The sequence below is a fragment of the Stenotrophomonas sp. P5_A9 genome (genome assembly GCF_056400525.1).
In genome coordinates this window covers 1-113,238 of record NZ_JBFULC010000026.1, presented here as the reverse complement: position 1 = coordinate 113,238, position 113,238 = coordinate 1, and the positions used below count along the sequence as shown (strand labels likewise).

General features: G+C 67.2%; 83 protein-coding genes, 2 tRNA genes and 3 pseudogenes. 37 read left to right on the top strand and 51 right to left on the bottom strand.

Annotated features, from left to right (window positions below; all coding sequences use genetic code 11):
- Positions 1-206 (top strand): transposase (locus AC1DR7_RS10415; protein WP_478076474.1); only part of this gene is annotated, 206 nt, incomplete at its 5' end.
- A gap of 371 nt (positions 207-577) precedes the next feature.
- On the opposite strand, the gene rpoH is transcribed toward AC1DR7_RS10415, so the two are convergent.
- From rpoH to AC1DR7_RS10395, 4 genes are all read right to left on the bottom strand, one after another.
- A complete protein-coding gene (gene rpoH, locus AC1DR7_RS10410) occupies positions 578-1,453 on the bottom strand; it encodes an RNA polymerase sigma factor RpoH (protein ID WP_038685839.1) in 876 nt (291 codons plus the stop codon).
- A gap of 962 nt (positions 1,454-2,415) precedes the next feature.
- Positions 2,416-6,102, bottom strand: coding sequence for a TonB-dependent receptor (locus AC1DR7_RS10405; RefSeq protein ID WP_478050928.1), 3,687 nt, complete (start codon positions 6,100-6,102; stop codon positions 2,416-2,418).
- Between the two features lie 3 nt (positions 6,103-6,105).
- Positions 6,106-18,423, bottom strand: a complete 12,318-nt coding sequence (locus AC1DR7_RS10400; protein ID WP_478076473.1) for a beta strand repeat-containing protein — start codon at positions 18,421-18,423, stop codon at positions 6,106-6,108.
- A 113-nt stretch (positions 18,424-18,536) separates the two neighbouring features.
- On the bottom strand, positions 18,537-20,642 hold the full coding sequence (locus AC1DR7_RS10395) for a hypothetical protein (RefSeq protein ID WP_457317936.1): 2,106 nt from the start codon (positions 20,640-20,642) through the stop codon (positions 18,537-18,539).
- A gap of 367 nt (positions 20,643-21,009) precedes the next feature.
- Here AC1DR7_RS10395 and AC1DR7_RS10390 point away from each other — a divergent pair, with 367 nt between their 5' ends.
- Positions 21,010-21,375: a helix-turn-helix domain-containing protein gene (locus tag AC1DR7_RS10390; RefSeq protein ID WP_457317935.1), complete on the top strand. Its 366-nt coding sequence runs from the start codon at positions 21,010-21,012 to the stop codon at positions 21,373-21,375.
- 62 nt (positions 21,376-21,437) lie between these two features.
- Here the strand turns inward: AC1DR7_RS10390 and ung are convergent, their stop codons facing one another.
- The 5 genes from ung to rhlB form a co-directional block, all read right to left on the bottom strand.
- Entirely contained in the window at positions 21,438-22,145 is a 708-nt protein-coding gene (ung, locus tag AC1DR7_RS10385) for a uracil-DNA glycosylase (protein WP_457317934.1), read from the bottom strand.
- Positions 22,142-22,984, bottom strand: coding sequence for a response regulator (locus AC1DR7_RS10380; protein ID WP_256776679.1), 843 nt, complete (start codon positions 22,982-22,984; stop codon positions 22,142-22,144). Before AC1DR7_RS10380 ends, ung begins: the two co-directional genes overlap by 4 nt.
- A 7-nt stretch (positions 22,985-22,991) precedes the next feature.
- A complete protein-coding gene (gene ftsX / locus AC1DR7_RS10375; RefSeq protein WP_457317933.1) occupies positions 22,992-23,942 on the bottom strand; it encodes a permease-like cell division protein FtsX in 951 nt (316 codons plus the stop codon).
- Entirely contained in the window at positions 23,939-24,625 is a 687-nt protein-coding gene (gene ftsE / locus AC1DR7_RS10370) for a cell division ATP-binding protein FtsE (protein WP_256776681.1), read from the bottom strand. The genes ftsX and ftsE overlap by 4 nt, the downstream gene beginning before the upstream one ends.
- A 220-nt stretch (positions 24,626-24,845) precedes the next feature.
- Positions 24,846-26,567 carry an ATP-dependent RNA helicase RhlB gene (gene rhlB / locus AC1DR7_RS10365; RefSeq protein WP_478052790.1) on the bottom strand — a complete coding sequence of 574 codons (1,722 nt, stop codon included), beginning with the start codon at positions 26,565-26,567 and terminating at the stop codon, positions 24,846-24,848.
- A gap of 567 nt (positions 26,568-27,134) precedes the next feature.
- On the opposite strand from rhlB, the gene trxA reads away from it, so the two are divergent.
- Together trxA and rho are read left to right on the top strand one after the other, a co-directional pair.
- A complete protein-coding gene (gene trxA / locus AC1DR7_RS10360) occupies positions 27,135-27,464 on the top strand; it encodes a thioredoxin (RefSeq protein ID WP_256776683.1) in 330 nt (109 codons plus the stop codon).
- 221 nt (positions 27,465-27,685) lie between these two features.
- Complete coding sequence (gene rho, locus AC1DR7_RS10355; RefSeq protein WP_256776684.1) at positions 27,686-29,479, top strand: transcription termination factor Rho; 1,794 nt, start codon at positions 27,686-27,688, stop codon at positions 29,477-29,479.
- 272 nt (positions 29,480-29,751) lie between these two features.
- Here the strand turns inward: rho and AC1DR7_RS10350 are convergent, their stop codons facing one another.
- On the bottom strand, positions 29,752-32,289 hold the full coding sequence (locus AC1DR7_RS10350) for a glycoside hydrolase family 3 protein (protein ID WP_457320179.1): 2,538 nt from the start codon (positions 32,287-32,289) through the stop codon (positions 29,752-29,754).
- Positions 32,290-32,667: 378 nt separating this feature from the next.
- Between AC1DR7_RS10350 and AC1DR7_RS10345 the strand changes: the two genes are divergently transcribed.
- Positions 32,668-33,675, top strand: a complete 1,008-nt coding sequence (locus AC1DR7_RS10345; protein ID WP_256776686.1) for a LacI family DNA-binding transcriptional regulator — start codon at positions 32,668-32,670, stop codon at positions 33,673-33,675.
- Positions 33,676-33,689: 14 nt separating this feature from the next.
- Here AC1DR7_RS10345 and AC1DR7_RS10340 read toward each other — a convergent pair whose 3' ends face one another.
- Positions 33,690-34,961: a sugar MFS transporter gene (locus AC1DR7_RS10340; protein ID WP_256776687.1), complete on the bottom strand. Its 1,272-nt coding sequence runs from the start codon at positions 34,959-34,961 to the stop codon at positions 33,690-33,692.
- 412 nt (positions 34,962-35,373) lie between these two features.
- Between AC1DR7_RS10340 and AC1DR7_RS10335 the strand changes: the two genes are divergently transcribed.
- From AC1DR7_RS10335 to AC1DR7_RS10325, 3 genes are all read left to right on the top strand, one after another.
- Positions 35,374-38,373, top strand: a complete 3,000-nt coding sequence (locus AC1DR7_RS10335) for a TonB-dependent receptor (protein WP_478050924.1) — start codon at positions 35,374-35,376, stop codon at positions 38,371-38,373.
- A gap of 126 nt (positions 38,374-38,499) precedes the next feature.
- Entirely contained in the window at positions 38,500-39,516 is a 1,017-nt protein-coding gene (locus AC1DR7_RS10330; protein WP_478050923.1) for a cupin-like domain-containing protein, read from the top strand.
- Positions 39,517-39,686: 170 nt separating this feature from the next.
- A complete protein-coding gene (locus AC1DR7_RS10325) occupies positions 39,687-41,255 on the top strand; it encodes a sensor domain-containing diguanylate cyclase (RefSeq protein ID WP_457320797.1) in 1,569 nt (522 codons plus the stop codon).
- A gap of 64 nt (positions 41,256-41,319) precedes the next feature.
- Here AC1DR7_RS10325 and AC1DR7_RS10320 read toward each other — a convergent pair whose 3' ends face one another.
- The 12 genes and pseudogenes from AC1DR7_RS10320 to AC1DR7_RS10265 form a co-directional block, all read right to left on the bottom strand.
- The gene (locus AC1DR7_RS10320; protein ID WP_478076472.1) at positions 41,320-42,198 is read right to left on the bottom strand and encodes an energy transducer TonB; all 879 of its coding nucleotides are present in this window, start codon (positions 42,196-42,198) and stop codon (positions 41,320-41,322) included.
- Between the two features lie 105 nt (positions 42,199-42,303).
- Complete coding sequence (locus tag AC1DR7_RS10315) at positions 42,304-43,179, bottom strand: energy transducer TonB (RefSeq protein WP_457320793.1); 876 nt, start codon at positions 43,177-43,179, stop codon at positions 42,304-42,306.
- Positions 43,180-43,236: 57 nt separating this feature from the next.
- On the bottom strand, positions 43,237-44,958 hold the full coding sequence (gene aceK, locus AC1DR7_RS10310) for a bifunctional isocitrate dehydrogenase kinase/phosphatase (protein ID WP_478050922.1): 1,722 nt from the start codon (positions 44,956-44,958) through the stop codon (positions 43,237-43,239).
- 606 nt (positions 44,959-45,564) lie between these two features.
- Positions 45,565-45,924 (bottom strand): hypothetical protein, encoded by a 360-nt coding sequence (locus AC1DR7_RS10305; protein WP_256776593.1) that lies wholly within the window; start codon positions 45,922-45,924, stop codon positions 45,565-45,567.
- 50 nt (positions 45,925-45,974) lie between these two features.
- A pseudogene (locus tag AC1DR7_RS10300) lies at positions 45,975-46,388 on the bottom strand (roadblock/LC7 domain-containing protein); the annotation flags it as partial.
- Positions 46,381-46,929 carry a GTP-binding protein gene (locus AC1DR7_RS10295; RefSeq protein ID WP_256776591.1) on the bottom strand — a complete coding sequence of 183 codons (549 nt, stop codon included), beginning with the start codon at positions 46,927-46,929 and terminating at the stop codon, positions 46,381-46,383. The pseudogene AC1DR7_RS10300 and the gene AC1DR7_RS10295, both read right to left, overlap by 8 nt.
- Before the next feature lie 2 nt (positions 46,930-46,931).
- Positions 46,932-47,885, bottom strand: coding sequence for a hypothetical protein (locus tag AC1DR7_RS10290; RefSeq protein WP_457319439.1), 954 nt, complete (start codon positions 47,883-47,885; stop codon positions 46,932-46,934).
- Positions 47,886-48,314: 429 nt separating this feature from the next.
- On the bottom strand, positions 48,315-50,540 hold the full coding sequence (locus AC1DR7_RS10285; RefSeq protein ID WP_457319440.1) for an NADP-dependent isocitrate dehydrogenase: 2,226 nt from the start codon (positions 50,538-50,540) through the stop codon (positions 48,315-48,317).
- 304 nt (positions 50,541-50,844) lie between these two features.
- The gene (locus AC1DR7_RS10280; RefSeq protein WP_256776587.1) at positions 50,845-51,348 is read right to left on the bottom strand and encodes a hypothetical protein; all 504 of its coding nucleotides are present in this window, start codon (positions 51,346-51,348) and stop codon (positions 50,845-50,847) included.
- A gap of 42 nt (positions 51,349-51,390) precedes the next feature.
- Positions 51,391-51,684, bottom strand: coding sequence for a LysM peptidoglycan-binding domain-containing protein (locus AC1DR7_RS10275; RefSeq protein WP_457319442.1), 294 nt, complete (start codon positions 51,682-51,684; stop codon positions 51,391-51,393).
- Positions 51,685-51,868: 184 nt separating this feature from the next.
- The gene (gene queF / locus AC1DR7_RS10270; RefSeq protein WP_457319443.1) at positions 51,869-52,687 is read right to left on the bottom strand and encodes an NADPH-dependent 7-cyano-7-deazaguanine reductase QueF; all 819 of its coding nucleotides are present in this window, start codon (positions 52,685-52,687) and stop codon (positions 51,869-51,871) included.
- 446 nt (positions 52,688-53,133) lie between these two features.
- Positions 53,134-54,465 carry a M20 family metallopeptidase gene (locus tag AC1DR7_RS10265; RefSeq protein ID WP_457319252.1) on the bottom strand — a complete coding sequence of 444 codons (1,332 nt, stop codon included), beginning with the start codon at positions 54,463-54,465 and terminating at the stop codon, positions 53,134-53,136.
- Positions 54,466-54,691: 226 nt separating this feature from the next.
- Here AC1DR7_RS10265 and AC1DR7_RS10260 point away from each other — a divergent pair, with 226 nt between their 5' ends.
- From AC1DR7_RS10260 to AC1DR7_RS10215, 10 genes and pseudogenes are all read left to right on the top strand, one after another.
- Entirely contained in the window at positions 54,692-55,942 is a 1,251-nt protein-coding gene (locus AC1DR7_RS10260) for an efflux RND transporter periplasmic adaptor subunit (protein WP_457319253.1), read from the top strand.
- 88 nt (positions 55,943-56,030) lie between these two features.
- Positions 56,031-59,261, top strand: a complete 3,231-nt coding sequence (locus AC1DR7_RS10255; protein ID WP_478052787.1) for an efflux RND transporter permease subunit — start codon at positions 56,031-56,033, stop codon at positions 59,259-59,261.
- A gap of 34 nt (positions 59,262-59,295) precedes the next feature.
- Positions 59,296-62,346: pseudogene (locus AC1DR7_RS10250) on the top strand (efflux RND transporter permease subunit); the annotation flags it as partial.
- 261 nt (positions 62,347-62,607) lie between these two features.
- Positions 62,608-64,785, top strand: a complete 2,178-nt coding sequence (yccS, locus tag AC1DR7_RS10245; protein ID WP_478051201.1) for a YccS family putative transporter — start codon at positions 62,608-62,610, stop codon at positions 64,783-64,785.
- Between the two features lie 135 nt (positions 64,786-64,920).
- Positions 64,921-65,715 (top strand): SDR family NAD(P)-dependent oxidoreductase, encoded by a 795-nt coding sequence (locus tag AC1DR7_RS10240; protein WP_457318365.1) that lies wholly within the window; start codon positions 64,921-64,923, stop codon positions 65,713-65,715.
- 87 nt (positions 65,716-65,802) lie between these two features.
- The gene (locus AC1DR7_RS10235) at positions 65,803-67,692 is read left to right on the top strand and encodes an MFS transporter (protein ID WP_478051202.1); all 1,890 of its coding nucleotides are present in this window, start codon (positions 65,803-65,805) and stop codon (positions 67,690-67,692) included.
- Positions 67,693-67,902: 210 nt separating this feature from the next.
- Complete coding sequence (locus AC1DR7_RS10230; protein WP_457318367.1) at positions 67,903-68,181, top strand: CD225/dispanin family protein; 279 nt, start codon at positions 67,903-67,905, stop codon at positions 68,179-68,181.
- 64 nt (positions 68,182-68,245) lie between these two features.
- Entirely contained in the window at positions 68,246-68,668 is a 423-nt protein-coding gene (locus AC1DR7_RS10225) for a DUF2752 domain-containing protein (protein ID WP_457318368.1), read from the top strand.
- A gap of 107 nt (positions 68,669-68,775) precedes the next feature.
- Entirely contained in the window at positions 68,776-69,135 is a 360-nt protein-coding gene (locus AC1DR7_RS10220; protein ID WP_457318369.1) for a CD225/dispanin family protein, read from the top strand.
- Positions 69,135-69,554 carry a DUF2752 domain-containing protein gene (locus AC1DR7_RS10215; RefSeq protein WP_457318370.1) on the top strand — a complete coding sequence of 140 codons (420 nt, stop codon included), beginning with the start codon at positions 69,135-69,137 and terminating at the stop codon, positions 69,552-69,554. Before AC1DR7_RS10220 ends, AC1DR7_RS10215 begins: the two co-directional genes overlap by 1 nt.
- A gap of 24 nt (positions 69,555-69,578) precedes the next feature.
- On the opposite strand, the gene ampE is transcribed toward AC1DR7_RS10215, so the two are convergent.
- The 5 genes from ampE to AC1DR7_RS10190 all read right to left on the bottom strand — a co-directional run bounded on the left by ampE (position 69,579) and on the right by AC1DR7_RS10190 (position 73,218).
- A complete protein-coding gene (ampE, locus tag AC1DR7_RS10210; protein ID WP_457318371.1) occupies positions 69,579-70,472 on the bottom strand; it encodes a regulatory signaling modulator protein AmpE in 894 nt (297 codons plus the stop codon).
- Between the two features lie 115 nt (positions 70,473-70,587).
- Positions 70,588-71,499, bottom strand: a complete 912-nt coding sequence (gene nudC / locus AC1DR7_RS10205) for an NAD(+) diphosphatase (RefSeq protein WP_457318372.1) — start codon at positions 71,497-71,499, stop codon at positions 70,588-70,590.
- 66 nt (positions 71,500-71,565) lie between these two features.
- Positions 71,566-71,955, bottom strand: a complete 390-nt coding sequence (gene erpA / locus AC1DR7_RS10200; protein ID WP_256776573.1) for an iron-sulfur cluster insertion protein ErpA — start codon at positions 71,953-71,955, stop codon at positions 71,566-71,568.
- Between the two features lie 47 nt (positions 71,956-72,002).
- The gene (locus tag AC1DR7_RS10195; RefSeq protein ID WP_256776572.1) at positions 72,003-72,461 is read right to left on the bottom strand and encodes a bactofilin family protein; all 459 of its coding nucleotides are present in this window, start codon (positions 72,459-72,461) and stop codon (positions 72,003-72,005) included.
- 4 nt (positions 72,462-72,465) lie between these two features.
- Positions 72,466-73,218: a DUF6776 family protein gene (locus AC1DR7_RS10190; protein ID WP_256776571.1), complete on the bottom strand. Its 753-nt coding sequence runs from the start codon at positions 73,216-73,218 to the stop codon at positions 72,466-72,468.
- A 183-nt stretch (positions 73,219-73,401) separates the two neighbouring features.
- Between AC1DR7_RS10190 and AC1DR7_RS10185 the strand changes: the two genes are divergently transcribed.
- Genes AC1DR7_RS10185 through AC1DR7_RS10175 form a run of 3 tightly spaced genes read left to right on the top strand, consistent with a single transcriptional unit; the run spans position 73,402 to position 78,290 of the window.
- A complete protein-coding gene (locus AC1DR7_RS10185; protein ID WP_457318373.1) occupies positions 73,402-74,031 on the top strand; it encodes a DUF4126 domain-containing protein in 630 nt (209 codons plus the stop codon).
- A 21-nt stretch (positions 74,032-74,052) separates the two neighbouring features.
- On the top strand, positions 74,053-75,954 hold the full coding sequence (locus tag AC1DR7_RS10180; RefSeq protein WP_457318374.1) for an EAL domain-containing protein: 1,902 nt from the start codon (positions 74,053-74,055) through the stop codon (positions 75,952-75,954).
- Positions 75,955-75,992: 38 nt separating this feature from the next.
- Positions 75,993-78,290: a hybrid sensor histidine kinase/response regulator gene (locus AC1DR7_RS10175; RefSeq protein WP_457318375.1), complete on the top strand. Its 2,298-nt coding sequence runs from the start codon at positions 75,993-75,995 to the stop codon at positions 78,288-78,290.
- 1 nt (position 78,291) lies between these two features.
- Here the strand turns inward: AC1DR7_RS10175 and bfr are convergent, their stop codons facing one another.
- The 3 genes from bfr to AC1DR7_RS10160 all read right to left on the bottom strand — a co-directional run bounded on the left by bfr (position 78,292) and on the right by AC1DR7_RS10160 (position 80,115).
- Positions 78,292-78,762 (bottom strand): bacterioferritin, encoded by a 471-nt coding sequence (gene bfr, locus AC1DR7_RS10170; protein WP_038685798.1) that lies wholly within the window; start codon positions 78,760-78,762, stop codon positions 78,292-78,294.
- Between the two features lie 327 nt (positions 78,763-79,089).
- Complete coding sequence (locus AC1DR7_RS10165) at positions 79,090-79,299, bottom strand: (2Fe-2S)-binding protein (RefSeq protein ID WP_038685797.1); 210 nt, start codon at positions 79,297-79,299, stop codon at positions 79,090-79,092.
- A gap of 186 nt (positions 79,300-79,485) precedes the next feature.
- The gene (locus tag AC1DR7_RS10160) at positions 79,486-80,115 is read right to left on the bottom strand and encodes an RNA pyrophosphohydrolase (RefSeq protein WP_256776567.1); all 630 of its coding nucleotides are present in this window, start codon (positions 80,113-80,115) and stop codon (positions 79,486-79,488) included.
- A 120-nt stretch (positions 80,116-80,235) separates the two neighbouring features.
- Between AC1DR7_RS10160 and AC1DR7_RS10155 the strand changes: the two genes are divergently transcribed.
- Together AC1DR7_RS10155 and AC1DR7_RS10150 are read left to right on the top strand one after the other, a co-directional pair.
- A tRNA-Met gene (locus AC1DR7_RS10155) sits at positions 80,236-80,312 on the top strand.
- A 50-nt stretch (positions 80,313-80,362) separates the two neighbouring features.
- Positions 80,363-80,437 (top strand) — tRNA-Gln (locus AC1DR7_RS10150).
- An 826-nt stretch (positions 80,438-81,263) separates the two neighbouring features.
- Here AC1DR7_RS10150 and rpsI read toward each other — a convergent pair.
- Positions 81,264-81,656 (bottom strand): 30S ribosomal protein S9, encoded by a 393-nt coding sequence (gene rpsI, locus AC1DR7_RS10145; RefSeq protein WP_017354549.1) that lies wholly within the window; start codon positions 81,654-81,656, stop codon positions 81,264-81,266.
- Between the two features lie 2 nt (positions 81,657-81,658).
- A complete protein-coding gene (rplM, locus tag AC1DR7_RS10140; protein ID WP_256776566.1) occupies positions 81,659-82,087 on the bottom strand; it encodes a 50S ribosomal protein L13 in 429 nt (142 codons plus the stop codon).
- 181 nt (positions 82,088-82,268) lie between these two features.
- Between rplM and AC1DR7_RS10135 the strand changes: the two are divergent.
- Positions 82,269-82,628, top strand: a pseudogene (locus AC1DR7_RS10135) (demethoxyubiquinone hydroxylase family protein); the annotation flags it as partial.
- 87 nt (positions 82,629-82,715) lie between these two features.
- Here AC1DR7_RS10135 and sugE read toward each other — a convergent pair.
- Both sugE and speD read right to left on the bottom strand, forming a co-directional pair.
- Positions 82,716-83,033, bottom strand: a complete 318-nt coding sequence (sugE, locus tag AC1DR7_RS10130; RefSeq protein ID WP_457318946.1) for a quaternary ammonium compound efflux SMR transporter SugE — start codon at positions 83,031-83,033, stop codon at positions 82,716-82,718.
- 165 nt (positions 83,034-83,198) lie between these two features.
- A complete protein-coding gene (gene speD / locus AC1DR7_RS10125; RefSeq protein WP_256776563.1) occupies positions 83,199-83,993 on the bottom strand; it encodes an adenosylmethionine decarboxylase in 795 nt (264 codons plus the stop codon).
- Between the two features lie 147 nt (positions 83,994-84,140).
- On the opposite strand from speD, the gene crp reads away from it, so the two are divergent.
- Together crp and AC1DR7_RS10115 are read left to right on the top strand one after the other, a co-directional pair.
- Complete coding sequence (gene crp, locus AC1DR7_RS10120; protein ID WP_256776562.1) at positions 84,141-84,830, top strand: cAMP-activated global transcriptional regulator CRP; 690 nt, start codon at positions 84,141-84,143, stop codon at positions 84,828-84,830.
- Positions 84,831-85,009: 179 nt separating this feature from the next.
- Positions 85,010-85,774, top strand: a complete 765-nt coding sequence (locus AC1DR7_RS10115) for a sulfite exporter TauE/SafE family protein (protein ID WP_457318947.1) — start codon at positions 85,010-85,012, stop codon at positions 85,772-85,774.
- Positions 85,775-85,795: 21 nt separating this feature from the next.
- On the opposite strand, the gene AC1DR7_RS10110 is transcribed toward AC1DR7_RS10115, so the two are convergent.
- From AC1DR7_RS10110 to AC1DR7_RS10080, 7 genes are all read right to left on the bottom strand, one after another.
- Positions 85,796-86,512: a haloacid dehalogenase-like hydrolase gene (locus tag AC1DR7_RS10110; RefSeq protein ID WP_256776560.1), complete on the bottom strand. Its 717-nt coding sequence runs from the start codon at positions 86,510-86,512 to the stop codon at positions 85,796-85,798.
- Positions 86,509-87,312, bottom strand: a complete 804-nt coding sequence (trpC, locus tag AC1DR7_RS10105) for an indole-3-glycerol phosphate synthase TrpC (RefSeq protein WP_256776559.1) — start codon at positions 87,310-87,312, stop codon at positions 86,509-86,511. The genes AC1DR7_RS10110 and trpC overlap by 4 nt, the downstream gene beginning before the upstream one ends.
- 65 nt (positions 87,313-87,377) lie before the next feature.
- Positions 87,378-88,415 (bottom strand): anthranilate phosphoribosyltransferase, encoded by a 1,038-nt coding sequence (gene trpD, locus AC1DR7_RS10100; RefSeq protein WP_478051712.1) that lies wholly within the window; start codon positions 88,413-88,415, stop codon positions 87,378-87,380.
- Between the two features lie 32 nt (positions 88,416-88,447).
- The gene (locus AC1DR7_RS10095; RefSeq protein WP_457318949.1) at positions 88,448-89,026 is read right to left on the bottom strand and encodes an anthranilate synthase component II; all 579 of its coding nucleotides are present in this window, start codon (positions 89,024-89,026) and stop codon (positions 88,448-88,450) included.
- Positions 89,027-89,028: 2 nt separating this feature from the next.
- Positions 89,029-89,802: an SIMPL domain-containing protein gene (locus tag AC1DR7_RS10090; protein WP_457318953.1), complete on the bottom strand. Its 774-nt coding sequence runs from the start codon at positions 89,800-89,802 to the stop codon at positions 89,029-89,031.
- A 61-nt stretch (positions 89,803-89,863) separates the two neighbouring features.
- Positions 89,864-91,339, bottom strand: a complete 1,476-nt coding sequence (gene trpE / locus AC1DR7_RS10085) for an anthranilate synthase component I (protein WP_478051713.1) — start codon at positions 91,337-91,339, stop codon at positions 89,864-89,866.
- Between the two features lie 218 nt (positions 91,340-91,557).
- The gene (locus AC1DR7_RS10080; protein ID WP_457318951.1) at positions 91,558-93,948 is read right to left on the bottom strand and encodes a Tle-like phospholipase domain-containing protein; all 2,391 of its coding nucleotides are present in this window, start codon (positions 93,946-93,948) and stop codon (positions 91,558-91,560) included.
- A 110-nt stretch (positions 93,949-94,058) separates the two neighbouring features.
- On the opposite strand from AC1DR7_RS10080, the gene AC1DR7_RS10075 reads away from it, so the two are divergent.
- Entirely contained in the window at positions 94,059-94,928 is an 870-nt protein-coding gene (locus AC1DR7_RS10075) for an ankyrin repeat domain-containing protein (protein WP_478052785.1), read from the top strand.
- 30 nt (positions 94,929-94,958) lie between these two features.
- On the opposite strand, the gene yegS is transcribed toward AC1DR7_RS10075, so the two are convergent.
- The 4 genes from yegS to AC1DR7_RS10055 all read right to left on the bottom strand — a co-directional run bounded on the left by yegS (position 94,959) and on the right by AC1DR7_RS10055 (position 97,657).
- Positions 94,959-95,888 carry a lipid kinase YegS gene (gene yegS, locus AC1DR7_RS10070; RefSeq protein ID WP_478051160.1) on the bottom strand — a complete coding sequence of 310 codons (930 nt, stop codon included), beginning with the start codon at positions 95,886-95,888 and terminating at the stop codon, positions 94,959-94,961.
- Between the two features lie 230 nt (positions 95,889-96,118).
- On the bottom strand, positions 96,119-96,601 hold the full coding sequence (locus AC1DR7_RS10065) for a GNAT family N-acetyltransferase (protein WP_457319233.1): 483 nt from the start codon (positions 96,599-96,601) through the stop codon (positions 96,119-96,121).
- Between the two features lie 9 nt (positions 96,602-96,610).
- Positions 96,611-97,288 carry a ribulose-phosphate 3-epimerase gene (gene rpe / locus AC1DR7_RS10060; protein ID WP_256776551.1) on the bottom strand — a complete coding sequence of 226 codons (678 nt, stop codon included), beginning with the start codon at positions 97,286-97,288 and terminating at the stop codon, positions 96,611-96,613.
- 39 nt (positions 97,289-97,327) lie between these two features.
- On the bottom strand, positions 97,328-97,657 hold the full coding sequence (locus tag AC1DR7_RS10055) for a J domain-containing protein (protein WP_256776550.1): 330 nt from the start codon (positions 97,655-97,657) through the stop codon (positions 97,328-97,330).
- Positions 97,658-97,799: 142 nt separating this feature from the next.
- Between AC1DR7_RS10055 and AC1DR7_RS10050 the strand changes: the two genes are divergently transcribed.
- From AC1DR7_RS10050 to AC1DR7_RS10015, 8 genes are all read left to right on the top strand, one after another.
- Positions 97,800-98,726, top strand: a complete 927-nt coding sequence (locus AC1DR7_RS10050; RefSeq protein WP_457319230.1) for a phosphoribosylaminoimidazolesuccinocarboxamide synthase — start codon at positions 97,800-97,802, stop codon at positions 98,724-98,726.
- A gap of 123 nt (positions 98,727-98,849) precedes the next feature.
- A complete protein-coding gene (locus tag AC1DR7_RS10045) occupies positions 98,850-99,335 on the top strand; it encodes an Mpo1 family 2-hydroxy fatty acid dioxygenase (protein ID WP_312235910.1) in 486 nt (161 codons plus the stop codon).
- 409 nt (positions 99,336-99,744) lie between these two features.
- Complete coding sequence (locus tag AC1DR7_RS10040) at positions 99,745-102,573, top strand: monovalent cation/H+ antiporter subunit A (protein ID WP_478076471.1); 2,829 nt, start codon at positions 99,745-99,747, stop codon at positions 102,571-102,573.
- Positions 102,573-102,962 carry a Na+/H+ antiporter subunit C gene (locus AC1DR7_RS10035; protein ID WP_256777751.1) on the top strand — a complete coding sequence of 130 codons (390 nt, stop codon included), beginning with the start codon at positions 102,573-102,575 and terminating at the stop codon, positions 102,960-102,962. Before AC1DR7_RS10040 ends, AC1DR7_RS10035 begins: the two co-directional genes overlap by 1 nt.
- Complete coding sequence (locus AC1DR7_RS10030; RefSeq protein WP_457319232.1) at positions 102,959-104,494, top strand: monovalent cation/H+ antiporter subunit D; 1,536 nt, start codon at positions 102,959-102,961, stop codon at positions 104,492-104,494. Before AC1DR7_RS10035 ends, AC1DR7_RS10030 begins: the two co-directional genes overlap by 4 nt.
- Positions 104,491-104,997 carry a Na+/H+ antiporter subunit E gene (locus AC1DR7_RS10025; protein WP_256776543.1) on the top strand — a complete coding sequence of 169 codons (507 nt, stop codon included), beginning with the start codon at positions 104,491-104,493 and terminating at the stop codon, positions 104,995-104,997. Before AC1DR7_RS10030 ends, AC1DR7_RS10025 begins: the two co-directional genes overlap by 4 nt.
- Positions 104,994-105,278 (top strand): K+/H+ antiporter subunit F, encoded by a 285-nt coding sequence (locus AC1DR7_RS10020; RefSeq protein ID WP_256776542.1) that lies wholly within the window; start codon positions 104,994-104,996, stop codon positions 105,276-105,278. Before AC1DR7_RS10025 ends, AC1DR7_RS10020 begins: the two co-directional genes overlap by 4 nt.
- Positions 105,275-105,652: a Na+/H+ antiporter subunit G gene (locus tag AC1DR7_RS10015; protein WP_256776541.1), complete on the top strand. Its 378-nt coding sequence runs from the start codon at positions 105,275-105,277 to the stop codon at positions 105,650-105,652. Before AC1DR7_RS10020 ends, AC1DR7_RS10015 begins: the two co-directional genes overlap by 4 nt.
- A 254-nt stretch (positions 105,653-105,906) precedes the next feature.
- Here AC1DR7_RS10015 and AC1DR7_RS10010 read toward each other — a convergent pair whose 3' ends face one another.
- On the bottom strand, positions 105,907-106,863 hold the full coding sequence (locus AC1DR7_RS10010) for a sodium:calcium antiporter (protein WP_457318137.1): 957 nt from the start codon (positions 106,861-106,863) through the stop codon (positions 105,907-105,909).
- A gap of 120 nt (positions 106,864-106,983) precedes the next feature.
- A complete protein-coding gene (locus AC1DR7_RS10005; RefSeq protein ID WP_457318136.1) occupies positions 106,984-107,604 on the bottom strand; it encodes a hypothetical protein in 621 nt (206 codons plus the stop codon).
- A gap of 132 nt (positions 107,605-107,736) precedes the next feature.
- Between AC1DR7_RS10005 and AC1DR7_RS10000 the strand changes: the two genes are divergently transcribed.
- Positions 107,737-108,282 carry a hypothetical protein gene (locus tag AC1DR7_RS10000; RefSeq protein ID WP_457318135.1) on the top strand — a complete coding sequence of 182 codons (546 nt, stop codon included), beginning with the start codon at positions 107,737-107,739 and terminating at the stop codon, positions 108,280-108,282.
- 169 nt (positions 108,283-108,451) lie between these two features.
- On the opposite strand, the gene hmgA is transcribed toward AC1DR7_RS10000, so the two are convergent.
- Positions 108,452-109,753, bottom strand: a complete 1,302-nt coding sequence (gene hmgA / locus AC1DR7_RS09995; protein WP_457318134.1) for a homogentisate 1,2-dioxygenase — start codon at positions 109,751-109,753, stop codon at positions 108,452-108,454.
- A gap of 88 nt (positions 109,754-109,841) precedes the next feature.
- Entirely contained in the window at positions 109,842-110,912 is a 1,071-nt protein-coding gene (gene hppD / locus AC1DR7_RS09990) for a 4-hydroxyphenylpyruvate dioxygenase (protein WP_457318149.1), read from the bottom strand.
- A gap of 173 nt (positions 110,913-111,085) precedes the next feature.
- Between hppD and AC1DR7_RS09985 the strand changes: the two genes are divergently transcribed.
- Complete coding sequence (locus AC1DR7_RS09985) at positions 111,086-111,577, top strand: MarR family winged helix-turn-helix transcriptional regulator (RefSeq protein ID WP_259208875.1); 492 nt, start codon at positions 111,086-111,088, stop codon at positions 111,575-111,577.
- A gap of 30 nt (positions 111,578-111,607) precedes the next feature.
- Here the strand turns inward: AC1DR7_RS09985 and AC1DR7_RS09980 are convergent, their stop codons facing one another.
- Complete coding sequence (locus AC1DR7_RS09980) at positions 111,608-112,744, bottom strand: hypothetical protein (protein ID WP_457318133.1); 1,137 nt, start codon at positions 112,742-112,744, stop codon at positions 111,608-111,610.
- Between the last annotated feature and the right edge of the window lie 494 nt (positions 112,745-113,238).

The window sequence follows — 113,238 nt, the reverse complement described above, 5'->3', positions numbered from 1 at the left end:
GCGGGCTGGAGCCGCTGCGCATCTTTGTCCGCCGTCTGCAGCCTTATCTGCCGGGCATCCTGGCCCACTGCCGGTGGCCTCTCGGGACGAACCTGGTGGAAGGCATCAATAACAAGATCAAGGTCATCAAGCGCGTCGCCTACGGATACCGAGACGACGCGTACTTCTTCCTGAAGATCCGGGCGGCCTTCCCCGGAGTTGGGTGAAGAACCTTATTTTTCCCATGGCTCGCAAAGACGAAGTCGTCGCCGCCATTGTTAAATCCTGCCATCCTTTCCATTCCCTGAAAGAGCCTCCGCCTGAGGCTCCGATTTCATATCACAAAGATGACAGGCGCGTAGCTCGCAACAAGCAGGTCTGCAAGGCATTCCCGTCACGCGGCCACGAGTACCAAGACGATTGGAATGCCGGAGCAGTCAGTCGGGTTTCTCTATCGTTAGAAGGCTGCTTCGAATTCGGCTAAGCAAAAAAAATCCGATGCCATAGAACTGGCATCGGATCGTGAATCACATCAGCGAACGTGACACGTATTATCACGTTGCTGAAATTATTTAACGTTAGTCAACGACTCACTCGCTCAAGCGGTAAACAGCGCCTTCATCTTCTTCAGCGCGTTCGCTTCAACCTGGCGGATGCGTTCGGCCGACACGCCGTACTCGTCGGCCAGCTCCTGCAGCGTCACCTTGCTGTCCGCGTCCAGCCAGCGACGGCGGATGATGTCGCGCGAGCGCGCATCCAGTTCGGCCATGCCTTCGCGCAGCAGCTGCAGCTTGTTGTCTTCGCTGTCGGCGCGCTCGTAGGCCATCGACGGGTCTTCCGCGTCGGCCACCAGGTAGGCGGCCGGCGACGGCGGCGCGTTTTCGTTGTCTTCATCGCTGGGCGCGTCGAAACCGATATCGCGACCGGACAGGCGCGATTCCATTTCCAGCACTTCGCGCTCGGAGACGTTCAGGTCCTTGGCCACCGCGCGCACTTCGGCCGCGTTCATCCAGCCCAGGCGGGTCTTGGACTTGCGCAGGTTGAAGAACAGCTTGCGCTGCGCCTTGGTGGTGGCGACCTTGACGATGCGCCAGTTCTTGAGGATGAACTCGTGCATTTCCGCACGGATCCAGTGCACCGCGAACGACACCAGGCGCACGCCCATGTCCGGGTCGAAACGCTTCACGGCCTTCATCAGGCCGATGTTGCCTTCCTGGATGAGGTCGCCCAGCGCAAGGCCGTAGCCGTTGTAGCCACGGGCCACGTGCACCACGAAGCGCAGGTGGGAATGGACCAGTTCGCGCGCGGCGTCCAGATCCAGCTCGTCGCGGAAGCGACGGGCCAGATCCTGCTCGTCATCGACCGACAGCACCGGGATCTGGTGCACGGCACCGATGTAGGCGTCCAGCGAACCGAGCGCACTGGGAATCGGGAGATTGTTTGCCACAAGGGCAGTAGAGGTGTTCTGGCTCATAGCACTCATCTTAGCAGTCCGGCATTTGGACTGCTAAAGGGGAAAGAAGTTCCAGCGTTCTGTTCATGGGACGCTGGCACTGATCACTCGTCTAACGTACCGCGAAATGATGACAGTGGCGAGAGGGGGTGGATTGGGAAAACAATCCTTTTAAATCAATAGTTTGATCTGTTTAATGAGACGATGGAGCGTGTTTTCTGGCTGAACGGGCTCGCCGCCGTCACCCATTCAGCCGGAAAAGGTTGCCCGATGTTCAGGCACGCCGCCTCCGAAGGCCCGAGGCGATGCAGTCATGGTCGGTGGCCCCAGCCGGGCATGGCCCGGCTCTACCCACGACGTGGCCGAACGGGGACGATGGGTCGGTGGCCCCAGCCGGGCATGGCCCGGCTCTACCCACGACGTGGCCGAACGGGGACGATGGGTCGGTGGCCCCAGCCGGGCATGGCCCGGCTCTACCGACAGCAAACCGAAGCCGACCGCCGAAGCCGCCATCTCCGGTAGTGCCACGCCATGCGTGGCAGGCCAGGCAATGCCGAAGATGGATACGTGGCAGGCCAGACAATGCCGAAGCCACATGCATGGCAAGCCGGCCAACGCCAGGTGGGTCAGAAGCGCGCCAGGCATGGCCCGATCCACACCCCAACGTGATTGACCGAGGCATGGTGGTTCGGTGGCCCCAGCCGGGCATGGCCCGGCTCTACCGACAGCAAACCGAAACCGACCGCCGAAGCCGCCATCTCCGGTAGTGCCACGCCATGCGTGGCAGGCCAGTCAATGCCGAAGATGGATGCGTGGCAGGCCAGACAATGCCGAAGCCACATGCATGGCAAGCCAGCCAACGCCAGGTGGGTCAGAAGCCCAGCCCGGCATGGCCGGGATCCACGCCAACGTGATTGACCGAGGCATGGTGAGTCGGCGGCCCAGCCGGGCATGGCCCGGCTCTACCGACAGCCCACCGACGCCTAGTAATACCCCGCCATATTCAAGAAGAACCCCTTCTGGTCATACCGCAGCTCGGTCATGTCATCGCTGAACTCGGTGAAGTTGTAGCCCACTCCGACCTTGAAGTTCTCCCCTACCCGTCGATCCAGCCCCACCAGCCAGCCCTTGCGCACGCCACCGTCGCGCACCTTCAACCAGCGGTGTTCGGCCAACCCTTCCCACTTCTCGAACAGGCGATAGCGCAGCTGCAGGGCGGCGAAGTCGGCGCGGCTGTCCAGCCAGGCGCCCTCGCCGCGACCGGTGCGGTAGTCGCCCCAGCGCGAGGCCAGCTTGCCGGCCAGTTCCCAGCGCGCGCCGAGCTGGCGGATGCCTTCCAGCGACAGCACCTGCGAACGCTGGTCATACAGGTTGCCGCCTTCCTGGCCCAGCGAGGCCACGTCGTAGAGATAGGTGAACTTGCCGAAGCCCGCCCAGCCGGTGCTGTCGTGCGGACGCCAGGCGAAGCCCACGTTGGTTTCCACCAGCTTGGCATCGGCCAGCGGATTGATGCGGTCGTCGGTGTCGGCATAGTTGGCCCGCAGCGCGAAACGCCAGTCTTCGTTGAGCTTGTACAGCAGGCGGTTGGTGGTCACCCACTGCTCGCGCTGCTCGGCACCGCTGTCGCGGCGGTACTCCAGCTTGCTGCTCCACTGCGCCACCGCATCGGTACGCCCGCCACTGACGCTGTAGGCGCGGCGGTCGATACGGCCGACGGTCGAATCCAGTTCGCCATCCATGACGGTGAAGCCCAGGTTCCAGCCCTGCGCGGGATAGAAGTCCATGCCGAAGGTGTGCACCAGCCCGGCGTTGTCCTGGCGGCGATCCTTGAGGTACTGGCTTTCGTTGTAGACGTTGACCTGGTTGCTCAACCGCCAGCGCTGGCCCAGCGTCCAGCCGCTCTGCAGGCCAGTATCGAACAACGGATCGGTGCCGGTGCGATCGGTGCTGTAGCTGTAGCTGCCGTACAGGCTGTGGTCCGGGGCCATGCGGTATTCGGCATCGACCTTGGCGCCATGGCCACGGCTGCCACCACTGACTTCGGCCCCCACGCTGCTGCGGTCGCCAAACAGATAACGCGCGCCGAGGGTGAGCAGGTCGTTCTTCTCGTACGCGCCGCCGTCGTCATCCAGGGTCACCTGGCCGGTGCCGTACAGCTCCCATGACGAGCCGAAGCGCTGCCGATACCCGATCGCCGCGAGCAGCGCGGACACGTCCTGCCGTTCCTGCTCTTCGCGCACGCGGCGCAGTTCGCCGGTGAGCTGGCCGTCGTTGCCCAGCCGCCACTCGGCGGTGAGCTGGCTCTGCTCCAGCGCAAGGTCACCCTGCTCGGTGCGGGTATGCCGGCCATACAGGCTGAGATCGTCGGTGAGGTAGCCCAGGAATTCCGCACCGTATTCCTGGATCGGCTGGCCGGTGTCCTGGCGGGCTACCGAGAAGCCGGCATCCACGTCGCGCCACCACGCGCCCACGCTCCAGTCGCGGGCGGTCCAGCCCAGTTCGCGCAGGTTGGCGCGCGCTTCCACCGCGCTGGCCGTGCCCGAGCGCCGACCTTCGTACGGGTTGCGGCGGATGAAGCTCAGGCCGCCGTTGTCCGAGTAGAACACCGGTGCGGCGGTGGCGTCGGTGCGGGTCTGCTCGACCTTCAGGTAGGTGCCACGCCCGGCCTGCAGGGTCAGGTCGGCGCCCTTGAGGCTGTAGTTCTCACCGCTGCGGTTCTCGTCGATCCAGGTGCCGCCGATCGCCACGTGGTCGCCGATCCACTGCCGCCCGCGCGCACCGTAGGTGACATCGTCGCTGCTGAAGCCCAGCGGCACGTATTCGTAATCCACCAGCAGCAGCTGGTCGTAGCCATCCAGCGGCATGTCGCGGGTGATGCTGCGGACATTCTCGCGGGTGAGCTGGGCCAGCGGGCGGGTCAGGATCAGGCGGCCCTGCAGGTTGTCGATTTCGTAGTCCACGCCTTCCTGCAGGCTGGCGCGGGTTTCGGTGCGGCCGGTGGTACGGTCGCGTACTTCCAGCACCACCTGCTCCGAGCCGGGCAGCACGTCGGTGTGGCGCAGGTAGTAGAGGCTGCCGCCGGTGCCGAGGAACTCGCTGTGGCCCGGCGCGGACTGCGCCTCGGAGCCGAACAGCTTCAGCTGCGAGCGCGCATCACCCAGCGGGGTGGCGGCCAGCGAGCGCCAGTTCAACGCACCGCCGTACAGCGAGCGCACGTACTGGCCATATTCGGTGCCGGTGATGCCGGTGGCGTAGTTGCCCCACAGCGCCTGGCTCTGGTCCCAGTCCACGCGCAGGTACAGGCGCCCCTGCGTGTCCACGTCGCGGTAGGTGGTGGAATCGTCGCCGTACACCGGGTAATACAGGTCCGGGTCGAGGCGGCGGAACACGTCCTGCGCGTCGGCCTGGGTGAAATCGCGGAACAGGTACTTGAGCTCGCGGTCCTGGGTATCGGCCTGTGCGGTCACCAGGTATTTGCCGCGCATCTTGCCCTTGAGGTAGAACGCCAGCCGCCCCTCGCTGAGGAAGCCGTCGTCGTCGCGATCATCGGCGGCCAGTGGCTGCAGGTTGCCGCTGGCGCTGTTTTTGGAGACGGTGACATCGGCGATGGCGACCAGGAACAGATAGCGACCGGTGACATCCACGTCCAGCTGTCGCTGGGCCGACGGCGCATCGCGCGATTCCACGCTGACGTCGTAGCGATGCTGACCGACGGGCTCAAGGAACTCGGCGGCGAACTTCTGCTCCAGGTCGACCGGGAAGTCCTGGCCGTTGATGCGCACCCGGCTGTTCGGTTCGAGGTTGCGGCCGTACAGGCGCACGCGCGAGCCGTGGATGGGAATGTTCTGCAGGCGCAGCGTGCTCTGTCCGTAGATGCTGTTGCTCAGCTGCAGGTCCTGCGCACTGTCGCCGTCCAGTGCCTGGCCCAGGGTCTTCTGCACGTTCTCGCGGGTGATCTGCAGGCCACGGTCGAAGTCGGCCGGAGTCACCAGCTGGATGCGCTGGATGCGGGTTTCATCGAAGGACCCGCCAGCGCCGTAGGCGCGCGCGACGTAGATCAGCTCATCACCGGTGCGCAGCTTGATGTTGCCCGGCATCTCGCCGTTCCATTCGGCATCGCCGACATAGTCCGACGGCAGCGTGATACGCGCCAGCGGCGTGACCAGGTCGGTATCGGTGCCGCGGTACAGGGTGACCTCCAGTTTCTGGATGAAGGAGGCGTAGTTGTTGTAGCTGTGGAAACGCAGCGGGCGGATCACCCGGCCGTTCTCGAACGGTACCGTCGCTGCCGCCTGCACGCTCAGGCTGGGCGGCACCATGGTGGGATCTTCGGTGGCCCACACCACGCCACCGTTGGGCAGCTCGGCCATGAACTGGCCGCCCGGTGCCGCCACATCGGCCGTGGTCGCTGGCGTCAGCGGCACCGGCTCGGCTGGCGCCGGAGCGAGACGACCGGGCAACGGCAGGACCGGGGCTTCGGCGTCGTCGGCGATGCGCAGCAGCAGGCCGTCGGCGTTGCGGCAGCTCTCCGCGTCGCACTGGATGCTGGCAGGCGGTGATGCCGTTTGCGCCATCGCCGGCGCAAGGGTCAGCAGCACGGCCGCCACACCGGCGCCGGCATGACGAAGCAACAGGGTGCGAAGCGGTGTCTGGCTCAGGGTCATGTCCATGGGTCAGCGGTCCTCCCTGCGGGCAGAATCGGTGTTGGCAGGGAGCTCGGGGGGATCGTCCAGCCGCAGCTGCTGCAGCACGCTGCCGTCAGCGGCCAGCACCTCGATGCGGGTTGCGTGCGCCACCGCAGCCGGCACGCGCGCGGCCAGTGCAACCTGCAGCGCATGGGCGCGTTGGCCGGCCAGTGCTTCCTCACCGCGTGCGGCGGTGAGCAGCAGCCTGCCGCCACCGCGTGCGACCAGCGCCTGAGCGGCGGTGTCCAGCACCGGGGCACGGTCGGCCGCCAGCTGCGCACTCCCCGGCGCGAACAGCGCCTGGCCCAGTTCGATCCGCGCCGGTCGGGGCGTTGCCGTCTGGGACGGTGCCGCCGTGCTCAGCACGCCGTCGGGCATGCGCACGCCGAAGTCGAAGCGCGCCGGCAGCCCGGGGGTGATACGGCGGACCAGCGGGTTGGGCGTGGTGAACATCGCCCCGGCCGGCAGCGTGGACGGATCGACCTTGAGGATGAAGTTGCGCCCACGTGCCTGGCCGCCGAGGATGCCGACCAGGTGGTAGCGACCGAACGCATCGGTTTCCATCAGCAGGCCTTCCACCGCCGCCACGCGCACGCCGGGAATGCCGCGTTCGCCTGCATCCTGGATGCCATTGCCGTTGCGGTCATCGAACACGCTGCCGACGATCAGGCTTTCATCCAGCAGCGGATCGGTGGTGACATCCACCTCGGCCGAGGCGACGTTGCCGATGCTGCGGTTTTCGCCGTCGATGGCGGTGATGCGGTTGGTATGCACGCCGGTGCCGGTGCCCGCGCCGACGCGCAGGTAGTACACCACGGTGGCACGTTCGCCCACCGGCACGTCGATGCCGTCGATGCGCAGCGGCTGCACGCCGCTGGTGCGCGCATCGTTGTCGGCATCCTGCACCGCGAAACCGCCGCTGACGAAAGCGAAGCCAGGCGGGAGCGTATCCAGCAGCGTGGCGCCGTTGGCGTCGACCTCGCCGACGTTGTCGATGGTGACGGTGTAGCGCACAAGGTCGCCGATCTGCGCGCTGCGCTTGGCCGCCACCTTGGTCAGGCGCAGCACGGCCTGCTGGCCGGCCACGGTGACCGCGACGTTGGCCTCGGCGCACAGCGCGGTGGGGATGGACATGTCGCAGACCCGATAGCGGAAGCTGTCGGTACCGGCGAAGTTGGCGGCGGGTGTGTAGATACACAGACCATTGGTGCACTGCACGCTGCCATGCGCCGGCGCGGTGATCACCTGCAGTGAGCTCCGGTCCAGCACCGCGGTGCGGGCGCTGTCGTTGGCCATTACATCGATCTTCACCGGCCCGGATGTCTGCGCGGTCACCGCATCGTCCACCAGGGTCAGCACGTTCGGATCAACGGTGACGGTCACCGTGGCCGAGGCGCACATCGCCGGATCGGCAATATCGCAGACCTGGTAGTCAAAGCCCTGCACGCCGGAGAAATTGGCCAGTGCGGCGAAGCGGATGCGCGCACGCGGCATCACCGTGGCGGTGCCGTACGGCGGCGGCGCGGTGATGGTCACGGTGACGGTATCCGGATCGATCGGGGTGCCATTGACCCGGTCATTGCCCAGCACGTCAATCTCGATCACGCCATCCTGGGGCAGCTGGACGCGGTCATCTTCGGCGTCCACGCCCGGTGCGGCGGCGATGACGGTCACGCTCACGGTCGCGGTGTCGCACACGGTGGGCTGGTTGAGCAGGCAGATCGTGTAGGAGGTGCTGTAGCTGCCAGCGGCCAGGCCGGCGGCGACGTCCACCCAGCCGTCGGCGCTGACGCTCAGCGCGTTGGTGGCCACCGGGGCGAAGCTGACCTGTGCCGGGTCCAGCGGTGCGGTGTTGAACGTATCGTTGGTGAACACGTTCAACAGGCGCGTCTGACCCGCAGGGCCGACCGGGCCGCCGCTGTCGTCCACCGCCAACAGTGCACCGACCGCGCCCTGCACGCGCACGGTCGCAATGGCAGTGGTGCAGTTGGTGGGCACGCCGTTTTCGCACAGCTGGTAGGCCAACTGCACCTGGCCCGGCTGCACGCCGGCGGCGACCATGATCTGGCCCTGGTTGTTCATGGTGTACCCCGGCGTGCTGCCGGTCAGGCTGGCGACCACGCTGCCCACCGGCGGCGGGGAAACGTTGTTGAAGCTGTCGTTGTCCAGCACCGAGCGGGCGATGGTGCCGCCCACCGCCGGGTCCACCGGTGTGCTGGTGAAGTCGTCGTTGACCGCCAGCACCACGTTGGCTGAGCCGGACAGAGTCAGGGTGACGCTGGCATCGCCGCACTGGGTGGCATACGGCGCCGGCAGGCAGACCCGATAGGTGAAGTTCACCGGCCCGGTGGTGCCCGACGGTGGGGTGTAGCTGAAGCTGCCATCGGCGTTGAACACCAGCCCGGCGACCGCACCGCTGGTCAGCGTGTAGAGCGCACCGGCCGGGACGTTGTCGTTGAGCGATACGTTGCCGGTGCCCGGCTGGCCGGCGGGGATCGTGTAGCTGTCGTTCTGCGGTGCCGGGGTGACCACCACGGTGGCGGTGGCCGTAGCGCAGTTGCCCGGCGCGGCGGCTTCGCAGATCTGGTAGGTGAGCGTGGTAGCGCCAGAGGTGACGCCGGTGCCCACGTTGATGGTGCCATCGGAAGTGATGGTGAAGCCGGACGGCGCGCCGACCAGGCTGAGCAGCACGGTGGCCGGTAGCGGCGGGCTGACCCCGTTGAGGCGGTCGTTGGCGAGCACGCTGACGCTGGAGGTCGAACCGGTTGCCACGCCGGTGAGCACGTCATCACCGGCTACCAGGGTGCCGTTGTTGATGTTGATGGTCGCCGTGGCGGTGCCGCACACCGCCCCATAAGGTGCGGGCAGGCACGCCTGGTAAGTGAAGCCGACCGGGCTGGGCGTGCCGGCTGGCGGGGTATAGGTAAACGCACCGCTGCTGGTGAAGGCCAGCCCGGTCGGCGCCGTGCCCTGCACCGTGTAGACCGCACCGGCCGGCATGCTGTCGTTGCTGGCCACGCTGTTGCTCAGCGTCTGCCCGACCTGCACGTTGAAGGCATCGTTCTGCGGCGCCGGGCTGACGACCACGGTGATGCTGGCGGTATCGCAGTTGGCGGGCGCGGCCGCTTCGCAGATCTGGTAGGTGAGCGGGGTTGCGCCGGAGGTGACGCCGCTGGACACGCTGAGGGTGCCGGCCGGGGTGATGCTGAAACCTGCCGGTGCACCGACCAGCGTGAGCAGCACGTCGGCCGGCGCGGGCGGGGACACGCCGTTGAGGCTGTCGTTGGCCAGCACGCTGGCACCGGACGTGGTGCCGGGTGCGACCCCGGTGAGCGTGTCATCGCCGGCCACCAGCAGGCCATTGTTGATGTTGAGGGTGAGGATCGCGCGGCCGCACAGGCTGGCATTCGGCGCCGGCAGGCACACCTGGTAGGCGACGCTGACCGCACCGACCACGCCGGTGGCCGGCGTATAGGTGAACGTGCCGTTGCTGTTGAAGGTCAGTCCTGCCGGCGCGCTGTCCTGCAGGGTGAAGACCGCGCCGGCCGGCGTGTTGTCGTTGGCTGCGACGGTGTTGGACACGGTCTGCCCGGCCTGCACGGCGAAGGCGTCGTTCTGCGGTGCCGGGGTGACCACCACGGTGACGCTGGCGGTATCGCAGTTGCTCGGCGCGGCGGCTTCGCAGATCTGGTAGGTCACGGTGGTGGCGCCGGAGGTGACGCCTGCGCCCACGCTGATGGTGCCATCGGGGTTGAGGGTGAAGCCGCCCGGCGCACCGACCAGGGTCAGCAGCACGTCGGCCGCGGCCGGCGGCGATACGCCGTTGAGGCTGTCGTTGGCCAGCACGCTGGCGCCGGTGGTGGCACCCGGCAGTACACCCACCAACGTGTCATCCCCGGCACTCAGGGTGCCGTTGTTGATGTTGAGCGTGACCGTGGCGGTGCCGCACACGTTGTTGTCGGGTGCCGGCAGGCACGCGCGGTAGACGAAGGCGACCGGGCTGGCAGTGCCGACGGGCGGCGTATAGGTGAAGCTGCCATCGGGATTGAACGACAGCCCCGCCGGGGGCATGCCCTGCACGGCCCAGCTCGACCCGGCCGGCATGCTGTCGTTGCTGGCCACGCTGTTGCTCAGCGTCTGCCCGGCCTGCACCGCGAACGCGTCGTTCTGTGGCGTCGGGCTGACGATCACCGTCACCGTGGCGGTAGCGCAGTTGCCCGGCGCGGCGGCTTCGCAGATCTGGTAGGTGAGCGTGGTGGGGCCGGCGCTGACGCCGGTGGACACACTGATCGTGCCGTTGGGTGTGATCGCAAAGCCACCCGGTGCACCGACCAGGCTCAACAGCACGCTGCCGGCGGCCGGCGGCGACACGCCGTTGAGGCTGTCGTTGGCGAGCACGCTGGCCGCCGAGGCGGTCCCGGGGGCGACGCCGCTGAGCGTGTCGTTGCCGGCCAGCAGCGTGCCGGTGCCAATGCTGATGGACACGCTGGCGGTGCCGCACAGCGCCGCGTTCGGTGCCGGCAGGCAGGCCTGGTAAGTGAAGTTGACCGGGCTTGGCGTGCCGGTCGGCGGGGTATAGGTGAACGCACCGCTGCCGGTGAAGGACAGGCCGGCGGGCGCCGTGCCCTGCAACGTGTAGACCGCACCGGCGGGCATGGTGTCGTTGCCGGCCACGCTGGTGCTCAGCGTCTGCCCGGCCTGCACGGTAAAGGCGTCGTTCTGCGGCGTCGGGGTCACGATGACGGTGACGGTGGCGGTATCGCAGTTGGTCGGCGCGGCGGCTTCGCAGATCTGGTAGGTGATCGCGGTGGGCCCGGAGACCACGCCGGTGGCCACGCTGATGGTGCCGGTGGCGGTGATGGCGAAGCCGGCCGGCGCGCCGACCAGGCTGAGCACCACATCGCCCGGCAGCGGCGGACGGGTGCCGTTGAGCGTGTCGTTGGCCAGCACGCTGGCTGCCGAGGTGGTCCCGGCGGCAACGCCGCTGAGGGTGTCATCGACCGCCGCCAGCGTGCCGGCGTTGATGTTGAGGGTGACGCTGGCGACGCCGCACAGCGCCGCGTTCGGGGTCGGCAGGCAGGCCTGGTAGGTGAAGCTCACCGGGCTGGTCGTGCCCACCGCCGGGGTGTAGGTGAAGGTGCCATCGGCGTTGAAGATCAGCCCCGCCGGGGCGGTGCCCTGCACGGCCCAGCTGGACCCCGCAGGCATGTCGTCATTGGCCGCGACGTTGCCATTGCTGATCGTGCCGCCGGCCTGCACCGAATATGCATCGTTCTGCGGTGTCGGGGTGATCACCAGCGCCACCGTGGCGGTATCGCAGTTGGTCGACGCGGCGGTCTCGCAGATTTGATAGGTGAGCGTGGCCGCCCCTGCGGTCACGCCGGCCGGCACGCTGATCGTGCCATCGGCGGCGATGGCGTAGCCGGTCGGCGCACCGACCAGGGTGAGCTGCACGCTGGCCGGGGCCGGCGGGCTGACGCCATTGAGCGCATCGTTGCCCAGTACGCTCGGCGTGGTGCCACCGGCTGCAATGCCGGTGAAGCTGTCATCGCCGGCGGTCAGCGTGCCCAGGTTGACGTTCAACGTCGCCGTCGCGATGCCACACACACCGGCGTCGGGTGCGGGCAGGCAGGTCTGGTAGGTGAAGGTGACTGCCCCGGTGGTGTTCACCGGCGGGGTATAGGTGAAGGTGCCATTGGGATTGAACAGCAACCCGGCTGGCGGGGTGCCCTGCACCGCCCAGGTCGAGCCGGCGGGCATGCTGTCATTGCCCGCTACGCTGCCGTTGGCGAGGGTGCCGCCGGCCTGCACGGCGAACGCATCGTTCTGCGGCGCGGGCGTGACCACCAGCCGGATCGTGGCCGTGGCGCAGTTGATCGGCGAGGCGGCCTCGCACAGCTGATAGGTCAGCGTGGTGGCACCGGCGATGACCCCGGCCGGCACCTGCACGGTGCCATCGTTGTTGATCACGAAGCCGGCCGGTGCGCCGACCAGCAGCAGCTGCACGCTCGCCGCCGCCGGCGGGGTCACCCCATTGAGCGCATCGTTGACCAGCACGCTGGGCGTGGCCGAACCGGTGGAGATCGGCGTAGCGAACGTATCGTCATTGGCCACGATGGCGGTGACGGCGATGTTCAACGTTGCGGTGGCTGTGCCGCACACGGTGGTATCCGGTGCCGGCAGGCAGGCCTGGTAGGTGAAGGTGACCGGGCCGATGGTGCCGACCGGCGGGGTGTAGGTGAAGCTGCCGTTGCTGTTGAAGGCCAGCCCCTGTGGCGGCGATACCACGTTCCAGGTCGAGCCGGCCGGCATGTTGTCGTTGCCGGACACGGTGCCGGTATTGGCTTGTCCGGCCTGCACGGCAATCACATCGTCCACCGGGGCCGGACGCACCACCAGCGCGATGCTGGCGGTGTCGCAGTTGTTGGCCGCCGCCGTTTCGCAGAGCTGGTAGGTCAGCGTGATCGCACCGGTGGGCGCGCTGGCGGCCACCGCTACCGTGCCGTTGGGATTGATCGTGAAGCCGGTCGGCGCACCGACCAGCGACAGCGACACATTCGCCGGCGCCGGCGGGCTCACGCCGTTGAGCGCGTCGTTGCCCAGCACGCTGGGCGTGCTGCTGCCGGGTGCGATCGGTAGGAAGCTGTCGTCGTTGGCGACCAGCGTCCCGTTGTTGATGTTCAACGTCACCGTCGCCGTGCCGCAGACCGCCGCGTTCGGTGCAGGCAGGCAGGCGCGATAGTCGAAGCTGGCCGGGCTGGTCGTGCCGGCCGGCGGCGTATAGCTGAAGCTGCCATCGCCATTGAGCGTCACCCCGGCCGGCAACGTGCCCTGCACCGTGTAGAGCGCGCCGATCGGCAGGTTGTCGTTGGCGGCGACGCTGCCACTGACGGTCTGCCCGGCCTGCACGGCGAAGGCATCATTGACCGGTGCCGGGGCGACGATCAGCGCGATGCTGGCGGTATCGCAGTTGGTCGACGCGGCCGCCTCGCAGATCTGGTAGGTGAGCGTGGTCGCACCGGCGGCGGTCCCGGCAGACACGCTCACCGTGCCATCGCCGGCGATGCTGAAGCCGGTCGGCGCGCCGACCAGCGACAGCACCACCTCGGTGGCCAGCGGCGTGGTGCCGTTGAGGGTGTCGTTGCCAAGGACGCTCGGCGAAGGCGCGCCCGGCGCGATCGGCGTGGGGAAGGTGTCGTCGACGGCCACCAGCGTGCCGCTGTTGACGTTGAGCGTGGCCGTGGCGGTGGCGCAGACGCCCGCATCCGGCGCAGGCAGGCAGACCTGATAGGTGAAGCTCACCGCGCCGCTGAAGCCGGCCGGCGGCGTATAGGTCAGCGTGCCGTCGGTGGCCAGCACCAGGCCGGTCGGCACGGTGCCCACCACCTCGAAGCGCGCACCGACCGGTGCGTTGTCGTTGGTGGCCACCGAGCTGTTGAGCACCTGCCCGGCCGGCGTAGACAGCGCGTCGTCCACTGCCGAGGGCGCCACCAGCAGGCGGATCGTGGCGGTGGTGCAGTTGGCCGGTGCCGCTGCTTCGCACAGCTGGTAGATCAGGTTCTTCACCCCGGCCGCGGTACCGGCCGCCACTGTCACCGCGCCTTCGGGGGTGATGCCCAGCCCGGCCGGCGCGCCCTGCAGGGTCAGCAGCACATCGGCCGCCGCCGGCGGGATGGTGCCGTTGAGCGAATCGTTGGCCAGCACCGAGGGGGTGCTGCCACCGCTGACCGGATTGATCGGGGTACTGCTGAAGTCATCGTTGATCGCCGCGAGCGTGCCGGCGGTGACGTTGAGGGTGGCGCGCGCGGTCGCGCACAGCGCCGCATTCGGTGCCGGCAGGCAGACCTGGTAATCGAAGCCCACCGCGCCGGTGGTGCCGACCGGCGGCACATAGCTGAAGCTGCCCGACGCGCTGAAGGTCAGCCCGGGCGGCGCGGCGCTGGTCACGGTGAACAGTGCGCCGGCGGGCACGTTGTCGTTGTCGCCCACGTTGCCGTTGAGCGCCTGCCCGGCCGCGGTGGAATAGGTGTCGTTGCTCGCCGACGGGGTCACGACCAGGCGGATGGTCGCGCTGGCGCAGTTGCTCGGCAGCACGCTCTGGCAGACCTGGTAGGCCAACACGGTGGCGCCGCCGACCGCACCGGCAGGCACCTGCAGCAGGCCGTTGGCATCCAGCGCGTAGCCCGCCGGCGCACCGACCAGACTCAGGATCACGCTGCTGGCCGCTGGCGGGGTGACGCCATCGAGGGTGTCGTTGAGCAGCACGCTGGTGCCGCTGCTATTGCCGGGCGTGAGCGGGGTGGCGGTGAAATCATCGTCCCGTGCCACCAGGGTGCCGGCGTTGACGTTGATGGTGGCGCTGGCCGTGCTGCACTGGGCGTTGTCCGGCGCAGGCAGACACACCTGGTAGGTGAAACCGACCGGCCCGGTAACGCCAGCCGGTGGGGTGTACAGGAACGTGCCATCCGGGCCGAACTGCAGGCCCGCCGGAACGGCACCGGTGACACTGAAGACCGCACCGGCCGGCGCATTGTCGTTGCTGCCGACATTGCCGGCCAGCAACTGCCCGGCCGGCGTGGAGAACACGTCGGCGGCTGCCGACGGGGAGACCACCAGGCGCATCTGCGCCGAATCGCAATTGGTCGGCAACGCAGCCTCGCACAGCTGATAGGTCAGCGTGACCGCACCGGCCGGCACGCCGCTGGCGATGGTCAATGTGCCATCGGCCGCCAGGGTGTAGCCCGATGGCGCGCCTACCAGGCTCAGCAGGACGTCGGCCGAGGCCGGCGGCACGGTGCCGTTGAGGCTGTCGTTGTTGAGGACCGATGCGGTGCTGCCGCCCGTGGCGGGATTGATCGGCGTGGCGCGGACGTCATCGTCGTTGGCGACCAGGGTGCCGGCGTTGACGTTGACGGTGACCGTGGCCCCGGCGCACACGCTGGTGTCAGGCGCCGGCAGGCAGGCCTGGTAGGCGAAGGTGACCGCGCCCTGGATGCCCGCCGGCGGCGTGTAGGTGAAGCCACCGGTGGGATTGAACACCAGCCCGGCCGGGGCGGTGCCGCTGAGGCTGAAGGTGGCATTGGCAGGCACGTTGTCGTTGCCGGCCACGCTGCCGGTCAGTGCAACACCCACCGGCGTACTGAAGGTGTCGTTGACCGCAACCGGCGCCAGCAGCAGGCGCACCGCCGCCGTAGTGCAGTTGCCGGGCAGCGCGGCTTCGCACAACTGATAGGAGAAATCGACCGCGCCGGCCGCCGCACCGCCGGGTACCGAAATCGTGCCGTTGCTGTTGAGCACATACCCCGCCGGCGCACCGATGAGGGACAGGATCACATCGGCAGGCGCAGGCGGAATCGCGCCATTGAGGGTGTCGTTGCCCAGCACGCTGTTGGTGGTGCCGCCGCTGGCCGGGTTGATGATCGCCGCGCGGAAATCGTCATCGTTGGCCACCAGGGTGCCGGCGTTGACGTTGAGGGTGACCGTGGCGCTATCGCAGACACCCGCCAGCGGCGCGGCCAGGCACGCCTGATAGAGGAACGTGGTGGTACCGGTGTACTGCGCTGGCGGCGTATAGGTGAAGCTGCCATCGGTGTTGAACACCAGGCCCGGCGGCACTGCGCCGGTGGTGGCGAAGGTGGTACCGGCAGCGATGTTGTCATTGACCGCCACAGTGCCGTTGAGCGCTGTACCCACTTGCGTGGTGAATGCATCGGCCACCGCATCGGGGGCGATCACCACGGCGATGGTCGCGGTGGTGCAGTTGCCGGTGCCGGCCTGGCACAGCTGGTAGGTCAGGCCGACGGGGCCGGCCGGCGCACCGGCGGGCACCTGCAACTGGCCGTTGGGTTCGAGCGTGTAACCGGCCGGCGGTGCATTGATCAACGACAGCGTGGCCTGCGCCGGCAGGATGGCGACGCCGTTGAGGGTGTCGTTGGCCAGCACGCTGGCGGTCAGCCCACCTGCACCGGTCAGCGGCGCGCTGCTGAAGTCATCGTTGCCGGCGACGATCGCGCCGGGGCTGACGTTGATCGTCACCGACGCGGCGTCGCAGACCGACGCATCCGGTGCCGGCAGGCACACCTGGTAACGGAAGCTGTCCGGCCCGGTGTAGGCCGACTGCGCGGTATAGCTGAAGCTGCCATCGGCGTTGACGCCCACGCTGCCATGCGCGGCCCCGGCCAGCAGGCTGAACTGCGCACCGGCAGGCACGTTGTCATTGCCGGCCACGGTGCCGGTCAACGCGATGCCCGCCGTGGCAGCGAACGTGTCATCGACCGCATCGGGGGCGATCACCAACTGCACATTGGCCGTGGCGCAGTTGCCCGGCGTGGCCTGTTCGCAGAGCTGGTAACTGAAGGTCACCTCGCCGGCCGCCGCGCCGCCCGGAATCACGACCTGTCCAGCGGCGTTGACGGTGTAGCCGGCCGGCGCACCGGTGAGCACCAGGCTGACCGTGCCCGGCACCACCGCCGCACCGTTGAGGGTGTCATTGGCCAGCAGACTGGCCGGGCTGGTCGCACCGGGCTGCAGCGGCGTGGCGAAGGTGTCGTTCACCGCGACGATCACGTTGCCCTGCACGTTGACGCTGACCGTGGCGGTATCGCACACGCTGTTGTTCGGTGCCGGCAGACACACCTGGTAGGTGAAGCTGTCCGGCCCGGTGTTGGCGTTGGTGGGGGTGTAGGTGAAGGTACCATCGGCATTGACCACGGCCGTGCCGCGCGTCGGTGCGATGCCGAGCGTGTAGGTGGAACCGCTGGCGATGGTGTCGTTGCCGGCCAGGCTGCCAGTCGCCGGCTGACCGCCGCCCGGCGTGGTGACCGTGTCGTTCACCGCATCGGGGCTGATGACCAGAGTGGCGGCGGCGGTGGCGCAGTTGGCCGGCAGCGCGATCTCGCAGAAGCGGTAGGTCAGCGCCAGAGGACCGGCGGCCGCCGTGGCCGGCACCTGGATCGTGCCGTTGGGGTTGATCGCAACACCGGCCGGCGCACCGACCAGGCTCAGCGTGACCTGCGCGGTGGGCACCGCACCGCCATTGAAGGTGTCGTTGCCGAGCACGCTCGGGGTGATGCCACCGGCGCCGGGCGGGATCGGCGTGGCGAAGGTGTCATCGACCGCGACCAGCGCATTGGCATTGACCACGATCGACGCGGTCGCCGTCGCGCACACGCCACCGTTCGGTGCCGGCAGGCAGACCTGGTACTGGAAGGAGGTTGCCGCGGCGATGCCGCCGGCAGGTGCATAGGCGAAGCTGCCGTCGCTGTTGAGGGTGAGCCCGGCCGGCGGCGTACCGGTCACGCTGAACTGCGCACCGGCCGGTGCGTTGTCGTTGCCGGCCACGGTGCCGCTCAACGACGGCGCGCCACCGGTGGCGTTGAAGCTGTCGTTCGCCGCCGTGGGACCGATGACGACACTGGCGATGGCGGTGGCGCAGTTGGACGGCGAGGCGTTCTCGCAGATCTGGTAGGTCAGGCTGGTCGCGCCCGCCGTCGCCCCCGCGGGTACCGCAATCACACCGGCGCCGTTGATGGTGAAGCCGGCCGGCGCATTCTGCAGCGAGATGATCAGGTTGGCACCGTTCACCGGCGCGCCGTTGAGCGTGTCGTTGGCCAGCACCGTCGGCGTGTTGCCGCCGGTGGTCGAGGAGATGGGCGTGGCGAAGGTATCGTTGTTGGCCACCAGCGCGTTGGGCTGCACCGGCACCGCCGGCGTGGTGGCGGTGTTGTCGCCCGGGGTCGGATCGGTCGTGCCTGGCGGCAGCACCAGCGCCACGCTGTTGGCCGGCACCGTGGCCGGCGTGGCGGTCGGTGCGGTGGCATTGACCAGCAGCACCACGCTGTCCCCCACGGCCACGTTGACCTGCACGTTGATCGCGTTGCCGGTGCCGTTGGACTGCGCGCATGACGATGCCGCAGTGGCGCCCTGGCAGGTCCAGCCGACATTGGTGAGCAACGCGGACACGTTGTCGACCACGCCGACGGCCGACGCTGCCGACGGCCCGGCGTTGTTGATCTGGATGCGGTACTGCACGGCCCCGCCCGCGGCGACCGGGCTGGCGCTGAGCAGCGTCTTGGTCACGCTCAACTGCGCCTGCAGCGCCAGTGCGTTGGTATCGGTGGCGCTGTTGTTGCCCGGCGTGGGATCGGACACATCCGTCGGCGCCGTCACGCTGGCCGTGTTGTTGAGTGGGTTGGGGTAACCCTGCGCCAGTAGCGGCGGCGGCAGCAGCACCATCAACAGGGCCATCGCGCATGCGATGCGGGCCGATGCCCTGCCTGCCCTGCCCTGCTTGCCGGTTGCTGCCATGCGCTCATCCTCGAAAGCGTTCGCCCTGCCCTTGCGGGCCGGTCGGTCACGATGATCCTGTCCATCCCCAGCGCGAGGTCATCCCCGCGCCCACTGCACTGCCACCGCGCGCGTCAGTACGCGCCCGGGTTGCTGCTGAAACTCACCGGCACACTGATCGTTGCCTGCCCGCCATTGATCAGGTTCACCCCGACGTTGACCGCGCCATCGCCCACCGCCCCACCCGTGGCCACCGCGCAGGCGCTGCCGGTGGAGGCACTGCAGGTCCACGCGCCACGCAGCGTGGTGCCGTTGGGCAGGGTGTCGGTGACCACCGCATTGGTGACCGCATCGGGACCGCCATTGCTCACCAGCAGCGTGTAGGTCGCCGTGCCACCCGGCGTGTAGCTACCGCTGCCATCGCTTTTGGTGATCGACAGATCGGCCTGCCGCGTTCGATTGGTGATGCGGCACACCAGGGTGACCGCGGTGGCGGTCATCGCCGGCGCCTGCAGGGTGAAGCTGCCGCCGGTGCCGGAGGACACCACCGCGTTGTTCTGGTCCAGGCACTGCCAACTGCTGGCGTAGCGCGTGAGCGTGGTGCCGGCAGCCGCCGCCTCGGCCAGCGCGTAGCTGCCGCCGGGTACGGTGATGACCGCGGCAGTGGCACCGTTGTTGCCGACGTTGCTCGCAGAGCCGACGGTGCTGCCGTTGTAGGAGATGGACAGGTTGAAGCGCCCGGTGTCGCTGGTCGGCTGCAGGTCTTTGACCAGCTGCAGGGTGGCCGCGCACGCCTGGGTCACGCCTTCCACAGTGAACACCGCCTGGCCGATACGGATGCCCAGCAGCGCCAGCAGGTTGTCCACCAGCCCGCCCAGCAGTGCGGTCAGCACGGGGGTGACCAGGGCGTTGACCTGCGTGCGGATCGGCGTCAGCAGCGCGTTGACGATGCCGTTGACCAGGTCGGCCACCGGCAGCGGCAAGGCGATGCCGGCCAGCAGCGTCACCGTCGGATTGCCGCTGGTCACCTGGATGCTCAGCGAGTTGACCAGCGTGGAGACCATCGTCGCGGCGCTGACCGTCCCGGCGGTGAGCGTGCGGGTCTGTGGGTACGGGCCGGTGAAGCTCGCGCTCTGCAGGCCCGGCGTCGCGGTGGCGTAACTGCGGATGGTCACCGTCAGTGGCACGGTCACGTCGGCGATGGGGGTCAGGATGCCGAGGACGTTGGCCGACACCCGCACGCTCACGCTCAGCGAGGTCAGCGTCGCCGCGCTCAGCGCGGTCGAGGTCAGCACCGTGCTGCGGTTGAAGAAGGTCGCATCGCTGATCTGACCGACATACAGGTTCACCAAACCGGGGCGCGCCTGCAGCGTGACCGCATTGCCCACCAGGTTGATCGCCGAGATCGAGCCTTCGGCCCGGGCCACGTCGGCGTACACCTGCAGGTGCAGCACGCTGGCGCTGATGCTGGTGTTGGACAACGACACCCCCAGCAGATTGAGCCCGCTGAGCGCGGCGCTGAGGGTGCCGGTGTTCAGGCCCTGCACAAGGTCGAGGTCGAGCTTGATGCGGATCGCCGCGCTGTGGAATGCCGCACCGACCGCGCCGCAGGTGTAGACCGGCGGCTCCACCACCTGCAGCCACAACCGCACGTTGGCCACGCCATTGAGGCCGAGCGCGGCGGTGTTGACGGTGATCGGCGTGGGCGTGGTCAACACGTTGCGGAAGTTGTACAGCTGCACGCCGCCGGTCAGCAGGTCGAGCACGTTCAAGTTCACCGTGGCCAGCGAGCCGGTGGGCAACGCGATCTGCAGCAGGTCGGCCAGGCGGATGCTGCCGGAGGTACCGGCCACGCCCAGCGGCAGCGCGTTGAGGACGTTGGCCGCCGCGGTCTGGCCGTCGGCCTGCAGCACCTGCACCATCGCCGCGCGCAACTGGCCCAGGCTGATGCTGGCGTTGAGCACCTGGCTGGGATCGCTGACCACCACGCCGCCGTTGAGCTGGGTCAGCAGCGCGTTGAGGTTGATTCTGGCGCCGGCCAGGTTGTTCCAGTCGGCCACGCTCAGGTTGACCGTCGTGCCCGGCAGCAGCGCGCCGAACAACAGATTGAGAACAGGGCTCTGGGTCGAATCGACCGAGGCCAGCCGGGGCCCGGCGCTGACGCAGGCACCGGCCGTACAGGCGGACTGCGCCTGCGCACGGCCCAGGCATGAAAGCACCGCCAGTATTGCGATCAGCACCCATGCCTGCCATCGCAATGACGAAACTTTCACGCCTTTCACATTAACCATACGTGCGTCCCCGCCGATTTTGAGCAGCGGCCGACCGTGGCGATGGATTTATTCCGTCGCCGTTCTGATCGTCAGCTGCCGGTGTCGTTTCCCGCTTGGGAATCCGTTTATGTCCGGTTCGGGACGATTAATGCGGGGTAACTAAAAGCCCGTCAAATCAAGGCGGCGTGAAACACGGGGGAAGCGACGCTTGCCGGCGGGTCAGCGTCCAACCATTCCCCCTGCTGCAGCAGCAAGCGGAAGCAGTTCTGTACACAGGACAAAAGAATTGCTTTCAGGGAAGCCGTGCTTACCTAACAGGGAAAGGGGGCAGTAAATGCAGGCGATGTGCGACAGAATCCGGCGGGCCCGATTAACGGCTGGCCTGTCCCAGACACAGTTGGCGTTGGAAACCGGCGTGCGCCGTAGCGCCGTGGCGCAATGGGAACGGGAAGGCGGCACATCCCCGAGCGTCCAACATCTTTCACGCGTCGCAATTGTGACGCAAGTCCATTTTGAATGGTTGGCCACAGGGCGCGGTCCCGGCCGTCCCGACGATGGCGCCGAACTGCCGCTCCCCGAGCCGGTGCCGGTGGAGGCGGCACGCACCGTCCAGGAAACCGAGATTCTCTCGCTGCTGCGACGGATGCCGGCGCGCAAACGCCAGGTGGCGCGCGCGATCATGGAAATGCTGACCGATTGAGATAATCGTCGCGGCGTGGTGATCGCCGCGCATCACGGCCGTCGGCCGGGGGCCAGCGCGGGTTACAGCGCCGCGCGCGGCGGCAAGGACCAGTCGATCGCGGTCTGCCCACGGCGCTGCAGGTACGCGTTGGCCATCGAGAAGTGATGGCAGCCGAGGAAGCCGCGGTGCGCCGACAGCGGCGACGGATGCGGCGCCTTGAGCACGCGGTGGCGACCGGTGTCGATCACCTTGCCCTTCTGCTGCGCGTAACTGCCCCACAGCATGAACACCAGGCCCTCGCGCTCGCGGTTGAGGGTGTCCACGACGTGGTCGGTGAACCCTTCCCAGCCGCGCTTCTGGTGCGCGCCGGCCTGCCCCTCTTCCACGGTGAGCACCGCATTGAGCAGCAGTACACCCTGGCGCGCCCACGGCAGCAGACACCCGTGGTCCGGGCGCGGGATGCCCAGGTCGGCCTCCAGTTCCTTGTAGATGTTGAGCAGCGACGGCGGCACCGGCACGCCGGGCATCACCGAGAAACTCAGGCCATGGGCCTGCCCAACACCGTGATACGGATCCTGGCCGAGAATCACCACCTTGACCTGCTCGAACGGGGTGGCGTCAAAGGCCGCGAATATCTGCGGGCCGGGCGGGAATACATGCGCACCGGACGCCTTGCGCTGGCGCAGGAAGCTGGACAGCTCACGCATCTCCGGACGCAGCAGCCACGCGCCAATACGGGCCTTCCAGCTCGGTTCGAGCTGGATGCTCGAGGTTGCCTCGTCGTTCATCGCACCACGGGTTTGTCGTTGAGCCGGGCCAGGCGCAGCTGGAACAGCACCTTGGTCACCAGCAGGCGTTCTTCGATCGGCTTCTGCACCAGATCGTTGGCACCGGCCTGCAGCAGGCCGGACTGGTTGAGCGGGTTGCCGTCGCCGGTCATCACCAGCACCGGCAGGCGGCGCTTGCCGTAGCCGAAGTCCACGCGCACGCGCTCGACAACATCCAGGCCGCTGAGCTCACCCTTGAGGGTGACGTCGGTAAGCACCAGGTCGATGCGGTGGCTGCTGCGCCCGAGCGATTCGGCGGTGAGCAGCGCGAAGGCCTCTTCGGCGGTCATCACGTGCAGCACGCGCAGGCCCTGGCGTTCGAGCATGCGCTTGGTCGCCTCGGCAACCACGCGGCTGTCCTCGACATACAGGATGGTCGCGCCGGGAATGGTCTCCGGCTGCACGTAGCCACGGATGAAGGTGGCCAGCGCTTCATGCCCCAGTGCCTTGTCGAAATAGTCGGTGACGTATTCGGTGAAGCGGCGTTGCTCCAGGTGCTGCTGCGCATCGCCGGACACCACGATCACCGGCACATAGGCCTGCCCGGCGGTTTCGCGCACCAGACGTGCCAGCGCCAGGCCATCGCCGTCGCTGAGCGTGAGCGAGGTGGTGACCAGGTTCACCGGCCCGGCCGCCAGCGCGCTGCGCGCCTCTTCGATGCTTGCGCAGCCCACCACGTCCACGTCCGGCAGTTCGCGTTGCAGCACATCGGCAATCAACTTGCGGACCAGCTTGGAACCGTCGACCACCATCACGCGCGGTGCATCGTCGACCAGGTGCTTCAGGGCTTGCGGGCGCATGCGGGCCTCAGGTTTCGGTCGGTCGGGTCTGGCGCAGGAAATGCCCCGTCACCAGCCACGCGCCCAGCCAGCCCAGCACCACGGTGCCGACCAGCACGAACGATGAATGCAGCAGGTCCAACCCATGCAGCACGAACGGGCTGGCATAACTTTCCGACAACGCGGCCAGCGGCGGGCGCAGCGCCAGCCCGGCCACGCCGATCAGGCCCAACGCCAGTGCACCGGCGCCCAGTCCGTACCACGCGCCCAGGTACAGGAACGGGCGGCGGATGAAGCCATCGCTGGCGCCCAGCAGCTGCAGCACGCCGATCTCGTCGCGGCGCGCCTGGATGTCCAGCCGCACGGTATTGCCCACCACCAGCGCCGCGCCCAGGCCCAGCAGCACCGACAGCACCTGCACCAGCCGCGTGCCAAAGCCCAGCCAGGCGTCCAGGCGCCTGCGCCACAGCGCATCGTGCTGGACCAGGTCGGCCTGTGGCAGGCCCTCCAGCGAGGTGGCCAGGCGCGCATCATCGGTGCCGGCGGTCGGGGTCACGATCAGCAGGGTAGGCAGAGGATTGTCGTGCAGCGCATCGATCGCCTCACCCAGCCCGGCCCCTTCACGCAGTTCCTGCAGCCCCTGCTCGGGGGTCTGCACGGTGACGTTGGCCACGTCGGCACGACCGCGCAGCGAATCGGCCACCTGCCCGGCCGCCGCTGCGGCAACGTCCGGCTTGAGGAACAGGTTGATGTCGCGCGACTGCTGCACGCTGCCGGCGAAATGCGTGAGGTTGTCCAGCGCGATCGACAGGCCCAGCGGCAACGCCAGGGCCAGCGCCATCACCATGATGGTGAGCAGCGTCGCCCACGGCTTGCGCCAGGCGCGGCCCAGGCTGAACACCACGCTGTGGCCATGGTGGTGCAACCACACGCCCAGGCGCGACGGCGCCGCGGCTTCCTTGTTGAGGGGTGCGTTCATTCGGCCAGGTCCTGCGGCGAGATGTCGTCGATCAGCTTGCCGTGGTCCAGGATCAGCACGCGCTTGCGCATGTGCCGCAGCAGCGCCAGGTCATGGCTGACGACCAGCACGCTGGTGCCGCGATCGGGCAGCTCGGCGAACAGCGCCATGATTTCCGCCGCCAGGGTCGGATCGAGATTGCCGGTGGGTTCGTCGGCAACCAGCAGCTTGGGCTCGCTGACAATCGCGCGGGCGATGCCGACGCGCTGCTGCTCGCCAGCCGACAGCTGCGAGGGCAGTGCCTTTTCGCGGTGGCCCAGGCCCATGCGTTCAAGCACCGAGCGCACGCGCTTGCCGATGTCGGCGCGGCGGGTGCCGCGCAGGATCAGCGGCAACGCCACGTTCTCGGCGATGCTGCGGTCCATCAGCAGGCGGTGGTCCTGGTAGACCGCCCCCACCTGCCGCCGGTGCCGCGGAATATTGCCACCCCGCACCTTCAGCAGGTTGCGCTCATCGAAGATCACCGCGCCACGGCTGGGCCGCTCGTCGAGGTGGATCAACTTGAGCAGGGTGCTCTTGCCCGCACCGGAGTGACCGGTGACGAACAGCATTTCGCCGGGGGCGACATCAAAGCTGACGTCGACCAGGGCCTGGTGGCCGCCGGCATACTGTTTGCTGACATTGTCAAAACGCAGGACGCTCATCCCCTGATTATGCAGGACGAGGGTGACGACGTGCAGGTGGGGATGCATCGGTCGTGCCGGCCATTGGCCGGGGGACGCGACATCGCATTGGCGCTGTCGCCCCACGGTTGGCTGCGCCAACCGTGGGCCCCGCAGTATCAGCACCGGATCCCCGTCGCTTCGCGACAGCCCCCCTACCAAGGGGGCGGGACCTCGGACCGCGCAGGTCAGGCGTCAGGTCTTACGAACCGGACAGCATCCGGCGGATCTTGCGACCGATGCGGGTCAGGAAGGACGCGCTCGGATCGGCCGCCGGCGTGCCGCGCATCGGCTTGGCCGCCACCTGCACCGGCGTCACCGGGCCGGTCGCTGCCGCACCCTCGGCGCCTTCGACCGGACGGCCGTTGCGACGACGACGACGCTTGCGCGGCGCGCGCTCACCGTCCACGGCCGGACTGCCTTCGGCAGTCGGGGCAGCGGTCGGGGCCGCAGTCGGCGCAACCTGCGGCGCGGCCTCGGCATCGGCCACGACGACCGGTGCCTCACCTTCCACGCGCGGCTTGCGCTCACGGCGCGGCTTGCCATCGGCACTGCGCTCACCGGGCGCGCGGCGCTCGCCACGGCCGGCGGCCGGCTTGCCGCCGCGGCCGCTGCTGCTGCCACCGCCACGACGCTGTTCTTCCGCCGCACGCGCTTCGCGCGCTTCACGGAAGATCTGGCCAACGCTCTCGTTCTCGTCGTCGCCTTCCTCGCCCGGCGCGGCGGGTGCGCGTGCGGCGCGCGGCAGCGAGGTCAGGATCTCGCTGGTCACCGGCTCGACCGGGATCTTCTGCTCGATGTAGGCCTCGATGTCCGGCAGGCCCATCGCATAGCGCTCGCAGGCGAAGCTGATCGCATCGCCTTCCTCGCCCAGGCGTGCGGTACGGCCGATGCGGTGCACGTAGTCTTCGGCGTCGAAGGGCAGGTCGTAGTTGTAGACGTACTTGATGCCGTCGATGTGCAGGCCGCGCGCGGCCACGTCGGTGGCCACCAGGATTTCCAGCTGGCCCTTCTGGAAGCGGTTTAGCAGGCTCTCACGCTTCTTCTGCGGCACATCGCCGGACAGCACGCCGACGCGGTAGCCGGCCTTTTCCAGCGACCGGGCAACACGCTCGACGAACACCTTGGTGTTGACGAAGACCATCGTGCGCGCGCCTTCGCTGCGCGACAGCAGGCCCAGCAGCAGCGGGATCTTCTCTTCGTCGGCCGGGAAGTAGATGCGCTGGCGCACGCGGGCGGCGGTGATCGACTCGCTCTCCACCACCAGCTTCTGCGGCTCGTTCATGTGCTCGTAGGCCAGCTCCAGCACGCGGTGGCTGAGCGTGGCGCTGAACAGCAGCGTCTGGCGCGTGGAGCGCTCGGGCATGCGCCGCAGCAGGAAGCGGATGTCCTTGATGAAGCCCAGGTCGAACATGCGGTCGGCTTCATCGAGCACGCAGATTTCGCAGGCGTGCAGCGAGACCACCTTGTGCTGCTTGACGTAGTCGATCAGGCGGCCCGGGGTGGCGATGATCACGTCCACGCCCTGCTGCAGGATCTCGCGCTGCTTGTCGTAATCCACGCCGCCGTAGACCAGCGCAAAGCGCAGGCCCAGGTCCGAACCGAACTTGACCGCATCCTTGTGGATCTGGATGGCCAGTTCGCGGGTCGGGGCCAGGATCAGCGCGCGCGGGTCTTCGGGCTTGCGGTCGGCCAGTGCCGGGCGGGTCAGCAGGCGGTTCACCACCGCGACCAGGAAGGCCAGCGTCTTGCCGGTACCGGTCTGTGCCTGGCCGGCGACGTCGCCGCCGGGCAGTGCGACCGGCAGGGTCAGCGCCTGGATGGGCGTGCAACGGGTGAATCCGGCTCCTTCAAGGCCGGCCTGCAGGGCCGGATGCAGCTCGAAGGAGGAAAAGGTCAAATCGGTCAGCGGTTTGTCGCTCATGTGTCCGTCTTGGTAAGGCCTGCCCGGCAGCGGTGCGCGGGAGGCTTGCAATCTTGGGGGGCACCGTCGCCATTGCGGGCCCTGCGCCGGGGTCGGCGGGGCCGGACCATCGGGTCCTGGGGCGCCGCACAGTGAGGCAGTTTAGCGCAATGTCGGCGCCAAACCGGGCTCTGCCGTCGCAGCCGGCTGCGAGACAGCGGCACCGGGACCGGACCTGGCCGTGGCTGATCGGGCCCAAGAGGGCACTTCTCACTGGTTTCACCGCGCCTGCCGCCAGTTGAACGGGACGCGCGCTTCCGCTGGTACTGCCTCTCCAGTACCCACATATCCTCTTCAGTTGCCCGATTAAACCGGGACGCCAATCACAGGATGCTTGGTTCCACCCCTCCCCTGCCCGCCTGCGACGTTAGCGGTACACTGCCCGCCGTGAGCGACCAGGCATCCACCTGGCGCACCGCTGACCGCCTGTGCGGTCACGAGGCAGCAGACGCGGACGGCACCGGTCGGTGGCGTCCAACTTCAACCTCCTCCGGCCCGGCCGGGTGCATTTCCAGACGAGAGACCAAGATGAGCGACAAGGTTGTACATGTCAGCACCGCTGACTTCCAAAGCGCAGTACTGGATTCCAAAGAGCCGGTGCTGGTCGATTTCTGGGCCGAATGGTGTGGCCCCTGCAAGATGATCGCCCCGGCGCTGGACGAGCTGGCCGACGCTTACAACGGGCGCGCCAAGATCGCCAAGGTCAACGTCGACGAACAGCGCGAACTGGCCGCCAAGTACCACGTGCGCTCGATCCCGATGCTGCTGGTCTTCAAGAACGGCGAAGTCCAGGCGCAGCAGGTTGGCGCGGTGGGCAAGGCCCAGCTCGCCGGCATGCTGGACAAGGCCCTGGCCTGACCCTGGCAGGCAGCCGGCCCCCTCCGGCTGCCACGCGGGCCTGCGCCCGCATGAATGACCCTGCCCCGCCCGGCTTGCGCGCTGCCGCGAGCCGGTGTTAGTGTCGGCATATCCGGCCGCATTCGCGCGCCGCATCTTCTGGACGTTGTTTCCTTCCAGATCCTTTCCCAACGTTCGCCGCCCTGCCGGGCGCTCGCACCTTCTAGCGAGGAATCCAGCACTTGTCCGATATCACTACTTCCGAACCCGGGAGCGCCGACGCGCCTGCCGAGAAGCGCGTGCGCAAGCCGCGCGTCGCCAAGGCCGCCGCCAACACCGCTGCCGAAACCGGTTCTTCTCCCACGCATCAATCCGCCCTGCCCCTGGCTGCCGCGCCTGACGCGCCGGCGCCGGTCGCCGCGCCGTCGGCACCGCAGCAGGCACCTGCCCCCCACGCTGGCGAATCCTCGTCCGGCCAGGGCGGTGCGCAGCAGGACACCGGCGACGGTGGCCAGCGCAACCACAACGGCAACGGCAACGGCAACAACGCGCCCAAGGGCGGGCAGAACCCGTACCAGGGTCAAGGCCAAGGTCAGAACCAGGGCCAAGGCCAAGGTCAGGGCCAGGGCAACCGCCGCGACCGTTTCCGCAATCGCCGTGACCGCAGCCGCGGTGGCGATCGCTACAACGATGACGGCATGCCGCAGGACAACAACGAACCGCAGCAGCCGTTCGTGCGCAGCCAGCAGGCCAACGTGCCTGAAGGCTTCCCGGTCTATTCGCTGAGCGACCTCAAGCGGATGCCGGCGCAGAAGCTGCTGGAAATCGCCGAGCAGCTGCAGATCTCCGAAGGCGTGGCGCGTGCCCGCAAGCAGGACGTGATCTTCGCCCTGCTCAAGGTGCTCACCCGCCACGGCGACGGCGTCGCCGCCGACGGCGTGCTGGAAATCCTGCCCGACGGCTTCGGCTTCCTGCGCGCGGCCGAAGCCAGCTACCTGGCCGGCCCGGACGATACCTACATTTCGCCCAGCCAGATCCGCCGCTTCAACCTGCGTACCGGCGACCACCTGTCCGGCCGCATCCGCTTCCCGAAGGATGGCGAGCGTTACTTCGCGCTGTCGATCGTGGACACCATCAACGGTGAGCCGCTGGAAGCGTCCAAGAACAAGGTGCTGTTCGAGAACCTCACCCCGCTGTTCCCGCGCAAGCGCTTCACCCTGGAACGTGGCAACGGTTCGTCCGAAGACATCACCGGCCGCATCCTCGATCTGATGGCACCGCAGGGCAAGGGTCAGCGTTCGCTGATCGTCTCCCAGCCCAAGGCCGGTAAGACGATGATGATGCAGCAGGTGGCCACGGCGATCACCACCAATCATCCGGACGTGCACCTGATCGTGCTGCTGATCGACGAGCGCCCGGAAGAAGTGACCGAAATGCAGCGCACAGTGCGCGGCGAAGTCATCAGCTCCACCTTCGACGAGCCGGCCGCCCGTCACGTGCAGGTCGCCGAAATGGTGATCGAGCGTGCCAAGCGCCTGGTCGAGCACAAGAAAGACGTGGTGATCCTGCTCGACTCGATCACCCGCCTGGCACGTGCCTACAACAACGTGGTGCCCAGCTCCGGCAAGGTGCTTACCGGTGGTGTGGACGCCAACGCCCTGCACCGTCCGAAGCGCTTCTTCGGCGCGGCGCGTAACGTGGAGGAAGGCGGCAGCCTGACCATCATCGCCACCGCGCTGGTCGATACCGGCAGCAAGATGGACGAGGTGATCTACGAAGAGTTCAAGGGCACCGGCAACAGCGAAGTGCACCTGAGCCGTCGCATCTCTGAAAAGCGCGTGTTCCCGGCGATCGACATCAACCGCTCGGGCACCCGTCGCGAAGACCTGCTGATCGAACCGGAACTGCTGCAGAAGATCTGGATCCTGCGCAAGCTGTTGCATCCGATGGATGAAATGGCGGCAATGGAATTCCTGCTCGACAAGATGAAGAACACCAAGTCCAACGACGAGTTCTTCGGTTCGATGAAGCGCTGATCGGCGCGGCATCGAGATAGAAAAAGGCCCCGCACTGCGGGGCCTTTTTCGTCGCGCGGGGTAGAGCCGAGCCATGCTCGGCTGCTCTCCCATCCGGCATGAAACCAACCGGGGTAGAGCCGAGCCATGCTCGGCTGCTCTCCGATCCGGCACGAAACGAACCAGGGTAGAGCCGAGCCATGCTCGGCTGCTCTCCGATCCGGCATGAAACGCCGGTGGTGCAGAGGCCATCCTGGGCCGCCAGCCGAGCATGGCTCGGCTCTACCGTTGCTTCACGGGCAGCTGACCGCGCCCTCCACCTTGTCCGCATCCACCGACACCCGCACCTGGGTGAACGCTGCAGCAAACGGTTTGTCCGCACTCACCACGAACGGGGCTTCCACCGCGCCCAGGTCCACGCCGTATTTGGCGAAGCACGCCAGCGGCACGGTCACCGTCTGCTTCTGCCCCGGCATCAGTTTGGCCAGCAGCGGCGCGATATCCACCCCGCCCTCGCAGCCGGTACCGCACTGCATGGTCACCTTCACCGGCAAGGCCGGCCGCTGCACCAGCTGCACATCGAACTGCAACGCGCCGTGGTTGCGCGCCAGTGCGCCGAGGTTGCGGCGCGAGGTACTGCGGGCGATGAGCTGCGCCGGCGCCAGCCACGTGATCTCCTTGGCGTCCTGCTGGGTGTTCACCTGCACGGTGCGCACTTGCACCACGGGCGCTGCGGTCGGCCACCGCAGCGTGGCATTGAGATCATTGCCCAGCGGCTGGGTGGCGCCGGCGGCGGCAACGTGCAGCGAGAACGGCGGCGTGTCGGCGCGGTTGAAGATCGGCAGCGTCGTCACGTCGCCGCAGTTGTCCGGGTTGGCTTCGGGCAGGCGCGCGACATTCCCTGACGCACCGTAATGCAGGCCATAGCCCAGCGTGAACAGCGGCGGCTGCTTGGGATCCGGTCGGTCGATCGGCGCCGGGCACGGCACGCCCGGCCACGGGAAGCTCAGCCGGCCACGGAAATCATGCGCCGCCTTGCCGTCCTTGCCGGCCACCAGCACGTCGGTGACGCCCTTGCCCTCGGTGCCGGGCAGCCATGCTGCCACGAAGGCCTGCGACAGGTTGAGCAGGTCGTTGGTGTACATCGGGCGGCCGGAGAAATACACGGTCACCACCGGCTTGCCGGTCGCCGTGGCCGCGCGCAGCACGGCCAGATCCTGCGGGTAGACGCGGCTGTGGCTGACCGAATCGGAGGACAGGATGTCACCATTGGTTTCCGCATACGGTGTCTCCCCGACCACCGCGACCACGACGTCGAACTGCCCGGCATCCAGCCCGGTGCCATCGGCGCTGTAGGTCACCTGCTGCGCGCCCAGCGCGGCACGCAACCCACCGAGTACCGAATCGGCATTCGGGAAATCGGCGTTGGTGTTCTCCGTGCCCTGCCAGGTCAGCGACCAGCCACCGGCCTGGTCGGACAGGCTGTCGGCGCTCTTGCCCACCACCAGCACCCGCGCATCGCGGCGCAGCGGCAGCACCTTGTCCTGGTTCTTCAGCAGCACCAGCGACTCGCGCACCGCGCGGCGCGCCAATGCACGGTCCTGCACGGCGTTGGCATCCCCGGCATGGCGGCTGTCCGAGGGTTTGTGCTCGAACAATCCGGCGCGCAGCTTCACCCGCAGGATGCGGGTGACCGCATCGTCGATGCGTGCCATCGGAATCTCACCGCGCTGCACCTGCGCGGTGGTGTTGGCGATGAACGCCTTCCAGTCGTCGGGCACCATCACCATGTCGATGCCGGCATTGATCGCCTGGGCGCAGCTGTCGTTGCGGCAGCCGGGTACCTGCGCGATGCCGTTCCAGTCGGACACCACGAACCCGTCGAAGCCCATCTTGCCCTTCAACGCATCGGTGAGCAGTGCCTTGCTGCCGTGCATCTTGCCGTAGTCGACGCGGCCGGCACGGTCATTCCAGCTGTTGAACGAGGCCATCACCGTCTGCACGCCTTCACCGAGCGCACCGTAATACCCCTGGCCGTGCACGTTGATCATGGCCGCCTTGTCGAGCAGTGCTTCGCCCTGGTCGCGGCCGTTGTCGGTGGCGCCATCGCCGATGTAATGCTTGGCCGTCGCCACTACGTTGGCATCGTCGGCGAAGCGACCCTGCGCGCCCTTGACGTAGGCACGCGCGTACTCGCGCACCACGGCGGGATCGGAGGAGAAGCTCTCGTAGGTGCGGCCCCAGCGTGGGTCGTGGGCCACGGCCAGGGTGGGCGCGAACACCCAGTCGATGCCGGTGGCGCGGGTGGCGCGTGCGGTGGCCTGGCCGATGCGCTCGACCAGCTCGGCATCGCCGGCCGCGCCCAGGCCGATGTTGTGCGGGAACAGCGTCGCGCCGTAGACGTTGTTGTGCCCATGCACCGCATCGGTGCCCCAGATCACCGGAACCGGCGTGCGTGCGTCGGTGGCCAGCGAGGCCGCGCGGTAGGCATCGGCCAGCTGCAGCCACTGCGCCACCGTGGCGTGCTTGTCCATGCCCGGCCACGAGCCGCCGCCGTTGAGCACCGAGCCGATGTAGTACTGGCGGACCTGCTCGGGGGTGATGGTCTTGATCTCGGCCTGGGTCATCTGCCCGATCTTCTGCGCCAGGGTCATCTGCGCCAGGATCTGCTGCACGCGCGCTTCGATGGCGGCATCCGGCGTGATCGCGCTGGTCACCCGCGGCCAGTCCTTGAGCGTCTCGCCAGTGGCAGGCGCGGCGGCGACCGATGCGGCCAGGGCCAACAGCAGGCAGGTACCAAGGATGGTCTTGTTGGGGCTGTTCACTGACATCTACCTCCGGTGGGAATGACGCGCGATCGGGGTCGGCGCTGCCGCCGTCGGCCGCGCTGCGCGGCGCGCAGCACGTCGTGTCGACAACATTTGGATCGGTTCAACGCCCCTGGCTGACAGCGCTGTCATACAAAGCACGGCCATTGCTGTCAACCGCGCAGCGTCGCCATGGCGACGTCGGTCCCGCACCAGCAGGGGCTGGCGCTCAAACGCATGCGTGGATCAGGCTGTCAGTGTTGCGATGCCGCACGAAATCGACGGGTGCGCCACAAGCCATCGCGGCATGGCAACATCCGCCTGCATCGGCAACACCGTTTCGACACCGCCGCACTACCATCGGCCTCTGCCGACCTGCTCCCACATAGGATCCACCGCACCATGCGTAGTCGAATCGAGGATGTCGCCGCGGTTGCGGGCGTTTCGATCAAGACCGTGTCCCGCGTGCTCAACAACGAGCCCAACGTGCGCACCGAAACCCGCGAGCGCGTGGCCGCGGCAGTGGCGCGGTTGGGCTACAAGCCCAACCTGTCCGCGCGCAGCCTGGCCGGGCAGCGCTCCTACGCATTGGCGCTGGTTTACAACAATCCCTCGCGCAATTACCTGATGGAAATCCAGAACGGCATGCTGGAAGCCTGCCACGCCAGCCACTACAACCTGATACTGGGGCCGGTGGGCGTCGGCCGCAGCACCCTGCCCGACCTGGCGGCGCTGTTCGAGAACTCGCGTCCCGATGGCGTGGTGCTGATCCCGCCGCTGACCGACGATGCGGTGGTGCTGGCCTACCTGGAAGAGCACGAGATCCCGTTCGCCAGCATTGCCCCGCGCCATCCGGAAGGCCGCATCGGCGTGCGCATGGACGAGACCACCGCCGTGGTCGAGCTGATCGGCCATCTGGTTGCACAAGGCCACCGCCGCATTGCGCATATCAAGGGGCCGCGCGCGCACGGCGCCTGCCAGTGGCGCCTGGCCGGCTATCGCCAGGCACTGCGCGAACATGGCATCGCCTACGACCCGGCGCTGGTGGCCAGCGGGCAGTTCTCGTTCGAATCCGGCATCGAGGCGGCCAACGCGCTGCTCGACCTGCCGCAACCACCGACGGCGATCTTCGCCGCCAACGACGACATGGCGGCCGCGGTCTATCGCGTGGCCGGCCAACGGGGCCTGCGCGTCCCCAGGGACCTGTCGGTCTGCGGCTTCGACGACACGCCCATTGCCGGGCACATCTACCCGGCGCTGACCACCGTGCGGCAGCCCACCTCACGCATGGGCACGCTGGCTACCGAGCAGCTGATCGAGCGCATCCGCAGCCCGGACGGCGGCCGCATGGTCACCGTGGACCATGCGGTGCTCGTGCGTGAATCCACCCACGCACCGCGCCGCCGCTGAGCAGTGCGGCACCGCTAGGGGGAAAGGCGCGAACCCCGCCACGCGTAAAAGACGATGTACAGGTAGCACAGCATCGGCAGCAGGAACGACAGCTGCAGGCCGTGGTGGTCGGCCACCCAGCCCATCGCCAGCGGAACCACCGCACCGCCCACGATGGCCATCACCAGCAGGCTGGAGCCCTTGCCGGTCAACGCGCCCAGCCGCGCGATGGCGAGCGCGAAGATGGTCGGGAACATGATCGAGTTGAACAGCCCGATGCTGACCACCGCCCACTTGGCCAACCCGCCACCGGCCAGCATGGTGACCGCCAGCAGCGCCATCACCACCAGCGCGAAGATGCCCAGCAGGCGGCGCGGGTCGAGCCGTGCCAGCAGCACGGTGCCGACCAGGCGCCCCACCAGCGCACCGCCCCAGTACAACGACACATACCGGGTGGCTTCCTGTTCGGTGAGCCCTTCGCCGATGCCCGGCATCGACAGGAAGTTGACCAGCACGCTGCCGATGGATACCTCGGCGCCCACGTAGAAGAAGATCGCCAGCACGCCGTAGCGCAGGTGCGGATGCCGCAGCGCGTCGCGGATGCGCCCGCCGGTGGCGCCTTCTTCCACGCCCGGGATGGCCGGCAGGCGGAACATCCAGATGGCTGCGGCCAGCACGAACAGCGCCACCGCCAGGCCGAAGTACGGCAGTTGCACCGACTGCGCTTCGGCGGCGCGGTAAGCCAGCGCCTCTGCCTGCGGCAGCAGCGCCAGGGCTTCATCGGTGCGCGGTTCGGCCGACAGGATCAGCAGACCGCCAAACAGCGGCGCCAGCGTGGTGCCCAGTGCATTCATCGACTGCGCCAGCGTCAGCCGGCTGGACGCGGTCTGCTCCGGTCCCAGCAGCGCCACGTACGGGTTGGCCGCTACCTGCAGCACGGTGATGCCGGTGGCGAGCACGAACAACGCCGCCAGGAACAACCCGTACACATGCGCATGCGCAGCCGGCCAGAACAGCAGCGCGCCCACGCCGGCAATGGCCAGCCCGGCCACGATGCCGCGCTTGTAGCCCACCGCCGCGACCAACCGCCCTGCCGGCAGCGACATCAGGAAGTACGCACCAAAGAACGTGAACTGCACCAGCATCGCCTGCACCCAGGTGAGCGCGAAGGCGGCCTTGAGGTGCGGAATGAGGATGTCGTTGAGGCAGGTCAGGAAGCCCCACATGAAGAAGATCGCGGTGACCACCGTCAGCGCCACGCGGTTGCTTTGCACGTGTTGCCCACGCACTGCAGCAGGGTTGTCCATTGCATGTCCTTGTTGAAGGGTATGCCAGCCATTCGGCGGCCACACATGGAACCCGCTTCGTCATCGATTGTCCAGCGCTGTCACCGGACGGGACATGGGCGGCAAAGGCGGCCTGCTTCGGGCATCCGCGCAGTTTCGTTCTGCACTGCACAACGCGGCCTGCATGCTGCAGCGGCCGCACGGGATACCGCAGGAAACACACCGCAGGCCCTGCGCCACGGTGCTTTACCGGTGGTCGATACGGCCCGGATGACAGCGCTGGACGTGGCGCCCGTGCCGGGCGGATCCGCAATGGCAGGGTCGTTTGTTGACAACGCTGTCAACGATGGCCCCCAATCCGGCCCGTGTGCGGTTGAACCGTGCCATCACGCCGTAGGACGCCATTATCGATTTCCCTGGGGAGGGAGCTTTCATGAAGACGTACAAGGTCGTACCCCGCAAGGCGATGCTCACTTCCGCGCTGCTGGCCGTGCTGGCCAGCCCTGCCTGGGCGCAGGATCCGACCCGCCCGGCCACGGGGGAGGCGCCCGACCCGGCCACGCTGGACGCGGTGCAGGTCACCGGCATCCGCGGCAGCCTCACCTCGTCGATGAACCTCAAGCGCGACAGCCAGGGCGTGGTCGACGGTATCGTCGCCGAAGACATCGGCAAGTTCCCCGATACCAACCTGGCCGAATCGCTGCAGCGCATCAGCGGCGTATCGATCGACCGCACCTCCAGCGGCGAAGGCTCCAAGGTGACCGTGCGCGGCATCGGCCCGGACTTCAACCTGGTGCTGCTCAACGGCCGCCAGATGCCGTCCTCCAACCTCGGCAACGGCGGTGGCGGACTGTCCGGCTCGCGCTCGTTCGACTTCGCCAACATCGCCTCCGAGTCGATCTCGGCGGTGGAGGTGTACAAGACCACCTGCGCCGACAATCCCACCGGCGGCATCGGCGCCACCATCGACATCAAGACGATGCGTCCGCTGGAATCCGAGCCGGTGATCAGCCTCGGCCTGAAGGCGGTCAACGACAGCTCCAACGACAACCTGCCGCGTACCCTGCAGGGCTCCAGCGTCACCGGCGAACTGTCGGGCATCTTCAGCCAGCGCTACGCCGACGACCGCTTCGGCGTGACCCTGAGCGGTAGCTACCAGGAGCGCGACTCCGGCTTCAACCAGGCCACCGTGGCCGAAGGCTGGGCCACCTTCTACGGCAATGAAAGCAGCGACTGGCGCGCCCTGCCGCAGCCGGGCCAAGGCTACGCGGACCGCATCCAGAACCGCCCCGGCCCCACCGATGTGTACGCGCGCCCGCAGAACACCGCCTACAACGTCAATGGCGTGCAGCGCCAGCGCACCAACGGCCAGGCAACCTTGCAGTGGAAGCCAGCGGACAACATCACCACCACGCTCGATTACACCTACGTGGAAAACAAGGTGCAGCAGCAGCGCAGCGAACTCTCGGTGTGGTTCAACTACGGGCCCGGCGACAGCACCTGGACCAACGGCCCGATATCGGCGCCGATCATCTACAGCGAGGACATGACCAACTCGGACGTGTCGATGGGCGGCATGAAGCTGGCCACCAAGAACACCATGGACTCGCTCGGCTTCAACGTGGACTGGGAAGTGAACGACGCGCTGGACCTGTCCTTCGACGTCCACAACTCCACCGCCGAATCCCAGCCGGACGGCCCGTACGGCTCTGCTGGCGTACTCGGCGTGGCCGCCTTCGTGCGCGGCAAGACCACGGTGGATTACAGCGGCGACCTGCCGATCATCAACATCGCGCTGCCGCCGGGCGGCGTGCAGGCCGCCGATGCGCTGGTCACCGGTTCGGTGTTCCAGAACAGCTACAACAAATCCAAGGTGCAGCAGTACCAGGGCCGCGGTACGTTCAAGTTCGCCGACTATTCCGCGCTGGACTTCGGCGTAGGCCACACCAAGGTGGAAAACCGCTCGGCCTCGGCGATCATGCAGCGCGACACGTGGGGCGGCCTGGGCAGTCCGGCCGACTACGATGACAACATCTTGTACGCCGATGACATGGCCAGGTACTTCGATGCGTTCTCCGGCCACAGCGATCCGCGCCTGACCGGGCAGTTCCTGGTATTCGACTTCGACCGCCTGCGCGAGCGCGCCGGCCAGGTCGCCGCCAACGGCGAGCCGCCCTGCCCCACCTGCTACCTGGCGCCCACCGAGTACACCGAAGACATCCGCACCACCGAAACCTCCAAGAGCGCCTACCTGCAGTACCGCACCACCGTCGACGGGTCGATGCCGCTGCATGTGGCCGCCGGCGTGCGCTACGAGCAGACCGAGGTGGAATCGACCGCGCTGGTGCGCGTACCGACCAGCATCAACTGGGGCTCGGCCAATGAGTTCAACCTGGGCTACGCCGCCGAGGGCACCTTCATCGGCGGCAAGGGCAAGTACGACTACGTGCTGCCCAACGTGGACCTGAAGCTGGACCTGTCCGAAACACTCGCGCTGCGCGGCAGCTACAGCCGCAGCATCGGCCGGCCCGGCTGGACCCAGATCGACAGCGGTCGGCGCTTCGACAACATCGTGCGCACCCAGGGCGGCACCGGCTCACGCGGCAACCCGGCCCTGGAGCCGCTGCTGTCGGACAACTTCGACCTGTCGCTGGAGTGGTACTACGGCCAATCCAGTTACGCCTCGGTCGGCTTCTTCCGCAAGAACATCAAGAACTTCATCAGCAACACCATCGTGCGCGACAACAGCGCCGGGCTGCATACGCCGGTGGGCGGCACCTACTGGAACGAGGCATTGGCATCGGGCTGCGGCGTCACCGACATGCCGTGCATCCGCGATTACATCTTTGCCAACCACGACGGCGATCCGGGCGTGACTGCCACCGGCACCAACTCGGCCGGGCAGCGCACCGGCACCATCGTCGGCCAGCCCGGCGACCCGGTGGCCGGGTTCGACATCACCGTGCCGGCCAACCAGCGTTCGGACCACCTGGACGGCTGGGAACTCAGCGTGCAGCAGTTGTTCGGGCAGACCGGTTTCGGCCTGGCCGCCAACTACACCAAGGTGAAGTCCGGGCTGACCTTCGACAACCTGAGCCTGGGCGACCAGTACCCGATGATCGGCCTGAGCGATTCGGCCAACCTGGTGCTGTTCTACGAGAAGTACAACTGGCAGGTGCGTGCGGCCTACAACTGGCGCGACACGTTCCTCAACGGCATCGGTGGCCAGGGCCCGAACCCCAACTACACAGATGCCTATGGCCAGCTGGATCTGAACATCAGCTACGCGGTCAGCGACCAGCTCACCCTGAGCGTGGAAGCGATCAACCTCACCGACGAAACCATGCGCACTTACTCGCGCCACACCAACATGCTGCGCTACGCCACCCAGACCGGCCCGCGTTACATGTTCGGCGTGCGCTACAAGTTCTGATCCCACCCGGGCCGCCCGTCGGTCGGCCGCTCCATACGAGCGGCCGCTCCGCCTTGCGATCGGTCGCTTCACGCGCCTGCCGTGCGCTACGGTGGGCGCCATCCCCTCCATCCCCCGAGGATGTCCATGTCCACCCTGCCCGGCCCGATCGACGAGATCCCGGATCTGGATCCGGCGCAACTGCCCGCGCTGCTGCCGTCGTGGACCACCCCGAAGGTGCTGCGCGGACTGGTCGCCCACTGGCCGATGGTGGCCGCCGCGCGTGACTCGGCGGCGTCCGCGGTGGGCCATCTCAAGCAGTTCGACCATGGCCAGATGCCGGTCACCGCCACCACGGCCGCACCGCAGGCGCAGGGCCGGATCTTCTACAACGCGGACATGAGCGGCTTCAACTTCCGCCGCGAGCAGATCGCGCTGAAGGTAGTGCTGGACACGCTGCTCAAATACCAGGGCGAAGCGGCCCCGCCCACCATCTACGTCGCCTCCACCACGCTCGACAGTTTCCTGCCCGGCTTCGCGGCGGCCAATCCGCTCGCGCTCGGCGTGCACGATCCATTGACCAGCATCTGGATCGGCAACCGCTCGCGCATCGCCGCCCACCAGGACGTGCCGGACAACCTGGCCTGCGTGGCGGCCGGGCGGCGCCGGGTGACGCTGTTCCCACCCGGGCAGATCGACAACCTGTACATCGGGCCGCTGGACTTCACCCCGGCCGGCCAGGCGGTCAGCCTGGTCGACTTCGCCGCGCCGGACCTGCAGCGCTTCCCGCGCTTCCCCCAGGCGCTCGCACAGGCCCAGGTCGCCGAGCTGGGCCCGGGCGATGCGGTGTTCATTCCCTCGTTGTGGTGGCACCACATGGAAGGCCTGGAGGCGTTCAACGTTCTGGTCAACACCTGGTGGCGACCGGTACCGGCGTGGATGGATGCACCGATGAATGCCCTGATGCTGGCGATGTTGGCCCTGCGCGAGCTGCCACCCACGCAACGCGCGCACTGGCGGGAGATGTTCGATCACTACGTGTTCGAGGCCGACGAGGGAACCCGCGCGCATATTCCCGCACACGTGCGCGGCGTGCTGGCACCGCTGGATGCCAGCACGGCCGGCAACGTGCGCAGCGTGCTGCGCAAGCGCCTGGAGCGCTGAGTGCTGCGACACGCAACCGCTTCACCCACGCGGCTGCGGAATCCGCAATAATCCGCGCCGTGACCGTAGTCCGCCCGGGAGCGGGGAAATCGTGCGCTCCTGATTGCTCCACCGTTGCCGTTCCATCCGTCCCTCGGCTGGCGCTGCACCCTGCCAGTCTGAACGCCCCCATGCGCCCGTTTTCGACCCGCCTCAACCTCGGCAAGCTGATCCTTGCCCTGGCCCTGCTCAGTGCCCTGATCGCGCTGGCCAACACGCTGCACGCCAGTTACCGGGTGCAGCGCGAGCAGTTGATCGGCAATACCCTGGAAGCCAATCGGGTGTATGCCAGCAAGCTGGCCGAGACCACCCAGAACTTCATCCAGTCCGCGCAGCAGCAGCTGGCCTACAGCGCCACCACGCTGGGCCAGCGCGCGCACGACCGCAGCGAACTTGAAGCCGAGGCGGCGCGCCTGCAGCTGCAGACCAACAGTTTCAATTCGGTGCTGATCGTGGACCCGGCCGGCACCGTGCTGGCTACCTCGCCGCAGAGCCTGGCCCTGCAGGGCGTGGTGCTCAACAGCCGCGGCAACAAGGAAGCGCTGGCGCGGCGCATGCCGTTCATCAGCGATCCCTACCAGTCCGCCACGGGACGGCTGCTGGTGGCGATCTCGCACCCGATCTTCAGCGCGCAGGGCCAGTACAAGGGCTACGTCAGCGGCACCATCTACCTGCGCGAGCGCAGCATCCTGCAGACGCTGCTGGGCAAGCACTACTACCGCGATGGCTCCTACCTGTACGTGGTCGACCGCAACGGCCGCATCCTGTACCACATCGAGCCGGCCCGGGTCGGTCAGGTCGCGATGGAAAACCCGGTGGTGCAGGCGGTCAGCAAGGGCCACTCCGGCGCCCAGCATGTGCGCAACAGCCACGGCGTGCAGATGCTGGCCGGCTATGCGCCGGTGCCGATCGTCGGCTGGGGTGTGGTTGCCCAGCGTCCGACCGAGGCGACGCTGTCGGCGCTGTCCACGCTGATGGCAGCGGTGATCTGGAACGCCATACCGCTGGGCGTGCTGTCGCTGCTGATCACCTGGTGGTTTGCCCGGCGCATCTCGCTGCCGCTGTGGCAGCTGGCGCGCAACGTGCAGAACCGCGACACCGGCATCGCCATCCGCCATGTCAGCAGCATCCGCGCCTGGTACTACGAAGTGGCACAGCTCAAGCAGGCGCTGCTGTACAGCTTCAACCTGCTGCAGGACCGTATCGGCAAGCTCAACCGTGCCAGCATGACCGACCCGCTCACCGGCCTGCAGAACCGGCGCGGGCTGCAGCAGGGGCTGGAGGACTGGCAGGCGCGCGGGCAGCCGTTCGGGATCATCGCGCTGGACATCGACCGCTTCAAGACCATCAACGACCGCTTCGGGCATGCGGTGGGCGACGCGGTGATCCTGCGCATCGCGCAGCTGATGCGCGACGATTCGCGCGATACCGACCTGCTGTGCCGCAACGGCGGCGAGGAATTCCTGATCCTGCTGCCGGGCATCGACACCGAGGCCTCGGTACGCATCGCCGAGCGCCTGCGCCGGCAGGTGGCGGCCGAGGTGTTCGAAGAGGTCGGCTCGGTCACGGTGTCACTCGGCGTGGCTCACTACCCCAGCTACCACGACGACCCGCTGCAGGCGCTGCGACTTGCCGACAAGGCGCTGTACATGGCCAAGGAACAGGGCCGCAACCGCACGGTGGTGTACCCGCAAGCGTGAGGATGCGGGCGGCGCCGGGGCCACCTCGGCGCCGCTGATCCACAGCGACGCCGACGACGGCGGCTCAGCCCTGGCCGAGCACCGTCTTGAGTACCGGGCCGCGGGTGTCGCCGGCCACATACACGCCGTCACCCAGCGCGTCCGGCGCTACCGTCACGCGCTCGGGCTGCTGCCACGCCGCCCGCTGGCGCGGGCCGGGCAGGTACGGTTCCCATGCGGGAACGTCACCCGAGGGACGCTGGTCGGCGTAGCGCACCGGGAACCGCACCACCCAGGTCTCGCGATCGGCCAATGGGCCCTGCGTGGGGATGCGGAACTGCCAGTCACGGACGGCCTGGATGGCACTGTTGGCAAATGCAGTGCGGACCGTGTCGAGCTGGCGCGGTGGCACCAGCACGCGCAGGTTGACCTGCTCGGCGGCGACATTGCGCACCTTGCCATCGCGGCCCACCTGGATCAGCAGGAACACGTCGGCGGCGGCACCGCGACCGGCGGTGCGCACCGGATAGGTCGGCACCGAACCGCTCAGCCGCGCCGGCCGGGTCAGGTCGTCTTCCCGATAGTCCATGAAACTGGCGCTGCGGATCTCGATCCGTGCACTGCCATCGCCCTGGACCTTGCCGACCACGCGCAGCGAGACCGGCGTGGTGATGGGCACCGCCTTTCCATCCTGCAGCGTCGGCTCGAATTCCCAGCCGGCCATCGATTCCTTGACGAAGCCGACCACGCCGGCGGGGATCGCGTCCTGCTGGTCCAGACGCACCGCAACTACCCGGCCGTCGGCACCGATGTCCAGGCTGCCCTTGATGCGCATGCTCGATTCCACCTGGTCCTGCAGCGCCCGCATGCTTGGCGCTGCCACGACCCCCTCGACCATGCCGGCCACGCTCGCCACGCCCAGCCCGAAGGCCAACATCCAACGCAATGATGACTGCATCTTCATGACTCCTTGTCCTGATGGGACGGCCAGCCTAGCAAAGCGTGCCGGTCAATTCTGCGACAGCGACGCGGCGCCAGTCGATGCGTATGCCGACCGCATCCCGTCGGATCAGCCGCCGAGCGGGGTCAGCAGTTGCGGGCCCTTGCTTGCGGCATCGGCCATGAAAACGCCGCCGGCCGGCAGCAGATCGGCATTGGCATCGGCGCCCAGCGCCTTGTCCGCGCGCCACTGGGCCTGCTGGCGCGGTCCAGGGATATAGGCATCCCACTTGCCGTAGCGCATCTCTTCACCATGGAAGGCGAAGGTGACCGGCACGCGTACGGTCCAGCTCGCGTCCTCCTTGTGCTCCCCGGTGGTGGGTGCCTTGAAGGTCCATTTGCGCGCGGCCGCCATCGAGACCCGGGACAGCTTGTCGCGCATCTGGCGCATGGCGGCCTCATTGGCAATCACGCGCAGGTTGACCTGCTCTGTCGCCACGTCCATGACCTTGCCATCGCGGCCCACCTGTACCAGCAACAGAACGTCGCCGCGTCCGCCGGCACGATAGACGTCTTCCGGATACGCCGGCGGGGGCATCTTCAGCCGGGTCACGTCGTCTGTGGCGGTGGGGTCGTACTGCTGGAAACTGGCGGCAAGCAGCGTCACCTGCTGGCCGCCATCGGGATTGATCCTGCCGCCCAGGCGAAGACTGACCGGGCTGCGCGCCTTGACCGCCTGCCCATCGACCAGCACCGGCTGGAACCGCCAGGCCTGCACCGCGCCCTCGACAAACCGGGCGATGGCATCGTTGACCTGGCCGCGCTTGTCGATCTGGAACGCCTCGACCTGGCCATCCGTGCCGATATCGATCTGGCCAGTGAGCACCATGCTGGCCTCGGCTTGCTGACGCACCTCCCGCCGCGATTGCGAGGCTGCATCGGGGACCATGGACATACCGACACCGCCGACGGCGAGGGCCAGCGCAAGAATATGGAATGAACGCATCGCACCTGCTCCTTGTGGATGCACCGAAGCGTAGCGCAGGCAGGCACTGCCGGCCAATCATGCCAACCTATGGCTGGCCGCATAAGGCGGGGTATCGGGAAAATCGCCCGTCGCGAAGCGCGCCTGCAGGCCCTGCCACCACGCCGGGTCGAACAGATGCCCGAAGCGCTCGCGCACGGCGGCCAGCTCGGCTGCCGGCAAGCCCATGAACATCCAGAAGCGCTCGGGGAAGACATCCCGCGGCCCGATCTGGAACCACGGCTCGTCGGCCAAGGCGTCTTCTTCGTTGCGCGGCGTCGGCCACGCGCGGAAGTTGCAGTCGCTGACCAGGCACAGCTCGTCGTAGTCGTAGAACACCGCGCGCCCATGGCGCGACACGCCGAAGTTCTTGGGCAGCATGTCGCCGGGGAAAATGTTGTTGCGCGCCATGTCGGTAATGGCCTGCGCATAGTCCAGCGCGGCGTTGCGCCGGCCATCGCCGCCCTGCTCGCGCAGGTACAGGTTGAGCGGACGGAAGCGGCGCTGCACGTAGCACAGCGCGATCACCAGCTCATCGCCGTCTTCGCTGACGCTGGCGCTGCACTGGTGCAGCAGTTCCTCCAGCAGCGCCGGGGCAAAGCGCGCGCGCGGGAAGCGCAGGTAGCGATAAGGCTGCGCATCGAGCAGGCGCCCGACGCGATCCAGGTTGAACACCAGGGCGTACTTCTCTTCGACCTGGTGGCGGGTCATCGTCTTGGGCCAGGCGAACCGGTCGCGGATCAGCTTGAACACCAGCGGATAACTGGGCAGGGTGAACACCGCCATGACCATGCCGGGCGTGCCATCGGCGTGCACCAGCTGCTCGCCCGGATGATCCTGGAAGTGCCGGAAGAAAGTGCGGTAGCGCTCGGTCTTGCCCTGCTTGGCGCGGCCCAGCACGGTGTAGATCTCATCGATGGGCTTGGCCGGCAGCAGGCTGCGCAGGAACACCACCGCGTCGCCGACCGTGGCCAGGTCGGCCTGGAAGTAGCTGCGCGAGACCCCGAACAGATGCGCCACATCGCGGCGGCCAGTCAATACCGCTTCCGCGCGCAGGCCCTGCCCATCGTTGACCAGCACGATCACGCACGGGGAAAAACGGTGCTCGCCAAATACCCGGCCGACCAGATAGGCGCGACGTTCGCGGTAGAACACCGTGTCCAGCAGCTCGATGCTGCGCACCGGATAGTCACCCCAATGGGCCAGGTCATCCTGCAGCCGCACCGCGATCGCCGCCGCGCAGCGCAACTGGTGCGCATAGGGGACATCGAAGCGATAGTCGCCCAGCACCCGCAGCAGCGCTTCGGCGGGGCGGCTGGCCGACACGGTATAGCTGTGCCGCGCCACCGGATGGGTAATCGCGTCGGAGGGCTCCACGTCCATCGCCATGAACTCGATCGCCGCATCCACGCCCTTCGTGGCGAACAACCGCCGCGCCAGGGTGTTGTAGAAGGTCTTGTATAGCTCGGCATCGATCAGGGCATCGAGCAGCACGGCGTAGGCCTGACGTATCTGCAGCCACAACGCGCGCGTACCAATGGCATCGCCGGCGGCGCGCCGCAACGCATCCACGGTCTGCGCGATACAGTGGTCATACAGCCCGATCCGCTCCACCGCGTCACCGCGCGCGCCGGCCCAGTCACGCGTTTCAAAGCGCACCCGCGCCCGCCGCGTCACCGCCGCAAAGCGCGCATGGTAGGCCTCGAATCCGTCGCGGATGAGTTCCGCCAGCACTCGAGCATCGCAATCGGCACTACGCATGCAGGCAGACCCATCAAAGACCTGACCCAACCATACGACACCACGCGCCCGGGTAGCAGCGACGGTTGTTCGGCTGCGGGGTCAATGGAATGGCTCTTCTGCCCTCCGCGTGGCGAGCATGAAGCGCGCTTTGACCCTTCCCAGGCGCGGTGGTCGGTGGATCGGGCGCTGGGCGCCCATGCCCTTTCCGGCGAATGTCCTCCGGCCGCGGAGCGGCCTCCTCCTTTATTTCGCCTCCAAGGGCATGGGSGCCCAGCGCCCGACCCACCGACCAGCGCCAAAGAAGCTTGGCTTCTACCTGCGCACCGCAAGCCGAGCCCCGTAGCGGCCGGTAGGCGCCTGGACAAAATAAAGGAGGAGGCCGCCAGGCCGGGGGACATTTGCGCCAGGGGCCTACCGGCCGCTACGGGGCCCTCACGCTCGCGACAAGCCCGGTCGGAGCCACAGCTCCAGCCACACGTCGCCTGGACTACCTGGGCAAATCCGTATCGCCCTGCTCGATCTACCAACGCCGTTGGAGCAGAACGCTCCCGTGCATTGGGAGAAGAACCACGAAAAAAAAGCGCCGCCGGTCGCCACCACACCGCGACCGGCGACGGAGGGAACCTACAGCGCCAGATCGGCCTCCACGTCCTGCACCTTGCGCCGTGCCAGGGCCAGGTTGGACTTGTTGCGATCCAGCACCAGATACAGGAACAGACCCTTCTTGCGCGAGACCGGGCGCAGGATGTGGTACGCCTTGCCCAGCGAGATGAGGATGTCTTCGATCGTGTCGTTGAGGTTGAGCGAGGCGGCCGTCTTCATCTTGGCCCGGATCACCTCCGTGTTGCCTGCCGCAGCCACCTCCATGTCCATCCCCGAGCCGGCCTCCCCCAGCAGCATGCCGCTCTCGTAATCCACCAGCGCCACTGCCTGGGCGCCGTCGATGGTCATCAGCGCGTTCAAGGTATCGTCGAGTCCTGCCATGTTGCACCCCGTTGGTTATCGAGCCCCGTTTTCCCCTGCGGATCGGCTCGTGATCCGCTGAGTTCGGCCATGATGTTGCGGCCACATTCCTTGGCACTCCACAGCACCTTGCCGATCACGCAGCGCGCGTCGCACGCGGTCATCAGCAGCAGCGGTGACGGCGTCGCGGGCAGCGCCAGCATCAGCACCTTGCCGCCGTCGGCTTCGAGCATCAGTACTTCCAGCTCCCCCAGCGCCAGCTCCCGCCCGACCGCAGCGGCCAACGCCAGCATCGCGCTGGTCATCGCCGCCAGTCGTTCGCCGTTGCCGTGGGTGCCGGCTGCCGGCACCAGCGCGAACCCGTCCACGCTGGCCATCACCACGCTGCGCACCCCGTTGATGTCATCGGCAAAGCCCTGCAGGTGCGCCCCCAGGCGCTCGCGCAGCGCCGGCTCCAGGCGGCGCGCCTCGTGTCCGTCAGCCATGCGCGGCCACCAGCGCACCGGTTTCCATTTCGCTCATCAGCACGTCCATCAGGCACAACCCTTGTTCGCGATCACGCGCATCCACCGGCACCACCGGCAACCAACGGCCCTCGCGCCCGGCCTGCGCCGCGCAGGCGTCCAGGTCGAACTGCGGAGCCAGGTCCAGCCGCGACACACCGATCACCGCCGGCACCTGCGCCGCATGCTGCTGCAGCATCGCCAGGTACGCCGTCAACTCGTCCACCGCCGCGCTGCGGGTGGCATCCAGCAGCAGGACCACGCCGCTGGCCCCCTGCAGCAGGATCGGCCACAGGAAGTCGAACCGCTGCTGTCCTGGCGTGCCGTACAGCCGCAGGCGGTCGCCGTTGGGCAGGTCGATGTCGGCGTAGTCCATCGCCACCGTGGTCGACGCCTTGTCCGCACCCTGGCGGTCGCTGTTGTGCACGTCGGTGTCGATGACCGCACCAGCGGCGATCGCCCGCACCAACGTCGACTTGCCGCAGCCCATGGTGCCCAGCACCACGATCTTGTGTTCGCGCACGCTCAGCCTCCGCCACGCTGGCGCACGCTGCGCCACATCCGGGCGGGCAGGCCGCCGCCCTCGCCGTTGCTGCGCAGCAGCCCGCCGCCGCCTGACGGCGCGTCCAGCGCGGCATACCCACACAGATAGGCCGGGTGCACGAAGGCGCGCACCGCCTCGCGCGGAATCTCCAGCAGCGAGGCGCATTCGTCCACGCTGCACGGCCGCTTGAGCAGCAGCGAGCACAACCGGAAACTGTCGTGCTGATGGCCGAGCACGCGGAAATCAGGCCAGCGCAGCAGGCGCACGCGTGCATGGTGTTGCAGGCGCGTATCCAGATCCTGCCAGTGCGCCGGGTGTTGCCCCCATTGCCAAAGCAGTGGCCGCAGCGACTGCCGTGGGAGCTCGCCTGCCAGCTGCTGGTAACGCTTGCCGGCGATACCGTGCAATGCGAGGCGCTCGAACACATCCGACAGCAGCTGCGCCAATTCCACGTTGCCGCTGCCGTCGGGCACCACCATCTGGTCCTGCTCGAAATCCAGCAGCAGCACCGGTAGGCCATCCAGCGCCAGCACCGCGTGACCATGACGCGACTGCAGGCTTTCGCGCAGCGCGCGGGTGATCGCCTTGGCCCCACGCGCGGCGATCGGTTCCTCGATCGGCGCCGGTGCGGCCGGCATCTGGCGCAGTGCGTGTTCGATCGCATGATCATCCAGCGTGCTGCGCGGGTCGCCCTGACCATCGCGCAGCCGACCCTGCTGGTCTTCGATCCAGAACTGGATGCGTGGGCGTTCGCGCACCATGCGCAGTGCGGCGTTGCGCAGTGCCGGGGTGTCCTTGATCACCAACAGATCGCAGTCGTCCAGATCGCGGCAACTGCGCACCGTGTCCGCGGGCAATGCGGCGGCCGCGCGCAGGCGCTGCAGCAAAGCGTGCTCTCCCTGGATATCCGATCCCACCACCAGCACCCTGGCCATCGCCTTCCCCTGCGCCGTGAAAGATCACACTTACTGCAGTAAAGATCGTCGATAGCCTATGCCAAGGTTATCGGGCCATAAGTGATGGATCGCACAGATTGAATTGAAGCTTCCGCACGTTGCAAGGGTCGGTAAACCCTTTGGGGACAAGGCAAGTTCTGTACCACAGATATTGACGCGGCCTTCATCGAAACGAGGCAGCCTACGATGCCGATCACAATCTGGCAGGGTTGAACCGCGCCATGCGTGGCTGCTTTTTGCGACCTTACCCGGCCATGTAGCAGCCACCCATGGGGTGGCTCTGCCCGTGGGTTTCCGGGCAACCAAGCGTGGGGTGGCGCCACCGATGCCTGGCATGCTGCGCCCAACAAAAAACCCGCGCCGAGGCGCGGGTTTTTCATGGCTCACCGCGTGTGCGGCAGGCCGACCTTACAGCGCGGCCAGCGCACCGTTGAAGGTCGTGCTCGGACGCATCGCGGCCGCGGCCTTGGCCACGTCCGGACGGTAGTAGCCGCCGATGTCCACCGGCTTGCCCTGCACCGCGGCCAGCTCTTCAACGATCTTCTGTTCGTTGTCGGCCAGTGCCTTGGCCAGCGGGGCGAAACGCGCCTTCAGTGCGGCATCGTCATCCTGCGCGGCCAGGGCCTGGGCCCAGTACAGCGCGATGTAGAAGTGGCTGCCGCGGTTGTCGATGCCACCGAGCTTGCGCGAGGGCGACTTGTCGTTGTCCAGGAACTGGCCGTTGGCCTGGTCCAGGGTCTTGGCCAACACGGTCGCACCCGCGTTGTCGTAACGGTCGCCCAGGTGCTCCAGCGAGGCTGCCAGCGCGAGGAACTCGCCCAGCGAATCCCAGCGCAGGTAATCCTCTTCGACAAACTGCTGCACGTGCTTGGGCGCCGAACCACCGGCACCGGTCTCGAACAGGCCGCCACCGGCCATCAGCGGCACGATCGACAGCATCTTGGCGCTGGTGCCCAGCTCCATGATCGGGAACAGGTCGGTCAGGTAATCGCGGAGCACGTTGCCGGTCACCGAGATGGTGTCCTCACCCTTGCGGATGCGGTCCAGCGAGAGGGCCGTCGCCTCCACCGGCGCCAGGATGCGGATATCCAGGCCGTTGGTGTCGTGGTCCTTGAGGTAGGTCTCGACCTTGGCGATCACCTGCGCGTCGTGGGCACGGCTGGCATCGAGCCAGAACACCGCCGGGGTGCTGCTCAGGCGGGCGCGGTTGACGGCCAGCTTGACCCAGTCCTGGATCGGGGCGTCCTTGGTCTGGCACATGCGCCAGATGTCGCCGGTCTGCACGGCGTGTTCAAACACCACGTTGCCGGCGTCGTCGGTGACGCGCACGGTGCCGTCGGCCGGGATCTGGAAGGTCTTGTCGTGCGAGCCGTACTCCTCGGCCTTCTGCGCCATCAGGCCGACGTTGGGCACCGAGCCCATGGTGGCCGGGTCGAACGCGCCGTGGGTGCGGCAATCATCGATCACGGCCTGGTACACACCAGCGTAGCAACGGTCCGGGATGACCGCCTTGGTGTCCTGCAGCTTGCCCTCGGCATTCCACATGCCGCCCGAGTCACGGATCATCGCCGGCATCGAGGCGTCGACGATCACGTCGCTCGGCACGTGCAGGTTGGTGATGCCCTTGTCGGAGTTGACCATGGCCAGGCCCGGGCGCTTGCCGTACTCGGCAGCCAGGTCGGCCTTGATCGCTTCCTGGGTGGCTTCGGGCAGCTGCGGCAGGCGCGCGAACAGATCGCCGATGCCGTTGTTGGGATCGAAGCCGGCCTGCTTGAGCACGTCGGCGTGCTTGGTCAGCACGTCCTTGTAGAACTCCTCGACGACCACGCCGAACATGATCGGGTCGGAGACCTTCATCATGGTGGCCTTGAGGTGCAGCGAGAACAGCACGCCCTTGGCCTTCGCATCGGCGATCTGCGCCTGCACGAACGAGGCCAGCGCGTTGCGGCTCATCACCGCCGCATCGACGATCTCACCGGCCTTGACCGCGGTCTTTTCCTTGAGCACGACGGTCTTGCCGTCGGCCTGCTGCAGTTCGATCTTCAGGCTGCCGGCATTAGCCAGCGTGGCCGACTTCTCGCTGCCGTAGAAATCACCGCCGTCCATGTGCGACACATGCGACTTGCACTCCTTGGACCACTTGCCCATGCGGTGCGGATGCTTGCGCGCGTAGTTCTTCACCGACAGCGGCGCACGACGGTCCGAGTTGCCTTCGCGCAGCACCGGGTTCACCGCGCTGCCCTTGACCTTGTCGTAGCGCGCCTTGATATCGCGCGAGACGTCATCGGAGGGCACGTCGGGGTAGTTCGGCAGGGCGAAGCCCTGGTCCTGCAGTTCCTTGATCGCCGCCTTCAGCTGCGGCACCGAGGCGCTGATGTTGGGCAGCTTGATGATGTTGGCATCCGGGGTGGTCGCCAGCTGGCCCAGCTCGGCCAGGTGGTCGGCTTCTTTCTGGTCGTCCTTCAGGAAATCCGGGAACAGCGCCAGGATGCGGCCGGACAGGGAGATGTCGCGGGTTTCCACCGCGATGCCGGCGGTGGCGGTGTAGGCCTCGACGATCGGCAGCAGCGACTGCGTGGCCAGGAACGGGGCTTCATCGGTAAGCGTGTAGAGAATCTTGGGCGTGTTCGACATGGGGGATCAGGGCTCTCTTGCAGATCTCGTGAATGATGGCCGTCGGCGATGCCGGGCCGCGTGCAACCGTGTCGCGTGCCGGGCACCGCAGAGCGAGGCCCGCACTTTCCCCGGGGACCGCGCCAACCAACGGCGCGCACGGCGGGAAACCCACGCATTGTCGCGTTTTCAGCCCCCCGGAGCAAAGCCGTTCCATACGCAAACGTACTGGAACGCTGTGGTCCGGCGGCGGCCCATAAAAAAAGACGCAGCCTCGCGGCTGCGTCCATCGTGAGCCTGTTGCCGGGAGAGAGTCGGCGCGGGCTTACTTAACCTCGAACTCTTGCGGCGTTCCGGCCGCCTTACCATCTACCATGACTTCCGCGCGGTACTTGCCAGCGGGCCAGCCTTTGGCATTCTTGAAGGTGATGTTGGTGGTCTCGGCCGCCGTGGTGTTGAGCGTCTGCGAATTCTCACCGGCCACCTGGCCGTCCTGGAAGGTCAGCTTGGCGCCGACATTCGCATTGCTGGCGGTGCCGTCGGTACGGACGGACACGATGATGTCGTCCTTCGGCGAGAACATCGCCGTGGTGGCCACGCTCTTGTCGGCGGCGGCGGTCTTGCCCACGGTGACGCTGGACACGGTGACGGCGGCAGCGGTCATCGGCTGCGGTGCGGCCTGGGTCATCGGCTCGGGCGCGGCCGGCGTCATCGCTGCGGCAGGCTGTGCGTTGTTGTCGGCGGTGTCTTCTTTCTTCTTGCAGCCGACCAGCGCAACGGTGGCCAGCATGGCGGCGAATACGGCGGTACTGATGGACGTCTTCTTCATGGAATTCCTCCCTGGGAATCTGTGGAATGCTAGTGGGGCGACTCAGTCTTTGGGCGGCAACTTGAGCGTCTGGCCCGGGAAGATCTTGTCCGGGTCCTCCAATACGTCGCGGTTGGCCTCGAAGATTTTCTTCCAGGCATTGGCGTCGCCCAATTCCTGTTTGGCGATCTTCGACAGCGAGTCGCCCTTCTGTACGGTGTAGGTGCCTCCGACCTTTTCGGCGGTGGTATCCACCGATGAGGTCACGCCGGAGAAATCAGCCTTTTCCACCTTCTGCGCGGTGCTGTCCACGCTGGAGGTGACACCGGAGAAATCGGCTTTTTTATCGGTACTCATCCACACACTCCCGTCTTCATTGACGACATGGGAGGCACGGTGTCACAGCCCGTGTTAATAGGGCATGGCGTGGATGTGAAGACATGCGGAACGGGGCGGGCGGCCACATTGGCCGGTGGTAGAGCCACCCCATGGGTGGCTGCGCGCGGTGTCAGGTGCCGGGGCAGCGACCCATGGGGTCGCTCTACTGGCGCAGGTCGCGCACGGTGCGGGCCGGCAGCGCGATGCCCGGGCTGGCCCGCCACGGATTGATGTCCAGGCCGCCGCGACGGGTATAGCGCGCTTCGACTTCCAGCCACGTCGGCGCACAGCGCTGGCTGACCTCGCTGAAGATCCGCTCCACGCACTGCTCATGGAACTCGGCGTGCTCGCGGTAGCTCACCAGATACTTGAGCAACCCCTCCCGATCGATCTGCGGCCCGTGGTAACGGACGCTCACACTCGCCCAGTCCGGTTGCCCGGTGACCGGACAGTTGGACTTGAGCAGCGCCGAACTGAGCGTCTCGGTGACGATCTGCGAGGCGTCGGCCGACAGCAACTCCGGCGCCGGCGGACCATAGCGTTCGATCGCCACGTCCAACGCATCCAGCGACTCGCCTTCGGCCTCCTCCTCCAGCACCGGCACCCCGAAACGCACCGTCACCACCGCGCCCGCACACCCGGACAGATCGGCGGTGATACGCAGCCGCGCCGCCTCGTCATCATCGAAACGCGTGCTGTTGAGCGAATTGAGATACAGCTTGAACGACTTGGATTCGATCAGGTTCGGCGACGTGCACGGCACGCTGATCGTGGCCACTGCGATCCGCGGCTTGCCGCGCCGGTCCAGCCAGCTCAGCTCGTACGCCTGCCAGCGGTCATGGCCGACGAACGGCAGCGCCGCCTCGTCCAGCCCGATCTCCTCGCGCGCGCCACGGCGCGGAATGGGAAACAGCAGCGAAGGATCGTACTGCGACGGGTAAGCAACCTCGCGACCGAGGCTGGAGTCCTGGGGGGTATTCATCCGTCCATTTTACGCGGCTGGGCGACCGGCGTCCGCCATTCAAACCGCCAGGCCGAGGGACAGCCCCACCGCAGCCGTTCCGCGCGYACCGATTYMCGCCCCGRCCAGCGGCCGGGACCTACCGGTSCGACGATCATCGATCCCGGCGGCCGCAGCCGTTCCGCGCGTACCGATTCACGCCCCGACCAGCGGCCGGGACCTACCGGCCCGCCGTCCATCGATCCAGCCCGCCCCAGCCGTTTTACCCGTACCGATTCCCGCCCCGGCCAATGGCCGGGAGGACCGTGCGCCGCATGGATGCGGCGAACGAGCCCCTATGGACGGGTTCACGGCGTGTCCCGCCAACCCACCCCGGCCCGCCCGGCACGCAACAAACCAGCGCCGACAAATGCTCTGCCGTTGCCGTTGCCGTTGCACTGGCACTGGCAGTTGATCCTGCCTTGGCCTCAGCCCGCCGCAGGCGCAACCACCCCCACCCCATTGAGATAATCCAGACTCACCTGCAGCAACGCCCGCAACCCCACGTCCAGCGCCTTCTCATCCAGCAGGAACTTCGGCGAATGGTTGGCCGGCGCCGTAGCCGGATCGATGCCCACACTCGTGGACCCCACGAAGAAAAACATCCCCGGCACCTGCTGCGCGTACAGCGAAAAATCCTCCGCGCCCATCTGCAGCGGCGGCTCGTACACATTGTCCTTGCCCACCACCGCCTGCAGGCTCGGCAGCATCTTCGCCGTCAGCGCCGGATCGTTCACCGTCGCCGGATTGCCCTCGGACTCATAGATCTCCGTCACCGCCTTGGCCCCGTGCGCCGCCGCCGTGTGCTCGGCCACATTGCGCAGGTCCGCGAAAATCTGCTGCCGCATCCCCTCATCGAACGTGCGGATCGTCCCCACCATCTCCACCTCATCGGGAATGATGTTGTAGCGGATGCCGCCCTTGATCGCCCCGAAGGTCAGCACTGCCGGCTGCTTGGACAGGTTCGCCCGACGGCTCACGATCGTCTGCGCCGTGCCCACCAGATCGGCCGTCGCCACGATCGGATCCACCCCGTTCCACGGCGCCGAGCCATGCGTCTGCCGCCCGATCACCTTGATCCCGAACCGGTCCGAGGCTGCCATCAAGGGCCCACCGCGCACCGCGATCTGCCCCGCCGGCACGCTGGAGAACACATGCAGGCCGAACACCGCCTCCGGCTTGAAGTCCGCAAACAGCCCCTCCTTCAGCATCAACGACGCACCCCCCTCTTCCGGCGGCGGCGCCCCTTCCTCGGAGGGCTGGAAGATCAGCATCACTTCGCCTGGCAGGTTCTCGCGCATCTTCACCAGCGCATCGGCCACCCCCAGCAACGTGGCGGTATGCGCGTCGTGGCCGCAGGCGTGCATCACCCCGACCGGCTCGCCACGGTAGGTGCTGGTCACCTTGGAGGCGAACGGCAGCCCGGTCTGTTCGGTCACCGGCAGCGCGTCCATGTCCGCGCGCAGGGCGATGCGCGGACCCGGCTTTGCCCCCTTGATGACCACCACCACACCGTGATGGGCGATCCCGGTCTTCGGCTTGAGCCCCATCGCCCGCAACTGCTCGGCCACCTTCGCCGAGGTGCGCTCCTCGCGGTTGGACAGCTCCGGGTGCTGGTGGAAGTCGCGCCGCCAGTCGACCACCTTGGCGTGCAGGCGGGTCGCCGCGGCAGTCACTTCCGGGCGTTCGTCAGGGGTGGCCGCGGCCAGTGCGGGGCAGGCAAGCAGCAGGGCGGACAGCAGCAGCGACAGACGGGGCATCGAGGATCTCCACGGGTGTTCAGGGCGGACCAAACTGAATGTAGGCCATCAGCGCACTTGCTGCTGTAACTTTCTGCCCCCGCAGGCGTTGATCCGTGGAACCTGGCCGGTCACATCCGGTCTGACCGCCCGTCCCATCCGTCATGCATGAAAGCCCGCGCACCACGGGTATGCTTTGCACCAGCCAATCGGGCCCTGCCCTCCGCCAGCCTCAGGAGTTAGTTGAATGTCGCGTTTCTGGAAGATCGTGCTGCTGGTGGTCGCCGTACTGGTGATTGGCTTCATCGGCCTGCACCTGCTCAACGGTGGCAAGCACAAGGGTGAGGCGGGCGGCAGCGCTGCCGGCGCCGGCAAGGACGGCGACCAGCGCGACACCGGACCGGTCCCGGTCACCGTGGTCGACGCCATTCGCCAGGACGTGCCGGTGTATGCCAGCGCACTGGGCACCGTAGCGGCGATGAACACCGTCACCGTCAGCCCGCAGGTCGGCGGCCAGCTGATCAGCATCAACTTCAAGGAAGGCCAGGAAGTAAAGCAGGGCGACCTGCTCGCGCAGATCGACCCGCGCAGCCTGCAGGCCAGCTACGACGAGGCCGCCGCGGCCAAGCGCCAGAACCAGGCCCAGCTGGCCACCGCGCGCTCCAACTACCAGCGCTCCAATTCGCCGGAGTACCGCCAGTACGTGGCCAAGACCGACCTGGACACCCAGCGCAACCAGGTGGCGCAGTTCGAAAGCGCCGTGGCCGCCAACGAGGCCAGCATGCGCGCGGCCCAGGTGCAGCTGCAGTACACCCGCGTCACCGCGCCGATCACCGGCATCGCCGGCATCCGCGCGGTGGACGCCGGCAATGTCGTCAGTGCCGGCACCGCGCTGGTCACCCTGACCCAGATCCACCCGATCCACGTGGTGTTCAACCTGCCCGAGCGCCAGCTGCCGGATGTGCGCACCGCCCAGCAGGCCGGCCCGGTGACCATCGCCGCGCTGGACCGCAACGACTCGCACGTGCTCACCGACGGCGGCAAGCTGGACGTGGTGGACAACCAGATCAGCAGCGACAGCGGCACCTTCCGCGTGCGCGCCCTGTTCGACAACACCGACAACAGCCTGTGGCCGGGCCAGTTCGTCAACGTGCGGATGCAGCTGCGCACCATTGGCGGCGGCGTGGTCATCCCCACCCAGGCCGTGATGCGCGGCCCGGACGGCGAGTACGTCTACATCGTCAAGCCCGACAGCACCGTTGCCATGCAGACCGTCAAGAGCGGCGTGGAAGTGGGCGACAGCAACGTGCAGATCACCGACGGCCTCAAGGGCGGCGAGCGCGTCGTCAGCGAGGGCCAGTTCCGGCTCAAGCCGGGCAGCAAGGTCAACGCGCTCAAGCCGGGCGAGACCCCGGCCGCGCCGACCGAGGCCGAACTCAAGGCCGCCGCGCAACAGCAGGGTGCTGGCGGTGGCCGCCGTGGTGGCGGTCCGCGCTGAGCGCGCCTGCCTGACGTTCCCGACGCCGGCCGCCTTGCTGGCGTCTGCCCGTTCCAACGCCGCATGACGTAACAGCAAGGATCCGCCCGTGGGCTTTTCGACGATCTTCATCCGCCGCCCGATCGCCACCTCGCTGTTGATGGCGGGCCTGCTGCTGCTCGGCATCCTCGGCTACCGCCAGCTGCCGGTGTCGGCGCTGCCGGAGATCGACGCGCCCAGCCTGGTGGTGACCACCCAGTACCCCGGCGCCAACGCGGTCACCATGGCCTCGCTGGTGACCACCCCGCTGGAACGCCAGTTCGGGCAGATCTCCGGGTTGGAGATCATGACCTCCGATTCCTCGGCCGGTCTGTCCACGATCATCCTGCAGTTCTCGATGGACCGGGACATCGACATCGCCGCCCAGGACGTACAGGCCGCGATCCGCCAGGCCACCCTGCCCTCCTCGCTGCCCTACCAGCCGGTCTACAACCGGGTGAATCCGGCCGACGCGGCGATCGTCACCCTCAAGCTCACCTCCGACACGCGCCCGCTGCGCGATGTGAACAACTACGCCGACTCCATCCTCGCCCAGCGCCTGTCGCAGGTGCAGGGCGTGGGGCTGGTGTCCATCGCCGGCAACGTGCGCCCGGCCGTACGCATCCAGGTCAACCCGGCGCAGCTGTCCAACATGGGCCTGACCCTGGAAGAACTGCGCAGCGCGCTGACCCAGGCCAACGTCAACGCGCCCAAGGGCTCGCTCAACGGCAAGACCCAGTCCTACTCCATCGGCACCAATGACCAGCTGACCAGCGCCGCCGAGTACCGCGACACCATCATCAGCTACAAGAACGGCCGCCCGGTGCGGCTGTCGGACGTGGCCAACGTCATCGACGGGGTGGAGAACGACCAGCTCGCCGCCTGGGCCGATGGCAAGCCGGCGGTGCTGCTGGAAGTGCGCCGCCAGCCCGGCGCCAACATCGTGCAGACCGTCGAACGCATCCGCGCGCTGCTGCCGCAGCTGCAGAACGTGCTGCCGGCCGACGTGCACCTGGAGATCTTCTCCGACCGTACCGAGACCATCCGCGCCTCGGTGCATGAAGTGCAGTTCACCCTGATCCTCACCATCTGCCTGGTGGTCGCGGTGATCTTCGTGTTCCTGCGCCGGCTGTGGGCCACCATCATTCCCTCGGTGGCGGTACCGCTGTCGCTGGCCGGCACCTTCGGGGTGATGGCCTTTGCCGGCATGTCGCTGGACAACCTGTCGCTGATGGCGCTGGTGGTGGCCACCGGCTTCGTGGTCGACGATGCGATCGTGATGATCGAGAACATCGTGCGCTACATCGAACAGGGCAAGAGCGGCCCGGAAGCGGCCGAGATCGGCGCCCAGCAGATCGGCTTCACCGTGCTCTCGCTGACCATCTCGCTGGTGGCGGTGTTCCTGCCGCTGTTGCTGATGCCCGGCGTCACCGGCCGGTTGTTCCACGAGTTCGCCTGGGTGCTGAGCATCGCGGTGGTGCTGTCGATGCTGATCTCGCTGACGCTCACCCCGATGATGTGCGCCTACCTGCTCAAGCCCGATGCCCTGCCCGAAGGCGAGGACGCGCACGAGCGTGCCGCCGCGGCCGGCAAGGAAAACCTGTGGACGCGTACCGTGGGCGCGTACGAGCGCAGCCTGGACTGGGTGCTGGAGCACCAGCCGCTGACCCTGGCCGTGGCCGCCGGTGCCCTGGTGCTGACCGTGGTGCTGTACATCGTGATCCCCAAGGGCCTGCTGCCCGAGCAGGACACCGGCCTGATCACCGGCGTGGTCCAGGCCGACCAGAACATCGCCTTCCCGCAGATGGAGCAGCGCACCAAGGCCGTGGCCGAAGCGCTGCGCAAGGACCCGGCGGTGACCGGCGTGTCGGCCTTCATCGGCGCCGGCAGCATGAACCCCACGCTCAACCAGGGCCAGCTGTCGATCGTGCTCAAGCAGCGTGGCGACCGCGACGGACTGGATGAGATTCTGCCGCGCCTGCAGCACGCCGTGGCCGGCATCCCCGGCGTGGCGCTGTACCTCAAGCCGGTGCAGGACGTCACCCTGGACACCCGCGTGGCCGCCACCGAGTACCAGTACTCGCTGTCGGACGTGGACAGCGCGCAGGTTGCGCTGCAGGCCAACCGCCTGACCGAAGCGCTGCGCCAGCGCCCGGAGCTGGCCGACGTGGACAACAACCTGGCCAACCAGGGCCGCGCGCTGGAACTGAACATCGACCGCGACAAGGCCAGCGTGCTGGGCGTGCCGATGCAGACCATCGACGACACCCTGTACGACGCCTTCGGCCAGCGCCAGATCTCCACCATCTTCACCGAACTCAACCAATACCGCGTGGTGCTGGAAGTGGCGCCGGAGTTCCGCACCAGCACCGCGCTGATGCACCAGCTGGCGGTGGCCTCCAACGGGGCCGGCGCGCTGACCGGCAGCAACGCCACCAACTTCGGCCAGGTCACCTCGTCCAACTCGTCCACGGCCACCGGCATCGGCGCGCAGAACACCGGCATCCCGATCGGCGCCGGCAACATCATCCCGCTGGCCGCACTCGCCGAAAGCAAGGTCACCAGCACCCCGCTGGTGGTCAGCCACCAGCAACAGCTCCCGGCGGTGACCGTGTCGTTCAACATCGCCCCGGGCTATTCCCTGTCCGATGCGGTCAAGGCGATCGAAGAGACCAAGGACAGCCTGGACATGCCCACGCAGGTGCATGCGGAGTTCATCGGCAAGGCCGCCGAGTTCACCGGCAGCCAGACCGACGTGGTGTGGCTGCTGCTGGCCTCGCTGGTGCTGATCTACATCGTGCTGGGCGTGCTGTATGAGAGCTACATCCATCCGTTGACCATCATCTCCACCCTGCCGCCGGCCGGTGTCGGTGCGCTGCTGGCGCTGATGGTGTGCGGGTTGCCGTTGTCGGTGGACGGCATCGTCGGCATCGTGCTGCTGATCGGCATCGTCAAGAAGAACGGCATCATGATGGTCGACTTCGCCATCGAGGCGCGTCGCGCCGGTGCCAACGCGCACGATGCGATCCGCCGCGCCTGCCTGCTGCGCTTCCGCCCGATCATGATGACCACCGCTGCGGCCATGCTTGGCGCGCTGCCACTGGCACTGGGCACCGGCATCGGTTCGGAACTGCGCCGCCCGCTGGGCATCGCCATCGTCGGCGGCCTGCTGCTGTCCCAGCTGGTCACGCTGTACACCACGCCGGTGATCTACCTGTACATGGAGCGCTTCTCCGAGCGCCTGCGACTGCGCCGCGAACAGCGCGCGCTGCGCCACGCCAGCGCCCAGGACCGCGCATGAGCACGCCGTACCTGCGTGCCATGAGGATGCCGGCATGAACATCTCCGGCCCCTTCATCCGCCGCCCGATCGGCACCGCGCTGCTGGCCATCGGCCTGTTCGTGGTCGGCCTGTTCTGCTACCTGAAACTGGGCGTGTCGGCATTGCCGAACATCCAGATTCCGGTGATCTTCGTGCACGCCAGCCAGTCCGGCGCGGACGCCACCACCATGGCCTCCACGGTCACCGCACCGCTGGAACGCCACCTGGGCCAGCTGCCCGGCGTGGACCAGATGCGCTCCTCCAGTTCCGAAGGCAGCTCGCTGGTCTTCATGATCTTCCAGAGCGGGGTGGACATCGATTCGGCCGCGCTGGACGTGCAGACGGCGATCAATTCATCGCAGGCAGATCTGCCGTCCGGGCTCGGCTCGCCGATGTTCCAGAAGGCCAATCCCAACGATGATCCGGTCATCGCCATCGCGCTGACCTCGCAGACGCAGTCGGCCGATGAGCTCTACAACGTCGCCGATTCGCTGCTGGCCCAGCGCATCCGCCAGATCAGCGGGGTGTCCTCGGTCGACATCGCCGGTGCCTCCACCCCGGCGGTACGGGTGGACGTCAACCTGCGCCTGCTCAACGCGCTCAACCTCACCCCCGACGACCTGCGCAACGCGGTGCGCGCGGCCAACGTGACCTCGCCGACCGGCTTCCTCACCGACGGCAACACCACCACCGCGATCATCGCCAACGACTCGGTGGCGCGAGCGGCCGACTTCGCCAACCTGGTCATCAAGACCCAGGACGATGGCCGGGTGATCCGCCTCAAGGACGTGGCCAACGTCTACGACGGCCAGCAGGATGCGTACCAGGCCGCGTGGTTCGACCACAAGCCCGCCGTGGTGATGTATGTGTTCACCCGTGCCGGCGCCAACATCGTGGAGACCGTCGATCGGGTCAAGGCGCAGATTCCGATGCTGCGCGACTACCTGCAGCCTGGCACGGTGCTGACCCCGTTCTTCGACCGCACCCCGACCATCCGCTCGTCACTGCATGAAGTGCAGATCACCCTGCTGATCAGCCTGGCGATGGTGATCCTGACCATGGCGCTGTTCCTGCGCCGGTTGGCACCGACGCTGATCGCCGCGGTCACCGTGCCGCTGTCGCTGGCCGGTGCGGCACTGGTGATGTACGTGTTCGGCTTCACTTTGAACAACCTCAGCCTGCTGGCGCTGGTGATCGCGATCGGCTTTGTGGTCGACGATGCGATCGTGGTGATCGAAAACGTCATGCGCCACCTCGACGAGGGCATGACACGCATGCAGGCCGCGCTGACCGGCGCGCGCGAGATCGGCTTCACCATCGTCTCGATCACCGCCTCGCTGGTGGCGGTGTTCATCCCGCTGCTGTTCGCCAGCGGCATGGTCGGGGCGTTCTTCCGCGAGTTCACCATCACCCTGGTGGCGGCGATCGTGGTTTCCATGATCGTTTCGCTGACCCTGACCCCGGCGCTGTGCAGCCGCTTCCTCAGCGCGCACCCCGAGCCGGAGACGCCGTCGCGGATCGGTCGCTTCCTGGATGGCGTGCACGACCGCATGCTGCGCACCTATACGGTGTGCCTGGACTTCTCGCTGCGCCACGCAATGCTGCTCTCGCTCACCCCGATCCTGCTGATCGTGGCCACGGTGATGCTCGGCGGCGCGGTCAAGAAGGGCTCCTTCCCGGCCCAGGACACCGGCCTGATCTGGGGCCGCGCCAATTCCAGCGCCACCGTGTCCTTCGAGGACATGGTCAACCGCCAGCGCCGCATCACCGACATGCTGATGGCCGATCCGGCGGTGAAGACCGTCGGCGTGCGCCTGGGCAGCGGCCGCCAGGGCTCCAGCGCGCAGTTCAACATCCAGCTCAAGACGCGCAAGGAAGGCCGCAAGGAAACCACCGCGCTGGCGCTGGCGCGGTTGAGCGCCAAGGCCGACCGCTACCCCGACCTGCAGCTGCGCCTGCGCGCGATCCAGGATCTGCCCAGCGATGGTGGCGGCGGCAACAGCCAGGGTGCGCAGTACCGCGTGTCGCTGCAGGGCAATGATCTTGCCCAGCTGCAGGAATGGCTGCCCAAGGTGCAGGCGGCGTTGAAGAAGAACCCGATGCTGCGCGACGTCGGCACCGACGTGGATACCGCCGGCCTGCGCCAGAATGTGGTGATCGACCGCGCCAAGGCCGCGCGCCTGGGCGTGTCGGTCGGTGCCATCGACGGCGCGCTGTACGGCGCGTTCGGCCAGCGCCAGATCTCCACCATCTATTCGGACATCAACCAGTACAGCGTGGTGGTCAACGCCCTGCCCGAGCAGACCGCCACCCCGCGTGCACTGGATGAGATCCACGTGCGCGCCGGCAACGGCGAGATGATCCCGCTCACTGCCGTGGCCCACCAGGTGCCGGGGCTGGCCCCGCCGCAGATCACCCACGAAAACCAGTACACCACGATGGACCTGAGCTACAACCTGGCCCCGGGCGTAAGCACCGGCGAAGGCGAAGCCATCATCAAGGCCACCGTGGACGGCCTGCGCCTGCCCGGCGACATCCGCATCAGCGATGGCGGCGGCTTCAATGTGCAGCTCAACCCGAACTCGATGCTGATCCTGGTGCTGGCCGCGATCATCACCGTCTACCTGGTGCTGGGCATGCTGTACGAAAGCCTGGTGCACCCGGTGACCATCCTGTCCACGCTGCCGGCGGCGGGCGTGGGCGCGCTGCTGGCGCTGTTTGTGACCAATACCGAGCTGTCGGTGATCTCGATGATCGCGCTGGTACTGCTCATCGGCATCGTCAAGAAGAACGCGATCATGATGATCGACTTCGCCGTAGTGGCCCAGCGCGAGCACGGCAAGAGCCCGCGCGATGCGGTGCGCGAGGCCAGCATCGTGCGCTTCCGTCCGATCATGATGACCACCATGGTGGCGATCCTGGCGGCAGTGCCACTGGCGATCGGCTTGGGCGAAGGCTCCGAACTGCGCCGCCCGCTCGGCATCGCGATGATCGGCGGCCTGTTGTTCTCGCAGAGCCTCACCCTGCTCAGCACGCCGGCGCTGTACGTCATCTTCTCCTGCCTGCGCTTCATGTGCCCGGACGGAGGTGCCTGGAGCCGGCCAGCGGCCGGCACTACCGGCGTCTGCGTTACGCACCTATGCGCTGTCCTGGATTGGAGGCCGCGCCTCGCGCGATGCCGAGCATGGCTCGGCACTACCCGTATTTCCGTTGCGCACGGCCCAGACCGGTGGAAACAGATCGCGACGCTTTTGACGTTGAAACACCGACGCTGTCCCCTTCACCCCCCACCGGCAATAATGGGTCGCCCCACACCCTGAGCCCGCATGACTGCCCGAGAATCCCGCCTCAGCCGCCTGTGGGCGCATGAAAAGGCCAGCTATGGCCTGCGTGTGTTCATCGCGCTGTCGGTGGCCATGGGCATCTGCTGGCACCTGGACCAGTTGCCCGCGCTGCCCGGCGTCTTCCTCGGCATCATCGCCAGCGCCATTGCCGAAACCGACGACAACTGGTGGGGCCGCACCAAATCGGTCGCCCTGTCCCTGCTCTGCTTCGTCATCGCCGCCGCTGCCGTGGTCGAATTGTTTGCCTGGCCCTGGCTGTTCATCGCCGCCCTGGCCCTGTCCACCTTCGGCCTCACCCTGCTCGGCGCGCTCGGCGAACGCTACGCCTCCATCGCCCAGGCGACGGTCACCCTGGCCATCTACACCATGATCGCCCTGGAACAGCATGGCGCCAGCGACCGCGCGCAGGCCTTCAGTGCCGTCAGCCACCTGCTCGCCGGCGCGCTCTGGTACGGCCTGCTCTCCATCCTGTGGACCGCCCTGTTCGCCAACCGCCCCATCCGCGAACGCCTCAACCGCCTGTTCCTCGAACTGGGCCGCTACCTGCAGCTCAAGGCCGACCTGTTCGAACCGGTCCGCGATGCCGACCTGCAGAAGCGTCAGCTCGCCCTGGCCGAACAGAACCGCCGCGTCGTCGAGGCGCTGAACATCGCCAAGACCGCCATCCTCGCCCGCTTTGGCCGCTCCGGCCGGCCCGGCGTGCAGTCCGGCCTGTATCTGCGCATGTACTACATGGCCCAGGACTTCCACGAACGCGCCAGCTCCTCGCACTACCCCTACGGCGCGCTCACCGACGCCTTCTTCCACAGCGACGTGCTGTATCGCTGCCAGCGCCTGCTCTCGCTGCAGGGCGAGGCCTGCGCCAACCTTGGCATGGCCATTCGCCTGCGCCGCCCGTTCCAGTACGGCGAACGCACCAAACAGGCCACCGCCGACCTCACCGATTCGCTCACCTGGCTGCGCGCCCAGCACAACCCGCAGTGGCAACGCCTGCTGTCCTCGCTGGAACTGCTCGGCCAGAACCTGCAGAGCATCGAACGGCGGCTGTCCGAAGCGGCCAATTCCGAAGCCACCCTGGACAACGTCGACACCCGCCTGCGCGACACCAACCCGCACACGCTGCGTGAGATGTTCGTACGCATCCGCCAGCAGCTCACCCCCGGCTCGGTGCTGTTCCGCCACGGCCTGCGCATGGCGCTGGCCCTGGTGGTCGGCTTCGCCGCGATCCGCCTGTTCAACGCCCAGAACGGCGGCTGGGTGCTGCTCACCATCGTGTTCGTGTGCCGCCCGCATTTTGGTGCCACCCGCCAACGCCTGGCCCAGCGCATCGCCGGCACCCTGATCGGGCTGGTGCTGACCTGGGCGTTGATGCAGTTGTTCCAGGACCTGCGCATCGAACTGCTGATCGCCCTGCTCTCGGCGCTGCTGTTCTTCTTCACCCGCAGCGACCGCTACCTGGTGGCCTCGGCGGCCATCACGGTGATGGCGCTGACCTGCTTCAACCTGATCGGCGATGGCTACCTGCTGATCTGGCCGCGGCTGGTCGACACCCTGCTCGGCTGCGCGATCGCCGCCGCGGCCGCGTTCCTGATCCTGCCCGACTGGCAGGGCCGGCGGCTGAACCTGGTGATGGCGCGCGTGCTGGCCAACTGCGCGCGCTACCTGGATGCGGTGCTGGGCCAGTACGGCAGCGGCATGCAGGACGACCTGGCCTACCGCATCGCCCGCCGCGACATGCACAACGCCGATGCCGCCCTGTCCACCGCGCTGTCGAACATGCTGCGCGAACCCGGCCACGTGCGCCGCAACCTGGATGCGGGCTTCCGCTTCCTGGCGCTGTCCAACACCCTGCTCGGCCACCTGTCCGCACTCGGTGCGCACCGCACCCAGCTGGACAGCTACGCGCAGGACCCGCAGGCGCTGGCCGGCGGCGAGCGCGTGGAGCAGGCCATGCAGCAGATCGCCGCCGCGCTGGAACAGCGGCAACCGGTGGAGGAAGCCGACAACGACGGCGACCGCGCCCTGGCCGAGCAGCTGGAACAGGTCACCGACGCCATGCCGCCGAAGCTGCAGCTGATCCGCACCCAGATGGGGCTGATGCTGCGCCTGCTGCCCAAGCTGCGCGGCGCCGCCAACGAGGCCGCGCGCACCCTGCGCTGAGTCCTCCCCCACGACACGTTTGCAACACCCGCGTTGCCATGCGCGCGCCCCGATGGGGCGGAGGCACCCGCTGCACGTTGCCGCTACCGCCGCCCGTGCAGACTCCAGGTGCCTTCCCCGCTCAAGGACACGCACATGCAACTGGATCTCTCCGGCAAGACCGCCTTGGTCACCGCCTCCACCGCCGGCATCGGTCACGGCATCGCCCACGGGTTGGCGGCCGCTGGTGCACAGGTGGTGGTCAACGGCCGCAGCCAGGCCTCGGTCGACAAGGCCCTGGCCGCCCTGCGCCAGGCCCTGCCCGACGCCCGCCTGGTGGGCGCGGTCGCCGATCTGTCCGACGCGGCCGGCGTGGACGCCCTGCTGGCCGCGCTGCCGCCGATCGACATCCTGGTCAACAACGCCGGCATCTTCGGCCCACAGGACTTCTTCGAGACCGATGACGCCACCTGGGAAAAGTACTGGCAGACCAACGTGATGTCCGGGGTACGCCTGTCGCGCGCCCTGCTGCCGGCCATGGTCGAGCGCGGCTGGGGTCGGGTGCTGTTCCTGTCCTCCGAATCGGCCCGCAACATTCCCGCCGACATGATCCATTACGGCGTCACCAAGACCGCCCTGCTCGGGCTGTCGCGCGGGCTGGCCAAGCGCGTGGCCGGCAGCGGCGTCACCGTCAATGCGGTACTGCCCGGCCCGACCCTGTCCGATGGCTTCGCCGCGATGATGGAAGACGAGCGCGCACGCACCGGCAAATCGCTGGAAGACCTCGGCCGCGACTTCGTCATGGCCCACCGCCCCAGCTCGGTAATCCAGCGCGCGGCCAGCGTCGAGGAGGTGGCCAACATGGTGGTCTACCTGGCCTCGGCACAGGCCTCGGCTACCTCCGGCGCGGCGCTGCGGGTGGACGGCGGCGTGGTCGACGACATCCTCTGAGCCGGCAGGGCAACGCGCGGGCGGCGCCGCTGCCATCCTGCGCGAACGGCGACAGTGCTAGGCTGCGCCGGTTCGCAAGGAGTTTCCATGTCCGGCCACAGCCAGTTCGCCCTGCTTAAACAGCGTCGTTTCCTGCCGTTCTTCATCGTCCAGTCGCTGGGTGCGTTCAACGACAACATCTACCGGCAGGCGATCATCGGCCTGCTGTTCTTCCTCGGCACGCCGATCGAAGAACGCTCGCTGTACACCAACCTGGCCCCGGCGATCTTCATCCTGCCCTACTTCCTGTTCTCGGCCCTGGCCGGGCAGATCGCAGAGAAGCTGGAGAAGTCGCGCCTGATCGTGATCACCACCACCATGGAGATCGTGATCATGTCGTTGGCCGCGGTCGGCTTCCTCACCGAAAGCATGCCGGTCCTGCTGGTGGCGCTGTTCTGCACCGGCATGCAGTCCACCTTGTTCGGGCCGGTGAAGTACTCGGTGCTGCCCTCGATCCTCAAGCCTGAGGAACTCACCGGCGGTAACGGCCTGGTCGAGATGGGCACCTCGCTGTCGATCCTGACCGGCATGATCGCCGGCGGCCTGATCTTCCAGCTGGCCGGCAGTCACGGCCCGATCGTGGCCGCCACGGCGGTAATTGCCCTGGCCGTGGCTGGCAACCTCACCGCGCGGATGATCCCCAAGGTCGATGCCGGCGCCCCGGACCTGAAGATCAATTGGAACCCGCTGCCCGAATCACTGGCCGTGCTGCGCATGGCCAAGAAGCAGAAGGCGGTCAGCAACGCGATCCTCGGCGTGTCCTGGTTCTGGTTCGTCGGCACCATGTTGACCTCGCAGCTGCCCACCTACGCCGAGGTCAATCTGGGCGGCGGCTCCACGCTGTATATCTTTGCCCTGGCCCTGTTCTCGGTCGGCACCGGCACCGGCTCGCTGCTGTGCGAAAAGCTCTCCGGGCGTACCGTCGAAATCGGGCTGGTGCCGCTGGGCGCCTTCGGCATGACCGCCTTCATGCTCGACCTGTACTTCGCCCGTGCCGGTGAGTCGGCGGCCGCCGGCATGTCGATCCTGCAGTTCGTGCAGCATGCCGGCAGCGTGCGCATCATCATCGACCTGATCGGCATCGGCCTGTTCACCGGTTTCTTCGTGGTGCCGCTGTTCGCGCTGATCCAGAGCCGCACGCCGAAGTCGGAAATGTCGCGCGTGTTCGCCGCGCTCAACATCCAGAACTCCGGCTTCATCGTATTGGCCGCCATGCTCGGCCTGATCACCCAGCGCCTGCTCGGCTGGACAATCCCGCAGCTGTTCCTGGCGCTGGCCATAGCCAATGCGGTGGTGGCGATCTACATCTTCACCATCGTCCCCGAATTCCTGATGCGTTTCCTCAGCTGGGTGATGGTGCGCGGCCTGTACCGATTGCGCCTGCACGGGATCGAGAACAACGTGCCCGACGAGGGCGCTGCGTTGATCGTCTGCAACCACGTCAGCTACATGGACGCGCTGATCCTGTCGGCGACGATCCCGCGCCCGGTGCGCTTTGTCATGTACTACAAGATCTTCAACATCCCGGTGATGCGCTGGATCTTCCGCACGGCCAAGGCGATTCCCATTGCCGGCGCGCGCGAGGACCCGGCGCTGATGCAGGCCGCCTTCGATGAAGTGGACAAGGCGCTGGCCGAGGGCGAACTGGTCTGCATCTTCCCCGAAGGCGCGCTCACCCGCGACGGCGACATGGCCGCGTTCAAATCCGGCGTCGAAAAGATCCTCGAACGGCGCCCGGTGCCGGTGGTGCCGATGGCGCTGCGCGGGATGTGGGCCAGCATGTGGAGCCGTCGCGACACCCGCCTGGGCCGCATGCGCGTCCCGCGCCGCTTCCGCGCCCATATCGAGGTGGCTGCCGCGCCGGCCGTACCCGGTCGGACCGCCACCGCCGAGGCGCTGGAACAGCAGGTCCGCCAACTCCGCGGGGAAAACGGCTGAGACACTGTGCGGTAGGGATGTAAACGCATACATCCAGCGGCCCATCGGGTAGATTAGCGCCCGGGAAAGCACATCCGCGTAGGCCAGCGCGGGCAGCGGTCGATGCCACTGAGGCATTGACTGCACAAAACCATGATGTCGCCGTCGCATGTGTGCCGTTCACCACGCTCCAACCGAGTCAAACCCACCCTAAAAAATGGAGTTTTCCAAATGAACGCCACTGCTCCGCAGATTCCGAACCACCTGGTCTGGGCCATCCTGGCTACCCTGTTCTGCTGCCTGCCCGGCGGCATCGTCTCCATCGTGTACGCCGCCCAGGTCAACGGCAAGATCGCCGCCGGTGACATCGCCGGCGCGCGCGACTCTTCGGACAAGGCGAAGAAGTGGGCGATGTGGTCGGCCATTGCTGGCGTCGTCGGTCTGGTGCTGTATTTCGTGCTGGTGATGGCGATGGGCGGCATTGGCGCGCTGAGCAACAGCAGCTACTGATGCGTGCCCGGACGGCCTGGCGGCGGAACTCCCACCGGTTCCGCCGCCAGGCCGTTCCACTGTCATGACCCCGCAATCGCGCGCCACCCTCGTCCGTTGGACCCCGACCGCCGCCGTCGCGGGCCTCGCCGTGGGCGCGGTGATCCTCCTGCGCAACGTCAATCCGTACGCGCAGCACAGTGCTCTGCCGGGCTGTCCCCTGTATGCATTGACGGGCCTGTATTGCCCGGGCTGCGGCAGCACCCGCTGCCTCTACTCGCTGGTCCACCTGGACTGGCACGGCGCCCTGGCAATGAATCCCCTGCTGGTGACTGCCCTGCCATTCTTGCTGTTGATGCTGCTGCACGGCGCCGGGGTGCGCATGCGTTGGCTCAACCCGGTGATGCGCGTGCTGGCCAGCCCAGTGTTCTGGCTGGTCCTGCTGGTGGGCTATGCCGTGCTCAGAAACCTGCCGTGGGCGCCATTCTCCTGGCTCGCGCCCGGTTGAGCAGGCGCGCCGGCTGAAACAGCACGGGTTCCCATATCGGTTAGATTACCGCCCAGTGCGGCCGATCCGCGCCATGCACCCCACCCCAAGAACATGGAGTTTGCCCAATGAATGCCACTGCCCCGCTGCCGCCAGCCTCCGGTACCGTTCCGAACTACCTGATCTGGTCGATCGTCGTCACCGTGCTGGCCTTCTTCATGTGCTGCGTGTCGTGCCTGAGCTTCCCGGCGATCGCTACCGGCATCGTGGCCATCGTGTTCGCCAACAAGGTCAACACGTTGCTCAACCAGGGCGACCTGGTCGCTGCGCGCCAGGCATCCAAGAACGCCAAGATCTGGGCCTGGGTCACCACCGGCATCCTGATCGCTTCCACGCTGTTCTCGGTCATCTGGCTGGCCTTCGTCGGCGTCGACGGCTACATGGAGCAGATCCAGCAGTTCCAGCAGCAGATGGAAAGCAGCCACTGATGACGCTGCTGCACGGCAAGCGCTGGTTGCTGGCCGCGCTCCCCCCGGTGGCGATCGCCACCGGGGCGGGGATCTGGGCCTTGCGCCATTTCGATCCCAACGCCGCCAACAGCCCGTTCCCGCCGTGCAGCTTCTTTGCCGTCACCGGTTATTACTGCATCGGCTGCGGACTGACGCGGGCGCTGCACGCGCTGGTCCACGGCGATGTGCTCACCGCGCTGTCGATGAATCCCCTGGCGATGGTGATGCTGGCCATCGCACCGCTGGTGCTGGGCTGGGCACTCGGCTGGCGTCCGCACTGGATGCAGCCGTTGATATCCCTGTTGATGAAGCCTGCCTTCTGGCTGACCCTGTTGCCGCTGTACTGGATCGCGCGCAACCTGCCGTGGGTTCCGTTTACCTGGCTCGCACCGGGCTGATCGCCCCAGCGTCGTGACGACCGCTCAGGTCACCCAGCCGGCAATCACCAGCAGCGCCAGCGCGGCCATCCACAGCAACAGCATCCGCCACACCAGGCTCATCGCATCGCGCAGTTCCGGCAGGCGGCGCCACACCGGCACCATGCCCGCATCGCTGTAATCGTGCGCGTCTTCGCGCAGCTCCGCGCTCACGCTGGCACGCGCCACCGCACCCAGAAACACCGTCGAGCCCGCCCACTGGTTGCCGTGCGCCTGTCGCCACGCCTTGTAGGCCGTATCGAAATTGCCCACCAACGCCATCGACAGCGACATCAGCTGCGCCACCGGCCATTCCAGCCAGCCCAGTACGATGCGCGCCCCGGCCATGCAGTCCACTGTCGCCAGCGAACGCATCGGGCCCACCGCCAGCAACGCCAGCAGCCGATACGCCAACGCACCCACCGGCCCCAGCAACAGAAACCAGAACAGCACCGCGAACCAGCGCCGCAGCGCATTGAGCACCGTCGCCTCGACCAAGGACGGCACGTCCTCGTGCAGGCTGCCACCGGCCGATTGCAGCTGCGCGATCGCCACGTGTCGGGTCGGGGCATCATCGGCATCGATCACCGCCTCGACATCACGGTCCAGATCGCGCGGGCCCCAGCAGATCACCAGCGTGGCCACGCCCAGCAGCAGCGAGGGCAGGCCGAACAGGCGGCCGTGCAGCGCCCACTGCACCAGCAGGAGCAGCAGCACCCACGGCAGCAGCGCCACGATCCAGCCCTGGCGGCCACGCCAGAAGCCCGAGGGTGCCGCGTGCACGTCCAGCCATTGCAGCCAGCGCCGGTACAGTCCGAAGCGGCGCAGCGCCACCGCCGCGACAGGCGCGACATGGCCGAGGGCCAAGGCGACCAGCACGGCGACGAGGGTGGTGAACATGTAAGCCTCCGGCGCGGTTTCTGGCCGCTACTATGCCCTGCGGCCCGGCAATTCCCCGGGGCCGTTGGTAATGTACGCCGTCACGTGTTCAGCCAGCGGCAACGCCGGCTCGCGATCAGCCCACCTGCTGGCGGTACCAGTGTTCGATCAGGCTGCGCGAGATCGAAATCGGTGGCGACAGGCGGATGCCCTGTCCGTCGTCTTCGACATCCCGGGCCAGCGCCGCGCCCACTTCCTCGGCGGTGAACCAGCGGGCATCTTCCAGTTCACCGTTCACCGTCGGCACGTCGTCCTCGGCGGTGGCGGCAAAGCCCAGCATCAGTGCGCCGGGGAACGGCCACGGCTGGGTGCCCAGGTAGCGGCATTCGCGTACGCGCACCTTGCTCTCTTCGAAGACTTCACGCACCACGGTCTGTTCCAGCGACTCGCCCGGTTCGACGAACCCGGCCAGCACCGAGTAGCGGCGCGGCGCCCAGTTGGCCTGGCGCCCGAGCAGCAGGCGCCCGTTGTTTTCCACCGCCACGATCACCGCCGGGTCCACCCGTGGGTAATGCTCGGTGCCGCATTGCGCGCACCGGCCGACGAAGCCGCCGCGCGAGAAGGTGACCGCACCGCCGCAGACGCCGCAGAAGCGCGTGCGCGAGTGCCAGTAGGACATGCCGCGTGCGTAGCAGAACGCACTGGCATCGGCGGCCGACCACGTCGTGGCCGATTCACGAAGGTCCACCCGTTGCGGGGCGGTGACATCCAGGGCGGATGCTTCCAGCGAGAACCAGGCGCGTTCGGCGCGCAGGCCCAGGAAGATCGCGGTCCCCGGCCCCCCGCCCACCTGCGCGCCGGTCAGCGGCAGGGGCTGGCCATCGTCCCCGGCCAGCGCGCGGCCGTCCTGGTCCATGACCAGCACATGCGCATCGGGCCACAGGCGTGCCAACGCGTCGGCGTCATCACGCAGCGTATCGGCACGTTCGAGGGGTTCGGTGGTGAAGGCGAAACCGGACAGCGGCGAAGAAAATCTCGACATACGCAAAGCCTGCCCAACTTCGACGACAGTGGCAAGCACCGGCCCACCCGTCGGGTCGCCGGTGCCGCCCGATCACATGCTGAAACTGCTGCCGCAGCCGCAGGTGGTCTTGGCGTTCGGATTGCGGATCACGAACTGCGCGCCGGTCAGGCTCTCGGTGTAATCGACCTCGGCGCCCATGAGGTACTGCAGGCTCAGCGGATCGACCAGCAGAGTGACTCCGTTGGTGTCCACGGCCAGGTCGTCCTCGGCACGGTTCTCATCGAACTCGAAGCCGTACTGGAAGCCCGAGCAGCCACCGCCCTGGATATAGACGCGCAGGGCAAGCGAGGTACTGGCCTCGTCCTGGATCAGTTCCTTCACTTTGGCCGCAGCGGCCTCGGTGAAGTTCAGGGGACGGTCCAGCGACTGGTAGTTCGGCGCGGGCGCGGGGGCGCCGGGCAGGGAAACAAGCGTGCTCATGTCCCCAGCATGGGGGCGCATGAGCACGCTTTCAAGCGATTGCCCGTTCAGGCCATCGCGTCGGCAAGCTTCTTGCGGGCGCTGCTGTCCTTGCCCTTGTCGGCGTTTTCATCGGCCGGCGGCGGCAGGGCCATCTGGGCGTTGCCGTGGATCAGGCGACCGGTCAGCTGGGCCCCGGCGTTCATTTCCACCACCTGATAGTGGATGTTGCCGGTCACCCGCGCGGTCGGGGTCAGCTCGACCTTCTCGCTGGCGTGCACATCCCCGTCCAGGCGGCCGCTGATGACCACCACCTGGGCACGGATCTCACCCTCGATGCTGCCCTGCTCGGCCAGCGTCAGGGTGGCATTGGCTGCGCCGTCGGCGGCGATCACCTTGCCCAGGATGGTGCCTTCCACGTACAGGCCCCCACTGAATTCCACATCACCGCGGATCACCACCTGCGCGCCGATCAGCGCGTCCACGACCAGATGTCCGTCGCGGTTGGATTTATTGCTGCCAAACATGGGCTTACTCCCCTTCTTTTGCCGATGGTGCAGCCGGTGCGCCGGCCTGCTTCCAATCAAAAACCTGGGTGGCGCCCCCCGCGCCCGATCCCAGCGTGACCCGCACACGTTGCGGGGTGAAGTCTTTCGGCAGGATGATGCTGCCGGTGAGCTGCTGGAAGTACCGGAAGGAATAGTCCTGGCCCGGTACCTTGGTGCGCTGGTGCAGCTCGTCCCAGCTGACCGAGGTCAGCTTGCCGCCTTTGACGCCTTCTACGGTGAAACGCATCTGGCCCTGGCTGATCGCGCCACGGTTCAGGTTCTGGGTGAGCACCACCGCGTACTGCCAGGTGCCGCCGGTTTCCGGGGCAAACTCGACCGAATGGGTGTTCAGGCCCTTGCGCTGGCTGGTCGCCCCGACCAGACGCTCGTAGAAGGCCACGTCCGCGCGCAGCCCGGCGATCTCTTCATCGCGCTCGCCCAGCGAGGTCTGCACTTCATTGTTGGCCGCGCGGCTGATGCGGTCGGAGGCCTGCAGCGTGGCCTGGCGCTGCTGCAGTTCCACCACCTGCTTGTTGAGCGCGTCCGCGTGCGCCTGTGCGGCGTCCAGCTGCTTGCCCACGTCGCCGCCGGGGCCGGCGGTCCAGCGGCCGACCAGCACCGCCACGATCAAGGTGACCAGCCACACCCCGGCCAGGATGGCCAGGCGACGGCGATCGGGCGCGGGCGCGTTGCCGGGCCGGCGGATCTGGATACGGGACGGTGTGGGGTTGCTCATGGCGGATGTCCGCGGCAGCGCCCAAGGCGATACCGGCACGGCCTCTGTCGGAACGATCGACTGGTTAGTGTAAGTCAGGGTCGGCCCATTTCACGCGCCCCGGGGCGTGGCCGGCGGTGGCGTTCATCGACGTCATCCCCGATAGTGTGGGCCTGTGCACACTTTGCAGGCGGAGCGCATCCCATGACCGAAGCCCATCTGTTCGTCATCGGCATCCTGCTGGCCTGGCTGGCCGGCATCCGCGCGTACCTGACCGTATTCGGCGTGGGCCTGGCCGGGCTGCTCGGCTGGGTCGATCTGCCGCCGGCGCTGCAGGCCACCCAATCCTGGTGGGTGCTGGGCACCTCGGCGGTGCTGGCCATCGCCGAGTTCTTCGCCGACAAGATCCCCGGGGTGGATTCGGTCTGGGACCTGGTCCAGACCCTGGCACGGGTCCCGGCTGGCGCCTTCCTGGCCGCGGCCACGTTGTCGCCCAGCGGCGAGCTCAGCGGCACCGCGCTGGTCGCCGGCGCCGGGGTGGCACTGGCCAGCCATGGATTGAAGTCCGGCACCCGCGCCCTGCTCAATACCTCGCCCGAACCGGCCAGCAACTGGATGGCCTCGGCCGCCGAGGACACGGTGGTGGTCGGCGGGCTGGCGCTGGCACTGGCGCATCCGTGGCTGGCCCTGATCGTGGTGATCGGCTGCAGCCTGGCCGGCGCGCTGGTGGTGTGGCTGGTCTGGCGCACCTTGTGGAAAGGCATGCGCTGGCTGCTCGGGCAGGCCAGCCCAGCGCCGGATGTACTGACGAACCGCGACGTGCTGCCACCGTAAACCGGAGCACGCACGGCATAATTGCGCCGCAGACTGGGAGTACTGATGGCCGTCACCGAAAACGTTGTTGCATCCGCCCGCGCCACGCGCGCTGAAACCCCGCCGGCCGACCATTGGCAGCGCTGGGTCGGGACGCCCGCGCCCGTCGCGGCGCCGAGCAACGTGGTGCCGCTCACCGCTGCCATTGCCGTTGCACCGATGCCGCCGCCGATGCCGCCCCTGCCCGCTCTGGAAACGTCCCAACCGGACGACGGCGCCACGCCGCTGGCCCTGGATGCACCGTATCGGGTACTGATCGTTGAAGACGACCGCTCGCAGGCCCTGTTCGCGCAGAGCGTGCTTCACGGCGCCGGGATGGAAGCCATCGTGCACAGCGATGCCGAAGGCGTGCAGCAGGCGATCGCCGAGAACCGCCCCGACCTGATCCTGATGGACCTGCACCTGCCCGGCCTGGACGGCATGCGCCTGACCGCGCTGATCCGCCAGCAACCGGGTCAGCAGCTGCTGCCGATCGTGTTCCTCAGCGGGGACCCGGATCCGGAGCGCCAGTTCGAAGTGCTCGACAGCGGCGCCGACGATTTCCTCAGCAAGCCGATCCGTCCGCGCCACCTGATCGCCGCCGTGTCCAACCGGATTCGCCGCGCCCGTGCGCAGGCCGCCTCGCAGCCCGGCGCGCACGGCGCCCCGGCGATGAACAATCCCGAGACCGGCCTGCCCACCCGTCACCACGTGATGCAGCAGTTGGCCGCGTCGCTGGCGCACCGCGATCACGGCGGGCTGTTCTTCATCGAAGTGGCCAGTGCGCTGGGCCTGCGCGAACGCTACGGCTATGCCGCGTTCGAGCGGCTGATGGTGCAGGCCGCGCAGCGCCTGGCCGATGCAGCGCAGCCGCACCTGCTGGCGCGCTTGAACGACAACAGCTTCCTGGTGCTGGCGCGTGGCGTCGACGAGGAAAGCCTGGACAAGATGGCCCAGCACCTGCGCGAGCAGCTGTCCGCGCGCGCGTTCGTGATCCGCGATGACGAATCGGTGCACCTGCGCGGGGTGGTCGGGCATGCGCAGCTGTCGCTGGGCTTCAGCGATGCCGGCACCGCGCTGGAAGCGGTCGAGCGCACCACGCTGCAGGCCCGGCTGCTCAGCGCCGGCGTGGCCGCGCACGTGCGCCGCGAGGATGTCGCCGCACAGGAACACCTGGCCCTGCTGGAAGGCCAGCTCGAACTGGCCTACCAGCCGATCGTGGCCGTGGCCGGTGGCGACACCGCGCAGTACCAGGTGCTGCTGCGGCTGCGCCAGGCCGATGGCAGCGTGCTCACTGCCGGCCAGGTGATTCCCGCCGCCGAAGCGGCCGGGCGCATCGCCGACCTGGACCAGCAGGTCCTCGATCACGCCCTCGGGCTGCTCGATCTCTACCGCCACGCCACCCAGCCGTTGCATCTGTTCGTGTCGCAGTCGCTGCGCACGCTGGCGCGCGACGCCTTCGCCGACTGGCTGCTGGAATCGCTGGAACGTCGCCAGATCCCCGGCAGCGCGGTGGTCATCGACGTACGCCTGCCCGACGCGCTGATCCACACCGTCACCCTGCAGCAGTTCTGCGCGCGCATGAGCGCGGTGGGCGTGCGCTTCTGCCTGAGCCAGTTCGAGCCGGGCAGCGACGCCAACGCGCTACTGACCCAGCTTCCACTCACGTATGTGCGCATGGCAGCCCGCTTCTCCAGCGCCCATGCCAACCAGCACACCCGCGACGAGCTGCGCGCGGCGATCGAAAACGCGCACCGCGCCGGGCTGCAGATCATTGGCCAGCAGATTGAAGATCCGCAGGCTGCCGCCGCGATGTGGATGGGCGGGGTCGACTTCATCCAGGGCAACATGGTGCAGTCGGCGGGCAGTGAACTGAACTTCGACTTCCACAACGCGGTGTTGTGAGCATGACGACCCACGGACGGGTTCCACGCGCACTCTGGCTGGCAGCGATGGCCGCCGCCGTTGCAGGCACGGCCGCGATCCTGGCCGCCCTCGGCAGCCGCGGGCCGTGGCCGCTCATCGCCGCCGCCGCTGCCGTGCTGGCGATGATCGCCAGCCTGACCTGCGTGCAGCACTGGCGCGACACCCAGCAGCGGCTGCAACAGCTGCAGCGGCGCGGCGATGCGCTGGCCCGCGAGCGCGACCAGCTGCAGCACGCGGTGCAGCAGCAGGATGTACTGGAGCAGGAACTGCTGCGCGCCAAGCAGGCGGCCGAAGCCGCCGCGCTGGCCAAGGGCGAGTTCCTCGCCACCATGAGCCACGAAATCCGCACCCCGCTCAACGGCATCCTGCCAATGCTGGACCTGATCGCAGGCGGCCAGCTCGGCAACGACCAGCGCCAGATGCTGCAGACCGCCACGGTCAGCTCGCAGCAGCTGCTGCGCATCGTCGATGACATCCTCGATTACTCCCGTCTGGAGGCCAAGGGCCTGGACCTGGAGATCACCACCTTCAACCTGCGCGAACTGCTCGAAGGCCTGGTCCAGCTGATGCAGCGCACCGCCGATCCCAAGGCGCTGATGCTGTCGCTGGAACTGGACCCGGCGGTGCGGCTGTCGGTGCGGGGCGATCCGGTGCGGCTGCGCCAGGTGCTGGGCAACCTGCTCGTCAACGCGATCAAGTTCACCGAGCGCGGCCAGATCCGCGTGCGCGTGCAGCGCCAGGGCGAAACCAGCGCGCAGCATCAGTTGCGCTTCGAGGTCATCGACACCGGCATCGGCATCGACGCGGCCCTGCAGTCGCGCCTGTTCCAGTCCTTCAGCCAGGCCGATGCGTCCACCACGCGCATCTACGGCGGTACCGGGCTGGGGCTGGCGATCTGCAAACGCATCATCGACCTGATGCACGGACGCATCGGCGTCACCTCCACGCCAGGCCAGGGCGCCACGTTCTGGTTCGAGATTCCGCTGTTGAAAGTGATCGGCGACCTGCCCACGCTCGGCAGCGGCATCGGCACCACCCGCGCCCTGCTGGTCAGCACCGATGCACCGTTGGCCGCGCGCCTGGAACGCGTGCTGGAGCACCACGACGTGCGCCTGCACGTCGTGGACAGCGCCTCGACCGCACTGGACATCCTGCGCGCGCCGCAGCGCCCCGGCATCGAACCGGCGTTGACCTGGGTGATCGCCGACACCGACGCGCTGCGCCACGGCGCCATCGCGTTGCACCGGGCGGTCCTGCGCGACGCACGCGATCCCATCCCCAAACTGCTGTGGCTGCAGGGCAAGGACGCGCTGGCACCGGTGCTGCTCGGCGATGCGCTGGCGTTGCCACGCGACGCCGCCGACAGCGAGCTGCATGCGCTGCTGCGTCCCGCCAGCGCGCCCGCGCGCCCCGCGCCGCTGCTGGCTGATGTCGAGGCCGATGCAGGTCGCGAGCCGTCGCCACAGCTGGGCCTGCGCGTGCTGCTGGTGGAAGACAACAGCGTCAACCTGGCCGTCGCCCAACGCTTGTTGCAGGTGCTGGGGTGCAGCGTGGTGACCGCCAACGATGGCGAGCAGGCATTGCAACGCCTGGATACCCAGCGCTTCGACCTGGTGCTGATGGATTGCCAGATGCCGGTACTGGATGGCTACCAGGCCACGCGTCGTTGGCGCGCGCGGGAAACCGGGAACGGTGCCGCGCGTCTGCCGGTAGTGGCGATGACCGCCAACGCCATGGCCGGCGACCGCGAGCGCTGCCTGCAGGCCGGCATGGACGATTACCTGTCCAAACCGGTCAACCGCGCCTCGCTGCAGGCGTGTCTGCAGCGCTGGCAGGGCGAGGCGCCGGCGGTACACACGCCGGTGCAGGCACTGCGCGAGCCCGATCCGGCCGACATCGCCGCAGGCTTGGCCGCCCTGGGCGCGGCCGGCGTCGGCGAGAACGGCGACGAGCCGCTGCCGGTGCTGGACAACAGCGTGCTGGATGAACTGCTGGAGGTGATCGGTGCGCAGACCGCGCAGATCATCGGCGTGTTCCTGGACGACACGCCCGCGCTGATCCAGCAGTTGCAGGATGCCTCGGTCGCCGCCGACCTGGACCAGCTGCGCGCCATCGCGCACAGCCTGAAATCGGCCAGCGCCAATGTCGGGGCCATCGCCCTGTCGGTGGCCGCACGTCGGATCGAACACGACGCACGCGCCGGCACGCTGGAGCGCCCCGCCGTGGCCGTGGCGCTGTTGATCGCCGAGTTCGCCCGCGCGCGGATCGCGCTGGCCGGCTATCAGAACGGCCTGCGCGCCCCGCTGCAGGGCTGACTCAGTCGTCCAGCTTGGTGAGCAGGTAGTTCGGCTCGCTGATGCGCTCGATCAGATCCAGCTGGGTTTCCAGCCAGTCGATGTGCTCCTCTTCGGAATCCAGGATCTTCACGAACAGCTGGCGGCTCACGTAGTCGCCCACGGAGTCGGCATACGACACCGCATCACGCAGGGTGACCACACCGTCGCGCTCCAGCGCCAGATCGCATTGCAGGATCTCGGTCGGGTTCTCACCGATGCGCAGCTTGCCCAGCGCCTGGAAGTTCGGCAGGCCTTCGAGGAACAGGATGCGATCGGACAGCATGTCGGCATGCTTCATCTCTTCGATCGATTCCTTGTACTCGTGGTCGGCCAGTTCCTTCAGGCCCCAGTTCTTCAGCATCTTGGCGTGCAGGAAGTACTGGTTGATCGCGGTCAGCTCGTTGTAGAGGACCTTGTTGAGGAATTCGATGACTTTGGCGTCGCCCTTCATGAGCTGCTCCTGCTGCGTGTGAACGCGCGCACTGTAGCGCTTCGGGCGAAACCATGAAGGAACGCGAATCGTGCTCAGTTGCGCCGTCGCGCAACTGGGCACGACGCCTACGATCCGCTAGCAACCCGGGGTCGGTGGGTTGCCTCCACACCTCCGCGCGCTTTGGCGCGCCCCCTGTACTCCAAGGGAGCTCTCCACCCGACGGGATAGGTTGAGTCCACGCAGCGCGGATTAAAGGACCACGCAACGCGCCGCCTTGCGGGGCGGTCTCGGTCGTTCTTTCAAGAGAAACCCAGCAGGCACCGCGCAGTTGCGCGGAGAGGTACCTCAGGCAACTTGGGCCAGGCCCAACACCGGCAACGGCAGGTCGTGGGTGGCGCTGAACTTGGCCAGCAGGTCGGCCGCCATATCCAGGCACGAGCCGCAGGTGGCACCACAGCCGGTACGCATGGTCAGTTCGGACACGCTTGCGACACCGCTTTGCGCGGCTTCGCGGATCTGGTGGTCGGTAACCCCGTTGCAGATGCAGACGTACACGTGCGGACTCGGCAGACAGGCCCGGATCGGCCTGCCGCTATTCAAATCGAAACGAGAATGGTTGTCAATTTCGTATCTGAATCATTCTCGATACGGTTCAGCGACCCGGTGCACACCCTCCGGACTTGGCGGCAGATCGTCGACCGGACCGGCCCCTGGAGCCACGATCTGGGTCGTGGCGCCGTCTCAGGGGGTGCCCGGCTCGGCCTTGGCCTTCTTCGGCCAGTAGCCCCGCTTGGGCGGCGGAGTGCTGCGCTTGCGCGGCCGATCATGCCCGGCCGTGTTGCCGGGCATCCAGGCCTCCTGGGCGGACTTGGGCATCGATTCCACCCCGGTGCCGGCCACGCCCCGCGCCAACGGCGCCAGATGGCGCAGCGCACGTGCATAGACCCCGCGCTTGAACATCACCACATGCTCGACCGGGTACCAGAAATCCACCCAGCGCCACTGGTCGAACTCGGGGCTGTCGGTATGGTCCAGCGACACATGGGATTCGTCGCCGGCCAGCCGCAGCAGGAACCACACCTGCTTCTGGCCGATGCAGACCTGTTTCTCATTGCGGCGGATGGCCCGTGCCGGCAGCCGATAGCGAAGCCAACCCGGCGTCGCCCCGAGCACTTCGACGTGCTCCGGCAACAACCCGGTTTCTTCGTGCAACTCGCGATACATGGCTTCGACAGGCGTCTCGTCGGTATTCATGCCGCCCTGCGGGAACTGCCAGCCGTCCCGGCGCACACGTCGCGCCCAGAACACCTGCCCGTCTTCCCGCATCAGCACAATACCGACGTTCGGTCGATAGCCGTCCGGATCGATCACGATGCGGACTCCTAGAAAAATCTACTGTCCGGGACTGTGACACGCCGGCTGTCCACTCACAAGCGTGATGAAAAAGTGTTGACAGATCCCGGATACATCTCCAGAATTACCGGCTCCCTAGGCTATGTAGCTCAGCCGGTTAGAGCACAGCACTCATAATGCTGGGGTCGGTGGTTCGAGTCCACCCATAGCCACCAAGTTCAGCTTGGTTTTGTAGGGAAAAAGTGCAATACTTGCACGCAGATATTGCCCCGTCGCCAAGCGGTAAGGCACCTGACTCTGACTCAGGCATTCGGTGGTTCGAATCCATCCGGGGCAGCCAAATAAAACAAAAGGCCTGATCGAAAGATCAGGCCTTTTGTTTTATTTGGTGCAGTTAGCTGGGCGCTATGCGCCCAGCACCCCAACCTTGCGCAGCAAGACTGGGGTCCGCCTCCCTTACCTCCACATCCCCGCGCCTGTCGGCGCGCGCCCTTGGACTCTCCAAGGGGCTGCTTCGCCTGATGGTGCAGGAGGGGCGCTGGGCGCCATTGGGGGCAGGCGGGCAGGCGGGCAGGCGGGCAGGCAGCGTTCGCCATCAACGGCGAGATACGCCGCGATTGATCGGCGATGACGCCAGCACGGCCAGCGGCCCGGATGATGGAAGAGCGCAATCGGGGTCACGACCATCGCAAGCGTCACCCTCGGCTCGCGGATGGGCGACGAGGTTGCCGGCCAGCGGCCGGCACTACCGATTCAACGCCCCCAGGCGCTCGCCCGTTTTGCCTCGCTTTTCCCCTGCTCACCAGCCAACTGTCGAGGGTCGGCGCGGGTGGGTTGGCGGGACCCTGAGCCGCATGGATGCGGCGACGGAGCTTACACGGATGTACTTGCAGCGTGTCCCGMCAAYCCACCCGCGCCGACCCAGCCAGGCCAATGCGCAGAGCAGATGCTTTGGCTTTGGATATCGGGCAATGGCAACGGAAGAGGCAGAGGCGATGGCGATGGCGACGGCAGCCGAGCATGGCTCGGCTCTACCGGCCTGTTTCTGGCACCCTGCACCGCCCTTGGCAATGCGGCATCCCACAAACGGGAAAAGCCCGGCCGAGGCCGGGCTTTTGCTGTCCTCCCAGCGGGATCCCGAAAGATCCCACGCCAGGCGCGATGGATCAGCGCTTGGAGAACTGGGTGGCGCGACGTGCCTTGTGCAGGCCGACCTTCTTACGCTCGACTTCACGGGCGTCACGGGTCATGAAGCCAGCCTTGCGCAGCTCGGACTTCAGGGTTTCGTCGTACTCGACCAGCGCACGGGCGATGCCCAGACGGATCGCACCGGCCTGGCCGGTGGTGCCGCCGCCAGCGGCGGTGACCATGATGTCGAAGCTTTCGGTGTTCTTGGTCAGCTCCAGCGGCTGGCGCACGATCATGCGCGCGGTCTCACGGCCAAAGAACTCGTCCAGCGGACGGCCATTGACGGTGATGTTGCCGGCGCCCTTGCGCAAGAACACGCGGGCGGTGGAGGACTTGCGGCGGCCGGTGCCGTAGTTTTGAGTGATAGCCATGATTAGATATCCAGAACCTGAGGCTGCTGAGCGGCGTGCGGGTGCTCGGAACCCGAGTACACCTTGAGCTTGCGGTACATGGCGCGGCCCAGCGGGCCCTTCGGCAGCATGCCCTTGACGGCGGTCTCGATGACGCGCTCCGGGTGGCGCTCAAGCGCCTGGGCCAGAGTTTCGGTCTTCAGGTTGCCGATGTAGCCAGTGAAACGGTGATACAGCTTGTCCTGCAGCTTCTTGCCGGTGACGACAATCTTTTCTGCATTGATGACAACCAGGTAATCACCGGTATCAACGTGAGGGGTGTAAACCGGCTTGTGCTTGCCGCGCAGACGGCGGGCCAGCTCGGTGGACAGACGGCCCAGCGTCTTGCCGGAAGCGTCGACGAGATACCAGTCACGCTGGACGGTCTCGGACTTTGCAGTGAAAGTGCTCATGAAAGAACTCAAGTAGGTCGGGCTCATTGCGGCGCTGAACGGCCGGAACTCTGCCACGCGTTGTGAAGAGGCGGGATTGTACCGGCGCGACCCCGCACATGCAAGTTGACCCCTGCCGTGGCTTGGCACACCGCCGCCAGGGGGCGAGAATCGACGATCCCCCGCTGCACGCCGCCCCGCCATGACCGTGACCCGCCAGATCACCCCGCTCGATCACCTGCTGACCGAAGCCCAGCGCGCCCTGGACACGGTCTTCGGCAACCCGCCGGCCAGCCGCCCCTACCCCGCCCAGGCCACGCCGGACGTGCAGATGGCCAGCGCCGAGCGCCGCCATGCCGCCGGCCTGATGCGCATCAACCATGTCGGCGAGGTGTGCGCCCAAGGCCTGTACTTCGGCCAGGCCGCGGTCGCCCAGGAGCCGCAGACCCGTGCCCACCTGCTCGACGCGGCCCAGGAAGAGACCGATCACCTGGCCTGGTGCGCCCAGCGCCTGCGGGAACTGGACAGCCGCCCGAGCCTGTTCAACCCGATCTGGTACGCCCCTCATGAACCCATCTGGATGCACGCGTTGCCGGCCAGCGGCCGGCACCACCGGGGGTGCGTGCGCGACGTCCTTCCGACGCGCCGATCAGCCCCCGACCAGCTTCAACCCGATCACGCCGGCCACGATCAGGCCCACACAGGCCAGCCGCGGCAGCGAGGCGCTGTCGCCGAACAGGAAGATGCCCAGCGTGGCCACGCCGAGGGCGCCGATGCCGGTCCAGATCGCATAGGCGGTGCCGACCGGGATCGACTTCATCGCCTGGCTCATCAGGTACAGGCTGACCAGCGCCGCACCGACGGTGGCCAGGGTGGGCAGCGGCCTGCTGAAGCCCTCCGAGTACTTCATTCCGATCGCAAAGCCGATTTCGAACAGGCCGGCCAGCAGCAGATAGATCCAGGGCATGGGTACTCCTGTGAAAAAACAAAAACGGCCCGGTGTCTTCACACCGGACCGTCGTCGATTGGCTTCCCTGGCACCGGTACTGCACGGATCCGGGCATCACGGGGCGGGCCATCCCGCCGGGTGCAGCGCCGCCACCGGTTGCCCGGGGCGGCTGTCACAGCGGTATTACTCGGTCAGGTTGCGCCCGTGGAACAGCTCTTCGATCTCGCGACGCAGCAGCGCCTCGATCTTCATGCGTTCCTTGAACGACAGGTTCTTGGCCTTCTCTTCGAACAGGTACTGGTCCAGGTCGAAGTCCTTCAGGTGCATCTTCGTGTGGAAGATGTTTTCCTGGTAGACGTTGACGTCGAACATCTCGTAACGCGACTTGATGTTCTTGGCCAGGAAGTTCTGGATCGAGTGGATCTTGTGATCGATGTAGTGCTTCTTGCCCTTTACATCACGGGTGAAGCCACGCACGCGGTAGTCCATGATCACGATGTCCGATTCCAGACTCTCGATCAGGTAGTTCAGCGCCTTCAGCGGGGAAATCACGCCACAGGTAGCCACATCGATGTCCGCGCGGAACGTGGCGATGCCCTCCTGCGGGTGGGTCTCCGGGTAGGTATGGACAGTGATGTGGCTCTTGTCCATGTGCGCGACCACGGCATCGGAGATCAACTCCTTGCCGGCCTGCTTCTTGTCGATCACCGGTTCTTCAGAGATCAGGATCGTCACCGAGGCACCCTGCGGATCGTAATCCTGGCGCGCCACGTTGAGGATGTTGGCGCCGATGATCTCGGCGACATCGGTCAAGATCTGAGTAAGCCTATCGGCGTTGTACTCTTCATCAATGTATTCGATGTAACGCTGACGCTCTTCTTCGGTGCGCGCGTAACACACGTCATAGATGTTGAAGCTCAGCGCCTTGGTGAGGTTGTTGAAACCCTGCAACCTCAGGCGAGGCAACGGCTTGACCACGGCGGTGGATCCTGTGAGTGGTGGGAAAGGCGCAATTATGGGGCAAAGTGATCGGGGGCGAAACTTGCATCGAAAGGAATAGGTGTGCTCTGTTTGCCCTTAACAAACCGGATCGTTAAGCTCGCGGCACATAGCCGTGAATTGTTCATGAGCAAAGGGAGCGCCTCAAACGTGTCAACTGTGCGCCTTGCCACAAGTCCACTGGCCCTGGATATCGCCACCATCGACCGTTTTCTGGCCCACAGCCATCGCCGCCGCTACCCCGCGCGGACCGATGTGTTCCGCCCCGGGGACCCCGCTGGCACCCTTTACTACGTGATAAGCGGCTCGGTTTCTATAATTGCTGAGGAAGAGGACGACCGCGAGCTGGTCCTCGGCTACTTCGGTTCAGGTGAATTCGTCGGCGAGATGGGGCTGTTCGTCGAATCCGACCGTCGCGAGGTGATCCTGCGCACCCGCACCCCCTGCGAGCTGGCTGAGATCAGCTACGAACGCCTGCACCAGCTGTTCCTCGGCCCGCTGTCGGCCGACGCCCCGCGCCTGCTGTACGCGCTTGGGCAGCAGATCTCCAAGCGGTTGCTGGACACCAGCAGGAAAGCCAGCCGCCTGGCCTTCCTGGACGTCACCGACCGTATCGTCCGCACCCTGCACGACCTGTCCCGCGAGCCGGAGGCCATGAGCCACCCGCAGGGCACCCAGCTGCGCGTTTCCCGCCAGGAACTGGCCAGGCTGGTCGGCTGCTCGCGTGAGATGGCCGGCCGCGTACTGAAGAAGCTGCAGACCGACGGGCTCCTTCACGCCCGCGGCAAGACCGTGGTCCTGTACGGCACCCGTTGACGCCTGCGCCTGCCCCTGCCCCGTCCCGGACCGCGCACCGGCGGGTCCCCGTAGTGCCGGCCGCTGGCCGGCAACCAGGCAGCCCCAGACCCAGGCCTACCCCGCTTGGCGGGGGTTGCCGACCAACGGCCGGCACATCCCAGACCTCCACCTCATCGGTTTGCCGCTAGGCTGTTGCCATGGAACTGGGCAGCGAATTCTATTGGTTCATCCTGATCGGCCTCGGCGCGCAGCTGGTCGACGGTGCGTTGGGCATGGCCTTCGGGCTGGTCTCGTCCTCGGTGCTGCTGAGCATGGGCCTGCCGCCGGCGGCGGTGAGCGCCAGCATCCATACCGCCGAAGTGTTCACCACGGGCGCGTCGGGCGTTTCGCATCTGGTGGCTGGCAACGTCGACCGACGCCTGTTCCTGCGCCTGGCCCTGCCAGGCGCGGTGGGCGGGGTGGTCGGTGCGTACGTGCTGACCCAACTGCCGGGCGAGTTCATCCGCCCGTTCATCTATGCCTACCTGCTGATCCTGGCGATCTTCATCCTGCTGCGCGCCGCCGGCCGGCTGATGCCTGCCCAGGAAGTGAAGCGCGTACCGGTGCTGGGGTTTGTGGCCGGGCTGCTGGATGCCAGCGGCGGTGGCGGCTGGGGGCCGGTGGCCACCTCCACCCTGCTGGCCCGCGGCGGCCAGGTCCGCACCACCATCGGCACGGTCAATGCGGCCGAGTTCGTGGTGACGCTGGCGGTGTCGATCACCTTCCTGCTGACGATGGGCCTGCAGTACCTGAACATCGTCGCCGGGCTGATGATCGGCGGAATGATGGCCGCGCCGGTGGCGGCGCTGCTGGTGAAACGGGTCAAGGAACGCTGGGTGCTGGTGGCCGTCGGCGTACTGGTGCTGTCGATCAGCCTGTTCCAGATCGGCCACGCCTTCCTGTCGTGGCGTGGCGCAACCTAGGCCGAAGGCGTCATCGCAGGATCAGACCGGATCGCCGGCCCGATCCACGCAGCCCCAGTTGAGCACGGGCGTCCCCGGCGGCAGCACCTGGCGGAAATGGGCCACCCGCGACGCCTTGGGATTGACCACCACGGGCGCCTTGGCGGCCAGCAGCAACGGCAGGTCGGCGCTGCTGTCGGAGTAGGCGATGGCGATTTCGCCGTAGCCGCGCTCGCGCAGCATGCGCATCTTCTCTTCGTTGTGGCAGTGGCGGGTGGCGATCACCGCGCCCAGGCACGGGCCGACCTCGGTACCGATCACCGGCACGTCCTGGTGGGCGACGAAGGCCAGGATCGCGCGGGCCAGCTCGGGCGGTGCGCCGGTGGCGACCACCACGCGGTCGCCCTGCGCACGATGCCTGGCGAACACCGCCAGCGCGACCGGCAGCAGCCGGCGGCGGATATCGGCCTCGTGGGTAAGCACGTAGCGGTCGATGACCTTGTTGAACTCGCGCGCCCGGTGCAGGCCGAAGGTGGCGATCCAGACGTAGCCGGAAATGCCACGGCGGCGGGTGGGCAGGAACGCCACCAGCGGCCCCAAGATCGGCGTGGCCAGCAGCGCGACCAGCAACCGCAGCGGGTTGCGCTTGATCAGCCAGGCAAACAGATGGCTGCCCGAGTCGCCATCGTAGAGGGTGTGATCAAAATCGAAGACCACCAGCGTGGCGTCGTCGCGCGGCGTTGGGTAGTTCGCAGTCATGCGCTGAAGAATAGCTGACGAAGGCCCTCGCCGGGCTCTTCCACGCGCATGAAGGCCTCCCCCACCAGGAACGCATTGACCCCGGCCTCAAGCATGACGCTGACATCGGCCGGGCCGAGGATGCCGCTTTCGGTGACCAGCAGGCGATCGCGCGGCACCGCCTGGCGCATGTCCAGGGTGGTCTGCAGCGACACCTCGAAGGTGCGCAGGTTGCGGTTGTTGATGCCGATCAGCGGCACCGGCACCTGGATGGCGCGCTCGAGCTCGTCGATGTCGTGCACTTCCACCAGCACGTCCATGCCCAGCTGCATGGCCAGGTCGGACAGTTCGGCCAGCTGGCGGTCGCTGAGTGCGGCCACGATCAACAGGATGCAGTCGGCGCCGAGCACGCGCGCTTCATACACCTGGTAGGCATCGATCACGAAGTCCTTGCGCAGCACCGGCAGCGTGCACGCCTCGCGCGCCTGCTGCAGGTAGGCATCGCTGCCCTGGAAGAAGTCCACGTCGGTCAACACCGACAGGCAACTGGCGCCGCCGAACTCGTAGCTGACCGCGATATCGGCCGGATGGAAGTCCGGACGGATCACGCCCTTGGACGGGCTGGCCTTCTTGATCTCGGCGATCACCGCCGGGTTGCCGGCAGCGATCGAGGCGCGCAGCGCATCGGCGAAGCCACGCACCGGCGACGCCTGCGCCACGCGGGCGATCAGTGCCTCCAGCGGCACCTGGGCACGGCGGGCGGCGACTTCTTCGGCCTTGCGGGCCAGGATGGTGTCGAGGATGTCGCTCTTGTCGCTCATGTCGGTCAGGGTCCTTCAGGCCGGCCATTATCGACCAGCCACGGGTAAAGCGTGAAACGGAGGGCTCAGGCCCTGGCGCGGATGCGCTGGGTGGCCGCCACGTACTGGGTCATGCGCGAGCGTGCACTGCCGTCGGCAATGGCTGCGCGGGCGCGCGCCAGGCCGTCGGCGATGCTGTCGGCCACGCCGGCCACGTACAGGGCCGCGCCGGCGTTGAGCGCGACGATATCCAGCGCCGGGCCGGGCTGGTTGTCGAGCACGCCGCGCAGCATCGCGATCGATTCCTCCGGGTTGGCCACTTTCAGGTTGCGGCTGGCCGACATGGCGATGCCGAAGTCTTCCGGATGGATTTCATATTCGCGCACCTTGCCGTCGCGCAGTTCACCGACCAGGGTGCCGGCGCCCAATGAGATCTCGTCCATGTTGTCGCGCCCCCACACCACCAGCGCGCGTTCGGCGCCGAGTTCACGCAGCACGCGCGCCTGGATGCCGACCAGGTCCGGGTGGAACACGCCCATCAGCACATTGGTGGCGCCCACCGGATTGGTCAACGGGCCGAGGATGTTGAAGATGGTGCGCACGCCCATTTCGCGGCGCACCGGCGCGACGATCTTCATCGCCGGGTGGTGCATCGGCGCGAACATGAAGCCGATCCCGGTCTCGGTGATCGCCCGCGCGACCTCCTCCGGGCGCAGGTCGATGATCGCGCCCAGGGCTTCGACCGCGTCGGCGCTGCCGGACTTGGACGAGACGCTGCGGTTGCCGTGCTTGGCCACCTTGGCCCCGGCCGCGGCCACCACGAACATCGCGCAGGTGGAGATGTTGAACGTGTGCGAGCCATCGCCACCGGTGCCGACGATATCCACCAGGTGGGTCTTGTCCTGCACCGGCACCGCCAGCGCCAGTTCGCGCATCACCGTGGCCGCCCCGGCGATCTCGCCGACGGTTTCCTTCTTGACCCGCAGGCCGGTGAGGATGGCGGCCGTCATCACCGGCGACACGTCACCGCGCATCACTTGACGCATCAGGTCGACCATTTCGTCGAAAAAGATTTCGCGGTGTTCGATGGTGCGCTGCAGGGCTTCCTGGGCGGAGAAGGTCATGGGGGGTCCTTTGCGGTACAGGTGCGGCGCGCTCAGCGCTGCAGGAAGTTCTTCAGCAGGGCGTGGCCATGCTCGGTGAGGATCGATTCGGGATGGAACTGCACGCCTTCGACCGGGTGCTCGCGATGGCGCAGGCCCATGATTTCTTCGAGGGTGCCGTCCTCGTTTTCGGTCCAGGCGGTCACTTCCAGGCACGCCGGCAGCGTGGTTTTGTCCACCACCAGCGAGTGGTAGCGCGTGGCCTGGTAGCGGTCCGGCAGGCCGGCGAACACGCCCTTGCCTTCATGCCGGATCGAAGAGGTCTTGCCGTGCATGATGGTGCCCGCGCGGATCACATCGCCGCCGTAGACCTGGCCGATGCCCTGGTGCCCCAGGCACACGCCGAGGATCGGCGTGGTCGGGCCGAGCCGGCGGATCAGCTCCAGCGACACGCCCGCTTCGTTGGGCGTGCACGGGCCGGGCGAGATCACGATGCGCTCGGGGGCGAGCGCGGCGATCTCATCAACGCTCAGGGCGTCGTTGCGCACCACCTTGACCTCGGCGCCCAGCGTCTGCAGGTACTGCACGAGGTTGTAGGTGAAGCTGTCGTAGTTGTCGAGCATCAACAACATAATCAGGATCCGTCGGTAATGAGGAAGATGGCGTACACGTTTTCGGTGATGCTGATCGGCCCGGCCTGAACCGATTCGGTTGCCCGCGATCCAGTCGTCTCGATGTCGTACCCCGGCGCAGGCGGCGAAGGAGGCATCACGTTGCCTGCCTGCGCACGCGGCCAGGTGCCGGCCTGCACGCCATAGGCGAAACTCGGCGCGACGTCGGAGATGCTGTACAGCCCGGAGATCCGTGCGCCGTAGGCTTGCGCCAGACCCTGGGCCGATTGGCGCGTCTGCGCGGCAGCTTCGGCCTTCAGCTCGGCGCGCAACGTCGCTTCTTTCGAATAGCCCGGCTGCAGGGAAGTGATCTGCAGGTCTTCACTGGCGGCGGTATCGCGCAGAAACGCCTGCAGTGCTTCGGTGTTGTCAAAGCCACCCCGCACGCGTCGGCTGACCCGCGTGCCGACGAACTCCTGCCGGTTGTTGGCATAGCGCATTTCGGGCTGGATCATCAGGTTGTCCGCACGCACGGTGCCAGACACGGCGCGGTGTCGCTTGAACGACCCCAGCACACTGGCAATGTTGTCCTGCACCTTGCCGCGCGCCACGTCGGGCTGCATATCGGTCGACTTCACCAACAAGTCCACGGTGAAACGGTCCGGCATCACCGTCCGTGAGCCTTCGCCCTTCACCAATAGATGCGGCTGCGAGGGAATGGAGTTGGCCTGCGCCCATGCAGGTGCGGCCGCCACGGCCAACGTCGACGACAACAGCAATGCGCTCAGCAGCTTCATGCGGTATTCCTTGTCAGATGATGCAGCGGAAGACCGTGGCAACGGCCACGGCGCTTTAAAATCAGAGGCCCTTGGCAGCCTGCGCCACGGCACGGAACAACGCGCGCCCCTTGTTCATCGTCTCGTCCCATTCCTTGCCCGGATCGGAGTCGTAGACGATGCCGGCACCGGCCTGCACGTGCAGGCGACCGTCCTTGATGACCGCGGTGCGGATGGCGATCGCAGTATCGGCATCGCCATGCCAGCCGATGTAGCCGATGCTGCCGGCGTAGACGTTGCGCTTGATCGGCTCCAGCTCGCGGATCACTTCCAGCGCGCGGATCTTCGGCGCACCGCTGACGGTGCCGGCCGGGAACGTCGCGCGCAGCACGTCGGCATAGCTCAGGCCCGGCTGCAGCTGCCCGGTGACTTCGCTGACGATATGCATGACGTGGCTGTAGCGTTCGATCACGAACTGCTCGCCCACTTCCACGGTGCCCGCGTTGGACACGCGGCCGGCATCGTTGCGCCCCAGGTCGATCAGCATCAGGTGCTCGGCGCGTTCCTTCGGATCGGCCAGCAGTTCCACTTCCAGCGCGTTGTCTTCTTCCACCGTGGCGCCCCGCGGGCGGGTGCCGGCGATCGGGCGCACGGTCACTTCACCATCCTGCAGGCGCACCAGGATCTCCGGCGAGGAGCCGACCACCTGCACGTCGCCCGTGTCGAGGAAATACATGTACGGCGAAGGATTGAGCGCACGCAGCGCGCGGTACACATCCACCGGGCGCGCCTTGAACGGCACGCTCAGACGCTGGCTCAGCACCACCTGGAAGATGTCGCCGGCGCGGATGTATTCCTTGGATTTCTCCACCGCGGCGATGAAGCCCTCGCGGGTGAAACCGGAGACGAAATCGTTCTCGTCCAGCACGTCGCGGGTGATCGGTGCGGGGTAACCGGCGCCGGGGGCGCGCAGTTTGGCCACCAGCGCGTCCAGCTTGGCCTGGGCCTGGTCCCACGCCCCGGGCTGGCCGGGGTCGGCGTGCACGATCAGGTACAGACGGCCCTTGAGGTTGTCGAACACCGCCAGCTCTTCGGAGTGCAGCAGCAGGATGTCCGGCGTGCCCAGCTCGTCGCGGCCACGCGGTGGTGCCAGGCGCGGCTCGATGTAGCCGATGCACTCGAACCCGAACCAGCCCACCAGGCCACCGGTGAAGCCCGGCAGACCGGCCAGCTTGGGCACCGAATGGGCGCTGCGCAGCGCCTCGACCTCGGTAAACGGATCGGCCACCTCACGGGTTTCCACCACCTCACCGGACTCGCTGACGGTCAGCGTATGGCCGTGGAAGGCATACACCCGGCGCGCCGGCAGGCCGATGATGGAATAGCGCCCGAAGCGTTCACCGCCCTCGACCGATTCAAACAGATAGGTATGCGGGCCGTCGGCGAGCTTCAGATAGACCGAAAGCGGCGTGTCCAGGTCGGACAGCACTTCGCGGACGACGGGGATGCGGGTGTGGCCTTCAGCGGCCTGCTGCTGGAACTGCTCGAACGTGATCAAGACGACTTTCCTTCCGGGAAACGGCGGTGGCGGGACGGACGACGGCAACAGGCCACCATCGCCACCAACGGCGAGCGGAAGAAAGGGTATGCGGGGTCGTCAGAATGGACACCCGGCGACTGTACCGCATCGGCGGCATGGGATGGAACCCGTTTGGCCGGCGCGGGTCAGCCCGGCGCAAGGCCATGCCGCGCGATCCCGTCAGCCGCGCGGGGCTGTCAGCCTATCCGCCGGGCCACCGATTGCTGGTCCTGCGCCTGCTGTTCGGCGGTGACGCTGGCGGTCAGCTGCGGCGCATTGGCCGCCCGGTCCTGCTGCCGGTCGACCTCGGCCGCCTGCTCGGTACTGACGCTCAGCGGCTGCTGTCGTCCAGCGACGACGTCGACATAGGCCAGGTGACGGTTGACGGCGGCCAGGTCCGGCGTATCCACCGCGAACGCACGCGCGCGATCCTCGCTGAGCACCACCCGCTCGATCGACTGCAGGCCTTCCTGCTTGGCCTTGGCTGCCAAGGCACCGGCGAGCTGATCGCTGTGCAGGTCGGGGGTGTGGTTGAAGCTGGCGTCGATGCCGTGCACGCCGGTTTGTGCACCCTTGAAGAGCTTGTAATCCTGATGGCTGGGGTCGTTGATCCCGACCGTTCGGCTGCCAGGCTCGGTACCGACGCTGGCCGGCCGGCCGGCGTCCGGGTGCTGGATACGCTCGTGCTGCTGCACCAGCGTCCGCGCTGCCGCCTCTTGCCGGATCAGTTCCGCGTCCAGGCTGGGGATAACGGTTTCTTTCATGCCGTGGCGGTTGACTGCCTCGCCGAAGGCCGGGCCGATGCGGTCGTACAGCCGCTTGGTTTCGATGATGTTGCCGATATTCTGCGGCGCAGTCGGGGTGGGCACATAGTTCCTGGCCGTGCTCTGCAGCCCCGCAGCGATGCCACCCACCGATGCAAACACCGCCGGTGCCTGCGCCGCGGTTGTTTTCACGTGATACGCGGCCAGGTCATACCCCTTGTCGACGTAGGCGCCCGCCGTGGCGTAGCCGTTGCGCAGGCCACCGGCCGCCCACTGGCCGCCATGGTCGATGGTATCTGCGACGCGGCGGCCCGCGCCCCGCGCCGCGTCGGCGTCCTCACGGGCGTGGCGGGAGGCGGCCGTGGCGCGCGCCTCGCCGGCAGCGTGGGTCGCAGTGGCGCCGCGGCTGAGTTCTCTGGCGGTGTCGTCCATGCCCAATTTGCCCGCTCCCCAAGACGCGAGCGAAAGCACGCCGGACTGCACCCTGCTTTCCACGCGGTGGCGTGTGGACTCGATCATGCCGGTCAGCTCGCGGCCCTCGGCATACACCGTCGTGGTGGCTTTCGCGCCGACCTGCAGCGTGGTCGATCCCATATCGACCACTTTGCCGAGCACCATGCCATTGACCCGCGCAACCTGCGCTACGCCGTCGCCGGTCTTGTCCAACCCGTGCGCCACCACCGCGCCTGCGCGCTCGACCTGCTCACCGACCACGCGCCCGTCATGCATGCCATGCGCAGCCGCGTGCAGCACCTTGGACAGCGGTCCGGCCAGTTCGGCCACCTGGCTCGGAGCATCCGTACGCGCGCGGTCCACCAGCTTGCCTTGCGCATCATGGGTCTTGGGGTCGAGCACGATCTCCATGCGGCCAGCGGCCACCGGAATGTTGCGCAGCGCCTCATAGCCCGGCTTCGTGGCCAGTTGCTCCACAAACTGCGCGGCGGCGGTCTGCGCGCCGGGCGGCAGCATTTCGCGCATCTTCTCGGCGACCTTGGCCTGCATCATCGGCTCGCGCAGCAGCAGGCTGGCCTCGTTGGCCAACAGGCCATAGGCATGCCGCTGCTGCGCGTTCAGACGCTGCATCCCGTTCTGCACATCGTTGAGCACCTCCCCGCTGGTCTGGTAGGTGTGCACGCTCTGCTCGGGATTGAAGGTCGGCAGGCCGTTGTCTTTGGCAAAGCGCGCCGGCGTATCGGGGTGCAGGCCGGCGGCGTTGAAGGTGGTGGCGCGTGCACCGGTGACAGCCGATGCCGCGGAAGCCATACCGCCGCCTAGGGAGTGGCCGGCGATTTCGAAGCCGCCAGGAACTTGCCGATCAATGGTTGCGGCCAGTCGCATGGCGCGATCGTAGTAGTCACTACGCATCCCAATTCCCTGCTGACCGTTGTTGAGGAAATCTTCTCCGCCAGACTCGCGCCGACCTCCTGGTGCTGACGGGTCGATAATCTCGCCAGTTGACCCTTTGTAAACAACAACTGGCTTTGCGGCCTCTCCGAACACAGCCTTGTCAGGTATGTATATCTCGGCGCGAAAGCCCGACTGAGGGGGTTGCAGCATGTCCCGAAGCTCATCGTCTGACAGGTTGATGCCTGCAGCCCTGAGCGCGGCGGGATCATCGGTTGCGCGCGACCAGCCCTCAGGGGGCTCGCCCTGGCCCTTGGCCGAGAGATAGACGTCGGCGGCAAGGCCTGACATCTCGCGTGCGTGATACGTTTCCTGGAGTCGATCGGCTTCGCTGTCGTTACCGCTCTCGCGCAACTGCCGGACAAGAAGGTTCTGTCCCTGGACGGCGCGGGCACGCGCCTCGATATCTGGACCACTCATGGCAAGCTCCATTGCACGGTGAAGGCGCGCGCCCCCGAGACGCGCTGTTTATGGAATAGCAAAACACTTTGCTAATGTCACCCCTTTAGTGGCTAAACGTCAGGATGATCATGCGCGCAAGTCTTCACAACACCATGACAAAGGCGATATTAGGCGCTGCGTGGGTCACGCTTTTCTTGATCAATGGATGCGCCGCTTCGTCTTCACATGGCGCCGGCGACTACTTTGAAGGAAAGGCGTTGCAGCTAGCCATAGCGGCTGAGCGAGGCGACGCGGACGCCGTCCGCCGGTTGATCAAAGATGAAGGGGTAAATCCCAACACGACCTTCGCCCGGCGCGACGGGATTCCACTGGTGGCGTGGCCACTACGCACCGGCAGTCTGGATGGTTTGCGCGCTCTTTTGGACAATGGAGCCGATCCGAATGCCCGCGAAGTGAAGCAGATGAACGGCCGGGAGATCCACTTCAACAATGCGATGGTCTATGCGGCGAAGATGGATGATCCGCGATTCCTGGAAGTACTCCTGAAACATGGCGGAGATCCCAATACACGAAATTCCGCGAATGAAACCTTGATGCTGCAAGCGTTCCTGAGTGGAAACCAGTGGAAGAACATCCAGACACTGGTGCAGCATGGCGCGAAGATCAACGAGTCGAACCTCTCCAGGGGCGGTGACACCGTGCTTAGCTGGTACACGGGCCGAGGCGGCTTCGATTCTGCCTATTGGCTGCTCGAGCACGGTGCCGACCCTGCGATTTCGACGCATTCTCCGCCTGGGTCAGACATTCCGCCCCGCCAGATGATGGTCGAAGACATCTACTGGGAGATCACCACGCCCGACCTGCTGCCCTGGCAGAAGAAATGCCAGCAATGGTTGATCGCTCGCAACATCCCGCGACCGCCGATGCCCGAGCACATCCGAAAGAAGCGTGAAGCCTTCAAGTTCCCCAGCAAGGAGGAAGACATTCCACTGCTGTGATCCGGCACGCGCAGAGCACCCGCCCACAACTCACCCACCCAGCAGATGGCTCCCCGGATGCAGATGCATCCGCACCCGTGACGCCACGCATTCAATCCGGAAGTGCGTTGCCTGCACCGGCTCGCCATCCAGATTCAGGGTGATCGGCTCAGCCGCCTCGATCTCCACCCACGGCGCACGCGTGCGCTCGGCCACCTGTTCCAGCGCCCCCTGCTTGCCGCCCTTGATCAGCGCGGCGAAGGTCGAGGCGACTTCGCCGCTGAGTTCGGGGATGACCGTGACATCCAGCAGGCCATCGTCGACCACCGCGTCCGGGCACAGCACCTGTCCACCGCCGGCCTGACGGCCGTTGCCGATGCCCAGCGCGATGAAGCCGCCTTCCCAGTCGAAATCCGGGGTGCGCAGTCGCGCCCGGATCGGGTCGATCCGGCCCAGCCGCGAGATGCCGGTCACCAGGTAGGCCAGCCCGCCAAGCACCTTCTTCAGGCCTTCATCGGTCTCCACGGTGACCTCGGTTCCGAAGCCGCCGCTGGCCACGTTGGCGCACCACCAGCGCTCGCCGTCGGCGTCGATGTTGAGCAGGTCGATCGGGCGTGCCAGCGCCTGTTCGATCAGGGTCAGCGCCTCCAACGGGTCAGCCGGGATGCCGGCGGCCGTGGCGAAGTCATTGGCGGTGCCCAGCGGCACCAGGCCCAGCGACGGCAGCGCGTCGGCCGACTCGGGGCGATGGGCCAGGGTCTCGGCCACTTCGCTCAGGGTGCCATCGCCGCCGGCGGCAATGATGGTGTCCACGCCATGCTCGATGGCCTCGGCGACATAGCGCTCGGCATCGCCGTCCTCCCAGGTGACCCGCACCTCCAGCACCACGCCGCGCTCGCGCAGGGCGTGCACGGCCTCGCGCAGGTCCACGTTGCCGGTGGCCTTGCCGTTGAGGATCAGACGCCAGTGGGGATTACGCATGCAGCACGACCAGGGCAGTGGGGAAGCGCAGGCTAGCAGCGGCTACCGTGGTGCCCGGTGAACGTCATCAAACGGTCACCGGACGCCCGGAGAATGGAAGTCCATAGCAGGGACGATGGATGGAGGCAGGATCAGCCTCCGAGTATTCCCAGGGCCGCATTCCGTGAGGGTGCGGCCTTTTTTTCGACCCGCGATGAGCGCAGCCGACCAACGGTCGGCTCTACAGGTGCTCAGCCTTCGGCGAAGGTCCGCAGCGCCTCGCCTTCCATCCGGTACACGGTCCACTCGCTTTGCGGCTTTGCACCTGCGGCCTGGTAGAACGTGATGGCCGGTTCGTTCCAGTCCAGCACCGACCACTCGAAGCGCCCGCAGTTCTGCGCCACGGCGATGCGCGCGATGTGCTGCAGCAGCGCCTTGCCGGCGCCGCTGCCGCGGCAGTCCGGGCTGACGTACAGGTCTTCCAGGTAGATGCCGTTGCGGCCCAGCCAGGTGGAGTAATTGTAGAAGTACACCGCATAGCCGATGGCGTTGCCGTCGGCCTCGCAGATCAGGGCATGTGCCTTGGCATCGGGCCCGAACAGGCTGGCGCGGATGCCGTCCTCGTCGGTCTGCACCGAGGACTCGGCCTTCTCGTAGAGGGCCAGTTCGCGGATGAAGCGCAGGATCAGCGCCGCATCGTCAGCGGTGGCCACGCGGATGTTCACGGCAGCCACCGGCATGGCTCAGGCCCTCGCCTTGGCGACGTTGTGGCGCATCTGCGCGATCACGTCCTGGTAGCTGATCGGCGCGTTGAAGATCGCCGAGCCAGCCACGAACGCGTCGGCACCGGCAGCGGCGATCGCGCCGATGTTGTCGGCCTTCACGCCCCCGTCGATCTCCAGTCGGATGTCCCTGCCGCTGGCATCGATCTTCTTGCGCACTGCACGCAGCTTGTCGAGCGCCGAGGGAATGAACGCCTGGCCGCCGAAGCCCGGGTTGACCGACATGATCAGCACCAGGTCCAGGTCGTCCAGCACCCAGTCCAGGATGTCCACCGGGGTGGCCGGGTTGAGCACCACGCCCGGCTTGCAGCCCAGCGAGCGGATCAGCTGGATGGTGCGGTGCACGTGGCGGCTGGCCTCCGGGTGGAAGCTGATGTAGGTGGCGCCGGCCTCGGCGAAGTCCGGGATGATGCGGTCCACCGGCTCGACCATCAGGTGCACGTCGATCGGTGCGGTGATGCCGTGCTTGCGCAGCGCCTGGCAGACCATCGGGCCGATGGTCAGGTTGGGCACGTAGTGGTTGTCCATCACATCGAAATGCACCCAGTCCGCACCGGCGGCGAGCACGTTGTCCACTTCCTCGCCGAGGCGGGCGAAGTTCGCGGACAGGATGGAGGGAGCGATGATGCAGTTGGACATGGCCGGGGCCTTCGGTACGTGGAATGGGGCCGCGCGCGCTCAGCGCTTGCGCAGGGTCTTGATGCGGTCGTAGGCGGCGTTGAGCAGCCGTGACTTGCGCTCGGCCTGCTGGCGCAGCTCCGGGGCGGCGCCGACGACCTTGTCGGGGTGGTACTGGGAGATCAGCCGGCGGTAGGCCAGGTCGACCTCGGCGTCGGTGGCCTCGGAGGTCAGCCCCAGCTCGCGGTAGGGGTTTTCCTTGTTCAGGCGGAACCAGTCGGCGTCGAAGGCATGCCCGATCAGCAGGCCCACTACGGCACCAAACAGCGGATTGGGCCTGAACAGCAGGGCCCCGGCGATGAATCCGAGCAGTTTTCCGTACCAGCGCATGAGGGTCTGGGCGGCCGTGGCAACAAAGGAGCCTCATTTTACGTCACAGCGGGCCCAACCGGCTTTACACTAGGCCGCCCGCTGTCTGTGCGGGCCCTCAGGGTCCCTTGGACGGCTGTCATGACAAGCCCCAGGAGTGCCCGTGCCGACCACGTTGTTGCAATCCGATCTCCCCGGCCTGCCCTTGCGCCATCGCGGCAAGGTGCGTGATGTTTTTGACATTCCGCGCGACCGGCTCCCCGCCGGCACGCCGCCGGGGGACTACCTGCTGATGGTCGCGACCGACCGTCTGTCGGCCTTCGACGTGGTGCTGCCCGATCCGATTCCGGGCAAGGGCGAAATGCTCTGCCAGGTCTCCAATTTCTGGTTCGCCAAGACCGCGCACCTGATGCCCAACCACCTGACCGGCATCGACGTGGCCAGCGTGCTGCCCGACGGCGTCGATGCGGCGCTGTACGCCAAGCGCGCGGTGGTCACCCGCAAGCTCAAGCCGGTGCCGGTGGAGGCGATTGCCCGCGGTTACCTGATCGGCAGCGGCTGGAAGGACTACCAGCGCACCGGCAAGATCAGCGGCATCGAGCTGCCCGATGGCCTGCGCCAGGCCGAGCAGCTGCCCGAGCCGATCTTCACCCCGTCGACCAAGGCCGCCGTCGGCGACCATGACGAGAACATCGATTTCGATGCGATGGTCAAGACGGTCGGTGCGGACCTGGCCGAGCGCGTACGCGATGCCACCCTGCGCATCTACAAGTTCGCCGCCGATTACGCGCGCGAGCGCGGCATCCTCCTGGCCGACACCAAGTTCGAGTTCGGCACCGATGAAGACGGCCGCCTGTACATCATGGACGAGATGCTGACCCCCGATTCCTCGCGCTACTGGCCGGCCGACGAGTACGAGGTGGGCACCAGCCCGCCGAGCTACGACAAGCAGTTCGTCCGCGACTACCTGGAGACGCTGGACTGGGGCAAGACCGCCCCGGGCCCGAGCATTCCGGCTGAGATCATCGAGCGCACCCGCGCCAAGTACGCCGAGGCGCTGCAGCGGCTGGCGGGTATCTCGGTCGACTGACCCCCACTGCGTCCCCGGCCCCGCGCCGGGGACGCGGTTTTAGATGCCCGACGCCGACGGAATCGCCAATCCCCGGCCGGCCGGCCCCCACAGCGCTATGCTCTGCTGATCCTGGGAGGGAACATGGCCACCACCACCACCGTCGCACGCCCGATCGACCGCTACTTCGCCAGCTATTCCGACGACCACCGCAATGTGCTGAACCAGCGCATTCACGTGGTGGCCGTGCCGGCGATCCTGTGGTCGGTCGTGGCCCTGCTGTGGTGCCTGCCGCCGCTGATCACCTGGTTCCAGAACGGGATCTGGGCAGGGTTTGCGATGTTCGCCGCATGGTGTTTCTACAACCGGCTGTCGCGCCCGCTGGGCATCGGCATGCTGGGGATGCTGTTCGTGTTCGGCTGCCTGTGCCGACTGCTGGAGGCCGAGATCGGCCTGCATAACCTGCTGTGGACGGCGGTCGGGGTGTTCGTGGTGGCCTGGGTGGCGCAGTTCGTCGGCCACAAGTACGAGGGCCGCAAGCCCAGCTTCCTGACCGATCTGACCTATCTGCTGATCGGGCCGGCGTGGGTGCTGGCCAAGGCATATCGGCGGCTGGGCATTCGGTACTAGTCCCGCGCTTGGGGAGGGTCGGGTTGCCGGCCAGCGGCCTGCACTCCGCGGCCGTGCAACACCGACGGATTTTCCTGAACGAAATGGATGCTCACTGGCGCTCTACGGGGTGGCGTCCAGCATCGTCGTGCGCGGCGTTCGAAGGCAGGCAGCCGTTCATGTTCCTCGCCCCATGCGTGGCCCGCCAGCCCCTGCCGTTACTGGCGCCTGACCCGCGCGACGGGCCAGATACGGCAAAGTCACCATGGGACTTCCATAYGGCGTTCAGCACTCTCGAATGGGCGCGCGACAGGGGCTGAAAAAATGAATCACGCACGTTACAAGCAATTGCTGGCGTATTCGGGTCTATCGGCAGCAATTGACTGCCTGTTAGACTAAACGGCCTGCTCGTGAATCCCGTATTCCCTGCATGAATCCCAGCCTGCTCCTGCTGCTCGCCCTGCCGTTCATCATGGCCGTGGCGGTCGCTTCATTCCGCCGCACCTCCCGCTCCACGGCCGCCTGGTTGGCCGCGGCCGCCCCGTTGGGCGGACTGGCGTTGCTGGCCACGATGACCCCCGACATCCTTGCCGGCGGGGTCGTACGCAGTTTCGGCCAATGGCTGCCGCAGATCGGGCTGGCCTTCTCGCTGCGCCTGGACGGGCTGGCCTGGATGTTCGCCGGGATGGTGCTGGCCATCGGCGCGCTGGTGGTGATGTACGCCCACTACTACCTCAGCGCGCGCGACAGCGCCCATCGCTTCTACTGCTACCTGCTGCTGTTCATGGGCGCCATGCTCGGCATGGTGCTGTCAGGCAACCTGTTGCTGTTGATGGTGTTCTGGGAAATGACCAGCATCAGCTCGTTCCTGCTGATCGGCTTCTGGTCGCACCGCCAGGACGCCCGCGAGGGCGCGCGGATGGCGCTGGTGGTCACCGGCGGCGGCGGGCTTGCCCTGCTCGGTGGCGTGCTGCTGATCGGCCGCATCGTGGGCAGTTTCGAACTGGATGCGGTGCTCGCTTCCGGCGATGCCATCCGCGCCAGCGCGCTGTATCCGTATGCGCTGTTCCTGGTGCTGGCCGGCATCTTCACCAAGAGCGCGCAGTTCCCGTTCCACTTCTGGCTGCCGCAGGCGATGGCCGCGCCTACCCCGGTGTCGGCCTACCTGCACTCGGCGACCATGGTCAAAGCCGGTGTGTTCCTGCTGGCCCGGCTGCATCCGGCACTGTCGGGCACGGATCTGTTCTTCTACACGGTCAGCGGGATCGGGGCGATCACCCTGCTGATCGGGGCCTGGAACGCGATTTTCCAGCATGATCTGAAGGGCCTGCTGGCCTATTCGACAATCTCCCACCTGGGCCTGATCACGATGCTGTTCGGGCTGTCGGCGCCGATGGCGGTGGTCGCCGGCGTGTTCCACATCCTCAACCACGCCACGTTCAAGGCCTCGCTGTTCATGGCCGCGGGCATCATCGACCACGAGACCGGCACCCGCGACATGCGCAAGCTCGGCGGACTGCGGCGGTTGATGCCGTTCACCAGCACGCTGGCGATCATCGCATCGCTGGCGATGGCCGGCATTCCGTTGCTCAACGGCTTCCTGTCCAAGGAGATGCTGTTCGCCGAAGCGCTCACCGCCGGTGGCCCGGAAACGATGCGCATGGCAATGTCGATCGCCGCGCTGCTGGCCGGCGTGTTCGGCGTGGCCTACAGCCTGCGCTTCGTGCACGACACCTTCTTCGGTGATGGCCCGCACGACCTGGACCGCGTGCCGCACGAGCCGCCGCGCTGGATGAAGGTGCCGGTGGAAGTGCTGGTGGTGGTGTGCGTGGCGGTCGGCGTGGCCCCGGCGATCACCATCGCCCCGGTGCTGCACGCCGCCGCCTCCTCGATCCTGGGCCCGGCGATGCCGGCCTACAGCCTGTCGGTGTGGCACGGCTTCAATACGCCGCTGATGATGAGCATCGCCGGGGTGATCGGCGGCATCGCGCTGTACTTCGGCCTGCGCCGCCTGATCGACCTGCACGCGGTGGTGACCCGCGCGATCGGCCGCAACCTGTTCCACAAGCAGCTGGACCTGGTGTTCGGCTTCGCCCACCGGCTGACCCAGGCGCTGGCCAACGGCAGCCTGCAGCGGATGCTGATGGCGCTGGTGGTGGTGGCGATCATCGTCGCGCTGGCCCCGTTCGTGGCCGATCCGGGCTCGCCCAACTGGMCCTCGCCGCAGCCACTGCCGCTGCTGGGCTGGACGCTGTGGCTGGTGATGATGGCCTGCGCGGTAAGCGCATTGTTCGTCTATCGGCAGCGTCTGCTGGCGGTGCTGGTGATGGGCGGGGTCGGGCTGATGGTGTCGCTGACCTTCGTGTTCCTGTCCGCCCCAGACCTGGCCCTGACCCAGTTGCTGGTGGAGATGGTCACCCTGGTGCTGATGCTGCTGGGCATGAACTACCTGCCCACCCAGTCGGCGCCGGAACATTCGCGCTGGCGCAAGCGCCGTGATGCGCTGATCGCGGTGATCGGCGGTGGCGGCCTGGCCGCGCTGGCCTACACCGCGATGACGCTGCCGCCCAACACCATGGCCGGCGAGCTGGTCGCGCGCGCCCTGCCCGAAGCCTATGGGCAGAACGTAGTCAACGTGATCCTGGTCGACTTCCGCGGCTTCGATACCTTCGGTGAAATCACCGTGTTCGGCATTGCCGCGCTGGTGGTGCACGCGATGCTGCGACGCTCACGCATGGCGCCGGAGCAGATCATGCCGGGCCCGCCGATCAAGCTGCCGGTGCCGGCCGATCTGGCCCAGATCATGTTCCCGCTCACGCTCACCGTCTCGATCTTCCTGTTCCTGCGCGGCCACAACGCGCCCGGTGGCGGCTTCATCGCCGGCCTGGTGCTGGCCGTGCCGCTGCTGATCCAGTACGTCATCCAAGGCACCACCTCGGTGGAGTCGCGGTTCGGCTTCGACTACATCCGCTGCATCGGTGCCGGCCTGCTGATCGCCATCGTCAGCGGCAGTGCCTCGATGCTGTTCGGCGTGCCGTTCCTGACCAGTGGGCACCTGGACCTGCATATCCCGCTGATCGGTGAGGTGCCGCTGGCCAGCGCGATCGGGTTCGATACCGGCGTGTACCTGGTGGTGTTCGGCGGGGCGATGCTGATCCTGTCGATGATGGGCACGATCAAGCCCTCGCGTACCCGCAACGCCCGCAAGGGCGAGATCGATCCCAACCGTCGTTCAGCAGAAACCGGGGAGATGCACTGATGGAACTGGCCCTGGCAAGCGCGATCGGCATATTGAGTGCGATCGGCATCTACCTGCTGCTGCGTGCGCGCACCTTCGACGTCATCCTCGGGATGACCTTCCTGTCCTACGCCACCAACCTGCTGATCTTCGCCGGTGGCCGCCTGGTGTCGGGCAAGGCGCCGGTGCTGCGTGAGGGCATCGACAGCGACCTGGGCAACTACACCGATCCGCTGCCGCAGGCGCTGGTGCTGACCGCCATCGTGATCGCCTTTGCGATGACCGCCGTCAGCATCGTGCTGGCCATGCGCAGCCGCAGCGACAACCACAGCGACCACGTCGACGCGCACGAAGAAGAGGCCGACGACGCCCCCGCCGATACCGCCCCCGGCCGGGAGGGCGGCGCATGAACCATGCGGTGATCCTGCCGATCCTGATTCCGCTGTTCGGCGCGGCCTGTTCGTTGTTCGTCGAGCACCGCCGCTATGGCCCCCGGGTGCAGCGCGCGGTGGCCTGGACCACGCTGACTGCGCTGGCCGCGGCGGTGGCACTGCTGTTCTTCCAGACCGCCGATGGCAGCATCGCGGTATACCTGCTCGGCGACTGGCCGGCACGGCTGGGTATCGCGCTGGTGGCCGACCGGCTGTCGGCATGGATGCTGGTGACCACGCTGCTGCTGGCCATTCCGTGCCTGCTGCATGCCTGCTCGGGCTGGGATCGGCGCGCACCGCATTTCCACGCGCTGTTCCAGTTCCAGCTGGTCGGCCTCAACGGTGCCTTCCTCACCGGCGACATCTTCAACCTGTTCGTGTTCTTCGAGGTGATGTTGATCGCCTCCTACGGCCTGCTGCTCAGCGGCGGGCGCGGCCTGCGCATGCGCATCGGCCTGCATTACGTGGTGTTCAACGTTACCGCCTCGACCCTGTTCCTGATCGCGCTCGGCCTGCTGTATGCCTCGCTGGGGTCGCTCAACATGGCCGAACTGTCCCAGCGCATCGCCGAAGTACCGGCCTCGCACCTGGTGCTGGTCAAGGCCACCATGGGTTTGTTGCTGCTGGTGTTCTGCAGCAAGGCTGCGCTGATGCCGTTGTACCTGTGGCTGCCCGAGGCGTATGCGCGCGCACCGGCCGCGGTGGCTGCGCTGTTTGCGATCATGACCAAGGTCGGCCTGTATGCGGTGCTGCGGGTCAGCACGCTGTGGTTCGGCGAGGATGCCGGCCCGATGGCCGGCTACGGCAGCGACTGGCTGCTGTGGGCCGGCGTGGCCACGCTGGTGCTGGGCGGCCTGGGTGTCCTGGCGGCCGCGCGCCTGCGGGTGATGATCTCCTACCTGGTGGTGGTGTCGGCAGCGACGCTGTTCATCGCATTCGCCGTGCGTACCCCGCAGGTGCTGTCGGCCGGGCTGTATTACCTGCCGCACAGTACCTTCGTGGCCGCCGCACTGTTCCTGATCGCCGACCTGATCCGACGCCGTCGGGGCGGTGCCAGCGACAAAAAGGAAATCATCGCGCCGATGCCCGGCAAGCAGACCCCGGCGGTGCTGTTCCTGATCGGCGCGGTCGCGGTAGCCGGGCTGCCGCCGCTGTCCGGCTTCCTGGCCAAGGCCGCGCTGCTGGCCGGGATGCCGGCCCAGTACACCGACGTGGTCTGGACCGCGGTGCTGGGCAGCAGCCTGATGGTGATCGTGGGTCTCACCCGTGGCGGCATCCGCCTGTTCTGGCGCGTGCCGGTGCAGGAGGAAGGTGTGCCGCCACCGCGCAAGGCGCCCACCCGCACCGTCGAACTCATCGCCGCCGCGCTGCTGCTCAGCTACGGCATCGCCATGAGCCTGTTCGCCGGCCCGCTGATGCAGCACACCGATGCGATGGCCAGGCAGCTGCTGCAGCCGAAGGAATACGTGGGTGAGCTGCGCGCCACCACGCCGGAGATCCGCCAGCCATGACGCACAAGCCTTCGCTGTACAAACGCGTGATTCCCTCGCCTTCGCTGAGCGTGATGGTGGTGGCGTTCTGGCTGCTGATGTCCGACAGCTTCACCGTCGGCCAGTTCGTGCTGGGCATGCTGCTGGGCCTGGTGGTGCCCCTGTTCGCCGCGCGCCTGGACCGCGAGTTCGCCCGCATCGGCTCGCTGCGGCCGGTGCCCAAGCTGGTGTTCGTGACGCTGTGGGACATCCTGGTATCCAACATCCGCGTGGCCATCCAGGTACTCGGCCCGGAGCGTCGCATCCACCCCGGCTTCATCTGGCTGCCGCTGGACATCGCCAACATCCACGGCATCGCCGCGCTGACCAGCATGATCACGCTGACCCCGGGCACGGTATCGGCGGCGTTGTCCGACGACCGCCGCTACCTGCTGGTGCACGTGCTGCACCTGGACGACCCGGACGAACTGATCGCGCAGATCAAGCGCCGTTACGAGGCCCCGCTGATGGAGATCTTCCCATGACCGGTTACACCTTCATCCAGACCACGATGGCCGTGTGCATGCACGTGGTCGGGCTGGCCATGCTGCTGGCCACCTGGCGCCTGCTGCGCGGCCCGACCGTGCCCGACCGCATCCTCGCGCTGGACACGCTGTCGGTGACGGCCATTGCCGAGCTGATGCTGTTCGGCATGTACCTCAACTCGGCGGTGTATTTCGAGGCGGCCTTGATCATCGCCATGCTCGGCTTCGGCAGTACGGTGGTGCTGAGCAAGTTCGTGCTGCGCCGGGATATCGTCGAATGATCACCTTCATCCAGATCGTGCTGTCGATCCTGCTGCTGTTCGGCTGCTTCTTCATCCTGGTCGGCGCGCTGGGCCTGGTGAAGCTGTCGACGTTCTTCAAGCGCCTGCACGCGCCGACCAAGGCCAGCACCCTGGGCGTGGGCTGCGTGCTGGTGGGCTCGGTCTGTTACCACATCTTCCTGGGTCAGGATCCGCAGCCGCGCGAGCTGTTGATCACCGTATTCCTGTTCATCACCGCACCGATCAGCGCACACATGATGGCCAAGGCGGCGCTGTCGCTGATGATGGAAAAGCGCCCGAGCCTGCCGGGGCATGAAACCGCCAAGGAAGAACAGTTGCCGCCGCCGCGACCGGAAGGCGATCAGGCGCCGTAATGAGGGAGACGGATAGGTTCCGGACCGGGATCGGATACCGGGCCGAACCCGCGTGGAACCGACCATTGGTCGGCCGCCGCCAATCCCGCGCGTAGAGCCGACCGTTGGTCGGCTGCACCCCAATCCCGCCCGTAGAGCCGACCGTTGGTCGGCTGCACCCCAATCCCGCCCGTAGAGCCGACCGTTGGTCGGCTGCACCCACATCGCAACCGGAGCAGCCGACCAACGGTCGGCTCTACGGGACGCGGCCTCGTTCAGCCGCCTCTGACCAGCGCCAGTTCCAACCCGATCCAGGCCAGGAATGCCACCACCAGCACGCCCCCTTCGCGGCGGCTGACGGTGAGGTCGCCACGCAGCATTGGGTACAGCACCAGCACGAAGGCGATCGCCGCCGGCAGCTCCAGCTTCACGAACGACGCGGGCACCGCCAGCGGCCGCAGCGCGGCCATGCCGCCCACCACCACCAGCAGATTGAACAGGCTCGAGCCAATCACGTGGCCCAGCACCATGTCGCCCTGGCCACGGCGGGCGGCCGCGATCGCCGCCGCCACTTCCGGCAGCGCGGTGCCGATGGCTACCGGCAGCAGGCCCACCAGCAGCGGCGACCAGCCCAGCCCGGCACCGAACACCGGCGCGGCCTGCACGATCCAACGCGCGCCGTAGTACAGGCACAGGCCGGCAAACAGCAGGCGCAGCACATTGAGGAAAAGCCCGGTGCGGGTCATCGCATAGCCGGCGATGGCCTCGCGCACCGGTTCGGATTCCCGCCGCGCACGTCGCAGCACGAACACCAGCACGGCCACGAAACCAAGCAGCAGCAGGCCACCCTCCCAGCGCGTCACCACGCCGTCCAGGCCGAACACGATCAGCGCCAGGCTGGCCACGGCGAGCAGGATGAGCAGGGGCGAGAGCAGCCGTGCGCGGACCAGGAGGGGCGCGGCCAGCGCGGCGAGGCCGAGGGTAAGCCCGACGTTGACGATGTTGCTGCCGACCGCGTTGCCCAGTGCCAGTTCTTCGGCCCCGACCACGAACGCGCGGGCATTGACCACCAGCTCGGGGAGCGAGGTACCGAAGGCGACCAGCAGCAGCCCGGCCACGAACGGCGAGGCGCCGAAGCGCTGGGCCAGGCCGGAGGCGGCCTTGACGATCGAATCGCCGCCCAGTGCGAGCAGCAGCAATCCCAGCAGGAACCACGCGGTAGCAGCAATCATCGGCACATCCCCAGGCAGCAATGGCCCGATTCTAGAGCCAGCGTGCGCGCAGGGGGTGAGGAAACCGCCGAAGCGGGGGTGCAGCGGCGCGGCCCGCTCCGGGCACGCGCCGCCACCGGCTTACGAACAGCCTTCTACGTAGTCGACCTGCGGGGTCTGGCCGACCCGCCAGGCGGTGACATTGCCGTCGCCGCCGATCTCGAAGTTGATCAGCGCGCCGCCCTCGGTAGCCGGGCGCACACGCAGGTTGTGGCCCTTCTCGTCGTACTTGTGCGCGGTGACGTCACCCCGATCGGGATAAAGCGTCTGCAGCTGGCCCAGCGACATGCCGACCTTGCCACCGCCGGGTGCGGCGATGCGGTCGTTGCGCACGTCGTAGCGGACCAGACGCTTGCCTTCGATCATGAAGACGACATCGTCAGCCTGCGCGCCTTGCGGTCGCAGCGCGTGGCAGTAGTCGTCGGGAACGTCGCCCTGCAGGGGTTCCTTCCACGCGGTGCGCACCTGCTCCAGCGTGCTGCCCAGTGCGATCGCGCCGTAGCCGTCAAGCCGCGCCGGACCGGTGGCGGCCGCGGCGTCGGGGCCGGCAGCCGCACCCTTGTCTGGCGCAGCGCCGACAGCCGGCGTGGTCTGTGCCGGCGCGGCCGCCTCGGCGTCCTTCGACGGGGTTTCCGGGCTGCGCCCGCAGCCTGCCAATGCCAGCACGATGCCCAGTGCCAAAACGCTTCCCAGCTGCTTCATGTGATGTCCTCCAGTCAGTGCCCGGCAGACTAGCGCGATCCCCGTGCAGCGGTTGCATGCAGTGACGCGATTGTCATCGCCGTTTCACCTGCCGCGTTCAGGCTCGGCCTGCACCGCATCGACCCCACGCCCATGCAACCGCGCAAGACCGACCTCGCCCGCACCGCCCTGCAGGCTCACCGCGCGCCACTGGACATGCGCCAGCGCCGCCTGCTGATCCTGTGCGACGGCCAGCGCGACCTGCCCCAGCTCAGCGCGATGATCGGCGCAGAGGCGTCGGCCATGGTGATCCAGCTGATCCAGGCCGGGTACCTGGTGTCCACCGCGCCAGCAGAGCCGGCCCCGCTGGCGGCGCCGGCCAGTGCGCCCGGGCCCGGGCCCGCACCCTCACCGGCTGCGCCCCCGCCCACCGAACGCCGTCGCTCGCTGGTGGCCGCGCGCATCTACCTGCTGGGCATCCTTGAAATGCAGCGCCACCCGCAGGCCGCCGCGCTGTTGCACGCGTTGCAGCGCGCGCGCAGCGACGAAGACGTCATCGCCTCGCTGCACATCGCCCTGACGGCGCTGCCGGGCCTGACCTCGCCCGGGTATGCCGAGCGGGTGCGGCAGCGCGTGCTGGAGGTGTTGCCGGAAGCGCATGCCGCGCAGGTGCAGCAGACCGTTGTTGCAACAGCCTGAGGCAATGGTCAGTTGAAAAGGCACTGCATGGAGGGGATTGCTCGGTGTCCACGGTGGGTACACCGTCTGGTCCACCGCGTCGCCGAGGGCGTCATGCTGAGCGCCGCCCTGCCCTGCCCCTGCCACGCGACGTGACTCGCGCCGGCCGCCTCGGCGGCCCGCGTTGCAATCACGCCGTGAAGTTCGCCTTCAACCCCTTCCAGCACTGCTGGTAACCGCGCTGCCGGTGCGCGGCGTCCATCGCCTGCGCGGTGGGACGGATCACCCCACGGGTTTCGAACATGAAGGCCATGGTGTCCTTGATCACGTCCGGTTTGCTCAGGTCAGCCGCCGAGGCCTTGTCGAAGGTGGCCGCATCCGGACCGTGGCCACTCATGCAGTTGTGCAGCGAGGCGCCGCCGGGCACGAAGCCCTCGGCCTTGGCGTCGTAAGCACCGTGGATGAGGCCCATGAACTCGCTGGCGATGTTGCGGTGGAACCACGGCGGCCGGAACGTGTCCTGCGCCACCAGCCAGCGCGGCGGGAAGATGGCGAAGTCCATGTTGCTGGTGCCGGCGGTATCGCTGGGCGAATGCAGGACCAGAAAGATCGACGGGTCCGGATGGTCGTGGCTGATCGAGCCGATGGTGTTGAAACGACGCAGGTCGTAGCGGTACGGCGCGTAATTGCCGTGCCAGGCGACCACGTCCAGCGGCGAATGATCGATGTCGGCACGCCACAACTGCCCACCGAATTTGGCGATCAGTTCGAATGCGCCATCGATATTCTCGAACGCGGCCTGCGGGGTTTCGAAATCGCGCGGATTGGCCAGGCCGTTGGAGCCGATCGGCCCCAGGTCCGGCAGCTTCAACAGCGCGCCGAAGTTTTCGCACACGTAGCCACGTGCCTGACCATCGGGCAGTTCGACCCGGAAGCGCACGCCACGCGGGATCACCGCGATCTGCTGCGGTTCGATCTCGATCACGCCCAGCTCGGTGAGCAGGCGCAGTCGCCCCAGCTGCGGCACGATCAGCAGCTCGCCGTCGGCGTTGTAGAAGTAACGGCCCTGCATGTCGGCGTTGGCCGCATACAGGTGGATGCCCACGCCATGATGCGCATCGGGCGAGCCGTTGCCACCCATGGTGTACAGGCCATCGATGAAATCGGTGGGGGTGGGCGGCAGTGGCAGCGGGTCCCAGCGCAGCTGGTTGGGCGACACCGCGCCATGCGCGAAATCACCGTGCAGGTGCGGCTGCGCATACGCGCTGAACTCACCGTGCGTCACCGCCGGACGGATCCGGTACAGCCAGCTGCGCCGATTGCTGCCGCGCGGCGCGGTGAACGCGGTGCCCGAGAGCTGTTCGGCATACAGCCCATGCGCCACCCGCTGCGGCGAGTTGCGGCCCACCGGCAACGCACCGGGCACCGCCTCGGTGGCGAACTCATTGCCGAAACCGGTCTGGTAACCGTGTGCGTCCATCGGGTTGTTCATGGTCCTGCTCCGCCGGGGCGAGTGGGGGGTGACGCCAACGACCGCAGCCCGCCGTGCAGCGGGCTGTGGCCCTGCAAGCGTAGCGGCTTTACAGCACGCCGCGCTTGATCTGGTCGCGCTCGATGCTCTCGAACAGCGCGGTGAAGTTGCCTTCGCCGAAGCCTTCATTGCCCTTGCGCTGGATGATCTCGAAGAAGATCGGGCCGATGCAGTTGGTGGTGAAGATCTGCAGCAGCTTGCGCTGGTGGGTCTCCGGATCGGCATCGATCAGGATCTTGTTCTTCGCCAACCGCGCCACGTCTTCACCGTGGTTGGGCACGCGCATGTCGATCACGTCGAAATAAGTGTCGGGGGTGTCGAGGAACTCCACGCCCTGGGCGCGCATCGCTTCCACGGTGTCGTAGATGTTTTCGGTGAAACAGGCGATGTGCTGGATGCCCTCGCCCTTGTAGGCGTCCAGGTACTCGTTGATCTGGCTCTTCGGATCGGAGGACTCGTTGAGCGGAATGCGCACGATGCCGTCCGGGGCGGTCATCGCCTTGGACACCAGGCCGGTCTTGAGGCCCTTGATGTCGAAGTAGCGGATCTCGCGGAAGTTGAACAGGCGCTCGTAGTAGTCCGACCACTGCTGCATGTTGCCGAAGTACAGGTTGTGGGTCAGGTGGTCGATGAAGGTCAGCCCGAAGCCCTTGGGACGCGGGTCCACGCCCTCGATCGGGGCGTAGTCGGTGTCGAACATGCAGCCATTGGCGCCGTAGCGGTCCACCAGGTACAGCATGCAGTCGCCGATGCCCTTGATGATCGGCGCGGCCACCGCGCGGGTTTCCGGCTTGAAGTCGATCGCTTCGGCACCGTTGCCCAGCGCCATCTGGTAGACCTCATCGCCCGGCTTCTTGAAGCGGATGGCAAAGCCGCAGGCGCACGGGCCGTGCTTGTCAGCGAAGTCCGAGGCGAACGAATCGGGTTCTTCATTGACCAGGAAATTGACGTCGCCCTGGCGGTATACGGTGATGGCGCGCTGCTTGTGGCGCAGTACCGCGGTGAAGCCCATCTTGCGGAAGTAGGCGTGCAGTTCGGCGCCACGGCCGGCCGGCGCGGCGAACTCGACGAACTCGAAACCGTCGATGCCCATCGGGTTTTCGAAGGTGGTGACCTGCATGCCCGGGTCGGGTGCGTGGGACGCGGTGCTCAGTTGGCTGCTCATGATGTGGCTCCAAAGCAAGTCCGCATCGGAAAAAACCAGGTGCGGTGGGGCGGCAGACCCGCGAGAATGCGGTGTCCGGAACGTAGGTTATAGTTTCACATGAAACCACCATCAAGGTGCACCGCAGCATGAGCCCGCCCGATCCCAGCAGCCACAGCATCCGCGCCTCGCACGCCCTGCTCGACCTGGAGCAGTTCCTGCCCTACCGGCTGAGCGTGCTGTCCAACCGGGTCAGCGGCAATATCGCCAAGCTGTATGGGGACCGTTACGGTCTGGCGATCCCGGAGTGGCGGGTCATCACCATCCTGGCGTTATACCCGGGCTCCTCGGCCAGCGAGGTTTCCGACCGCACGGCGATGGACAAGGTGGCCGTGAGCCGGGCCGTGGCCAGACTGCTCGAGCGTGGCTTCATCAAGCGTGAAACCCATGGCGACGACCGCCGTCGCTCGGTACTGGCGCTGTCGGCGGCCGGGTTCGAGGTGTACGAGACCATCGCCCCGCTGGTGATCGAGATCACCCGCAAGCTGATGTCCGTGCTCAGCGAAGAGGAGGAACAGATGCTGGAGACGCTGATCCTGCGCCTGGCCGGGGAAGGCCTGCAGAAGATGGACCAGGGCTGAGGGCAAGCGACGCCGCTGGGGCGTTGCGGGTCAACTCAGGTGCTTGCGCCGGGCATGCACCCACGGCGCGGCCAACGCGCCGATGGCGCCACCGGCAAACGCCAACGAGGCGGCCACCACGGCCGCTTCGATCGCATTGGGCAGGGCCAGCGCGGCCAGCACCAGCAGCGCCGAGGGCAGGCCGATGAAGGTGGCCATGAAGTAGCCCCACCGCGGCGCCCACGTGCCCACCTGAAGCAGGCTGACCGGCATCCACGTTTCGGCCGAGGCGTCCTGCTGGACCTTGGCGGCGACCCGGGTCAGGTCCACTTCCACCGGGCCCTTGCCGGTACGCGCGATGGCCAGCATCTGCGCCACCTCTTCGACCGGCGGGAACGACGTCGGCCACGTGCCCGGCGCGCTCACGCCGTAGGCGGTCAACACCGGCACGCTGATCCACGGCGCCAGCAGCGGCCGCAGCTTGCGCCGGTCGAGCACGCACCAGAGCTGGCTGACGCCGTTGGCGACCACGCCATACAGGGCCAGCTGGCCCGGTTCGGGATACGGCAGCAGGTGCACGCGCGCCGCCATGCTGTCGTAGCCCATCTGCCGCAGGAAACCCGGGCGGGTGCGCCCCTCGTGTGCCCAGGCCAGGCCCAGCGCGGCGACCAGGTAGGCTTCGGCCGGGTCCTTGGCCCCGGCACTGGCGCGGTCGTCGCTGGCCAGGAAGAACGCCAGGGACTTGGGCTCGTCCACGTCGCCGCTGTCCCAGCGCCCGGCATCGCCCAGTACGTGCTTGAGCGGCAGGCGCGCCGGTGCGGTTTCGGCCTTGGCCGCGTTCTGCAGGAAGGGCAGCACCGACAGCACGAAGCCCTGCAGGTCCACCGCGCGCACGCCGCTGCCCTGCCAGTCGGCCGGCAGCAGGCCGGCCAGGGCCGGGTTGCGTGCCAGCACGTCGAGCTGGGCTTTCTGCTCGACCAGCTTCTGCACCGCGGCCTTCAACAGCACGTTGTCCGGCACGGCCACCAGCGGCAGCCGGTAGCGGATCGCGCCGGGTGCGGGGGTGTCGGCGTCGGGCGCATCGCCAGCGCCATGATCGTCGAGCAGCACATCCACCGGCGGCAGGCTCACGCCGGTCGGGGCCTGGAGGGTGGTATCGGAAGTGCTGTCGCTGGTGCCCGTCTGCATGCGTATCGATCCGTCGGTTGTGCGCCACGAACAGCGCGGCATGAGGTCCTTGGAGGTAGCGGCAAGGGCAGCAGGAAATGAAGGGTTGCCCAGGTGGGTGGATCCACGCCATGCGTGGTTGCCGCGTGCAGCTCGGCACCATGTCGCAACAGAGCGCAGCCGCGCCTGGCGTGGCTCTGCGCGCCAGGCCGATGGATAGCTCCAACCGGCAGACTGGAAAGTTCTTCTCCCATCTGAAGGGAGCGTCTTGTTGCAAGGGCAGTCGCAAGTGGCGCACGGCGATACGTGTGTGACTGTGTAGTCCAGGGGCCATCTGGGTCTGATGTTGTCTCCGCTCGGGTCTGTCGCGAGCGTGAGGGCCCCTTAGCAGCCGGTAGGCCCCTGGCGCAAATGTCCCCCGGCCGCGTTGCGGCCTCCTCCTTTATTTTGCCCAGGACCCTACCGGCCGCTAAGGGGCTCGGCTTGCGGTAATCAGATAGAAGCCAGGCGTTTTG

Excerpts from the sequence above, each read along its gene's own strand:
- rpoH (WP_038685839.1), bottom strand. The coding sequence starts at position 1,453 with ATGAGCCAGAACACCTCTACTGCCCTTGTGGCAAACAATCTCCCGATT.
- AC1DR7_RS10405 (WP_478050928.1), bottom strand. The coding sequence starts at position 6,102 with ATGGACATGACCCTGAGCCAGACACCGCTTCGCACCCTGTTGCTTCGT.
- AC1DR7_RS10400 (WP_478076473.1), bottom strand. The coding sequence starts at position 18,423 with ATGGCAGCAACCGGCAAGCAGGGCAGGGCAGGCAGGGCATCGGCCCGC.
- AC1DR7_RS10390 (WP_457317935.1), top strand. The coding sequence starts at position 21,010 with ATGCAGGCGATGTGCGACAGAATCCGGCGGGCCCGATTAACGGCTGGC.
- ung (WP_457317934.1), bottom strand. The coding sequence starts at position 22,145 with ATGAACGACGAGGCAACCTCGAGCATCCAGCTCGAACCGAGCTGGAAG.
- AC1DR7_RS10380 (WP_256776679.1), bottom strand. The coding sequence starts at position 22,984 with ATGCGCCCGCAAGCCCTGAAGCACCTGGTCGACGATGCACCGCGCGTG.
- ftsX (WP_457317933.1), bottom strand. The coding sequence starts at position 23,942 with ATGAACGCACCCCTCAACAAGGAAGCCGCGGCGCCGTCGCGCCTGGGC.
- ftsE (WP_256776681.1), bottom strand. The coding sequence starts at position 24,625 with ATGAGCGTCCTGCGTTTTGACAATGTCAGCAAACAGTATGCCGGCGGC.
- rhlB (WP_478052790.1), bottom strand. The coding sequence starts at position 26,567 with ATGAGCGACAAACCGCTGACCGATTTGACCTTTTCCTCCTTCGAGCTG.
- trxA (WP_256776683.1), top strand. The coding sequence starts at position 27,135 with ATGAGCGACAAGGTTGTACATGTCAGCACCGCTGACTTCCAAAGCGCA.
- AC1DR7_RS10350 (WP_457320179.1), bottom strand. The coding sequence starts at position 32,289 with ATGTCAGTGAACAGCCCCAACAAGACCATCCTTGGTACCTGCCTGCTG.
- AC1DR7_RS10345 (WP_256776686.1), top strand. The coding sequence starts at position 32,668 with ATGCGTAGTCGAATCGAGGATGTCGCCGCGGTTGCGGGCGTTTCGATC.
- AC1DR7_RS10340 (WP_256776687.1), bottom strand. The coding sequence starts at position 34,961 with ATGGACAACCCTGCTGCAGTGCGTGGGCAACACGTGCAAAGCAACCGC.
- AC1DR7_RS10335 (WP_478050924.1), top strand. The coding sequence starts at position 35,374 with ATGAAGACGTACAAGGTCGTACCCCGCAAGGCGATGCTCACTTCCGCG.
- AC1DR7_RS10330 (WP_478050923.1), top strand. The coding sequence starts at position 38,500 with ATGTCCACCCTGCCCGGCCCGATCGACGAGATCCCGGATCTGGATCCG.
- AC1DR7_RS10325 (WP_457320797.1), top strand. The coding sequence starts at position 39,687 with ATGCGCCCGTTTTCGACCCGCCTCAACCTCGGCAAGCTGATCCTTGCC.
- AC1DR7_RS10320 (WP_478076472.1), bottom strand. The coding sequence starts at position 42,198 with ATGAAGATGCAGTCATCATTGCGTTGGATGTTGGCCTTCGGGCTGGGC.
- AC1DR7_RS10315 (WP_457320793.1), bottom strand. The coding sequence starts at position 43,179 with ATGCGTTCATTCCATATTCTTGCGCTGGCCCTCGCCGTCGGCGGTGTC.
- aceK (WP_478050922.1), bottom strand. The coding sequence starts at position 44,958 with ATGCGTAGTGCCGATTGCGATGCTCGAGTGCTGGCGGAACTCATCCGC.
- AC1DR7_RS10305 (WP_256776593.1), bottom strand. The coding sequence starts at position 45,924 with ATGGCAGGACTCGACGATACCTTGAACGCGCTGATGACCATCGACGGC.
- AC1DR7_RS10290 (WP_457319439.1), bottom strand. The coding sequence starts at position 47,885 with ATGGCCAGGGTGCTGGTGGTGGGATCGGATATCCAGGGAGAGCACGCT.
- AC1DR7_RS10285 (WP_457319440.1), bottom strand. The coding sequence starts at position 50,540 with ATGTCGAACACGCCCAAGATTCTCTACACGCTTACCGATGAAGCCCCG.
- AC1DR7_RS10280 (WP_256776587.1), bottom strand. The coding sequence starts at position 51,348 with ATGAAGAAGACGTCCATCAGTACCGCCGTATTCGCCGCCATGCTGGCC.
- AC1DR7_RS10275 (WP_457319442.1), bottom strand. The coding sequence starts at position 51,684 with ATGAGTACCGATAAAAAAGCCGATTTCTCCGGTGTCACCTCCAGCGTG.
- queF (WP_457319443.1), bottom strand. The coding sequence starts at position 52,687 with ATGAATACCCCCCAGGACTCCAGCCTCGGTCGCGAGGTTGCTTACCCG.
- AC1DR7_RS10265 (WP_457319252.1), bottom strand. The coding sequence starts at position 54,465 with ATGCCCCGTCTGTCGCTGCTGCTGTCCGCCCTGCTGCTTGCCTGCCCC.
- AC1DR7_RS10260 (WP_457319253.1), top strand. The coding sequence starts at position 54,692 with ATGTCGCGTTTCTGGAAGATCGTGCTGCTGGTGGTCGCCGTACTGGTG.
- yccS (WP_478051201.1), top strand. The coding sequence starts at position 62,608 with ATGACTGCCCGAGAATCCCGCCTCAGCCGCCTGTGGGCGCATGAAAAG.
- AC1DR7_RS10240 (WP_457318365.1), top strand. The coding sequence starts at position 64,921 with ATGCAACTGGATCTCTCCGGCAAGACCGCCTTGGTCACCGCCTCCACC.
- AC1DR7_RS10235 (WP_478051202.1), top strand. The coding sequence starts at position 65,803 with ATGTCCGGCCACAGCCAGTTCGCCCTGCTTAAACAGCGTCGTTTCCTG.
- AC1DR7_RS10230 (WP_457318367.1), top strand. The coding sequence starts at position 67,903 with ATGAACGCCACTGCTCCGCAGATTCCGAACCACCTGGTCTGGGCCATC.
- AC1DR7_RS10225 (WP_457318368.1), top strand. The coding sequence starts at position 68,246 with ATGACCCCGCAATCGCGCGCCACCCTCGTCCGTTGGACCCCGACCGCC.
- AC1DR7_RS10220 (WP_457318369.1), top strand. The coding sequence starts at position 68,776 with ATGAATGCCACTGCCCCGCTGCCGCCAGCCTCCGGTACCGTTCCGAAC.
- AC1DR7_RS10215 (WP_457318370.1), top strand. The coding sequence starts at position 69,135 with ATGACGCTGCTGCACGGCAAGCGCTGGTTGCTGGCCGCGCTCCCCCCG.
- ampE (WP_457318371.1), bottom strand. The coding sequence starts at position 70,472 with ATGTTCACCACCCTCGTCGCCGTGCTGGTCGCCTTGGCCCTCGGCCAT.
- erpA (WP_256776573.1), bottom strand. The coding sequence starts at position 71,955 with ATGAGCACGCTTGTTTCCCTGCCCGGCGCCCCCGCGCCCGCGCCGAAC.
- AC1DR7_RS10195 (WP_256776572.1), bottom strand. The coding sequence starts at position 72,461 with ATGTTTGGCAGCAATAAATCCAACCGCGACGGACATCTGGTCGTGGAC.
- AC1DR7_RS10190 (WP_256776571.1), bottom strand. The coding sequence starts at position 73,218 with ATGAGCAACCCCACACCGTCCCGTATCCAGATCCGCCGGCCCGGCAAC.
- AC1DR7_RS10185 (WP_457318373.1), top strand. The coding sequence starts at position 73,402 with ATGACCGAAGCCCATCTGTTCGTCATCGGCATCCTGCTGGCCTGGCTG.
- bfr (WP_038685798.1), bottom strand. The coding sequence starts at position 78,762 with ATGAAGGGCGACGCCAAAGTCATCGAATTCCTCAACAAGGTCCTCTAC.
- rpsI (WP_017354549.1), bottom strand. The coding sequence starts at position 81,656 with ATGGCTATCACTCAAAACTACGGCACCGGCCGCCGCAAGTCCTCCACC.
- rplM (WP_256776566.1), bottom strand. The coding sequence starts at position 82,087 with ATGAGCACTTTCACTGCAAAGTCCGAGACCGTCCAGCGTGACTGGTAT.
- sugE (WP_457318946.1), bottom strand. The coding sequence starts at position 83,033 with ATGCCCTGGATCTATCTGCTGCTGGCCGGCCTGTTCGAAATCGGCTTT.
- crp (WP_256776562.1), top strand. The coding sequence starts at position 84,141 with ATGAGCAAAGGGAGCGCCTCAAACGTGTCAACTGTGCGCCTTGCCACA.
- AC1DR7_RS10115 (WP_457318947.1), top strand. The coding sequence starts at position 85,010 with ATGGAACTGGGCAGCGAATTCTATTGGTTCATCCTGATCGGCCTCGGC.
- AC1DR7_RS10110 (WP_256776560.1), bottom strand. The coding sequence starts at position 86,512 with ATGACTGCGAACTACCCAACGCCGCGCGACGACGCCACGCTGGTGGTC.
- trpC (WP_256776559.1), bottom strand. The coding sequence starts at position 87,312 with ATGAGCGACAAGAGCGACATCCTCGACACCATCCTGGCCCGCAAGGCC.
- trpD (WP_478051712.1), bottom strand. The coding sequence starts at position 88,415 with ATGACCTTCTCCGCCCAGGAAGCCCTGCAGCGCACCATCGAACACCGC.
- AC1DR7_RS10095 (WP_457318949.1), bottom strand. The coding sequence starts at position 89,026 with ATGTTGTTGATGCTCGACAACTACGACAGCTTCACCTACAACCTCGTG.
- AC1DR7_RS10090 (WP_457318953.1), bottom strand. The coding sequence starts at position 89,802 with ATGAAGCTGCTGAGCGCATTGCTGTTGTCGTCGACGTTGGCCGTGGCG.
- AC1DR7_RS10080 (WP_457318951.1), bottom strand. The coding sequence starts at position 93,948 with ATGAGTGGTCCAGATATCGAGGCGCGTGCCCGCGCCGTCCAGGGACAG.
- AC1DR7_RS10075 (WP_478052785.1), top strand. The coding sequence starts at position 94,059 with ATGCGCGCAAGTCTTCACAACACCATGACAAAGGCGATATTAGGCGCT.
- yegS (WP_478051160.1), bottom strand. The coding sequence starts at position 95,888 with ATGCGTAATCCCCACTGGCGTCTGATCCTCAACGGCAAGGCCACCGGC.
- rpe (WP_256776551.1), bottom strand. The coding sequence starts at position 97,288 with ATGTCCAACTGCATCATCGCTCCCTCCATCCTGTCCGCGAACTTCGCC.
- AC1DR7_RS10055 (WP_256776550.1), bottom strand. The coding sequence starts at position 97,657 with ATGCGCTGGTACGGAAAACTGCTCGGATTCATCGCCGGGGCCCTGCTG.
- AC1DR7_RS10045 (WP_312235910.1), top strand. The coding sequence starts at position 98,850 with ATGGCCACCACCACCACCGTCGCACGCCCGATCGACCGCTACTTCGCC.
- AC1DR7_RS10035 (WP_256777751.1), top strand. The coding sequence starts at position 102,573 with ATGGAACTGGCCCTGGCAAGCGCGATCGGCATATTGAGTGCGATCGGC.
- AC1DR7_RS10030 (WP_457319232.1), top strand. The coding sequence starts at position 102,959 with ATGAACCATGCGGTGATCCTGCCGATCCTGATTCCGCTGTTCGGCGCG.
- AC1DR7_RS10025 (WP_256776543.1), top strand. The coding sequence starts at position 104,491 with ATGACGCACAAGCCTTCGCTGTACAAACGCGTGATTCCCTCGCCTTCG.
- AC1DR7_RS10020 (WP_256776542.1), top strand. The coding sequence starts at position 104,994 with ATGACCGGTTACACCTTCATCCAGACCACGATGGCCGTGTGCATGCAC.
- AC1DR7_RS10015 (WP_256776541.1), top strand. The coding sequence starts at position 105,275 with ATGATCACCTTCATCCAGATCGTGCTGTCGATCCTGCTGCTGTTCGGC.
- AC1DR7_RS10010 (WP_457318137.1), bottom strand. The coding sequence starts at position 106,863 with ATGATTGCTGCTACCGCGTGGTTCCTGCTGGGATTGCTGCTGCTCGCA.
- AC1DR7_RS10005 (WP_457318136.1), bottom strand. The coding sequence starts at position 107,604 with ATGAAGCAGCTGGGAAGCGTTTTGGCACTGGGCATCGTGCTGGCATTG.
- AC1DR7_RS10000 (WP_457318135.1), top strand. The coding sequence starts at position 107,737 with ATGCAACCGCGCAAGACCGACCTCGCCCGCACCGCCCTGCAGGCTCAC.
- hmgA (WP_457318134.1), bottom strand. The coding sequence starts at position 109,753 with ATGAACAACCCGATGGACGCACACGGTTACCAGACCGGTTTCGGCAAT.
- hppD (WP_457318149.1), bottom strand. The coding sequence starts at position 110,912 with ATGCAGGTCACCACCTTCGAAAACCCGATGGGCATCGACGGTTTCGAG.
- AC1DR7_RS09985 (WP_259208875.1), top strand. The coding sequence starts at position 111,086 with ATGAGCCCGCCCGATCCCAGCAGCCACAGCATCCGCGCCTCGCACGCC.
- AC1DR7_RS09980 (WP_457318133.1), bottom strand. The coding sequence starts at position 112,744 with ATGCAGACGGGCACCAGCGACAGCACTTCCGATACCACCCTCCAGGCC.